This window comes from Variovorax sp. PAMC 28711 (genome assembly GCF_001577265.1).
Lineage (GTDB): Bacteria > Pseudomonadota > Gammaproteobacteria > Burkholderiales > Burkholderiaceae_C > Variovorax.
Genome location: NZ_CP014517.1, coordinates 3,433,880 through 3,544,472, shown reverse-complemented (window position 1 = coordinate 3,544,472; position 110,593 = coordinate 3,433,880). Strand labels below are relative to the sequence as shown.

Below are 110,593 nucleotides of genomic sequence, written 5' to 3'. Positions count from 1 at the left end.
AAAGCCGTGGGACGCCGCCACGCGTCGCCAAGCGGTCGACGTGCTGGCCTTTGTGCGAGAACGCGGCGAAGTGCATCCGCGCGAGGTCGATGCGCATTTCGCGCATGGCCGCGTCACCAACTACTGGGGCGGCTCGAGCAATGCGGGCACCCAACTGCTCGACGGCATGCACTACCGCGGAATGCTGCGCGTGGTGCGGCGCGAGAGCGGCACGCGCATTTACGCCGCGGTCGCGCATGCGCCGCCGATCGACGACAGCGCGCAAGGCCGCGCGATGCGCGCTGCGGCGCTGCTCGAACTCATCGTGCGCAAGTACGCACCGCTGCCCGCCGCGAGCCTCACCTACCTTGTGCGCCTGCTCGGCTACGGCGCGCCGCATCTGGCCGCGCAGAGCCAGGCGGCCTTGCGCGAGGCGCGCGAAGTGCTCGCCAGCGTTCGCCTCGACGGCACGACCTGGTACTGGCCCGCGGACGAAAGACCGCGCTCGCGGCGGCATGCACCCGACGACGCCGTGCGCCTGCTGGCGCCCTTCGACCCGGTCGTGTGGGACCGCCGGCGCTTCACCCTGTTTTGGGACTGGACGTACAAGCTGGAGGCTTACACGCCCGCACCGAAGCGCCGGTTCGGTCACTATGCGTTGCCCCTGCTCTGGCACGACCGGGTGATCGGCTGGGCCAACGTCGCATCCAGCGGTGAAAAGCTGCAGCCCACCTTCGGCTATGCCCACGGAAAGCCGCTCGGCCCCGCGTTCCGTTCGGCGCTCGACGACGAGCTGCAGCGCATGACCCAGTTCCTTGTTGCGCGGTGAGGTACGCAGACGCGCGCGGCCTGTGAGGTCTTGCCGCTTGCGTGACAGCAGGGCCTGCGCGCCGTCCCTAAAATCTGCCTCGTGCCGGTGAAAGCCGGCACAGCGTTCTCAGGGCGGGGTGAAATTCCCCACCGGCGGTGATGGCGACTCGTTCGCACAAGCCCGCGAGCGCCTGCGGTGCGCCATGCCTCGCAGGGTCAGCAGATCCCGGTGCGATTCCGGAGCCGACGGTCACAGTCCGGATGAAAGAGAGCGCGAAAACGTCGGCGGTGCCGCGCGCGTCTGTGCGCGTCGGCTTGCCTGCGGCTTCGTGCGCCCTGATTCAGGAAACCTGCTTTTTTATGAAGAGGCACCATGAGTCAGATCAACGACCTTCCCTTGTCCGCCATGCCGTCTTCGGGCGCGGAGGGCAAGCGCATTGCCTTCGTCGAAGCGCAGTGGCATTCGGACATCGTCCACCAGGCGCGCGACGCCTTTCTCGCGGAGATGGCGCGCCTCGGCGTGCCGGCCGACACCATCGATGTGTTCGACGTGCCGGGCGCCTTCGAAATCCCGCTGCACGCCAAGCGCCTCGCCAATTCGGGCAAGTACGCCGCCATTGTGGGCTGCGCACTGGTGGTCGACGGCGGCATCTACCGCCACGACTTCGTCGCGAGCACCGTCGTCGAAGCGCTGATGAAGCTGCAGCTCGAAACCGGCGTGCCGATGCTGTCGGCCGTGCTCACGCCGCACCATTTCCACGAGCATGTGGAGCACCGCAAATATTTCCACCGCCACTTCGCCATCAAGGGCACCGAAGCGGCCGAAGCCTGTGTGAAGACGATCGAAGGGTTGCGGAAGGTCGACGCGCTGCTGGCGGTCTGACGTGCCGACCGAGGGTGATCAGCGCCGCAACAGCTCCGGCACTGACGCCATCAGCAGCGCGACGCCCGACAGCGTGAGCAGCCCCAGCACGATCTGCCGGAACCGCGCGTCGCTGATGCCGACATAGAGCCGCGCGCCGAGCAGCACCGGCACGAGCACGCACACCGCGACGATGGCGAGCATCGGCAGCATTGCCAGGCCGACATGGCCGGCGCCCACCTGCAGTGCGAAGGCGACTGCCAACATCGAGAGGTTGAAGTTCTGCACCACCGCGCGCTGCACATCGCGGTCCAGCCCGCGCAGGGTGCACCACAGCGTCGGGACCGGGCCGGTGAACCCGCCGACGCCACCGCAGATGCCGCCGAGAAACCCGACGATGCCATCCGAGATGCGCCCACCGCCGGTGATGCGTGGCAGATTGCGTGCGAACAGCATCGCCAGGCACCAAGGCACCAGCAGGCCACCCAGGCAGGCCTTGAAAACCGCCACGTCGAGCCGCGGCAGCAGCCAGATGCCGATCGGCACGCCAGCGAGGCCGCCGATCACGAAAGGCAGCAGCAGCCGCTTGTCGAACCCGCGCCGCACCGTGACCGCCGCGATCACCTGGCCGACCAGTGCGCCGAAGGTGGAGAGCACCGCGGCCAGTTTCGGGTCGACCGTCCAGGCCCAGACCGACATCGCGACCAGGCCGAACGCGAAGCCCGACAGCCCCTGCACGAAGCCCGCGAGGACCGCGCCCAGCGCAACAACGAGGTAGAGACTCAAACCGAAACCGCGACAGGCGACAGCGTCGTGCGGCGCACACGCGTCACGTTGAACGCGCTGGCGATCAGCACGCCCTGCACCAGCGCCAGCCCGAGGATCACGCTGCTGTACTGGCCGTTGTCCATGAGGCGCCCGAAGACCAGCGGCGCCATCGCCTGCCCGATGTCGAGCCCGGCATAGACGACGCCGTAGACGCGGCCCGTCGCATTCGGCGGTGTGGAGCGCTTGACCAGCAGGTCACGCGACGGCCCCGCGATGCCCGATGCGAAGCCCATCGCGCCGAAGATCACCGGCACCCACAGCGGCGGAAAGCTCGCGAACGCCAGCACCAGCGCCAACGCGCAGGCGACGCCGAAGCCGGCGCCGACGATGCGCTCGCAACGCGTCGGGTCCGAGGCGAGAAAGCCGCCGAGCACCATGCCGGCGGCGCTCGCGACCATGTAGACCGTGAGGCAGATCGCCACAAGCGCCAGCGGCACCTGGTGCAGGTGGCCGGCCGCGGCCGGCGCGAAGGTCTGCACCACGCTGATCACCGCGGCATAGAAGAAGAAGAAGCCGAAGCACATCCACACCGCGGGAATGCGCAGGAAATCGAACTCCCCGCCGACCGGTGCCGGCTCGCCCTGACCCGTTGCCTTGTGCACGGCCTGCACGTCGAGCGACAGCACGCTGCGATACAGCCACAGCACGAGCAGCACGACGAGGGCGAGAACACCCGCCGAAGCGAGCGCGACCCGCCACGAGAACGCGATGGCGATCGGCACCACGAAGGCCGGTGCCAGCGCCCAGCCCAGGCTCCCGGTGATGCCGTGCACGCTGTAGGCGTGGCCCAGCCGGGTCGGCGCGACCTTGCGATTGAACAGCGTGTAGTCGACCGGATGAAACACGCCGTTGCCGATGCCGCCGAGCACCGCAAAGGCGAGCAGCATCCAGTAGCTGGTCGCCAGCGCGTAGCCGAACGCCGCCAGCCCCAACGCACCCAACCCGACGAAGAGCACCGGCCGCGGGCCCAGCTTGTCGACGATGAAGCCCGAGGCCGCCTGCACGATGCACGACACCACGAAGAAGACGGTGAGCACCGCGCCGAGCTCGGTGTAGCTCACGTTGAAGGCGTCCTTCAGCCAGGGAAACAGCGGCGCGAGGATGAGCTGGCTGAAGTGGCTGATGGCATGCGCCAGCCCGACCAGGCCGATCAACTTGGCGTCGGTGCGCAGGGTGGTCGGAAAAACGGCGGGAGCGGATGACGACATGACTTGCTACAAAAATGCGGAGCGGGGACCGATCGTATGCGGCGATCGGGCGGCAGAATGGCGATACCGCGCCAACATTTGTCGAAACCATGACAGCACCCGCCACCGCCGCGGCCATGAGTTCGGCGCCGACCATCAGCGTCGGTCCGCTCACCCCGCATCTCTACGCACCCGATGCCGTGCGGCCGCTGCGTGCCAAGGAGCATTTACTCAAGGCCGCCACGCGGGTCGAATTGCACCAGCACCCTTGGCCGCAGCTGACGTTTTCGACGCGGGGCGTGATCCGCCTGAGCACGGAAGATGGCAGCTACATCGTGCCGCCCTCGCGTGCGCTCTGGGTGCCGGCCGACATGCCGCACAGCATCACGCTCATCGAAGATGCCGAGCTGCGCACCGTGTACCTGCATGCCTGGCTGGCGCCCGCCTGGGAAAAGTGCGAGGTGCTGGAGATCAGCCCGCTGATGCGTGCGCTGATGCTGGCGCTCGACACCACGCCCGACGGCCTGCCGCCGCGCGACCCCGAAGCGCCACAGCGCGAACGCATGATCGCGCCGCTGTTGATCAACGAGCTCGAACGCGCCACGCAGATCCGCATCGACGTGCCGCTGCCGACCGACAAGCGCCTGCGCCAGCTGTGCGAGGCCCTGCTGCGCAATCCGGCCGATCGCGCGACGCTGGCCGAGCGCGCCGTCACCATCGGCGCCAGCGAGCGCACCGTGGCGCGCCTGTTCCAGCAGCAGCTGGGCACCAGCTGGCAACAATGGCGCCAGCAGGCCGTCATGGCGCACGCGCTGCCGTTGCTGGCGCGCGGCATGCCGGTGAGCCAGGTGGCGTCGGCCAGCGGCTACTCGACCGACAGCGCCTTCTGCGCGATGTTCAAGGCCGCGACGGGACAGTCGCCCACCGCGTTCCAACACAAGAAGAGGCTGTAAGGCCCGCTCCGTCCGCGCCTGAAGGCGCACTCTGTCATTTCAATTGGAAGGGAATCACCATGCAAGTCAAAGCCACTTTCTCCGCTCTCGTCGCCGCTGCCGTGCTCGCGATCGGTGCACCGGCCCACGCCAACAACCTGCTCGACAGCCTGAAATCGCAGGCCGGCAACTACGCGATGCCCGCGATGGGCCAGAGCAGCATCGGCAACGCTGCCGGCGTGCTGCAGTACTGCGTGAAGAACAACTACCTGAGCGCCGATGCCGCCGGCGGCGTGAAGGACAAGCTGATGGGCATGATCACCGGCCAGAAGCAGCAGCAGACCGGCTACGCGAACGGCGCCAAGGGCATGCTGATGGGCGACGACGGCAAGTCGTTGAACCTGAAAGGCATCTCGGGCAAGCTCAAGACGAAGGCCTGCGACTACGTGCTGAAGAACGCGGCGTCGCTGGTCTGATCAGGCCAGTTTGCGCAGCAAGCCCATCATTCGCCGAAAGCGCGGCCCGTACGGCGGATAGAGCATCGCGCCGCCCGACCAGCGCGACTGCACCAGCACCGATTTCTGCTGCGTGAAGCGCAGAAAGCCGGCCTCGCCGTGGTACGAGCCCATGCCGCTTTCGCCGATGCCGCCGAAGGGCAGGTTGTCGTGGGCGACGTGCAGCAGCGTGTCGTTCACCGTCACCCCGCCGCTCACGGTTTGCGCCAGCACGCGGTCGCGCGCGGCAGTGTCGGTGCCGAACCAGTAGAGCGCGAGCGGCCGCGGCCGGGCGTTGATGTAGCGCACCGCTTCGTCGGTGCTGTCGCACGGCAGCACCGGCAGGATGGGGCCGAAGATTTCTTCCCGCAGCAGACGCTGCCCGGCTTGCGCGCCGAACACCAGCGCCGGCGCCATTTGGCGCGTCGCGTCGCCCGAGGCCGCCTGCTCGATGCGCGCGCCCTCCCCGCGCGCTTCGTCCAGCAGCGCGTTCAACCGCGCGTAGTGGGCCGCGGTGAGGACCGATGCGTAGTCGGCGCTGCCCACGATCTGCGGAAAGAGCCGCGCCACGGCACGCCGCCACGCATCGGCAAAATCCGTTTCGCGACCGCGCGGCAGCAGCACGTAGTCGGGCGCGATGCAGGTCTGGCCGGCGTTGAGCAACTTGCCGTGCGCGATGCGCAGTGCGGCGGTGTCGAGATCGGCCGAGACATCGACGATGCATGGCGACTTGCCGCCGAGCTCGAGCGTGGTCGGGGTGAGGTTGGCCGCTGCGGCCTGCGCGACCTTGCGGCCAACCGCCGTCGAGCCGGTGAAAAAGAGATGGTCGAACGGCAAGGCCGAGAACTGCGCCGCCAACGCGCCATCGCCCTGCACCACGGTGAATTCATCGGGTGCGAACGACGCGGCCACGAGGTCGGCCAGCAATGCCGAGGTGCGCGGCGTGAGCTCGCTCGGCTTGAGCATCACGCGATTGCCCGCTGCGAGCGCGGTGGCTGCAGGGCCGAGGGACAACTGCAGTGGGTAGTTCCACGGCGCGATCACGCCGACCACGCCCAGCGGCTGGCGCTGAATGCAGGCGCGCGCAGGCTGGAGGTAGATCGGCGTGGACACGCGCTGCGGTCTGCTCCAGCGCGCGACGTTGCGCGAGAGCTGAGCGATCAGGTTGCGCAGCACGAAGAGATCGGCCACTTCGGTCAACATCGGCGAACGCACCCCGAAGTCGGCCTGCACCGCATCGGCGAGCGCATCCGCGTTGACATCGATCAGCGTGCGCACGCGCTGCAGTCTGTCGCGCCGCGTGGCGATGGGTACGTCTACCGTCTCGCGACTGGCGTGGTGTTGAAGATCGAACAGGGCGTGCACATCGGTCATGCGCAGCAATCTACAGCGCTTCGGTGCTCGCCAGGTCGGGCCACACCACCACCGACGCCGCCAGTGCCTGCGCGGCCTCGGTCGCGCCGGGCAACCACTGCTGCACCGTCACCACATGCACGCGAAGCAGGAAGCGCATTGCCTCCAGCGTCGCGAGTTCGAGTCCGATCGCGTGCAGCAACGCCCAGTCTGCCTCTGCCGAGAGTCGCAGGCCGCTCGCCTGGCTGTCCTGCAACGCATGCCAGACCGAAACCGCCGCGCGCGACGAAGGCTGTCCGAGGGCCGTTGGCGCACGCTGCGCCAGGGCCACATCCAGCCAGCGCCGCAAGTTGTCGTGAATGCCATTCGACGAATGCACCAACGCATGCGCGAGCGGCACCGCAGCCAGCGGGAGTTCGTCGACGACGCGCGCGTAAGCCACGAAAGGATCGGGCCCGCGGCGAGGCGTGAACAGGGTGCGTAGGGCGTGCAGCATCTCCTCACTGTGTGGCGCCTCCTCAGCGGTCGCTGTAGGCGCAAGCTGCGTTGCAACGTGCGCACCGCGCGGCGTGTGCGCTCTATACTCGTTCGCTACTTCCAGTAGACAGTGCTGCAGCTCCCGCCCAGCCTGCGTATACAGCTATGAATTCGATAGCAAACTCAACCTCGCTGCGTCAGCGCCTTGCGCGCTGGATGCCGTGCCTTGCCTGGCCCCGCCCGAGCCGCGGGCTGTTGCAGAGCGAAGCCATCGCCGGCATCACGGTGGCGTTGATGGTGATTCCGCAAGGCGTGGCCTACGCGGCGCTCGCCGGCATGCCGCTGGTGACCGGCGTCTACGCCGCGCTCTGGCCGGCGCTGGTGGCGGTGCTGTTCAGTTCGTCTCAACGCCTGTCGGTTGGCCCGACGGCGCTCACCAGTTTGCTCGTCGGTGCCTCGCTCGCCCCGCTGGCGGTGGCCGGCAGTGCCGAGTGGGTGGCGATGGCGGTGTGGCTCACGCTGCTCTCTGGCGGCATCCAGATCCTGATCGGCGCCGGCCGCTTTGGCTGGGTGCTTCGGCTGGTCAATTCGCCGGTGCTGACCGGTTTCACGCAGGGCGCGGCGATCCTCATCGCGATCTCGCAACTTCCCGCGCTGCTCGGGTTCACCGGGCGCACGCTTTTGCAGATGCTCGAGGGATTGCGCGGCGGCACGCCGCCCGACTGGACGGCGATGGCGTTCGGCCTCGGCAGCATGGCCGTGCTGTGGGCGGGCAAACGCTGGCTGCCGCGCGTGCCGACGACCATGGCGCTGGTGGCAGCCGCTTCGGCGCTGAGCTGGGCACTGAGCTACGCGCTGCTCGGCGGCGCGGTGGTGGGTGCGTTGCCGTCGGGCTTGCCGTCTTTCTACTGGCCAAGCGGTGTCGCGTTGTCGACGCTGGGCGCGCTGCTGCTGCCGGCGCTCACGATCACGCTGGTGAGCTTTCTCGAAACCGCATCGAGCGCGAAGATCGACAACGCGCGGGCCGGCACGCTCTGGAACGAAAACCAGGACCTCATCGGGCAAGGCCTCGCGAAGGTGGCGTCGGGTCTCACGGGCGCGTTCCCGACCAGCTCTTCGTTCTCGCGCTCGGCCATCACGCTGTATGCCGGCGCCCAGACCGGCTGGGCCACCTTGTTCAGCGTGCTCGTCGTCGCAATCTCGTTGCTGTGGTTGATGCCGATGCTGTACCACGTGCCGCAGGCCGTGCTCGCCGCCGTGGTCATGACGGCCATCCTGGGGCTCATCAAGCCGCGCAGCTTCGCGGTGCTCTGGCGGGTGTCGCGCGTGGAAGGCGGCATCGCATTCGCGACTTTCGCGCTGACCATCGCGACCGCGCCGTCGATCTACTGGGGCGTGCTCGGCGGCCTGCTCGCGAGCCTCGCGAACTACATGTACCGCCACCTGCATCCGCGCATCATCGAAGTGGGCCTGCATGGCGATGGCAGCCTGCGCGACCGCCACCTGTGGCAGCTGCCACCGCTCGCGCCGCAGCTCTATGCGCTGCGCATGGACGCCGAGCTCGACTTCGCCTCGGCGCCCACGCTCGAGCGTGCGATCGCCGAAGCGCTGGCCGGGCGGACCGGTCTCACCGACGTGTGCCTCTTCGCGCAACCGATCAACCGCGTCGACATCACCGGCGCGGAAGTGTTCGGTTCGATCCGCCGCATGCTCGAGGGCAAGGGCGTCCGGTTTCACCTGAGCGGGCTCAAGCTGCCGGCCCAACAGTTGCTCGATCGCGCGGGCCTGCTCGCGCCCGGCCCGCTGTTCTGCAGCTACCGCACCGACGCCGAGGCGCTCGCCGCGCTGGGCCACGTCAGACGGTCCCCGCCACCAGCTTGAGCTTGAGGGCCTCCACGGCAGACAGGTACCAGTTCTCCTTGAGCACATGCCGGTAGAGCGCCTCGATGTCGAGCTTCGAACCGCGCACCAGATTCTCGAATCCGTTGCGCTCCAGGATTTGGCCGCTGTTGATTTCCGCCAGCAGGTCGCGAATCACGCCCTCCACCGAGCGCAGCGCGCCGTTGAGGTGAAGGTCTTTCTGCAGGCGACATTCGTGGATGTGCAAGGAGGCGTCCTTCGACACACAAGCGGCGGGCGCCGGTCAGGCGCTCAGAGCGGCGCCAACTGCGAGGGTCGGTCGGCGTTGCAATATTCGAAGAAGGCGTCCAAGTCGTTGGACTTGTCGAACACCGCGTCGGCACCGAGCGCCGCGCAACGCGCCTTCATTTCAGAGGTCGCGTAGTTGCTGAGCACCACCACGCGCTGCTGATCGCCGCGCTCACGGCAGGCGGCCAGGACGCCGAGCCCGGAACCCTGCTTGAGGAACAGATCAACGACGGCGAGATGCCACTCGCCGCGGTGCGTCTCGAGCCACGCGATGGCTTCGTTCTCGGTTTCGGCGATGCCGGCGACGGCCGCATTGGCAAGATCTTCCAGTGACGGAATGAGGTTGTCCCGGATGGTCTTGTTGTCTTCGACGATGAACGTGATGAGCGCCATGAAATCCGTGAGGTGACCGTTGCTGCGTGGCGCGAGTTTATGGCAAGCGTTCAGTCCCGCACCCGTCCGCGCGAGTTCTTGATCGCGGAGCGCTGGCTTTTTCCTTCGAGCCGGCGCTGCTTCGAACCGTAGGTGGGTTGGGTCGCGCGCCGCACGCGCGGCGGCGTCGCCACGCTGTCGACCACTTCCTGAAGGCGAGCGAGCGCGTCGTTCCGGTTCATTTCCTGGGTGCGGTGCTGCTGCGCTTTGAGCACCAGCACGCCCTCTTGCGTGATGCGCGAGTCGCGCAGCGAGAGCAGTCGCTCCTTCACGTCGTCGGGCAGCGAACTGGCCGGGATGTCGTAGCGCAGATGTACCGCGCTCGACACCTTGTTGACGTTCTGGCCGCCCGCCCCCTGCGCACGGATGGCGCTGAGCTCGACCTCGTTCTCATCGACGAAAAGCGGCTTGCGCAGCGTCATCGAGCGATCAGACGCGTTCGAAGATCGCAGCGATGCCCTGCCCGCCGCCGATGCACATTGTCACCAGCGCATAGCGGCCACCGATACGGTGCAGCTCGGCGATCGCCTTGGTCGTGATGATCGCGCCGGTCGCGCCCACGGGGTGGCCGAGCGAAATGCCGGAGCCGTTCGGGTTCACCCTCGCCGGATCGAAATCCAGTTCCTTGATGACAGCACAGGCCTGCGCCGCGAAGGCCTCGTTCGACTCGATCACGTCGAGGTCGCTCACCTTGAGCCCCGTGCGCGCCAGCACTTTGCGCGTGGCCGGCACCGGGCCGATGCCCATGTAGGCCGGCTCGACGCCCGCGTGCGCGTAACCCACGAGGCGCGCGAGCGGCTTGAGCCCGAGCACCTGGACGCGCGAACCCTCGGCCAGCACCACCGCGGCCGCGCCGTCGTTGATGCCCGACGCGTTGCCGGCGGTGACGAGACCGTCCTTCTTGAAAGCCGGCTTCATCTTGGCCAACGCTTCCATCGTGGTGTCGGCGCGTACGTGCTCGTCGGTGTCAAACAGCACGACGCCCTTGCGTGTCTTCACTTCGACCGAGACGATCTGCTCCTTGAAGCGGCCCGCCGTGATGGCCGCAGCCGCGCGCTGCTGGCTCATCACCGCCAGCTGGTCCTGCTGTTCGCGCGTGATGCCGTAGCGCGCCGCCACGTTCTCGGCGGTGATGCCCATGTGCATCTTTTCCCAGGGGTCGTGCAGGATACCGAGCATGTAATCGACCAGCACCGCGTCGCCCATGCGCGCGCCATAGCGGGCCGCGGTGTCGAAGTAAGGGCCGCGGCTCATCGACTCGGAACCACCGCCGATCGCGATGTCGCAGTCTCCCAACGCGATCGCCTGCGCGGCAGACACGATCGCCTGCAGCCCGGAGCCGCAGAGGCGGTTCACGTTGAAGGCCGGCGTCTCGATCGGGCAACCGGCATCGATGGCAGCGACACGGCTCAGGTAGGCATCCTTCACGTCGGTCGGGATCACGTTGCCCATGACCACGTGGCCGATGGCGTCGGGCGCCACGCCGCTGCGTTCGAGGGCGGCCTTGACCGCCGTGGTGGCGAGCTGGGTGTTGGGCACGTCCTTCAGCGAACCGCCGAAGGTGCCGATGGCGGTGCGGGCAGTGCCGACCACGAAGATGTCGCGTGAAGTCATGGGATGTCTCTCCGGAAACGAACCCACCACGGCGGTGGGCGCAGGAGACGATTTTGACGGCGAACGACGCCTCTCGCTGTCACCCGTGCGGTGCAGATTTCGGCGAAACGTCCGTCACATCGCTCGCCGTGCCCCGGATGCGCACGGGCTGCTCGACCGATTCCCCACGCGCGCGCGCATTGGCGACGTCTGCGGCGCTCGGCTCGGCCGACCGACCGGCCGCGCGAAAGCGGTCGAAGCCCGCACCGGGGTTGAAGCGCATCACCCACGGCGTGACCGGTTTGCCGGTGAGGCGCGCCCAGCCGTAGCGCACGCCCCACACCGCGGCCAGCAGCAGCACGGCCACCGCCAGGCTGGCCGCGAACACGAGGCCGAGCAGGAAGAAGACCACGCGAAAAATAAAATTCATTATCCGCCCTTAGGCCGCGACCTCGCTGGTTGGTTCCCCGGCCTTCGAAAACCCGAACTGGCCCGGCGAATGGATCGGATCGGTGGTCACGTAGATCGTGTCCTTCGGCGCGAAACTGCCGTCGAGCAGCAACTTGCTCAGCGGATTTTCGATGCGCTGCTGGATGGCGCGCTTGAGCGGTCGCGCCCCGAACACCGGGTCGAAGCCGACCTTGGCGATCTCGGCCAGCGCGGCGGGCGACACATCCAGCGTGTAGTCCATCTTCGTGAGCCGCGCCTGCAGCACCTTCAGCTGGATCGCCGCGATCGATTCGATGTTCTTCGCGTCGAGCGCATGGAACACCACCGTCTCGTCGATGCGGTTCAAAAACTCGGGCCGGAAGTAGTTCTTCAGCTCGTCCCACACCGCGTCCTTGATGTCCTGGCTCGGCTGCCCGACCATCGACTGGATGATCGGCGAGCCGATGTTGCTGGTCATCACGATCACGGTGTTCTTGAAGTTCACGGTGCGACCCTGGCCGTCAGTGAGACGCCCGTCGTCGAGCACCTGCAAGAGGATGTTGAACACGTCCGGATGCGCTTTCTCGACCTCATCGAGCAGCAGCACGCTGTAAGGCTTGCGGCGCACGGCTTCGGTCAGGTAGCCGCCCTCTTCGTAGCCCACGTAGCCCGGCGGCGCGCCGATCAGCCGCGCGACCGAATGCTTCTCCATGAACTCGCTCATGTCGACGCGAATCAGGTGGTCTTCGCTGTCGAACAGGAACCCCGCCAGCGCCTTGCACAGTTCGGTCTTGCCGACACCCGTGGGACCGAGGAACAGGAAGGAGCCGGTCGGGCGGTTCGGGTCCGAGAGGCCCGAGCGCGAACGGCGAATGGCGTTGGCGACCGCACCGATGGCCTCATCCTGGCCGACCACGCGCTCGTGCAGCTTGGCTTCCATCACGAGCAGCTTGTCGCGCTCGCCCTGCATCAGCTTGGCGACCGGGATGCCGGTGGCACGCGCCACGACCTCGGCGATCTCTTCGGCGCCGACCTGGGTGCGCAGCAAGGTGGGCACCGTCGACTTACCCTTGGTCGTTTCGCTGTCCTGCGCTTCTTTCAGGCGCTTCTCCAGCGCCGGCAACTGGCCGTACTGCAGCTCGGCGACCTTGTTGAAGTCACCTTTCTGGGTGAACTCGGCGATCTGGAACTTGATCTTGTCGATGTCTTCGCGCACGTGGGCACTGCCCTGCGCCTGCGCCTTCTCGGCCTGCCAGATCTCGTCGTAGTCGGCGATCTCCTTCTGCAGTTTGGCGATCTCGTCTTCGATCAGTCCGAAGCGTTTTTGCGACGATTCGTCCTTCTCGCGGCGCACGGCCTCGCGCTCGATCTGCAGCTGGATCAGCCGGCGGTCCAGCCGGTCCATCACCTCGGGCTTGGAATCCATCTCGATCTTGATCTTGGCCGCGGCCTCGTCGATGAGGTCGATCGCCTTGTCAGGCAGGAAGCGGTCGGTGATGTAGCGATCGGCCAGCTCGGCCGCAGCGACGATCGCCGGGTCGGTGATGTCGACGCCATGGTGGACCTCGTACTTCTCCTGCAGGCCGCGCAGGATGGCGATGGTCGCCTCCACACTGGGCTCACCGACGATGATCTTCTGGAAGCGGCGCTCCAGAGCGGCGTCTTTTTCGATGTACTTGCGGTACTCGTCGAGCGTGGTGGCGCCCACGCAGTGCAGCTCGCCGCGCGCGAGCGCGGGCTTCAACATGTTGCCCGCGTCCATGGCGCCTTCGGCCTTGCCGGCGCCGACCATGGTGTGCAGCTCGTCGATGAAGACGATGGTCTGCCCTTCGTCCTTTGCGAGTTCGTTCAGCACGGTCTTCAGGCGCTCCTCGAACTCGCCGCGGAACTTGGCGCCGGCCAGGAGCGCCGCCATGTCGAGCGACAGCACCCGCTTGCCCTTGAGCGACTCGGGCACCTCGCCCGCGACGATGCGCTGCGCCAGGCCTTCGACGATGGCGGTCTTGCCGACGCCGGGTTCACCGATCAGCACCGGGTTGTTCTTGGTGCGACGTTGCAGCACCTGGATGGCGCGGCGGATTTCCTCGTCGCGGCCGATGACCGGGTCGAGCTTGCCCAGGCGCGCGCGCTCGGTCAGGTCCATGCAGTATTTCTTGAGCGCCTCGCGCTGGCCTTCGGCATCGGCGCTGTTCACGCCCTGCCCGCCGCGCACCGCGTCGATGGCGGACTCGAGCGACTTGCGCGTCATGCCGTTGGCACGCGCGAGGTTGCCGACATCAGCTTTGGAGTCCGACAACGCCAGCAGGAAGAGCTCGCCGGCGATGAACTGGTCGTTGCGCTTGAGGGCTTCTTTTTCTGTGGCCTGCAGCAGCTTGGCGAGTTCGGGGCCGACCTGGACCTGGTCGTTGCCTTGCACTTGCGCCAGCCTCTTGATGGCGGCCTCGGCCGCCTGGGTCAGGCCTGCCACATTGACGCCGGCACGCTCGAGCAGCGCACGCGGGCCTTCGTCCTGGCGCAGCATCGCGGCCAGCAGGTGGGCCGGCTCGATGTAGGCGTTGTCGTTGCCCAGCGCGAGCGTTTGGGCGTCGCTGAGCGCTTCCTGGAACTTGGTGGTGAGTTTGTCTTGGCGCATGGTGTGGTTTCCTGCATTCAAAATAGGGCTGTCGCGGCGCGATTCAAGGGCAATCGCCGCGTCCGGGCATGGCTATTGCACCGTGCCCTTCATCTTTCAATCCTTCGTTTGGAGTCGATCATGGCTTTTTCAACACCGCGCGTCCGTGCGGTACGGCACGCACTGACCGCCGGCCTCCTGGCCGTGGCAGCGGGTCTTTCGGGCATGGCGCAGGCGCAAAGCAGCACGCCGATCAAGTTGCTGGTCGGCTTTCCGGCCGGTGCCGGCACCGACGCCATCGCCCGCATGCTGGGCGAGAAGCTCAAGGACGAACTGGGCACACCGATCGTGGTCGAGAACCGCGCCGGTGCCGGCGGCCAGATCGCTGCGCAAGCGCTCAAGGCCGCGCCGGCCGACGGCCACACGCTGTTCCTCACGCACGACCACTCGATTTCTATCCTGCCGCAGGTCGTGAAAAATCCGGGCTTCAACCCGAGCAACGACTTCGTGCCGGTGGCCGGCTTCGCGACCTTCGCCAACGTGCTCGCCGTGTCGGGCGCCACGCCGGCCAAGACCATCGATGAGTATGTGAAGTGGGTCAAGACGCAGCGCGACGGCAAGGACACCATCGGCGTTCCCGCGCCGGGCTCGATCCCCGAGTTCCTGGTGAAGATGATCGGCGACAAATACAAGCTCGACCTGCAGGCCGCGCCCTACCGCGGCAGCGCACCGATGACGGCCGACATGCTGGGCAACCAGATCAGTGCGGGCATCGCATCGGTGCCCGACTTCATCGAGAACCACAAGGCGGGCAAGGTGCGCATCGTGGCCGTGATCGGCGCGAAGCGGCAGCCGTTGCTGCCGACGATCCCGACCTTCAGCGAGCTCGGTTTTCCCAACCTCGACGATTACCCCTACTACGGCGTGTTCGCCCCGGTCGGCACGCCGCAACCCGTGATCGACCGCTTCGGCACTGCGCTGCAGAAGGTGCTGGCCATGCCCGACATCAAGCAGAAGTTGACGACGCTGGGCCTCAACGTAGCTTACGAACCGCAAGGCCAGTTCGCCGGCCGCGTGCGCACCTACACGCAGAGCTGGGAACGCATCATCCAGGCCAGCGGCTTCGTGCCCAAGTAAGCCTGCGGCAAGGTTGCGCCGGCCCTACGCGTTGCCGGCGTCGATGCCCCAGCGCGCGAGCGCAGCGTCATCGGCGACGCGCGCGTCGACCCACCGGGCGCCCTCGGGCGTCTGTTCTTTTTTCCAGAACGGCGCCTGGGTCTTGAGATAGTCCATCAGGAATTCACAGGCCTGAAAACTCTCGGCGCGGTGCGCCGACACCACCGCAACCATCATGATCTGGTCCTGCGGCTGGAGCAGGCCCACGCGGTGGATCACGCGCACGCCCAACAGGCCGAAGCGGCGCTCGGCCTCGTCGATCATGGCGTCGATCGCCTTCTCGGTCATGCCGGGGTAATGCTCCAGCTCCATCGACGCCACGGCGCTGCCGTCGTTGCGATCGCGCACCGTGCCGATGAAGCTGCACACGGCGCCGACCGCCGGCTGCGCGGCGCGCAGCGTGGCGATTTCTGCGCCGATGTCGAAATCGGCGGTCTGCACGAGCACGCGCGGCACGCTCACCCTCCGGTGACCGGCGGAAAGAACGCGACCTCGACGCCGTCGCGCAGCGCTGCGGTCTCGACGGTCATGGTGTGGTCGAGCGCCATGCGCACCGCCTTGCCGCGCGCGAGCGCGGAGGCGTAGGGCTCGCCGCGGGCGATGAGTTCGTCGCGCAGCGCGGCCAGCGTGGGAGCGGCTGTGTCGACCGATTCATCGCTCTTGCCGAGCGCCTCGCGGACCGATGCGAAATAGCGGACAGGTATTTTCATGAGAAGAGCGATGCGAAAGGAATGAACTGGACCGTGTCGCCCCGGGCGAACGCCTGGCCGCCCGGGTTGTCGATCACGCCGTCTCCCCACACGGCGGATGTCAGCACACCCGAACTCTGGTTGGGGAACAGCTCGAGGCCGCCCTGCGCGTTGCGGCGTGCACGCAGGAATTCGCGGCGCCGATCGGGCTTCGCCCAGTCGGAATCGACGCGCATCGCAGTCGACACGATTGCCGTGCGCGCAGCGCCCTGCAGCGCAAGGATGAACGGCCGCACCAGCAGCACGAACGTCATGAAGCTGGAGACCGGATTGCCCGGCAGCCCGGTGACGTGCGTGCCGCCGATGTTGCCATAGGCGAAAGGTTTACCCGGCTTCATGGCGAGCGACCAGAGCTGCAGTTCGCCGAGGGCCTGCAGCGCGGCCTTGATGTGGTCTTCTTCGCCGACCGAGACGCCGCCGGTGGTGATGATCAGGTCGTTGGATGCGGCGGCATCGCGCAACGCATCGATGGTCGCATCGCGCCGGTCCGGCACGATGCCCAGGTCGTTCACTTCGCAGCCCAGCCGGTGCAGCAGCGCGCGCATGAAGAAGCGATTGGAGTTGTAGATCGACCCGGGCTTCATCGCTTCGGGCGCCACGTCGCCGGGCATCACGAGTTCGTCGCCGGTCGACAGCAGCGCAACGCGCGGGCGCCTGGCGACCTGCAGCCGATCGAAACCCACGCTCGCGGCCAGGCCGAGCGCGGCGGGCGTGAGGCGCTCGCCCTTCGACAACACCACGTCACCTGCCGCGACGTCTTCGCCGGCGCGGCGAATCCATTGACCGCCCGCCGGCACGATCGCGATGCGGACGCTGCCAAGACCCTCGGCTTCGGCGAGGGCAGCCGTGTCCTCTTGCATGACGACCGCGTCCGCCCCCCCGGGGATCTGCGCCCCGGTGAAGATGCGCGCCGCCGTGCCGGCCTCGAGCCGTGTGCCGACGCTGCCGGCCGGAATGCGTTGCGCCACCCGCAGCACGGCACCCGGCACCGCGCAGTCGTCGGCGCGCACGGCATAACCGTCCATCGAACTGTTGTCGCGTGGCGGAACGGTCAGTGCCGAGACCACGTCTTGTGCGAGCACGCGCCCGTCGGCTTCGAAAGTCGACACGCTCTCGCTGCCAACCGGGGGCACCGCCTTTGCCAACAGGCTGACGAGCGCCTCGTCGAGCGGCATCAGGGGAGGACGTTTTGAATCAGCCATGGGTGGTCACGTTGTAGTGAAAGCGGTCGCCGCTGTCGATCAGCCAGCGCGCAATGTCTTCGACGTCGTCCAGGCCGAACATCGGCACGCCGATCGGCGCGTTCAGCAAATGCGGCGCGTCGGTCGCAATCGCGGCGACGTGCGCGTCCTGGTCGTAGCGCACCGCGCGGGGCGCCTCGCCGGCATCGGCCGCGCGCCAGACTTCGATTTTCGGCAGGTCGCTGTGCTTGAAGCCCTCGACGAGCACCCAGTCGACACCGGCATCGAGCTCGGCGATCAGCTGGTGCACGTCGAGTTGCGCCGGCTGCTCGAATTCGCGCATCAGGGCGAGGCGCTTGTCAGACGCGACGACCACTTCGAAAGCGCCCGCCTCGCGATGCCGCCAACTGTCCTTGCCCGGATGGTCGATGTCGAACTTGTGGTGCGCATGCTTGACCACAGACACCCGCAACCCGCGGCGCTTGAGCAGCGGAATCAGCCGCTCGACCAGCGTGGTCTTGCCTGCACCGGAGTAACCGGCAAAACCGATGACCTTCATGCAGCGCCCGTTTCAATCACAGTTTTCGGCGATGTAGGCTTTGACGGCCTGCGCATCCGACGGCAGCTTGACGACGCGCTTGGGGAGTTTTTCGATGCCTTCGAACCGGGCCGGGCGATCCGGCTCGTGGCCCAGCGCCTCCACGATGGTCGCGGCGAACTTGATCGGCAGCGCGGTCTCGAGCACGACCATGGGCACGCCGGCTTCGACGTACTCCCGCGCGACCTTCAGGCCATCCGCCGTGTGCGTGTCGACCAGCACGGCGAAGCGCTTGTCGGTGTCGCGGATGGTGGCGAGGCGGTCGGCATGCGTGCTGCGGCCGCTGCGAAAACCAAAGCGGCCGGCGGCATCGGCGAAGGCGGGGTCGACGCTCAGGTCGAAGCGGCCGGTTTCGGCGATCTGGCCCTCGAACAGGCTGCGCAGTTTGTCGGCGTCGCGGCCGAGAAGATCGAACACGAAGCGCTCGAAGTTGCTGGCCTTGCTGATGTCCATCGACGGGCTGGAGGTCTCGTGCGTGTCGGCCGCGGCGCGCACGCGGTACACGCCGGTGCGGAAGAACTCGTCGAGCACGTCGTTCTCGTTGGTCGCGACCACCAGCGTGCGGATCGGCAGGCCCATCATGCGGGCGACGTGGCCGGCGCAGACATTGCCGAAGTTCCCCGACGGCACTGCGAAGCTCACCTGCTTGTCGTTGCTGGCCGTCGCCTGGAAGTAGCCGGCGAAGTAGTAGACGACCTGCGCCAGGAGGCGGGCCCAGTTGATCGAATTGACCGTGCCGATGCGGTACTTGCGCTTGAAAGCGAGATCGTTCGACACCGCCTTCACGATGTCCTGGCAATCGTCGAACACGCCAGCGATCGCGATGTTGTGGATGTTTTCGTCCTGCAGGCTGAACATCTGCGCCTGCTGGAACGGACTCATGCGGCCGTCGGGCGAGGTCATGAAGACGCGCACGCCCTTCTTGCCGCGCATCGCGTATTCGGCGGCGCTGCCGGTGTCGCCACTCGTTGCGCCGAGGATGTTGAGCTCGGCGCCGCGACGCGTCAGTTCGTACTCGAACAGATTGCCGAGCAACTGCATCGCCATGTCCTTGAACGCCAGCGTCGGGCCGTTGGACAAGGCTTCGAGGTAGACACCGTCTTCGAGCTCGCGCAACGGCACGATCTCGTCGGTGCCGAACACCTCCGCCGTGTACGTCTTCGCGCACAACGCCCTCAGATCGGCCGGCGGAATGTCGTCGACGTAGAGCGAGAGGATCTCGAACGCCAGTTCGGCGTATGGCAGGCCGCGCCACCTGGCCAGCATGTCGGCGTCCACTTGCGGATAGCGCTCCGGCAGGTACAGGCCGCCATCGGGCGCCAGGCCTTCCAGCAGGATGTCGCAGAAGCGTTTGCGGTCGGGGTGGCCGCGGGTGCTCAGGTAGTTCATCGGATCAGCTCAACTCTTCCTTGCGAATCCGCACGATCGGCGCCAGCACGGTGGGCAGCGCCTGCAGCTCGGCGATCACTTCGCTCACCGTGCCTTCGCGCGCATCGTGGGTGAGGATGATGAGGTCGGTTTGCGTCGAGCCCTCGCCGCCCACTTCGTCGGCTTCGCGCTGCAGCACCGCGTCGATGCTGATGTCGGCTGTTGCCAGCAGACCTGTGACCTTGGCAAGCACGCCGGCCTGGTCGGCCACGCGCAAACGCAGGTAGTAACTGGTAATGACCTCTTCCATCGGCAACACCTTCAGGTCGCTCATCGCGTCGGGATGGAACGCGAGGTGCGGCACCCGGTGAGCGGCATCGGCCGTGTGCAGGCGCGTGATGTCGACCAGGTCGGCGATCACCGCGCTGGCCGTCGGTTCGCTGCCGGCGCCCTTGCCGTAGTAGAGCGTGGTGCCCACGGCATCGCCGTGCACGACCACCGCGTTCATCGCGCCCTCGACATTCGCGAGCAGCCGTTTCGACGGCACCAGGCTCGGGTGCACGCGCAACTCGATGCCCTTGGCGGTGCGCTTGGTGATGCCGAGCAGCTTGATGCGGTAGCCGAGCTGCTCGGCGTACCTGATGTCCTGCGCCGCGAGTTTCGTGATGCCCTCCACGTGCGCCTTGTCAAACTGCACCGGGATGCCGAACGCGATCGCGCTCATCAGCGTGACCTTGTGCGCGGCGTCGACCCCTTCGATGTCGAAGGTCGGGTCGGCCTCGGCGTAACCCAGGCGCTGTGCCTCCTTGAGTACCGTGCCGAAGTCGAGGCCCTTGTCGCGCATCTCGGACAGGATGAAATTGGTCGTGCCGTTGATGATCCCGGCGATCCACTGGATGCTGTTGGCCGTGAGGCCTTCGCGCAGCGCCTTGATGATCGGGATGCCGCCAGCCACGGCGGCTTCGAACGCGACCATCACGCCCTTGTCGTGCGCGGCCGCGAAGATTTCGGTGCCGTGCACTGCGAGCAGGGCCTTGTTGGCCGTCACCACGTGCTTGCCCGCGGCGATGGCTTCGAGCACGAGCTGCCTGGCGATGCCATAGCCACCGATCAGTTCGATGACGATGTCGATGTCCGGGTTGGCGATGACGGCGTGCGCGTCGGCGACGACCTGAACGCCCTCCCCGACCGCCGCCCGCGCGCGCGCCGTGTCCAGGTCGGCCACCATCGTGATCTCGATGCCGCGACCCGCGCGCCGCTTGATCTCTTCCTGGTTGCGCCGGAGCACGTTGAAGGTGCCGCTGCCGACGGTGCCGATGCCCAGAAGGCCTACTTGGATGGGTTTCATGAAAGTCGCGTTCTTGCTGGGTGAATATTCATTGGGCCGAAGCCGGCACGACGCGCGCCACGAAGCGCGGCAGCGACCAGGCGCCACCGGCGAAGCCACGGCACATGGTGTCGCCGGTTTCGGAAGTGCGCGTGAAGCCCGTGCCGTCGAAGACCCAGGTTTCGGCGAAGATGCAGTCACCGACGCCGCGACCCTTCATGACCTCGGTGGTGCTGCCGTCCTTCTCGTCGAAGTCGCCCATGGCTTTGAGCGCCTTGGCTGCATGGGGCGGCTTGTCATTGGCCACCCAGAGAAACGTCGAGTCGTTGTAGGCACCCGTGCCGCACGACAGCGACAGCAGCACACGCCGGTCATCGAGGCGTTGCACGGTCATCGCGCCAGCGTTGACGCGGTCCTTGTTGTTGCAATCTTCCGCGGCGCGCTTGATGTCGAGCTCGGGGAATATCCGGGCGGCCAGGGCCTTGTCCTGCGGCCGTGTTTTCGCTGGCCTGACGGCCTTGACGACCGGCGCGAGCACGGGCGCGGCCACCGATGATTCCGGCTTGCTGCCCTTGCGCGTCAAGGCACTCGGCGTGCCGATGCGGCCCTGGAATTCGTCCATCTTGAGCAGCACCGCGTTCAGTCCTGCGAGCGACAGCGTCCAGCGCCGATCCTTCGCATCGCTGACCGCGACGGTCTCGGCCTTGACCAGCTCGGGCAGCACGCTGCGCACCTGAGCAGCATCGAGAGTGGCGCCGCTGGCGCCGAGGTTGGACACGCTGAGCTTGCCGACGCCCAGCCGCAGGCTGCCGCTGGGCTCAACCTCTCCATCCACCATCACATCGATACCGACCGGTGTCGAGGGCCCGGCGGCGCGTGTGATGCGCATCGACACCGGGTCGCTGCCCCCTTCTTCGGCCTGGTAGCCGGCGGCGCGGCAGGTGCGGGTGTTGTCGCACACCAGCTCCCAGTCCTTGTACTGGAAGGACACCGGCGCATCGCCAGCGACAGCCGATGCCACGGCGCACCACGAGAGCGCGGCCACGGAAAGGAGCCGCCTCATGACGCGGTCAGCGCCGCCTGGCGGCGGTACTTTTCGAGAAATTTCGCGATGCGGCCGATGGCCTCGCGCAGGTCGTCTTCGTGCGGCAGGAACACGATGCGGAAATGCTGGTTGTCCGGGTAGTTGAAGCCGGAGCCCTGCACCAGCATCACACGCGTCTCGCGCAGCACCTGCATGAAGAATTCGCGGTCGTCCGCGATCGGGTACATCACCGGATCGAGCTTCGGAAAGATGTAGAGCGCGGCCTGCGGCTTCACACAGGTCACGCCCGGAATGGCGGTGATGAGTTCGTACGCCAGGTCGCGCTGTCGACGCAAGCGGCCGCCGGGCTTGATCAGGTCGTTGATGCTCTGGTAACCCCCGAGCGCGGTCTGGATCGCCCACTGGCCCGGCACGTTCGAGCCCAGCTTCAGGTTGGCCAGCATGTTCAGGCCTTCGATGTAGTCGCCGGCATCACTCTTGGGCCCCGACACGATCATCCAGCCCGCGCGGTAGCCGCAGGAACGGTAAGCCTTGGAAAGGGAGTTGAAGGTAAGCGTGAGCACGTCGGTCGAGAGACTGGCCATCGCCGTGTGCTTTGCGTCTTCGTAAAGCACCTTGTCGTAGACCTCGTCGACCAGCAGCACCAAGCTGTGCTCGCGCGCGACGGCCACCATGCCGCGCAGCAACTCATCAGGGTAGAGCACGCCGGTCGGGTTGTTCGGGTTGATCACGACGATCCCGCGCGTTCGCGGCGTGATCTTGGCGCGGATGTCGGCCAGGCTCGGCAGCCAGTTGTTGTCTTCTTCGCAAACGTAGTGCACCGGCTTGCCACCGGACAGCGACACCGCAGCGGTCCACAGCGGGTAGTCAGGCATGGGCACGAGCAGTTCGTCACCGTCGTCGAGCAACGCGTTGGTCGCCATCACGATGAGTTCGCTCGCGCCGTTGCCGAGATAGATATCGTCGAGCGTGACGCCTTCAATGCCCTGCTGCTGGGTGTAGTGCATCACGGCCTTGCGCGCCGCGAAGATGCCCTTGCTGTCCGAATAGCCCGCCGAGTCTGGCAGGTTGCGAATCATGTCCTGCTGGATTTCTTCGGGTGCGTCGAAGCCGAACGGCGCCATGTTGCCGATGTTCAGCTTGATGATCTTCTGACCATCCTCTTCCATCTGCCGCGCGGCGTCGACGATCGGGCCGCGAACGTCGTACAGCACATTGGCCAGCTTGGCCGATTTCTTGAGCGTTTTCAAAGGCCCTCCCGGGCGGGTTTCGCAAGGTTTCCAATGCCCACGAAGCCCGTGCGTCACTGGAGAAAACCTATAATTTGACCACAGTTCCAACCGGCTCCCGATGAAGCTCCAGCCCGACAAATCCGACATCCAGACCCTCACTGCCCATGGGCCGGGCTGGATCGCCATCAACAACGAAAGAGTCCAAGAGAGCGTGGTGCTCGGCTCACGCGGCGAGCGCTTTGCGTGGGATTGCCAACGCTTTGACGAGTTGGGCGCCCTGCATTTCGAGCGGCTGGCCGCGCTCGACGCCGAACTGATCATCTTCGGCAGCGGCGACCGCATCCGGTTTCCGCAGCCCGCATGGCTCAAGCCGCTGATGGCGCAACGCATTGGGGTCGAGACCATGGACACGGCTGCGGCCTGCCGCACCTACAACATTCTGGCGAGCGAGGGACGGCATGTCGTCGCGGCCCTGCTGATCGAGGCGCGCGCGCCGGAACCCGCGGCTGGAAGTTAGTCCACGTTTCGGGGTAAAATCGCGGGTTGCGATGCGGCAAGCTGCCCGCAGTTAGCAACGACCAATCCTCCGTTCGTACAAGTGCCCTGCTGCACCCCGAATGGAATCCAACGGAGAAAACAAGTTTCATGGCGATCGTTGTCAACAAACCCATTCCCGAGTTCGAATCCAACGCCACCGGCGGGCTGAAGGTTTCGAACACCTCGCACCTCGGTCACGTGCTGGTGATGTACTTCTACCCCAAAGACAATACACCGGGTTGCACGACCGAAGCGATGCAGTTTCGTGACCGCTACAAGGATTTCGTAAAAGCCGGCGCCACCGTTTTCGGCGTGTCGCGTGACAACATGAAGTCGCACGACGAATTCAAGGCCAAGCTCGAGCTGCCCTTCGAACTCATCGCAGACACCGAAGAAAAGATGTGCCACATGTTCGGCGTGGTCAAGAACAAGATCATGTACGGCAAGAAGGTCAAGGGCATCGAGCGCTCGACCTTTCTCATCGGCGCCGACGGCATCCTGAAAGCCGAATGGCGTGGCCTCAAGGTACCGGGCCATGTCGACGACGTGCTCAAGGCCGTCAAGACGCTCAAGAAAGCTGCCTGACGCTTCAAGCGTGTGTTTTCGTGCGAAGCCGTGGGGCAGGCACAACGAACACCGGATGCGTCACCCGCGATGTGCATAATGGACTCATGCCGTTGAGCTCCACGACCGCATCCTCCGAACAAAGCCGCCTTGGCCTCAAGGCGGCTTTTTCGTTTTTTGGTTCCCCCTTCTTTGCGAGCGACTTCCCACATGCCCTTGCCTCCCGCCCCCTCGAAACGCGCCGCCCTGCTCACACCCGACGCACAAGACGCCCCCGCACGCTCATCGCACAAGAATTCGCGCCGATCTGCCGACCGCCGCTCTGACGGCGGCCCGGCGCACGGAACGCAAGCGCTGGAGTTGTTCGACGATCGCCGCAGCCCGGAAGCCGGCGGTGCAGTGCTCGAAGCGCCACCGCAGGCCAGGGCACCGGTGCAGGCGCCCGCTGCACCGCAGCCCACGCGCAGCTATCACGATCAACCGCAGGCGCCTCATGCCCTGGCACCCCAGACGCAAAACCCGCCGCGCACCAAGCGCAAGGCATCGGGTCCAGCCAAGCTATTCGTGCTCGACACCAATGTGCTGCTGCACGACCCGATGTGCCTGTTCCGCTTCGAAGAGCACGACATCTTCCTGCCGATGATCGTGCTGGAAGAGCTGGACGGCCACAAGAAGGGCACCACCGAGGTGGCCCGCAACGGTCGCCAGACCAGCCGCACGCTGGATGCGCTCGCCGGTGCCAAGGGCGCCGACATCACCAAGGGATTGAAGCTCGACACCACCGGCCACCGCGGTGCTGGCGGCAAGCTGTTCTTCCAGACCGCGCCGCTCGACTATTCGCTGCCGACCAGCCTGCCGCAGGGCAAGGCCGACAACCAGATCCTCGGCGTGGTGCATGCGCTGCGCGACCTGTATGCGCAAGACGCGCCGGGTCGCCCGAAGCAGGAAGTGGTGCTGGTGTCGAAAGACATCAACATGCGCGTCAAGGCGCGTGCGCTCGGCCTCGCCGCCGATGACTACCAAAACGACAAGACGCTCGAAGACGGTGACCTGCTCTACGCCGGCTCGCTCGCGCTGCCGCCCGACTTCTGGACGAAGCAGAGCAAGACGGTCGAGAGCTGGCAGAGCGGAAGCACGACCTTCTACCGCATCAGCGGCGCGATCGTGCCCAACCTCCACATCAACCAGTTCGTCTACTTCGAGGCACCCGGCGAGCCCAGCATGTACGCCCGCGTCACCGAAATCCGCGATAAGACAGCGGTGCTCAAGACGCTCAAGGACTACAGCTCCGGCAAGAACGCCGTCTGGGGCGTGGCCACGCGCAATCGCGAACAGAACTTCGCGATGAACCTGCTGATGGACCCTGACGTCGACTTCGTCACCCTGACCGGCACGGCCGGCACGGGCAAGACGCTGATGGCGCTCGCCTCGGGTCTGACCCAGGTGCTCGACGACAGGCGCTACACCGAAATCATCATGACGCGCGCGACCGTGAGCGTCGGTGAAGACATCGGCTTCCTGCCGGGCACCGAGGAGGAAAAGATGGGCCCGTGGATGGGCGCGCTCGACGACAACCTCGAGTTCCTCGCCAAGGGCGACGGCGGCGGAGCCGGCGAATGGGGTCGCGCCGCGACCAACGAGCTGATCCGAAGCCGTATCAAGATCAAGAGCATGAACTTCATGCGCGGGCGCACGTTCCTGAACAAGTACGTGATCGTCGACGAAGCGCAGAACCTGACACCCAAGCAGATGAAGACGCTGATCACGCGTGCCGGCCCCGGCACCAAGATCATCTGCATGGGCAACCTGGCGCAGATCGACACGCCCTACCTCACCGAAGGGTCGTCCGGCTTGACCTTCGCGGTCGACAAATTCAAGGGTTGGCCGCACGGCGGGCACATCACGCTGGCGCGCGGCGAACGTTCGCGCCTGGCCGACTTCGCGAGCGAAGTGCTCTAAAGCCTCGCCACCGGCTCGCGAAAGCCCGCGACCGCCTTGGCGCTCGCGGGCTTTTTCATGCCCGGCCGCGTGACCGCGTTGTCAGAGCGCTAGTACTCGTAGCCACCGCCGCTGGCGAGGCTCTCGAACTTGGTGATCGGCTTGAGGAACGCGAGCTTCACGGTGCCGGTCGGGCCGTTCCGCTGCTTGCTGATGATCACTTCCGCCACGCCCGGCTCTTTCGAGTTCTTGTCGTAATAGTCGTCGCGGTAGATGAACATGATGATGTCGGCGTCCTGCTCGATGGCGCCGGACTCGCGCAGGTCGCTCATCATCGGGCGCTTGTCGGTGCGCGACTCGACGCCGCGGCTGAGCTGCGACAGTGCGATCACCGGGCACTTGAGTTCCTTGGCCAGCATCTTCAGACCGCGCGAAATTTCACCCACTGCGGTCGCGCGGTTCTCGTCGTTCATCGCGGTCGACACGCTCATCAGCTGCAGGTAGTCGACCACGATCAGTCCCAGCTGGCCACAGGTGCGCGCCAGCCGACGCGCATTGGCGCGCAGCTCGCTGGTGGTGAGACCCGGCGTCTCGTCGATGTGCAGCGAGATGTTGCGCAGCTTCTCGATGGCCTCGGTCAATCGCGGCCACTCTTCGTCGGTGAGCTTGCCGGTGCGCAGATGGGTCTGGTCGATGCGGCCGATCGAGCCGACGATCCGCACCGCGAGTTGCGACGCGCCCATTTCCATCGAGAACACCGCCACCGGCAGGCCCTCGTTGAGCGCCACGTGCTCGGCGATGTTGATCGCCAGCGCTGTTTTGCCCATCGAAGGGCGCGCAGCCAGCACGATCATGTCGCCGGCTTGGAAGCCAGAGGTCATGCGATCGAGATCAACGAAGCCGGTCGGCACGCCCGTGATGTCGTTCGGGTTGTCGGCCATCTCGGTCACACGATCGAGCAGTTCGACCACCAGGGAATCCATGCCCTGGAAGCCCTGCTTCATGCGCGAGCCTTCCTCGCCGATGTTGAAGATCTTCTGCTCGGCCTCGTCGAGGATCTTGTCGACCGCCTTGCCGTTCGTGTTGAAGGCGTTGGTCGCGATCTCGTCGGCTGCGGACACCAGCTTGCGCAAGATCGAACGCTCGCGGACGATTTCGGCGTAGCGACGGATGTTGCTTGCGCTCGGCACGTACTGCGCCAGCGAGTTCAGGTAGACGAGCCCGCCGATTTCGTCAGCCTTGCCGAGGTTTTGCAATTGCTCGTAGACCGTGATCACGTCCGCCGGCTTGGTCGCGTTGATCAACGTGCCGATGGCCGAGTAGATCAGCTTGTGCTCGTGGCGGTAGAAGTCGCCGTCGACCAACAAGTCGCCCATGCGGTCCCACGCGTTGTTGTCGAGCAAGAGGCCACCGAGCACGCTCGATTCGGCTTCGATGGAATGCGGCGGAACGCGCAGTTGCGCGACCTGTCGGTCGGCGGGATCGTTATCGGCGTAAGAGAAGACGGCTGACATGGGTTTCCTTGCAGCCAGCCATGCTAGTGCGCGGGGCCGGCGACGTCATGGGATAACGCTGTGGATAAGCGGTGGCTTTTCGGTGGAGCGCCGAGGACAACTGCGCGGAACCCCAAAGTAAAAAGCCGCCCGAAGGCGGCTTTTTTGCTTCGTCGTCGAAGGCTTAAGCGGTTTCGCCGTACACCGTCACGGTGATCTCGACGACCACGTCGGTGTGCAGCGCCACGCTCACGGTGCTGTCGCCGACGATCTTGATCGGACCGTTGGGCATGCGCACTTGCGACTTGGCGACTTTGTAGCCCTGCTTGTTCAGCTCTTCGGCGATGTCGCCGTTGGTGACCGAACCGAACAGACGACCGTCGACGCCGGCCTTCTGCGTGAGCTTGACCGCCGAGCCGCCGAGCTTTTCGCCCTGGGCTTGCGATTCGGCCAACTTGGCAGCAGCAGCCTTTTCGAGGTCGACGCGCTTGGCTTCGAACTCGGCCTTGTTCGCCGTGGTGGCCCGACGTGCGCGGCCCGACGGGATCAGGAAGTTACGCGCGTAGCCGTCCTTCACTTTCACGATGTCGCCGAGCGAGCCGACGTTCAGGACCTTGTCCAGAAGAATGATTTGCATGGTGTCGAACTCCTTAGACGCGGTGCTGGTCGCTGTACGGCACCATCGCGAGGAAGCGTGCACGCTTGATCGCGGTGTTGAGCTGGCGCTGGTAGATCGCGCGCGTGCCGGTCAGGCGTGCGGGAATGATCTTGCCGTTTTCGCTGATGAAATCGCGCAGCGTGTCGATGTCCTTGTAGTCGATCTCTTCGACGTTGGCGACGGTGAAGCGGCAGAAGCGCTTGCGCTTGAAGAGCAGCGACTGGGTGTTGCGCTTGGGGCGCTTGTCTTTGTTGAATTTCTTGAACGTGGCCATTTGGGACCTCTCGAAAAATTAATCTTGCTGAAAATCCTGGATGTGAAGGACCGGATGCTTGCCGTTCCCCGGTGTCGCGAGGAAGCCCTGAAATCGCCAGAGACTCCCCAACGCCTGACTTGCGAGCCGCTCGGCTATTGTGCCGAACGCGACGGCCTTCAAAGCCGCCTTCACCTGCCGGACTTGACCTGCTTCTTCGATCTTCGACTCGTGTTCGAGGCGCAGATCAATGGCAGGCAAGCCGGCGGGCGTGAATCGCAAGGCACCGAGTTCGGCAACCACGGCAGTCAGCAAAAGCTGATTGGCCGCGACCGCTGTGCCGGTCACCGTCACACCATCAGTTGTTGTTGTTCGCGTACTCGGCTTGTTGGGCCTTGCGGGCCTCTTCACGCTCGACCGTCTTCATCATCGACGAAGGACCGGTGTCGGCCTTCTTCTTCTGAACGGTCAGGTGGCGCAGCACGGCGTCGTTGAACTTGAACGCGTGTTCGAGTTCGGCCATCACGGTTTGCTCGGCTTCGATGTTGACGCACAGGTAGTGCGCCTTGCTCAGCTTGTTGATCTGGTAGGCCAGCTGACGGCGGCCCCAGTCTTCAACGCGGTGGATCTTGCCACCGCCGGCCGTGATGAGGCCCTTGTAACGCTCCAGCATGGCTGGAACTTGTTCGCTTTGATCCGGATGGATCAGCAGGATGATTTCGTAATGACGCATGACACTCCTTGTGGGTCTTCCGAAGAAGGGAATAAAGCCACCCGCAGCGTCGGATGCAGTGTGGCAAGGGAAAGCCCACGATTATAGCAGGCGTCAGTGCCCCAGCGCGCGATCGAGCTCGGCAGCCTTCTCGGGGCCGACGGCGGCCCGGATCTTGGGCGCCAGCGCGAGCAATTCTTCGTAGGTCGACGTGCCCTCCACCGACAGGTTGAGCCGGAATCCGCGGAGCCCCAACGCACCCGTGAGCCGGGTGGCGATCGGGTAAGCCTCCTGGTAGCGCTGCTGGGTCGACCGGGTTGCAACCAGCGGCGTCGGTGCAACCGCGAGGGCTTCGGTGGCCGTCTTCAGCAAAGAGGGGCTCACCACCGCTGCCACGGCGACGGGCTGCGCAGCCGCCATGGCCATTGCCGGTTCGCGCACCGGCATGCCGTCGAGCGGCCCGAGCAGACCCAATTCGATCATCTGGTCGATGTCGTCAGGGCCGATACCCATTCCGGCGCCCAGAACCTCATCGACGGACCGCTTGCCATCGCACAGGATGAAAGCCGAACGCTGCCGCGGCGTCAAACGCACCGAGCGGTCCCTGAGCACTTGCTGACCTGCTTCTGTCTTGACAAGAATCATGTTGCGGATCGTCCCAAAAATGAAAGTCCAGACCTCGGAATGGGCGCTGCGACGCTGCGTGGACGTCAGCCCTCCCTGCTCGCCACACAGTTTCGCACCAAAAACGCATTTTGTTTCAATTACGCCAGGCTGACGAGGGCATTCGACCGTCGCGCGGGATGAATTCTTTGCGCACCGGCACACCGGTCACGCGCGGTTCAGCGTGCAGCCAGCTGCTTCCAGGTGTCGATCACGCTGTCCGGGTTCAGCGAAATCGATTCGATGCCTTGCTCGGCCAGCCACAGCGCGAAGTCCGGGTGATCGCTGGGCCCCTGCCCGCAGATGCCGACATATTTACCTTGGGCCTTGCAGGCCGCGATGGCACGGCTCAACATCGCCTTGACGGCCGGGTCACGTTCGTCGAAGTCGGCCGCCAGCAATTCGAGGCCGGAATCGCGGTCCAGCCCGAGCGTCAGCTGCGTCAGGTCGTTCGAGCCGATCGAGAAGCCGTCGAAGAACTGGAGGAACTCGTCCGCCAAGATCGCGTTGCTCGGCACCTCGCACATCATGATGATCTTGAGCTCGTTCTCGCCGCGCTTCAGGCCTTCGGCAGCCAGCAGCCCGGTCACGCGCTCGGCCTGCTTCAACGTGCGCACAAAAGGCACCATGATCTGCACGTTGGTCAAGCCCAGGTCGTTGCGCACGCGCTTGAGCGCCTCGCACTCCATCAAGAACGCTTCGCGAAACTCTTCGCTGATGTAGCGCGCCGCGCCACGGAAACCCAGCATCGGGTTCTCTTCTTCGGGCTCGTAGCGCGAACCGCCGATCAACTTGCGGTATTCGTTCGACTTGAAGTCCGACAGTCGAACGATGACGGGCTTGGGCCAGAAGGCGGCGGCGATGGTCGCGATGCCCTCGGCCACCTTGTCGACGTAGAACGCGCGGGGCGAAGCGTGTCCGCGCGCCACCGATTCGACCGCTTTCTTCAGGTCGGCATCCACGTTCGGATAGTCGAGGATCGCCTTCGGATGCACGCCGATGTTGTTGTTGATGATGAACTCGAGCCGAGCCAGCCCAACCCCGTGGTTCGGCAGCTGGCAGAAATCGAAAGCCAGCTGCGGATTCCCGACGTTCATCATGATTTTCAGATCGATGTCGGGCATCGTGCCGCGCTGGACTTCGGTCACTTCGGTTTCGAGCAGGCCGTCGTAGATGAAGCCGGTATCGCCTTCCGCGCAGCTCACCGTGACCAGCGTGCCTTCTTTCAGCAGATCAGTCGCGTCGCCGCAACCGACCACCGCCGGAATGCCCAGCTCGCGCGCGATGATGGCCGCGTGGCAGGTGCGCCCGCCTCGGTTGGTCACGATGGCCGCGGCACGTTTCATGACCGGCTCCCAGTTGGGATCTGTCATGTCGGTGACCAGCACATCGCCCGCTTGCACCTTGTCCATTTCACTGATGTTGTAGACGAGACGTACCGGGCCGGTGCCGATTTTTTGGCCGATCGCGCGGCCCTCCGCCAGCACGGCGCCCTTGCCCAGCAACTTGTAGCGCTGCTCGGCCTTGCCCTGCTGCTGGCTCTTCACAGTCTCGGGGCGCGCCTGCAGGATGTAGAGATGACCGTCGGTGCCGTCCTTGCCCCATTCGATGTCCATCGGGCGGCCATAGTGCTCTTCGATGACCAGCGCGTACTTCGCGAGTTGCTCGACGTCCGCGTCGGTCAGCGAGTAGCGGTTGCGCTGCTCGGTCGGCACATCGGTCGTCTTCACCAGCTTGCCGCTCTCTGCTTTTTCTTGGGGCGTGGCGAATTCCATCTGGATCAGCTTGGAGCCGAGGTTGCGGCGGATCACCGCGCGCTTGCCGGCCTTCAACATCGGCTTGTGCACATAGAACTCATCCGGGTTCACGGCGCCCTGCACCACGGTCTCGCCAAGGCCGTAGCTCGAGGTGATGAAGACCACGTCTTCGAAACCCGACTCGGTGTCGATGGTGAACATCACGCCGGCGGCGCCCAGATCGCTGCGCACCATGCGTTGCACACCCGCCGACAGCGCGACGATGTCGTGCTCGAAACCCTTGTGCACGCGGTAGCTGATCGCGCGGTCGTTGTAGAGGGAAGCGAAGACTTCCTTCATCTTGTGGAGCACATCGTCGATGCCGACCACATTGAGGAATGTCTCCTGTTGGCCGGCGAACGAGGCGTCGGGCAAGTCTTCGGCCGTGGCCGACGAGCGCACCGCGAACGAAGCGGCAGGGTTGCCGGCGCTCAAGGTCGCGAACGCCTCGCCGATGGCCTTTTGCAAGTCGGCCGGAAACGGCTGGGCTTCGACCATGCCGCGAATCTCGGCGCCGGCCACGGCCAGCGCGCGCACGTCTTCAGTATCGAGCGCGGCCAGCCGCTTGCTGATCTTGTCGGCCAGACCGTCGTGCGCGAGAAACGCACGAAACGCATGCGCCGTGGTGGCGAAGCCGGTCGGCACGCGAACGCCTTGAGGCAGCTGGGAAATCATTTCGCCGAGGCTGGCGTTCTTGCCGCCGACCGACTCGACGTCGGTCATCCTCAGGTTCTCGAACGGTACGACCAGGGCGGTCGCTTCAAAGAGTGCAGGCATGGGGAGGCTCCAGAAGTTAAAACCGGCGGCGCATGCAGGCGGCCCGGCACGATCGTTGTCGTTGCTTTGGGTGCGGTGGCGGTCTGCATGGAAAGATGAAGCACGGGAAAGCAGATTCCCGATAATGGCCCGGATTGTAGGCGCGGCACCCCCGCTTGCGCCGCAGGACAAGGCCGCAGACGCCCTCACCCCCTCCTGAACCGCCATGCAAACACGCACCGTTTTCTTCGTCTCCGACGGCACCGGCATCACGGCCGAAACATTCGGCAATGCCGTGCTTGCACAGTTCGAAATGAAGCCGCGGCACGTTCGCCTGCCCTTCACCGACACGGTCGACAAGGCGCACCAGGCGGTACGCAGGATCAATCACACCGCAGAAATCGAGGGCGTGCGGCCGATCGTCTTCACGACGCTGGCCAACATGGAGGTGCTGGAAGTCATCGAGACCGGCTGCAAGGGCATGCTGCTCGACATGTTCGGGACTTTCGTGCGGCCGCTGGAAATCGAACTGGCGATGAAGTCCAACCACCGCATCGGCCGCTTCAGCGACGTGAGCAAGAGCAAGGAGTACGACGCTCGCATCGCCGCGATCGACTTCAGCCTGCAACACGACGACGGGCAAAGCAACCGCGACCTCGACGGCGCCGACCTGATCCTGGTCGGCGTGAGCCGTAGCGGCAAGACGCCGACCTCGCTCTACCTCGCGATGCAGCACGGTCTCAAGGCCGCGAACTATCCGCTGATTCCGGAAGACTTCGATCGCCGACAGTTGCCTCCGGCCTTGCTGCCGCACAAGAAGAAAATTTTCGGGCTCACGATCCAGCCGGAGCGGCTCTCGCAGATTCGCAACGAACGCCGACCCAACTCGCGCTACGCCAGCCTCGAGAATTGCCGCCAGGAAATCACCGAGGCCGAAGCGATGATGCGACGCGCTGGCATCCGCTGGCTGTCGACCACCACCAAGTCGATCGAAGAAATCGCGACGACGATCCTGCAGGAACTCAGGCCCGAGCGCCTGACTTACTAGGCCGCGACGGCTTCCTTCACCGGCGTCGACACTTCCACCGGCACCGGCGTGCGAATGAGGTGATCGAAGGCACTCAGCGCCGCCTTGGCACCGTCGCCAGCCGCGATGATGATCTGCTTGAACGGCACGGTCGTCGCATCGCCCGCCGCGAACACACCGGGCACCGAAGTCTGGCCTCTGGCGTCCACCACGATCTCGCCGTGCTTTGACAGCTCGACCGTGCCTTTGAGCCAGTCGGTGTTGGGCACCAACCCGATCTGGATGAACACGCCTTCGAGAGGCACCGTCTTCAGTTCGCCGCTCGCACGGTCCTTGTAGACCAGTCCGTTCACCGTCTGGTCGCCGGTGATCTCGGTGGTTTGCGCGTTCGTGTGGATCGTCACGTTCTCCAGGCTGCGCAACTTGCGTTGCAGCACCTCGTCGGCACGCAACCGCACGTCGAATTCGATCAGCGTGACATGGCCGACGATGCCGGCGAGGTCGATCGCGGCCTCGACGCCCGAGTTGCCGCCACCGATGACGGCCACGCGCTTGCCCTTGAACAGCGGGCCGTCGCAATGCGGGCAGTACGCTACGCCCTTGTTCTTGAACTCGTGCTCGCCCGGCACGTTGATGTTGCGCCAGCGTGCACCGGTCGAAATGACCACCGTGCGGCTCTTGAGCGAAGCGCCGCTCTCGAGCTGGATTTCCACGAAGTCCTTGCCCGGCACCAGTGCCTTGGCGCGCTGCAGATTCATGATGTCGACGTCGTACGCACGCACATGCTCCTCGAGAGCGATCGCGAAGGCTGGACCGACGGTTTCCTTGACCGAGATGAAGTTCTCGATGCCCATGGTGTCGAGGACCTGCCCGCCAAAACGCTCGGACGCCACGCCCGTGCGGATGCCCTTGCGCGCCGCATACACCGCGGCAGCCGCGCCGGCGGGACCACCGCCGACGATCAACACATCGAACGGCGCCTTGGCATCGATCTTTTTCGCTTCGCGCGCGACACCGCCCGTATCGATCTTTGCGAGGATTTCTTCCAGGCTCATGCGCCCCTGACCGAATTCGGTGCCGTTCAGGAAAATGGTGGGCACAGCCATGATCTGGCGCGCCTTCACTTCGTCCTGGAAGGTGCCGCCCTCGATCATGGTGGTCTTGATGCGCGGGTTCTGCACCGCCATCAGGTTCAGCGCCTGCACCACGTCCGGGCAGTTGTGGCAGGTGAGCGACACGAAGATTTCGAATTCGAAGTCGCCGTCGAGCGCGCGGATCTGGTCGAGCACTTCTTGCTCGACCCTGGGCGGGTAGCCGCCGATCTGCAGCAACGCCAGGATGAGCGAGGTGAATTCGTGGCCCATCGGCAATCCGGCAAAGCGCGGACCGTGGTTTTCGCCGGGGCGATTGACCGAGAACGACGGCTTGCGGTGGTTGTCTTCGCGGCTCTCGGTGAACGTCACCAGCGGGGACGACTCGGCGACGTCCTTCAGCAGCGAACGCATTTCGTCCGAAGCCTGGCTGTCGTCGATCGAGGCGACGATTTCGATCGGCTGCGTCGCGCGATCGAGGTAACTCTTCAACTGGGCCTTGGTGTTTGCGTCGAGCATGGAGGGCTCACTTTCGATAAGGGATAACTATCAACCGGGGCTAAAAAAGCCCGGGGCTCCGAAAGCGCCCGGGCGTTCGCGCGAGGCGCTGCTTAGATCTTGCCGACGAGGTCGAACGAAGGGGCGAGCGTCTTGTCACCGTCGTTCCACTTGGCCGGGCACACCTCGTTCGGGTGCGCTGCGGTGTACTGGGCTGCCTTGAGCTTGCGCAATGTTTCCTTGACGTCGCGGGCAATCTCGTTGGAGTGCACTTCGGCCGTCTTGATGATGCCGTCCGGATTGATCACGAAGGTGCCGCGCAGTGCCAGACCTTCTTCGGCGATGTGTACGTCGAAGGCGTTGGTCAGCGTGTGCGTCGGATCGCCGACCAGCGGGAACTTGGCCTTGCCAACCGCAGGCGAGGTGTCATGCCACACCTTGTGCGAAAAGTGCGTGTCGGTCGTCACGATGTACACCTCGGTGTTCAGCTTCTGGAACTCAGGGTAGTTGTCGGCCGCGTCTTCGACTTCCGTCGGGCAATTGAAGGTGAAAGCAGCCGGCATGAAGATCAGGACGGACCATTTGCCCTTGAGCGATTCTTCGGTGACCGTGATGAACTTGCCGTTCAGATAGGCCTCGGTCTTGAACGGTTGCACGGGGGTGTTGATGAGGGACATTGCTGCTTTCCTTGGTGGCGGATAAAGATAACGAGGCACAAGTATAACTACCGATTTACTATTTTCAATAGTATTGAACTATTAAAAGAATGCCTTGCGCCTATGAAACACGAAGCGGGCGCTTTCACCGATGCGAACGTGTATCAGCATCACACGCATGCAGACCGGTAATGCAGGGGCTTGCCTTGCCGGGCGCGCCCCGCCCTCCCACAATCGCGCGCTTCAGAACAAGGAAAAGAATCATGAAGGGCGATCCCCAAGTCATCGGTCATCTGCAGGCGCAACTCAAAAACGAGCTGACCGCGATCAACCAGTACTTCCTCCACTACCGCATGCTCAAGCATTGGGGCCTGGACAAGCTCGCGAAGAAAGAATACGAGGAGTCGATCGGCGAAATGAAGCACGCCGACTGGCTCATGGACCGCATCTTCATGCTCGACGGTCTGCCCAATCTGCAAGACCTCGGCAAGCTGAACATCGGCGAGGACGTGCCGGAACTGCTGGCCTGCGACCTCGGCGCCGAAACCGGCGCGCAGGCCACGATCAAGGCGGGCATCGCGCACTGCGAGACGGTGCGTGACTATGTCTCGCGCGATCTGCTGCAAAAAATCCTCGACGACACCGAAGATCACATCGACTTTCTGGAGACCCAGATCGACCTCATCGGCAAGGTCGGCATCCAGAACTACCTCCAGAGCCAGATGGGCGAACTCGAATAAGGCGCAAGGGCGCCCTCGCGCAGCGGGACTTCGGTCCCGCTTTTTTTTGGGCGCGCATTGTTTATGCAAATAGCATTCATTCTCATTTGTGAGGCTAGAATCGTCGCCTCCCATGACCGCTGCCGCTCCCACCACCCCGACCGACAACCGACGCCGCGCTTACTGGCTCAAGACCCTGCACGAATGGCACTGGGTGAGTTCGGCGATGTGCCTGATCGGCATGGTGCTGTTCAGCGTCACCGGCTTCACTCTCAATCATGCCGGCCAGATCGAAGCGAAGCCTGCCGTCACCAGCCAGCACGCGAAGCTCGACCCGGCGCTGCAGACGGCCCTTGAAAGCCGGGTCGCGCTCATCAAGGCCGACAAAGCGAGCAAAGGCAAGGCGCCTGCGCCTGCCGAACTCCAGTCGTGGGTGCAGAAACAGTTTGCCGTCGACATCGCCGGCCGCGAAGCCGAGTGGTCGGACGACGAGGTCTATCTCTCGCTGCCACGTCCCGGGGGAGACGCCTGGTTGCGCGTCAGCCTGACCGACGGCGAAGCCGAATACGAGCGCACCGACCGCGGTTGGCTGTCCTACTTCAATGACCTGCACAAAGGCCGCAACACCGGCGCCGCCTGGAGCTGGTTCATCGACATCTTTGCGGCCGCCACGCTGGTGTTCTCCATCACCGGCCTGTTCATTCTCAAGATGCATGCGGGCAACCGGCCGCTCACCTGGCCGATGGTCGGCATGGGCCTGGTCATTCCGGTGCTGCTCGCGCTGCTGTTCATTCACTGACTCGTCAAGAAAAGGTTTTCCGTGCAACTTCGCTATTCCCTTGCCCCGATCACTGCATCGGCCCTGTTCGCCGCACCCGCGCTCGCCGCAGGGTTGGGCGTGAATATCGAGGTACCGCGCCTTTCGGTGTCGGAATACCACCGCCCCTACGTGGCCGCGTGGATCGAACGCGCGGACAACTCACTCGAGACGACGCTCGCGGTCTGGTATGACGTGCGCACCAAAACCAACAACCCCGAAGGCGAAGGCACCAAGTGGCTGAAGGACCTGCGCCAATGGTGGCGCCGCGGTGGCCGCGAACTGGCGGTGCCGGTCGATGGCGTCACGGGCGCCACCAAGCCGGCCGGCAAGCAGCAACTCAACTTCACCGAAGGCACGGGCGCGCTGCCCAAGCTGGCGCCGGGTGGCTACAAGCTGGTGGTCGAAGCCGCCCGCGAAGTGGGCGGCCGTGAAGTCGTGAGCATCCCTTTCCAGTGGCCGCCGACCTCCGCGCAGCCGGTGGTGGCGACGGGCAAGGAAGAGTTGGGCGAAATCAAGCTCGAACTCAAGCCCTGATCCACGCGAACACACCGTTCATCGACACACCCTCATTCACCGGAGCCCCCCATGAAGACTTCCGTCCTCGCCACCGCCGTCACGGCCCTCGCCCTCACTGCCGCACTCGGCACCGCACACGCGCACAACGCCTGGTTGCTTCCTTCGACCACCGTGCTGTCGAAGGCCGACACGGTCAGCATCGACGCGGCGGTCTCCAACGACCTGTTCGTGGCGAACCACAATCCGCTGCGCATCGACGGCCTGCAAATCACGGCGCCCGACGGCAGCACGCTCAAGGCCGAAAACGAAGCCAAGCTCAAGTTCCGAACCGTGTTCGACGTGACCGTCGCGCAGCCGGGCACCTACCGCATCGCGGTGGTCAACGCCGGCGCATTCGCTTCGTGGAAAGACAAGGCCGGTGCGCAAAAGCGTGCACGCGGCACCGCGGAAAGCATCGCCAAGGAAGTGCCGGCCGACGCAACCGACGTGGTCATTTCGCAATCGTCGGGGCGCATCGAAACGTTCGTGACGGTGGGCAAGCCTTCGGTGCTCAAGCCCATCGGCCAGGGCCTGGAACTGATCTCGACGGGCAGCCCGAACGATCTGGTCAAGGGTGAAAAGTCGACCTTCACGCTCAACCTCGACGGCCAGCCCGCCAAGGATCTCGAAGTGAGCGTGACCGCCGGCAACACGCAGTACCGCGACAAGCTCCAGGAAACCAAGATCAAGACCGACGCCAAAGGCCAGTTCGTCGTGACGTGGCCGACCGCGGGCATGTACTGGCTCGACGTGAGCACCAAGGACAACAAGACCACCGTGCCGCAAGCCAAGGAGCGCCGCCTGAGCTACGCGGCGACTCTGGAAGTCATGCCCTGATCTCCACGGAAAATTCCGCAGGCACGACGCTTTCGTTCGCGCCGAACTGGCGTGGCAGCTACGCCAACGCCACCACGCCGCGGCTCGCCGATCCGGTAACGCTGCAGCACATCGGCGGTGAGACGATGGGCACCACCTGGTCGGTGCGCTTCGGCAACCCGCAAATGATCGGGCTGGACGCCGTGCGCGCATCGGCAGCGCACGCGCTCGACCGTGTGATCGCGCAGATGAGCCATTGGCGCGCCGACTCCGATCTGAGCCGCTACAACCAGGCCGCTGCCGGCAGCGTGCATGCGCTCGCGCCCGAATTCACGGCCGTGCTCCGTTGCGCCGTGCAATGGGCCGAAGCCAGCGACGGCGCGCTCGATCCGACGGTCGGACCGCTGGTGGCGCTGTGGGGTTTCGGCCCCGATGCCGTCGCAAGTGCACACGCGCCGGACCTCCGCGCCTTGCATCTCGCGCGGGCCGCCGGCGGATGGCGGCAACTGCGGTTCAACGCCGCAGCAGCCACGCTTGAACAACCCGGCGGCTTGACACTGGATTTTTCGGGCATCGCCAAAGGTTTCGCCGTCGACCATGTCGTCGATTCGTTGAAGGCGCTGGGCCTGGTTGATCTGCTCGTCGAAGTCGGCGGTGAGTTGCGCGGAGTCGGGCATCGGCCGGGCGGCACACCTTGGACCGTGCAGGTGGCGGCGCCCGACGACAGCGTCGGCGCATCGCCGCCCATCGCGCTCACCGATCTCGCGATCGCCACTTCGGGCGATCGTTGGCACCAGCGCGAGTCGGCAGGCCGACGCTGGTCGCACACGATCGATCCGCGCACGGGCGAACCCGTCGCGCATGGGCTCGCATCGGTCAGCGTGCTGCACGCCGAGTGCATGCATGCTGACGCGCTGGCCACCGTGCTCACCGTGCTGGGCCCGACCAAGGGCCTGCCGTTCGCGAACGCGCACGGCGTGGCCGCCCTCTTCTTCGAGCGCACGCCCCAGGGCCTGCAGGCCAGCGCTTCGCGCGGCTGGCACGAACGCGTTCACGCATGAGCATCGATGCGATTCGCAGCGTGGCTGCGGGCGGCACCGTGGTCGCCTACACAGCGCTGTGCGCCGCGATCTGGTGGCGTGAGCGGCTTCGCGCGGTCGCCGCCAAGGCCGCGTCGAACGCGCTGGCGGGCGATGGCGCCGCCGAACCCGTGCTCGTGGCGTTCGCCAGCCAGACCGGGCAGGCCGAGGCCATCGCGTGGCAGACCGCGCGCTGGCTTCACGCGGCCGGCACGCCTGCGCGCGTGCTTGCGCTCGATGCCGTCGACGCCGCCACGCTCGCCGGCGCGCGGCGCGCCCTCTTCGTCGCCAGCACCTACGGCGAAGGCGACGCCCCGGATGGCGCAAGCGTGTTCGCCGACCAACTGATGGCGAGGACGATCGCGCTGCCGACGCTGCGCTACGCCGTGCTCGCACTGGGCGATCGGCAGTACGACCACTACTGCGGCTTCGGTCGGGCGCTCGACGGCTGGCTCGCCTCGACCGGCGCAGCCGCCGTGGCAGCGCGCATCGACGTCGACAACGGCGACCCCGTCGCGCTGGCGGCCTGGCGCGCGCTGTGGGGCGCAGGGGCCGACACCGAGGAAGCCGAACCATCGGCCGCGCCCTTCGTGCCGTGGCAGTTGGTGTCACGCACGCTGCTGAACCCGCACAGCGCGGGCGCGCCGATCTACGAGGTCGCCTTCACGGCCGCCACCGATGCCGTGCCGTTGAACTGGCATTCGGGCGACTTGGTGCAGATCGCCATCGCGAGCGACCCCACGCGGCCGCGCGACTACTCGATCGCGTCGATCCCGTCCGACGGCCGGATCGAATTGCTGGTGCGCCAGGAACAGCACCCGGACGGCACGCTCGGCGCCGCCTCGGGCCTGCTCACCTCCACGCTCGCCATCGGCGACACCGCGGCATTGCGACTGCGACCCCACCGTCGCTTTCGCCTTGAGGCGAATGCCGAACGGCCGCTCATCCTCATCGGCAATGGCACCGGACTGGCCGGGCTGCGCAGCCATCTGCGCGAACGCATCGCCGCCGGACAATTTGAAAACTGGCTGGTGTTCGGCGAACGCAACGTGGCCCACGATTTTCTTTGCCGAAACGAAATCGAAGCCTGGCAGGCCCACCAGCGGCTGGCGCGACTCGACCTGGTCTTTTCGCGCGATCAGGCGGATCGCGTCTACGTGCAGCATCGACTGCTGCAAGTCAGCGACGAGGTGCGTGCCTGGGTGGCGCGCGGCGCCGCGCTCTATGTATGCGGCAGCCTGCAGGGAATGGCGACGGGCGTCGACGCCGCGCTTCGCGACATTTTGGGCACCGAAACGGTTCAGACATTGACGATCGACGGGCGCTACCGCCGCGACGTGTATTGAGGGCACCCCGAGGGTTTGGCTCGTAACACGTTGCTGTCCTACAACGAATCCAGGCAAATTACGTCCGGCCAGTGAAGGAAGTGTAAAAAACGTATTGCGAGTCATTATCATTCAGGGTGACTTCGCGGCTCCCTGCTGCGAGCCGACTCACCCAGCCAATCTCCCCTCGCCTTCGGGCGCAGCGCGCGAGACCCGCCAGTCGAGTTCTCATTTGCCTTCCTTTTCGGAGAACCGTTCCATGGCCTACATCAAGAGCCGCAAGCACGCCGTCGCGCGCGCTGTCCCTCAACTTTCCGGCGCCGCTGCCGCCACGCTGATGGCATTCGCCCTGCCGGCCGTGGCCCAGACGGCGCCCGCTGCCGGCGGCGGCACGCTGCAGGAAATCCGCGTGCAGGGCTCGAACGCCGCGCCCGAGTACAAGGCCGACACCTCGGCAAATCCGAAGTTCACCGCGCCGCTGCTGGACACGCCGCAAACGATTCAGGTGATCCGCGAGCAAGTGCTGCGCGAACAGGGCGCCACCACCTTGACCGAAGCCTTGCGCAACACCCCCGGCGCCGGCGCGTTCTATCTCGGCGAGAACGGCAACACGAGCACGGGTGACGCGATCTACCTGCGTGGCTTCGACACGTCCAACAGCATTTTTGTCGACGGCATCCGCGACACCGGCTCGGTCTCGCGCGACACGTTCAACATCGAGCAGGTCGAAGTGGTGAAGGGCCCGGCTGGCAGCGACACCGGCCGCACCGCGCCGACCGGCTACATCAACCTGATCACCAAGAAGCCGACGCTGTCGGACAGCTTTCTCGGTTCGGTCAGCCTTGGAAGCGACAGCTTCAAGCGTGGGACGGTCGACTGGAACAAGGCACTGAGCGGCCCGGGCGGTTCAGGCGCCGCGTTCCGATTGAATGTCGTGGGCGAGGATGCAGACGTTTCCGGCCGCGACGTGGTCAAGAACAAGCGCTGGGGCATCGCACCGTCGCTGGCACTCGGCCTCGGCACGCCGACGCGCCTGTACTTCGACCTGGTTCACATCAAGCAGAACAACATCCCCGACGGCGGCGTGCCAACGATCGGGCTGCCGGGCTACTCCACGCCCGATGCCACCTCGGTGCGCAATCGCCGGAATTTCCTGAACTACGCCTCGCGTGTCGATTCGAGCAACTTCTACGGCACCACGTCGGACTTCGACAACGTGACGCAGACGATGTTCACCGCGCGTGTCGAGCACGACCTCACGCCTGACGTCACGGTCCGCAACACGTTCCGCTATGGCAAGACCGAGCAGGACTACATGTTGACCGCGTTCATGGGCAGCGCGGCAAACCTGCTGACGCCAAACGCCGCGAACCCGTTGGGTTGGACGCTGGCCCGCAGCAACCCGACCAACAAGGATCAGGAGAACACCATCCTGACCAACCAGACCAACGTGAGCGCCAAGTTCAACACGGGCGGCATTGGCCACACGCTGAACGCCGGCGTCGAATTGATTCGCGAAGAACAGAACACGAACGGCTACTACGGCCAAAACGCCACGGTCTTCGGCGTGCCCGGCATCCGCAACAGCGGCGCCTGGCCCGCAGCGAACCTGTACGCCCCGAACCCGAACGTGCTCGGCTACCAGCGCCTGCAGAACGGCACGACGACCGACGGCACGACGACAACGGTCGGCGCGTACGCGTTCGACACGTTGAAGTTCAGCGAGCGCTGGATGCTCACCGGCGGCCTGCGCTACGACCATTACTCGACCGACTACAACGCGACTGCTTTGAACGCGACGAACGGGGTGCTGACGCCCAGCGCATTCAGCACGTCCGGCAGCCTCTGGACCGGCAAGCTCGGCCTGGTCTACAAGCCGACCGACAACAGCAGCGTGTACCTTGGGTACGGCACGGCGGCCCAGCCGCCGGGCGGCAACAATTTCGCCCTGGCTGCAGGTGGCACCGGCAACAACGCCAACCGAACCGACTTCGATCCGCAGAAGACCAAGACCTGGGAACTCGGCACCAAGTGGGACGTGCTGAACAAGAAGCTGGCGCTGACCGCAGCGATCTACCGAACCGACGTGAGCAACGAAGTCATCGCGACCGACTCGACGAACACGACCTATGCCCAGATCGGCAAGAAGCGCGTCCAGGGTCTGGAACTCGGCGCGGCCGGTGCCATCACCGACAACTGGGGCGTCAGCACCGGTTTCACCACGCAAGACAGCAAGATCCTGAACGGCCCGTCGGTGCTGGCAGATGGCGGCTCGGTGCTGGCCTACACACCGAAAAACTCGTTCACCGCGTGGACGACCTACAAGACGCCTTTCGGCGTGACCATGGGTCTTGGCGCTCGCTACAACGGCAAGTTGCACCGTGGCACCGACGGCGCCGTCGGCACACCCGCCTTTGTCGATGCGTACTGGGTGTTCGATGCCATGGCGTCGTACCGCATCAACAAGAACGTCGACCTGCAGTTCAACGTGTACAACCTGACCGACAAGGAATACGTGGCGGCGATCAACAAGAGCGGTTACCGCTACACGCCCGGCGCACCGCGCACCTACCGTCTGACGGCCAACTTCGCCTTCTGATGCCACAACCGCTCGCGCCGGCAGCGGTGCGACACTCGAGCCCCGACCTCACCGTCGGGGCTTTTTTCTTGTGAGGCTGCTTCCAAAATGATGTTGCATGTGCCCGATGTATTGACGCCCGAGGAGGTGCGTGAGGTGCGCTCCGCCCTCGAGACCGCGGACTGGATGGACGGTCGACAAACCGTCGGCGAACAAGGCGCCAGGGTCAAACGCAACCGACAGTTGTCCGAGCATTCGCCCAGGGGTCACGAACTCGCGAAAACAGTGCTGACCGCGCTGGCGCGCAGTGCCCTCTTTCACTCGGCGGCGCTGCCGCTGCGCTTCGTGCCGCCGCTCTTCAACTGCTACGAAGGCGGCGAGCACTACGGCCTGCATGTCGACGGCTCGGTCCGCTCGATTCCGGGCACCGGCGAGCAGTTGCGCACCGACCTGTCGTGCACGCTCTTCCTGAGCGATCCGGACGACTACGACGGCGGCGAACTCGAGGTCGTCGACACCTACGGTGCGCACGAGGTCAAGCTGCCGGCCGGCGACCTCATCCTCTATCCCTCCAGCAGCCTCCACCAGGTGCATCCGGTGACGCGCGGCGCGCGCGTGTGTTCATTCTTCTGGCTTCAGAGCTTGGTCCGGGACAACGCGCAGCGCGGCATGCTCTTCGAGCTGGACCAGACCCTTCAGGCTCTGCGCGCCACGCATGGCGAATCGGCCGAGACCGTGGCGCTCACCGGTCACTATCACAACCTGCTGAGACTCTGGGCGGAGGTATAGCACCGCGGCGCATAAGACCCCGACTGGGAGGATAGTTATTGCAAATGCGAGGGATTCGTATTTATAATCAGACTCTTCTTCAACCAGCCAGCCAATTGCCGCTTTCACCGTCATGATCGTTTGCGTTTGCCGCCGAATCTCTGATCGCGAAATCGCGCGCCATGCGCGTGCCGGAATGACGTTCGACGAAGTGCAATTCGAACTCGGTGTGGCCACCCAGTGTGGCCAGTGCGAAGGATGCGCCCGCGACGTCATCGCGCAGTGCAGTGCCTCGCATCCAGTGGCCGCATTGCACCGGGAAACCGGCGTCATGGCGATCCAGCTTGCCACCTCCATCACGGAAAGCAAGGCATGGAACTCTTCTCGGCACTCGGCGGCAGCCTGATCTTCGTCGCAGGTTCGGTTTGGTGGATTTTTCGTAAGTAATCGCGGTTTCTGCTGCATCGCGGGCACGTTTTGGCGTGGCCGCTCTCGAATGTTTGATCGTGTCTGACCGCTTCTCCACTCCGCCGTCGGCCTTTGGCCTCTCGCGCACCACCCTCATTGCCGGCAGCGTCGTGCTGTTCCACGTCGCAGGGTTGTGGGCATTGCAGTCCGGCTTGCTGCGAAAGGCTGCGGAGGTTGTCATCCCGGTCGAGATCCTGGCCCAGATCATCGAACCCCCGAAGCCGCCATCGCCACCCCCGCCTCCGCCGCCTCCCCCACCGCCGCCACAACGTCAGGTGACCAAGGCGCCGCCGCCACCGCGGCCGCAAGCGGTTCGCGAGCCAAAGCCCGTGCCCACGCCCGATGCGCCGGTCGGCGTGGTCGCGCCGCCACCGCCTGCCCCGCCGGTGCCCGCACCACCAGCCCCTCCTGCGCCACCCGCGCCACCGCCTGCACCGCCTGCGCCGAAGCTGGTCGAGCTGAGCCAGGGTCAAGTGCAATGGGTGCGCAAGCCGAACCCGGTGTACCCGTCGATCAGCCGAAAGCTGAACGAAACAGGCACTGTCATCGTCGCGGTCTACTTCAGTAGCGCCGGTACGGTGAAGCGAACCGCGCTGGCGAAATCCAGCGGATTCGACCGCCTCGACCGCGCAGCGATCGAAGCCATCCAGCAATCCCAGATCACTCCTCTCGCAGGCGGCAATGAAGAAACGACACGTTTGTTCAACGCCCCGATCAGTTTCTCCCTCTCCGAATAGCCTGGATACCCAATGAACTCTCAATTTGGCCTGATGAACGTTTGGAGCCAGGGTGACTTTGTCACCAAGGCCGTCGCCGTGTTGCTCATCGTCATGTCTCTCGCGTCGTGGATCGTGATCCTCACCAAGGCGATCGACGTCGTGAAGTACAAGCGGCTCGCGCGCCGCTCGTCCGATTTCTGGCACAGCGAAGATTTCGCTACAGCGCTCGAGAAGCTCGGCAAGGACGACACCAATCCGTTCCGTGCCCTGGCCCTCGAAGGTCGCGAAGCGACTGCACACCACCGCAACACCAAGGCCCATCTGCATGACACGCTCGACGTGAGCGACTGGGTCACGCGCAGCCTGCGCAATGGCATCGATGAATTCACCGCAAAGTTGCAAACCGGTCTGGCGATCCTGGCGTCGGTCGGGTCGACCGCCCCGTTCATCGGTCTCTTCGGCACGGTCTGGGGCATCTATCACGCGCTCATGGCCATCGGTTCGGCCGGCCAGGCGACCATTGACAAGGTCGCCGGCCCGATCGGCGAAGCACTCATCATGACTGCGCTCGGTCTGGCGGTCGCGATTCCTGCGGTGCTCGGCTACAACGCGCTGGTGCGCGGCAACAAGTTCGTGCTGACCAAGCTCAACAGCTTCGCGCACGACCTGCACGCTTACTTCGTGACCGGCGCCCGCGTGCAGAGCGGCAGCGGCGAATCGATCGTCGTGCCCCTCAAGAAAGGCTGAGCGCCATGGCTTTCGGAACGCAAGACGAACCCGATGAGGTGATGAACGAGATCAACATGACGCCGCTGGTCGACGTCATGCTGGTGTTGCTCATCATCTTCATCATCACCGTGCCGGTGATGAAACATGCGGTCAACATCGACCTTCCGCGCGCCACGAGCGAGCCGGAAGTGACCAAGCCGCAGAACATCCTGTTCACCGTGGCTGCCGATGGCAGCTACTACTGGAACGAGAACAAGATCGACGACAGCGCACTCCCTGCGCTGCTCGGCGCAGAGGCCGCCAAGGAACCGCAACCCGAGTTGCACATCCGTGGCGACAAGGCGGTGCGTTACGAGCGCGTGGCCAAGGCCATGTCGGAGGCGCGCGAAGCGGGCGTGCGCAAGATCGGCTTCATTACCGAGCCCGACAACAAGTAATCGGCGGGGCAAGGCAAAAAAGTTGATCGTCGCGATTGACTTTTTACTTGAGAATAATTATCATTTACCTATCGCACCCGACCCGGACTGCAAAGGATCTCAAATGCAAACCCCTGCTGCCTTCTCTGTTCTGAACCACCCATCGCTCGACAACTCGGGCCGTGGAAGCGCTGCGACTGCGCAGTCGAATCCGTCGGCTGCACTGGTCGAAAGTGCCGACCTGCTGAAGGGCAGCAAGACAGTCGGCATCCTGCACAACGGATCCCTCTACCGGCTTCAAGCCACCAAACTGGGCAAGCTGATCCTGACGAAGTAAGGGTCTTCTCGCCTCCCGTGCAAGTTTCATCGTGGGGCGACTCAAGGAGATTCATCTCCGAAGGGTCGTTTTTTGCTAGCCAACGGTTCGCCGACTAGCCAAGCTTTTTTTCACGCTGATCGTCCAGACGAAAACGCCGACCTCGAGGTCGGCGTTTTGCTTTGGGAGAGCGAAAAATCAGAGGCCGAGGGCCGCGATGCCAGCCTTGGCGATCTGCGCGTCTTCGTTCGACTTCACGCCGCTGACACCCACGGCACCGATCACATTGCCGTCCTTCACGATCGGCACGCCGCCCTCGAGCAGGCCGCTCACACCCGGCACCGTCAGGAATGCGGTACGCCCGCCGTTGATGATGTCTTCGTAGACCTTGCTGTCGCGGCGACCCACGGCGGCCGTATGGGCCTTGGCCGGGCCGATGAGGGAGGAGATGGCCGGGGCGCCGTCCAGGCGCTGCAGCCACAGCAAGTGGCCTCCGTCGTCGACGATCGCGATCGTCACGGCCCAGTTGTTCTTCAACGCTTCCGCTTCGGCGGCGGCGGCGATGGTCTTGATGTCGGCAAGTTCGAGGACAGCTTTGGTTTTCATGGTCGGAAACTGAGAATTGCAGGATCACGAAGCATAACGGCCGACTTGCAACCGAACCCTTACAAACCTGCGAGCGCGACCGGATGCCTGATGCCGGCGTGGCCTCTTGCAGCATCCTAGAATGCGCCCACCTGCCTCACTGCAGCAACCCAGGAGTTTCAGCAATGAACGACCGCATCACGACTCTCGACACCACCCCAGGCGAAGGCGCATTCGGCCAGACATTGCCGCAGGCCGATCGCCAGCGCGTCCTGCGCAACACCTACTGGCTGCTCGCGCTCAGCATGATCCCGACCGTGCTCGGCGCATGGGTGGGCGTCGCAACGGGCATCACCGCGGCGCTGACGGGCGGGCTTGGCCTCGTCGTCTTCTTGGTCGGTGCCTTCGGCTTCATGTTCGCTATCGAAAAGACGAAGAATTCCGCGGCCGGCGTGCCGGTGCTGCTGGCCTTCACCTTCTTTATGGGTCTGATGCTCGCGCGCATGATTTCCATGGTGCTGGGCTTCAAGAACGGCTCCGAACTCATCATGACGGCGTTCGGCGGCACCGCCGGCGTCTTCTTCGTGATGGCGACGCTCGCGACGGTCATCAAGCGCGACCTGTCGGGCATGGGCAAGTTCCTGTTTGTCGGTGTGTTGGTGCTGTTCGTGGGCAGCATCGTGAACATCTTTGTCGGCTCCAGCACCGGCATGCTTGTGATCTCGGTGGCCGCCATCGGCATCTTCTCTGCCTACATGCTGTACGACCTGAAGCAGATCATCGACGGTGGCGAGACCAACTACATCAGCGCCACGCTCGCGCTCTATCTCGACCTGTTCAATGTGTTCCAGAGCCTGCTGGCGTTGCTCGGCATCTTCGGCGGCGAGCGCGACTGATCCGCTCCCGTCTGTCGAAACGAAAGGGGCCCCGTGGGGCCCTTTTTCATTGCAGCTCGAATACGGCGATCGATTCCACGTGCGCGGTGTGCGGGAACATGTTGACCACCCCGGTGTGGCTGCAGCGATAGCCGCCTTGGTTCACCAGAACACCCGCATCGCGCGCCAGCGTCGACGGGTTGCAGCTCACGTAGACGATGCGCTTCGGTGGCGTCCAGCCGTCGGTGCGAAGTTCCGGCTGCTCGTGCAGTTCCGCGATCGCTTTCGCCAGCGCGAACGCGCCTTCGCGCGGCGGATCGACCAGCCACTTGTCGGCCGCACCGTCGGCGACCAGCATGGCCGGCGTCATCTCGAACAGATCGCGTGCCACGAACCGCGTGGCACTGAGCGCCCGGCGCGAAGGCGTGGCAGCTTCATTTCGCTTGAAATTGTCGGTCGCGCGCGCCACCAGGACGTCGCTGCCTTCGATGCCGAGCACTTCGCGCGCGCGGCTCGCGAGCGGGAGCGTGAAGTTGCCAAGGCCACAGAACCAGTCGATCACCCGCTCGTCGGGCTGCACGTCGAGCAAACGCAGCGCCCGGCTCACGAGCGAGCGGTTGATGTGCGGGTTGACCTGCGTGAAGTCGGTCGGCCTGAACGGCATCGTGATGCCATAGGCCGGCAGCTCGTACGCGAGCGGCGTCCCGCCCTCCTCCAGCAACTTGACCGTTTCGGGCCCCTTGGCCTGGAGCCACCACTGCACGCCGGGGTGCTGCCCGGCAAACGCCTTGAGGCGTGCGATGTCGGCACCCGACAGCGGCGCGAGGTGACGCAGCACCAGCGCGATCACGCCCAGCCCGGTGGTGCCGGGGGCGTCGCCGCATGCCAGCTCGATCTGGGGCAGCGTCTCGCGCGCGTCCATCGAGCCGATCAGCGCGCGCAGCGGCATCAGCATGGCGCTCACCTGCTTGGGCAGCACAGGGCACACCTGCATGTCGGCGAGGTATCGGCTCTTTCGCTCGTGAAAACCGATGAGTACCGTGCCCTTCTTGACCACGTGCCGCACCGAAAGTCGCGCGCGGTAGCGGTAATGCCACGATGGCCCCTCGAGCGGGCGAAGCATGTTCTCGGGCTTGACTTTGCCCAGGTGCCACAGGTTGTCTTCCAGTGCGCGTTGCTTCACGGCGACCTGCGCAGCGGCATCGAGGTGCTGCATCTTGCAACCGCCGCACGCACCGGTGTGCAGGCCGAAATGCGGGCAGCCGGGCGTCACGCGTTGTGCGGACTCGCGGCGGATGGCCGTCACCACGCCCTGCTCCCAGTTGTTCTTGCGGCGGTGCACGTTGAACTGCACCTCTTCGAATGGCAAGGCACCTTCGATGAAGGTGACCATGCCGGCCGCGTTGTGTGCGACGCCCTGGGCTTCGAGGTCGAGCGATTCGACGTTCAGCCACTCGGGCTCGGGATAGGTCTTCGTTGGTTTGCTGTCGTCAGTGGGTTCCGTCATGCCACGATTGTCTCAGCGTGGCAGAACGCGTTCCGCTAGCGCGCCGGCAGGTAGCGCGCCGGATCGACCGGCTTGCCCTGGCGACGGATTTCGAAGTGCAGCTTGACGCGGTCGGCATCGCTGCTGCCCATCTCGGCAATCTTCTGGCCCTTTTGCACCGACTGGTCTTCCTTCACCAGCAGCGTCTGGTTGTGCGCATAGGCGGTGAGGTAGGTGTTGTTGTGTTTCAGGATGATCAGGTTGCCATAGCCACGCAGCCCGGCCCCGGCGTACACGACACGGCCATCGGCTGCCGCCATCACCGGATCGCCGACCTTGCCACCGATGTCGAGGCCCTTGTTCTTGGCCTCGTCGAAGCCGGCGATCAGCGGGCCGCGCACGGGCCAGATCCAGCCCACGTCTTCGTCGCCCGACGCAGCGGCTGCAGGTGCGACAGACGAAGTCGTAACGGGCGGCTTGACCGCGGCACTCGCGGCGCCAGACGGTGCGGTGATTGCACCGGCGGCAGGGGCAATGGACGACTGCGCGACCGGCGCAGTGACCACGCCGTTCGCCGCAGGCGCCGCTGCAACCGTGCTGCCTGGTGCGGTGGCACCGGGCGGAATCACGCGCAGTACCTGACCCACTTCGATCAGGTCGGGGTTGTCGAGGTTGTTCCAGCGGGCGATGTCCTGCCAGCGTTGGCCGCTCTCGGTGCCGATGCGGCGGATGGTGTCACCCGGGCGCACGGCGTAGTAACCGGGCTTGCCGTAATTCTCGATGCCGGCCAATGGCTTGCCATTGGCATCGACGGTGATCAGCGGCCCCCCTGGCGTGGCGGGTAGCGCACCCGGCCCGCGACCCATGGTTCCGCGATCTTCGACCGGTGCCGGTCCGCGCGGTGCGGCGCAGCCCGCGATCACGAGCGTCAAGACCAGCGCCACGCCGGTGACCCAGCTCCGATTGCCAATTCCCTGCATGTGTTCTTCCTTCAAGCAATCCCGGATTTTAGAGGGACAAAGTGAACCGCTTCCAGAATGCGGCGCTCGAGTCCCCGTGCGGTTTTGTCGATGACGACGAGGGCCTGCCCTCCGCCGACGGAATGGGTGGGCGCCACGATGCGGCCACCCACGGCAAGCTGGTCGATCCAGGCCTCCGGAATCGCCTCGCCGCCCGCTGCCGCGATGATGCCGGCGTAAGGCGCGCCCTTCGGATAGCCGAGCATGCCGTCTCCCAGGATCAGGTGCACGGTCGCCAGACGGAAATGGCGCAAATTAACGCGTGCCTTCTCATGCAGTCCGCGCAGCCGTTCGATGCTGTAGACCTCGCTCGCGACATGGCTCAACACGGCGGCCTGGTAGCCGCAGCCGGTACCGATCTCCAGCACACGGCCCAGTTTGCCGTCGGGCTTGCCGACCAGCGCGGGCGCTGCCAGCAGGAGTTCGAGCATGCGGGCGACCACGTTGGGCTTCGAGATGGTCTGGCCAAGGCCGATCGGCAGGCTGGTGTCCTCGTAGGCCTGATTGACCAGCGCACTGTCGACAAAACGATGCCGCTCGACCGTTCCCATCGCACGCAGCACGCGACCATCGCCAATGCCCTGCACCGCGAGCTTTTGCACCATGCGGGCGCGGATCGCATCGGATGCCATCGAGGGCGTCGCAATCACGCTCGGGCGAAGCGGCGCTGCCGGAAGCCGGCCGCGCGTGGCAGCGGAGGCCGTGGGCGTCAGCCGGACCGGGAAGCCGGGCCGCGGCGGCGTCGCCATCGGTTCAGGCGTCCGCTGCGCTGAGACGCGCCACGGCGTCGCGCCAGTCGCCGAGACTGGCGTGATCGGTCAGGTCGATCTGCAGGGGCGTCAGCGCCACATGCCCGGCCGCAGTCGCGTGGAAGTCGGTGCCTTCGCCGCTGTCCTTCGCGCCGCCGGCGCCGGCGATCCAGTACATCGTTTCTCCGCGCGGGCTCTCCTGCGTGATCACTTTCTCCGCCGCATGGCGACGGCCGAGGCGACACACCTTCAACGGCTTGAGTTGATCGAGCGGCTTGTTCGGGATGTTCACGTTGAGCAGGAACGCAGGGCCGTCGAGCATGCGTTCACGCTCGATGCGCTGCACCAGCAAGCGCGCGATCTGCGCGGCCGCGTCCACATGCGCCCAGCCCTTTTCGATCTGCGAAAAAGCGATGGCAGGGATGCCGAAGAGATAGGCCTCCATTGCCGCCCCGACAGTCCCCGAATAGATGGTGTCGTCGCCCATGTTGGCGCCGTTGTTGATACCGGAAACCACGAGGTCGGGCTTGTAGTCGAGCAACCCCTTGAGCGCGATGTGCACGCAGTCGGCCGGTGTGCCCGTCACAAAGCGAAAACCGTTGTGGGCCTCGCGCACATAGAGCGGTGCCGCGAGCGTCAGCGCGTTCGACTTGGCGCTGTTGTTCTGTTCGGGTGCAATGACCTCCACATCGGCAATGTCTTGCAGCGCTGCATGCAGCGCGACGATGCCGGGGGCCTGGAAGCCGTCGTCGTTGGAAATGAGGATTTTCATGGCGTCTGGAAATGCGCGCGATTGTAGGTGGCGGGTCGGTCACGGCAGGGACAAGCGGCCCTGCGGCGCCCGCCTATCATCACGCGCAATCATTGCCCCAGCCACCTCCAGGAGACCCCCACATGCACGCATGGCTTTGCGAAAACCCGACCGGCGTCGACGCCCTCACGTGGAAAGAAATGCCGACACCCAAGCCGGCCGCGGGCGAGGTACTGATCGAAATCAGGGCCGCGAGCCTGAATTTCCCGGACTTGTTGATTGTCCAGAACAAATACCAGATCAAGCCGCCACTGCCTTTCGTGCCGGGTTCCGAATACGCAGGTGTCGTACAGGCGCTTGGCGACGGCGTGACGCACCTGAAGGTCGGCCAGAACGTGGCGTGCCTGTCGGGCACGGGTGGCTTCGGCACGCACACGCTGGCGCAGGCCGCGCTGTGCATGCCGCTGCCCGATGGCTTCAACTACGTCGATGCCGCGGCATTCATCATGATTTACGCGACCTCGTGGCACGCCCTCATGGACCGTGCGCAATTGCAGGCCGGCGAGACGGTGCTGGTGCTGGGCGCCGCGGGCGGCGTGGGCACCTCCGCAATTCAGATCGCCAAGGCGGCCGGTGCCCGCGTCATTGCAGCGGCCTCGACAGATGAAAAGTGCGCGCTGTGCAAATCGATCGGCGCAGACGTCACCATCAACTACACCACGAACGCATTGCCCAATGGCTTTCGCGATGCAGTGAAAGCAGCGACCGACGGCAAAGGCCCGGACATCATTTACGACCCGGTCGGCGGCGACTTCGCAGAACCAGCGTTCCGCTCGATTGGATGGCGCGGTCGCTATCTGGTGGTCGGCTTTGCGTCTGGCCCGATTCCTTCATTGCCGCTGAATCTGACCCTGCTGAAAGGCGCTTCATTGGTCGGTGTGTTTTGGGGCGACTTTGCGCGGCGCGAACCCAAAGCCAATGCGCAGATGATGGCCGAATTGGCGAAGTGGTACGGCGAGGGCAAGATCAAGCCGGTCATCGACAGCACGATGCCAATGGCAGAGCTGAAAGCGGCCTACGCCCACATGGGATCGCGCGGCGTCAAGGGCAAGCTGGTGATGGTGAACTGATTCGCGGCAATGCCGCCCAAAAAGCCGACCCAATAAAAAAGCCCGCGACTGCGGGCTTTTTTGTTGGGTCAGGACGCTCTACCTGATCTCGAAATCAGACAGCGGTTTGCCAGCCGCCAACGCTTCTGTCACCCAGCGCGGCTTGCGACCCCGGCCACCAGACCAGGTTTCGCCAGCCGGGCCGCGATAACGCGCCGCTGCTTTTGCCGCCGCGGGTGCGCCGCTGCGCTTTGCGGGGCCCCGACCGCCGCTCAGCTTCAGGTCGGCCGCTGAAATTCCGTATTCGGCAATCTTCTTGCGCAACTCTTCGACAACGCCGGCGCGCTCCTGATTGCGCATGTCTTCGGCTTGTTTGCGCAATTGCGCAATCTGTTCGTCGTGTTTCTGGATCTGCGAATTGATATCGGCAAGGGTTGGCATCGGGGTTCCTGTGATGGGAAAGATGCAAAATTCTAATTCAGATTGCAATTTGAGCAATCGGCAGACAATAAAAAAACGCGCCGATCACGAAATCGGCGCGTTTTTCAAATACTGGGGTGGCTGATGGGACTCGAACCCACGACGACCAGAATCACAATCTGGGACTCTACCAGCTGAGCTACAGCCACCGTAGAGTGCGCAATTGTAGCGTCAAAACCTATCGATTCTCTGCCACTGTCGAATCGGAAGGCCTCGGCGCAAGGAACTTCACCTTGAACCGCTCTTTGAGCAGTTCGTAGTAAGCAGCAGCTTCCGCGCCGGCCACAGCCTGGGCCAGCTGTGCACTTTCCTGCTGAGCCTGTTCGGCCGTCGGCGCTGGCCGAGGCACATTCTTGATGACCTTGATCACGGCGTAGCCTTGCTGGCCCAGGTCAGCCCCGACCAGCGCCGGCAGCTTCGAAGTGTCCGCGCGGAGTGCGCCCTCGACCACTGGCGCCGGTTGCGACTGGGTGTCGAGTCTAGACACCGTCAGCGGGGCGCCGAAGACCGCGCCGGCAGCGCCGGCTTGCCATGCGGCCAGCTTCGCTGTGCCTTCGGCTTTGGCGAGCGCAGCAGCGCGCTCGGCCAGCAATTCGGTGCGCACCTTTTCCTTGACTTCAGCGAAAGGCAGCGTGCGTGCCGCCGCGTACTGGGTCACCCGACCCGACGCGAGCTGGCTCGGGCCGACTTCGACCGCTTCGGTGTTGTGCTTGCGCTCGAGCGAATCAGGCGCAAACAGCGCCGCCAGAAAATTCTTGCTCGCCAGCGCGCCGGTTGCACCGGCTGCGGGCGTGCGCGCGACGTTGGCTGCTGTCCGGATGGTCAGCTTGAACTTGTCGGCAGCAGCCTTCAGGCTGTCGGGTTGCTGGTACACGGCATCGGTGAAAGCTTCTGCGGCCTTCGCGAACTCGGCGGTCGCCTGCTGCGTGCGCAGGTCGGCTTCAATGCCCGTGCGTGCCTGCTCGAATGGCGGCACGTTGGAAGGCTTCAAGTCGGTCAGCTGAATGATGTGGTAACCGAACGGTGTTTCAACGACATCGCTGATCTGACCCTTCTTGAGCGCGAACATCGCATCTTCAAAAGGCTTGACCATCGCACCGCGGGTCACGAAATCCAGGTCGCCACCCTTTTCTGCCGAGCCCGGATCCTGCGAATTCCTGCGTGCCACATCGGCGAACGTCGCCGGTGCTTTTTTGACTTCCGCGAGCAATTGCTCTGCCTTCGCCTTTGCTTTTTCGCGATCGGCCGCTGGCGCACTGCTCGGCGCCGTGATGAGGATGTGGCTCGCGCGGCGCTCCTCCTTGCTGCCCAGACGCTCTTTGTTCTGTTCGTAATAGCTTTTCACATCGGCTTCGCTCAGCACGATGCTCTTCTTGACTGCATCGGCATCGAGCACGACGTACTCGATCGTCGCCTGTTCGGGCGCACGAAACTGCGCCGCGTGCTGGTCGTAATAGCTTTGCAGGTCGGCATCGGTCAACGTCACCTTCGACACGAAGTCCACGGCGTTAAAGCGTGCGACCTGAATCTCGCGCTTGTCGTAGAACGCGCGCAGTGCCGCGTCAGCCTGTGCGCGGGTGGCAAAGGCGGTGCCCGACACGCCAAGCAACACCTGTTGCGTCGCAAGTTCGGCACGGGTGGCCGCCATCTGCTGTTCAGGGGTGCGGCCGGTCATGCGAATGAACGCCTCACGATCAAACGTCGGAACACCCTTGGCGTCGGGGACGATGAAGGACTTGAGCCCGGGATCATTCGCAAAAATCTGCGAGAGGCGCTCCTCGGAAATGGTGAGATTGCTTTTGCTCGCAGCCGCTGCCAGCACGCGATCTCGCACCATGCGCTCGAGCGTTGCATAGCGGGCGACATCCGAATCGAGCAACGACGCATCGATGGCCGGGTTCTGCTGACGAATGCGATCGACTTCGACGCGATGCTGCTGATCCCACTCGGGCCTCGTGATGGGGGTGCCGTCGATGGTCGCGACCTTTTCGTCGGCACCGTTGCTTTTGTAACCCTCTACGCCAAACAACACGAACGACGGAATGATCAGCAAGAACAAGACACCCATCACGATCTTGTTGTACTTGCGGAAAAAATCAAACATTGAACACTCTCTGTGAATGCGCCGAAGCACGATGGCTCCAACAACAAAAAAGGCGAACAACCTGTTCGCCTTTGCATCGGGTGGTGGGTGCTGAGGGGCTCGAACCCCCGACCTACGCCTTGTAAGGGCGCCGCTCTACCAGCTGAGCTAAGCACCCCACCGGAAACTGTGTCTCAGTTCAATGCGTCTTTCAACGCCTTGCCTGGACGGAACTTGGGAATCTTGGCTGCCTTGATTTTAATCGCGTCGCCGGTGCGGGGGTTCCGGCCAGTGCGGGCAGCACGCTTGCCGACGGCGAAGGTACCGAAACCGACGAGAGAAACAGAGCCGCCTTTTTTGAGCGTGGTGCGAATGGCGCCGATGGTGGATTCGAGTGCGCGAGTGGCGGCAGCTTTGGAAATATCGGCGTTCTTCGCGATGTGCTCAATCAATTCGGTCTTGTTCACAAGGGCCCCTTGTCGGTAAAAAAGTTGGTCGGGTCTCGCCAGGAGCCAAAGCTGTTCCCTTGATGGCACTGTGCCGTTCGTCGAGGGCAAAGGATGGCAGTCCTGGCGAATCGGCAGCGCACTGCCGAGAGGGATTACAACCACTGACCTACGGGGTGTCAATACGACACGTGGCCGCGCGGCACAGCGGGGGACGCGATTTTAGGGGCGTTTCGTGAAGTCTTTTTTCAAAGCGCGTCGGCGATCGCGCGTCCGAGATCGGATGTGGTTGCAGAGCCGCCGATATCGGGTGTCCGCGGACCACCACTGCCGGGCGCGAGCACCTTCTCGATGGCCGCCAGGATCGCGTCGTGCGCCGCCTTGTGGCCCAGAAATTCCAGCATCATCGCGCCGCACCAGATCTGCCCGATCGGGTTGGCGATGCCTTTGCCGGCGATGTCCGGCGCCGAGCCGTGCACCGGCTCGAACAGCGAGGGCGTCGTGCGCTCGGGGTTCAGGTTCGCGCTCGGCGCGATGCCGATGGTGCCGGTACAGGCCGGGCCGAGATCCGACAGGATGTCGCCGAACAGATTGCTGGCCACCACCACGTCGAAAAAATCGGGCCGCTGCACGAAGTGCGCGGTCAGGATATCGATGTGGAACTTGTCGAGCGTGATGCCCGGGTAGTTCTTGGCCATCGCCACGACGCGCTCGTCCCAGTAAGGCATGGTGATCGAGATGCCGTTCGACTTGGTGGCGCTGGTCAGGTGCTTTTTGGGCCGCGACTGCGCGAGCTCGAAGGCGAACTTCAGCACGCGGTCTACACCGATGCGCGACATCACCGTTTCCTGCACCACGATCTCGCGCGCCGTGCCTTCGTACATGCGGCCGCCGATGCTCGAGTACTCGCCTTCGGTGTTCTCGCGCACGATGTACATGTCGATCTCGCCGGGCTCGCGTGGCGTACCGTCGCGTCGCACCACCGGCGCGATGATGCCGGGCATGAGGCGCGCCGGCCGCAGGTTGATGTACTGGTCGAACTCGCGACGGAACAGCAACAACGAGCCCCACAGCGAGACGTGGTCTGCAATTTTTTCTGGCCAGCCCACCGCGCCGAAATAGATCGCGTCGTGTCCGCCGATCTGCTCTTTCCAGTCGTCGGGCAGCATCTTCCCGTGCTTCTCGCAGTAGTCCCAGCTCGAGAAGTCGAAGTGGTCGAACTTCAGGTCGATGCCGAACTTCCGGCTCGCTGCTTCCAGCACGCGAAGCCCTTCGGGCATGGTCTCCTTGCCGATGCCGTCGCCGGCGATGACTGCGATTCTCTGGGTGCTCATGGTTGTCGTCCTGGGTCGAGAGGTGAAAAGAAAGCGAGCGCTTCGTCGACGAGTTCGTTCGGCGCTTCTTCGGGAAGGTAGTGGCCGCACGGCACAGCGCGCCCTGCCACATCGAATGCACGGTCGCGCCACAGCGCGAGCACATCGAAGCAACGCCCGACCGCACCGTGCTCGCCCCACAACACGCGCAGCGGCATGGCGAGCCGGCGCCCCGCGGCGATGTCGCTGCGGTCATGTTCAAGATCCACCGTAGCCGATGCGCGATAGTCCTCGCAGATCGACTCGGCCGTGCCGGCAATGGCGGCACAGCGCTCGTATTCGGCCAGCACGTCGGGCGCGAAAGGCGCGAGTCCCGCATGCCGCCCGCCCATCACGCTGCGCACGTAGCGCGATGGATCGGAAGCGATCAACGCCTCCGGCAATGGCGGCGGCTGGATCAGAAAGAACCAGTGCCAGTAGGCACGCGCAAATGCGTCGGAGGTGTTCTCGTACATCGCGAACGTCGGCGCGATGTCGAGCAACAGCATGCGCTGCACCGCGTCGGGGTGGTCCGCCGCGAGCCGGTGCGCGACACGCGCGCCGCGGTCGTGCGCCAACACCCCGAAGCGCGCGAAGCCGTGGTGCTGCATCGCGAACAGCGCGTCGTTCGCCATCTCGCGCTTGCTGTAGACCGCGTGGGCGGGATCTGGCGGCGGCCGACCCGAGTCACCGTAGCCACGCAGGTCGATCATGACCAGCGTGAAGTGCGCCGCCAGCCGGGGCGCGACGCGATGCCAGATCGCATGCGTTTGCGGATGACCGTGCAACAGCAGCAACGGCGTGCCATGGCCGCCGATGCGGCCATGGATGCGCACGCCGTTGCGCAGGAGATCGAAGGGAGCGAATGAGTCGAGCACGCAAGGATTGTGCGTTGCGCCGCCACGATCTTCAAGCAACAATCAGCCAATTCATACTTTCCAAAATAGAATGAATCAAAACGCCGTTCAACGTGCCGACCTGGCGCTGGTCGTGAGCATCCGCGAAGAAGGAAGCCTGGCCGGTGCCGCCTCGGCGCTGGGCGTCGTGCCATCGGTGGTGACCAAGCGACTGGTCGCACTCGAAACGCGCCTCGGGCAGCGGCTTTTCGACCGGACCACGCGGCGGCTGAGCGCGACCGCGGAAGGCGAAGCCGTGTGCCTGCATGCCAAGGGCCTTCTCGATGGGTTCGCCGCACTCGAAGGCGAACTGGGCGACCGGCAGAACGAGCTCACCGGCAGCCTGCGCCTGGCCGCCACGTTCGGCTTCGGCCGACGCTGGCTGGGGCCGGCGCTGGCCGCCTTCCAGGCCCGGCACCCTGCCCTGCGCGTCGAGCTGCAGCTGAGCGAACAGTTGCCCGACCTGGGCGCCCAAGGGTACGACGGCGCCATCTGGCTCTGGGCGGTGCAGGAGCGGCGCGCTGCCGATTGGGTCACGCGGCGCGTGGCGCGCAACCAGCGCGTGCTGGCCGCCGCGCCGGACTACCTTGCGCGCCGCGGCACGCCCGCCACGCTCGACGCGCTCGCCTTGCACGACTGCCTCATCGCCCGCGAAAACACCGACGCCGAGCAACGTCGCGCGGCCGTGTGGACGCTGCGCCATGCGCGCGACGGCAGCACCGCGCGCGTTCAGGTTCGGGGCCTGCTGTCGAGCAACTCGGGCGAGATGGTGCGCGACTGGTGCCTCGCGGGCCGCGGCGTGATGTTGCGCAGCCTCTGGGACATCGCACCCCAACTGGCGTCGGGCCAGCTTGTGCGCGTGCTGCCTCACTATGCGATGCCCGACGCCGACATCCACTGGGTCGAGCCGTGGCGTCCGAAAACACCTCGGCGGATTCGGTTGCTGGTCGATTTTCTGGCGGAGAGTTTTCGCGCTGAACCGTGGAAGCCCGGCGGCACGAAGGCGCGCTGACGCTCAGCTGTCGCCGCGCACCACCAGGCTCACACCGACGGCCGTGAGCGCGATGCCTGCCACGGTGACCAGCGTGATCGGCTCCGAGAACAGCACCCAGGCCATCACCGCGGTGCAGGGCGGCACCAGGTACAAGAGGCTGGTCACGGCGGTCGCGGTGCCGCGCTGGATCAGGATGTAGAGCAGCGAGCTGCCGCCCAGAGACAGCGCCAGCACCGACCACGCCATGGCGCCGCCGGAGTGCAGGTTCCAGACGATGGGCTCGGCCTCCATCGCTGCGAAAGGCAGCGTGACGAGCAGCGCCGCCGCGAGCTGCACCGCGCTGGCGCTGCGCACATCGCAAGGCGCCACGTGGCGCTTTTGATAGAGCGTGCCGGCCGTGATCGAGAGCAGCGCCAGCACCGCGAGCCCCATCGTCAGCGCGCTGACCTCACCGCCTTGCCCGAACTTGCGCGAGACCACCAGCACCAGCCCGGCGAAGCCGAGCAGCAGGCCGGCCCACTGGCGCCGTGTGATCGCCCCGCCTCGCATCGACAGCCAGACAGCGGTCAACACCGGCTGGATGCCGACCATCAGCGCCACCAGGCCAGAGCCCATGCCGAACTTGACCGCGGCCCACACGCCGCCGAGGTAGCCCGCCTGCATCAGGATGCCTGTCACGGCGAGATGACCCCATTGCGTGCGCGTCGCCGGCCACGCCACGTGCGCGGCCATGACCCACGCAGCGAAGCAGGCGAGCGACAGCGCATAGCGGACGGCAAGAAATTTGAGCGGGGGCGCGTACGGCATGCCGTAGCGCGCCACGATGAAGCCGGTGCTCCAGATCAGCACGAAGACCACCGGCATCGCACGCAACCAGCCCGCGCTGCGGGCGGCGGCCGTCATTGGGTGCGGGCCCGAATCTCCGGAATGGCTTTTTGCAGGTAATAGACCATCGACCAGACAGTGAGCACGGCCGAGATCCAGATCAGCCAGAGGCCCCAGACGTGGGTGTCGATGACGCCGAAGAGACGGCCGTCGTACAGCAGGAACGGAATCGCCACCATCTGCACCGTCGTCTTGACCTTGCCGATCATGTGAACCGCAACGCTCTTGCCGGCGCCGATCTGCGCCATCCACTCGCGCAATGCGGAGATCGCGATCTCGCGCCCGATGATGATCAGCGCCACGAACACATCGGCTCGCTGCAGGTGCACCAGCACCAGCAACGACGCGCACACCAGGAACTTGTCGGCCACCGGATCGAGAAAGGCGCCGAAGGACGATGTCTGGTTGAGCTTGCGCGCCAGGTAGCCATCGAGCCAGTCGGTCGCCGCGAACACGATGAACATCACCGTGGCGATGAGATTGCGCATCGGCTCGGCGATGGGCAGGTAGAACACGCCGACGATCAAAGGGATCGCGACGATGCGCGTCCAGGTCATGATGGTCGGCAGAGTCCAGAACATATGCGGTCGATTGTGCCGTGGTTCAGTGAAGGGCTTTGTAGATCTCTTCGGCAAGGTCCGACGCGATGCCATCGACCGACGCAATGTCTTCCACACTCGCGGCCGCCACGCCGCGGATGCCGCCGAACCGCTGCAGCAAGCGCGCGCGCCGCTTGGGCCCGATGCCCGGGATGTCTTCGAGCTGGCTGCCGCCCACGCGAACCTTGGCGCGCTTGGCCCGCATGCCGGTGATGGCGAACCGGTGCGCCTCGTCGCGAATTTGCGCGACCAGCATCAGCGCAGCCGAATCGCGGCCGAGGTAGACCTTCTCGCGTCCGTCGGCAAACACCAATTCTTCAAGCCCGACCTTGCGACCTTCGCCCTTCTCGACGCCGACGATCAGCGACAGCGGCAAACCCAGCCCGCTGAACACTTCGCGCGCCATCGACACCTGGCCCTTTCCACCATCGACCAGCACGAGGTCTGGCATGCGCGCGGCCTTCGTGCCTGCCGGTGCGTCGCTGCCGGCGCCATCGCCGGGCGTCGGCGCGTCGACCTCGGCAGCCATCGCCTCGGCCAGCTTGGCGTAGCGGCGTTGCAGCACCTGCCGCATGGCGGCGTAATCGTCGCCCGGCGTGATGCCTTCGATGTTGTAGCGGCGGTACTCGCGGTTCTGCATGGTGTGGTGCTCGAACACCACGCACGACGCCTGGGTCGCCTCGCCCGCAGTGTGCGAGATGTCGAAGCACTCCACGCGGAAATTGTCGAGATCGTCGGGCGCGAGTTCGAGCGCGTCCGTCAGCGCCCTCGTGCGCGCCTGCTGCGAGCCCTCTTCGGCCAGCAGCCGCGCAAGTTGCAGGCCCGCGTTGGTCTGCGCCATTTCCAGCCAGTGGCGTCGCTGTTCGCGCGGCTGGAACACCGCGGTGATGCGCGTGCCCGATTGCAGCGACACCGCCTCGATCAGCTCGCGGCTCACCAATTCGCTCAGCACCAGGGTGGCCGGGACCGGCACGTCGATGTAGTGCTGCGCGATGAACGCTTCGAGCACCTGGACCTCGACCGGGTCGAGTGCCGTCGGCGCCGCGCCTTCTTCGGTGTCCAGCCCGTCGTGGTGCATCAGCGTCGCGTCTTCCACGTGCACCGGGAAGTACGGACGGTCACCCAGGTGCCGGCCGCCACGCACCATCGCGAGGTTCACGCAAGCCTTCCCGCCTTGCACCTTGACGGCCAGGATGTCGACGTCCTTGTCCGACGCGATCTCGATGGACTGCTGGTGCAACACGCGCGACAGCGCCGACATCTGGTTGCGCAGTTCGGCCGCCTGCTCGAACTCGAGCCGCTCGGCGTGCGCCGTCATGCGGTCTTCGAGTGCGCGCAACACGATGTGCGTGTCGCCCTCGAGGAAGGCTTCGGCATTGGTCACATCCTGCGCATAGGCCTCGGGCGTGATGTGGCCGACGCACGGCCCGGTGCAGCGCTTGATCTGATACAGCAGGCACGGCCGCGTGCGGTTCGCATACACCGTGTCTTCGCACGTACGCAGCTTGAACACCTTCTGCAGCAGCAGGATCGATTCCTTCACCGCCCAGGCGCTCGGGTACGGGCCGAAGTAGCGGTGCTTGCGGTCGGTCGCGCCGCGGTAGTAGGCAAGGCGCGGGAACGCGTGCGAGGCGATCTTCAGATACGGATAGCTCTTGTCGTCGCGAAACAGGATGTTGTAGCGCGGCTTGAGCGACTTGATGAGGTTGTTCTCGAGCAGCAGCGCCTCGGCCTCGGAGCGCACCACGGTCGTCTCCATGCGCACGATCTTCGAGATCATGTGGCCGATGCGCGTGCCGCCATGGCTCTTCTGGAAATAGTTGGCGACCCGTTTCTTCAGGTTGCGCGCCTTGCCCACATAGAGCACCGCGCCGGCCGCATCGAAGTAGCGGTAGACGCCCGGAAGCTGCGGCAAGGCCGCGACTTCGCTGAGCAGTTGATCGGAATGCACGTCTGACATGGCGGCTATTGTGGCGCGACCCCGGGCGGCCTTGCGGGCGCTAGAGTCAGCGCATGCATTGGGACATCTTCTGCAAAGTCATCGACAACCACGGCGACCTCGGCGTTTGCTGGCGGCTCGCGTGCCAACTCGCGGCACAGGGGGTGCGCGTGCGCTTATGGGTCGACGACGCCACGGCGCTGCGGTGGATGGCGCCTCGGGGCCAGGAAGGCGTGGAGCTCGTCGACTGGAACGATCCGGTCGCCGTGCGCACGGCTGCAGCCGCGCCGCCACCCGAGGTGCTGCTCGAAGCGTTCGGTTGCGACCCGGCGCCCGAATTGCTGGCGCACTTTGCCGGGGCAGCGCGCGCCGACGGCCCGCAACGCGCATGGATCAACCTGGAATACCTGTCGGCCGAACCCTTGGTCGAGCGCCTGCACGGACTGCCGTCGTCGGTGTTCCACGGCCCCGGCACGGGGCTCACCAAGCATTTTTTCTACCCCGGATTCAACGACGCGACCGGCGGCCTGTTGCGAGAGCCCGACCTGCCAGATCGGCAGGCCGCGTTCGACCGAGCTGCCTGGCTTGCCGCACTCGGCATCGACTGGCAAGGCGAGCGGCTGGTCTCGCTCTTTTGCTATGAACCACGGGCGCTCGCCCGCCTGCTGGCGGACCTGGCCGCGAGCGCACAACCCACCCGGCTGCTGGTCACCGCTGGCCGTGCCACGCATGCGGTGCAGGCGGCGCTGGCCCACCACGAGAGGGGCGGCGCCGCGAAGGATGCATGCGATGCCCATTCGATTTCGTACTTGCCGCACCTGGCGCAGCCCGACTTCGATCATCTGCTCTGGGCCTGCGATTTGAACTTCGTGCGCGGCGAAGACTCGCTGGTGCGCGCGCTCTGGGCCGGCGCGCCGATGGTCTGGCAAATCTACCCGCAGGACGACGACGCCCACCACGCCAAGCTCGACGCCTTCCTGGATTGGCTCGACGCCCCGCATTCATTGCGCCGCTTTCACAAGATCTGGAATGGCGTAGCGCCCGGCACCTTGCCCGCACTGACCGCCGAAACCCTCGCCGAATGGCGCTCGACCGCACACGCGGCGCGCCAAAAGCTGCAGACACAGGACGATCTCGTGACACGGTTACGGCGCTTCATCGCCCAAAAAAGCTAAAATCGCGGGCTTTGCGGAATTCGGCAGGGGTTGGAAACCAGCCCTTTTCGCCCTCCGCTGAACCCGCCGCGGGAACCATGCAGCGCCAGGGCTTCGAGTTGATCGGAGCCTGACGATGCACCGAGCGGCCCAACATCCAGAGACCCTGATATGAAAATCGCTCAAGAAATCCGCGCCGGCAACGTCATCATGCACGGCAAGGACCCGATGGTCGTGCTCAAGACCGAATACAGCCGCGGCGGCCGCAATTCCGCCACCGTGCGCATGAAGCTCAAGAGCCTCGTCGCCAACTTCAACACCGAACAGGTGTTCAAGGCCGACGACAAGATCGACCAGATCGTGCTCGAAAAGAAAGAGTGCACCTACTCGTACTTCGCCGACCCGCTGTACGTCTGCATGGACACCGAGTTCAACCAGTACGAAGTCGAAGCCGAGAACATGGGCGACGCGCTCAACTACCTCGAAGACGGCATGACGCTCGAAGTCGTGTTCTATGACGAGAAGGCCATCTCGGTCGAACTGCCGACCAGCGTCGAGCGCGAGATCACCTGGACCGAGCCGGCCGTCAAGGGCGACACGTCGGGCAAGGTGCTCAAGCCGGCCAAGATTTCCACCGGCTTCGAAGTGCCCGTGCCCCTCTTCGTCGCGCAAGGCGACAAGATCGAAATCGACACCCGCACCGGCGAATACCGCAAGCGCGTCTGAGCGCCCTGCCGCTCTGTTGAAAGGCTCCTTCGGGAGCCTTTCCTTATGGCGGCACGCGTCGGCTACACCCACAATCGAGAAACCATGACCGACAAGACACACGACCTGCACGACAAGCGCCTGGCCGACGCCTGGGCCACGCTGCAATCCCATGCCGACGAAGGCCTCCCGCTCAACCCGGATCCTTCGCGCGTCGCCTTCGCCGACCCCGAGTTCCTGCTGCGCCGCGAGACGCGCGGCATCCGCATGCAGCTCGAGCTGATGAAGCCCGACCTCGAAATGCGGGCCCACGGCATCGAGAACACGGTGGTCGTTTTCGGCAGCGCACGCTTTCGCAGCGAAGAAGAATCCGGCGCCCTGCTGGCCCAGGCCGAAGCCGCCGGCGATGGCGCCGCCACCGAACGCCTGCGCCGCCTCGCACGCGGCTCGCACTACTACGAACAGGCGCGCGCCTTCGGCAAGCTGGTCGCCCAATACAGCAACGACAAGGACCCGGAAGACCAGCTCTTCATCTGCACCGGCGGCGGCCCCGGCATCATGCAGGCGGCCAATCGCGGCTCCTATGAAGGCGGCGGCCTCAACGTCGGTCTCGCCATCGCGCTGCCGATGGAAGAAGAAGCCAACCCGTACGTCACGCCGGCGCTGAGCTTCAAGTTCCATTACTTCGCGATCCGAAAGATGCATTTCATGATGCGCGCGAAGGCGCTGGTCGCGTTTCCGGGCGGCTTCGGCACGCTGGACGAGCTGTTCGAGATCATCACGCTGGTGCAGACCAAAAAATCGAAGCCGGTGCCGATCGTGCTCTTCGGTTCCGACTACTGGAAGCAGCTGATCAACTTCGACTTCCTGATCGACCAAGGAGTGATCTCGCCGACCGATGTGAACCTGTTCGAGTATGTCGACGCGCCAGCGGACGCATGGGACGCCATCAAGCGCTTCTACAAGCTGTGATGATGCGACGGTGGGGGCACTTTCAAGCCCCACACCGACCGCGTGCCGGCCGCTACCACGCCGCCCACCACCCAGAAAACGCCCGCCACCCCGATGAGCGCGCCCGCGGCACCGAACAGCATCGGCATCGCCACGCTCGAGGCGTTGAGCGTCATCAGCCGCAGGCCGAGCGCTTCGCCGTGCCGCGCATGCGGCGTGATCTGGTGCAGCATGCTCATCACCATCGGCTGCACGGCGCCGAGCGCGAGTCCGAGCATTACCGAACAGGCGCCCATGCCGAGCGCTGTCGTCATCAACGGATAGACCGCGAACACAGCCGCCGTGACCACGTTGGCCGCTGTGATCACGCTGCGCTCGCTCACGCGTGAGGCGATCACCGGCAGCACGATGCGCACCAGCGCCGCCGCGATCGCGAAGACGCCGAGGACCGAACCGATCACCGAGGCGCTGAGTCCGCGCTCGTGGCCCAGCAGGGGCAGCACGAAAGTGTGGACATCCCACGAAGCAGACTGCAGCCAATTCACGAAGATCAGCCGCCGGAACATCGGGTCGCGCAGCAGATCCCAGGCACGCGGCTTGACGCCATGCACCGGCGAAGGCGGCATCGGCAACTCGCGCGCGCTGCGCGCCAGCCACCAGCACAGCAGAGGCAGCACCATCAGCAGGACGAATGCCGCGCGGTAGCCGCCTGCATCGCCCGGCACGCGGCCGGCGTGATCGATCAAAAGGCCGGACGCGAACGGCCCGACGAAGTTGGCCGCCGCGGGCGCGATCGCCAGCCAGCTGAATACCTTCTTGAGCTGCGTCGGGTTCTGCGCCGCGCGGCCGACGTGCCGCTGCAGCGCGATCACCGCGATGCCGGTCGCGCCACCCGTCAGCAAAGCGCCGATGCACAGCACGGCGAACACCGGAAACGCTGCGCAAAGCGCGGCACCCGTGGTGGCCGCGACCACGGCGATGAGCAGAGGTTTGCGCAAGCCGTGCCGGTCGGCGAAGCGCCCCGCCGGCAGCGCGAGAAACACCTGGGTGAGCGCGAACAGCGCCAGCAGCACGCCAACCGCTGCGGCGCTGTAACCCTGTTGCAAGGCCAGCAGCGGCGCCGCGAGTCGCGTGCCTGTCATCGCCGCATGCAGGCAGACCTGCGCGACGATCAGGCGCAGCAGTTCAGGCGTCACGGGGCGGCATCGTCTCCGTCGATCGCGGACGGCAGCAGCGCCTGCGATTGCGCCTCGGGCAGCGCCTCGACCTGGCGCAACGCGCGGTGCATGACGTTGCTGCGCGTCTGCGCCTGGTCCAGCGTGTTGAGCACCGTCTGCGTCTGCGCCTTGACCTTCGACAGCACGTCGCCGAACTTGCCGAACTCGGCCTTGACCGCGCCGAGCACCTGCCACACCTCGCTCGAGCGCTTCTCCAGCGCCAGCGTGCGAAAGCCCATCTGCAGCGAGTTGAGGATCGCCAGCAAGGTGGTCGGCCCGGCGAGCGTGATGCGGTGCTTGCGCTGCAGGCCCTGCATCAGGTCGGGCCGACGCAACACTTCGGCATAGAGGCCTTCGGTCGGCAGGAACAGGATGGCGAAGTCGGTGGTGTGCGGCGGCTCGATGTACTTCTCTTCGATCGTGCGCGCTTCCAGCCAGATGCGCGCTTCGAGCGCGCGGCCCGCGACCTCGGCGGCGAGCGGATCGGCGCGCTGCTGCGCGTCGAGCAGTCGCTCGTAGTCTTCGTTAGGGAACTTGGCGTCGATGGGCAACCACAGCGGGCCGCCCTCGGCAGTGCGCCCGGGCAGACGGATGGCGAAGTCGACCGAATTGCGCGTGCCGGGCCGGGTCGCGACCTGGGCTGCGTACTGGTCGGTCGTGAACACCTGTTCGAGCAGCGCGCCCAGTTGCGCCTCGCCGAAGATGCCGCGTGTCTTGACGTTTGTCAGCAGGTGCTTGAGGTCGCCCACGCCCTGCGCCAGCGTCTGCATCTCGCCGAGCCCGCGGTGCACCTGCTCGAGTCGGTCGGCCACCTGCTTGAAGCTTTCGCCCAGCCGCGCTTCGAGCGTGCTCTGCAGCTTTTCGTCAACGGTCTTGCGCATCTCGTCGAGCTTGCCGGCGTTGCTTTCCTGCAGTTGCGCAAGCTGCCGCTCCATGGTTTCACGCACCTCCGACAACCGCTTCGCGTTGGAGTCGCTGAGGCCTTGCAGCTGTGTGTTGAGCGTGGTCGCGAGCGTCTGCTGCAGCAGCGTGAGTTGCTGCGCGAAGGCGTCGAGCTGCGCGTTTTGCGTGCGCGTGGTCTCGGCGCTTTGCAGCAGCAGCGATTTCTCGAAGCGCGCGAAGACTTCCGCGGTTTCCTGGCGCGAGCCGCGCGCGCTGTCGCCGATCTCGCGGCGCAGTTCGCGCTCGGTGCGCTCGTGACCGGCCGAGAGCGCACCCAGCAATTCGGTGTGATCGGGGCGCGGTGCGCGGCGCGCGAGCAGCCAGATCAGGAGGACGAGCTGGACCACGCCCAGCCCGATAGGGACGAAAAGAATCGAATCAAAGTTCAAGAAGGGCGTCTCTGCAGTCTGTCGGGTGATGCGCTATGCCGTTAACACCGGCGTCACGGGCGTCTTCGGTCCCTTTCCGGTGAGGAAAGAGATCAGGTTGTCCGCGGCCAGGTCGGCCATCGCGCGGCGCGTGGGCACGGTCGCGCTGGCGATGTGCGGCGTGAGCACGACGTTCGGCACGGCGAGCAGGTCGGGATGCACTTTCGGCTCGCCCTCGAACACATCGAGGCCAGCGGCAGCGATGCGCTTTTCTTTCAGCGCGACGGCCAGCGCGGCGTCGTCGACGATGCCGCCGCGCGCGATGTTGATCAGCGTGGCGGTCGGCTTCATGAGCGCGATTTCGGCCGCGCCGATGGTGTGGTGCGACGCGGCCGAATACGGCACAACGAGCACGACGTGGTCGGCGGTTTGGAGCAGCGCCTCCTTGCTGACATAGCTGGCCTTGCAATCCGCCTCGAGCGCTGCGTCAAGCCGCGAACGATTGTGATAGATCACCTTCATGCCGAAGCCATGCGCGCCGCGCTTCGCGATGCCCTGCCCGATGCGGCCCATGCCGATGATGCCGAGCGTGCTGCCGTGGATGTCGGAGCCCGAGAACATGTCGTAGGACCACTTCGTCCACTGGCCGGCGCGCAGAAAATGCTCGCTCTCGGTCACGCGACGCGCCGTGGCCATGAGCAGCGCAAAGCCGAAATCGGCCGTGGTTTCGGTAAGAACGTCCGGCGCGTTCGTGCCGACAACGCCGTGCGCGACCATCGCGTCGACATCGAAGTTGTTGTAGCCGACGGCCATGTTGGCGCAGATCTTCAGCAGGGGGCAGGCGTCGAGCAGTTCGGCATCGATGCGCTCGCTGCCGGTGGTGAAAACGCCCTGCTTGCCTTGCAGCCTGGCGATCAGCTCGGCCTTGCTCCAGCTCTCGTCGTTCGGATTGGATTCCACTTCGAAGTGTTCTTCGAGCCGCGCGATGGTCTCGGGAAAGATGGCGCGTGCGACCAGGACTTTGGGTCTGTTCATGGATGTAGCTCAGCGAAAAAACAGGAAGGTGGTGACGATGAAGAGCGGCACCAGGATGGCACCGGACCAGGCCATGTAGCCGAAGAAGCTCGGCATCTTCACGCCGCGGTCTTCGGCGATGGCCTTGACCATCAGGTTGGGCGCGTTGCCGATGTAGGTGTTGGCGCCCATGAACACCGCGCCGGCGGAAATGGCGGCCAGGGTCGTTGCGAAGGTCGTCATCAGGGCTTGCGCGTCGCCGCCTGCGGTGTTGAAGAACACCAGGTACGTCGGTGCGTTGTCGAGGAACGAGCTCAGCACGCCCGTGGCCCAGAAATACATCGCCGGGTCGGGCTGGCCGTCGGCACGCGTCACTGCGGCAACCACCACGCCGAACGGCCCGTCGGTGCCGGCCTTGAGCATTGCGATCACCGGTGCGATGGTGAGAAAAATGCCGGCGAAGAGCTTTGCCACCTCGGCCATCGGACCCCATCCGAAGTTGTTGTCCGCATGGACCTTGCGCGCGGTGAGCGCGAGCGACAGCAACGTGATCGCCACCAGCCCCGCGTCGCGCAGCAAGCCCGGCAGCCCCACCGCCGTGCCGTAGACGTCGAAGGTCACCGGCGACTTCCAGAGCCCGCTCATCAGCACCAGCCCGACGACGCCGCCGAGCAGCGCGAAATTGACGGTGCCGTCGAACCCGATGCTTGCGGTGTCGGGCGTGGGATCGGCCGGCAGCACGCCTTCCTTCGCGTAGTAGTGGCGATCGATCAGCCAGAACAGGGCCAGCAACACCACCAGCAGGAACGCCGTGTCCGGCAGGATGTTCTTCGCGGTCCAGAAGAAATCCACGCCCTTCAGGAAGCCGAGGAACAACGGCGGGTCGCCCAGCGGCGTGAGCGATCCGCCGATGTTCGACACGATGAAGATGAAGAACACGACCACATGCACCTTGTGCTGGCGGTTGTCGTTGGCGCGAATGAGCGGCCGGATCAGCAGCATGGATGCGCCCGTCGTGCCCATCACGCTCGCGAGCAGCGCACCGATGGCGAGGATCGCGGTGTTGAGCCCCGGCGCGCCGTGCAGGTTGCCGCGGATATGGATGCCACCCGCCACCGTGTAGAGCGCGGTGAGCAGCACGATGAACGGGATGTATTCGGCGAACAGCGCGTGCACGAGTTCATGCGAAGCCGAAGACGCGCCGAACAGCGCCGCGAAGGGCACGAGGAAAGCCAGCGACCAGGCCGCGACGACCTTGCCGTAGTGGTGATGCCAGAACGCCGGTGCGGCGAGCGGCATCAGCGCGATGGACAGCAGCAGGCCCGCAAAGGGAACGCCCCAGAAGGGAGACAACGTGGCGCCGTTCATCATGCGATCTCGAAGACTTGCCGAAGATAGGCCAGGTACTTTTCGTCCTCGCACATGTTCTTCGATGGGGTGTCGGACAGCTTGGCCACGGGTTGGCCGTTGCACCTGATCATCTTGATGACGATCTGCAGCGGCTCGTAGCCCAGGTCGTTGGTGAGGTTGGTGCCGATGCCGAACGCCAGCTGGCAGCGCCCGCGGAACTGCTGGTACAGCTCGATGGTGCGCGGCACGGTGAGGCCGTCGCTGAAGATGAGCGTCTTGGTCTTTGGATCGACCCGGTTGGCCACGTAGTGCGCCAGCATCCGTTCGCCCCACTGGAACGGATCGCCGCTGTCATGGCGCGAACCATCGAAGAGCTTGCAGAACAGCAGGTCGAAGTCGCGCAGGAACGCGCTCATTCCGTACACGTCGGACAGCGCGATGCCGAGGTCGCCCCGGTATTCGCGGCTCCACATCTCGAAGCCGAAGACCTGGCTGTCGCGCAGCCGCGGACCGAGCGCCTGACAGGCCTGCAGGTATTCGTGCGCCATGGTGCCGAGCGGTATCAGGCCGAGCTTCATGGCGTAGAGCACATTGCTGGTGCCCGCGAACTGCGGCGAGTTGCCGTCGCCCGACCTGGACGGAACCGACACCGACACCGCCCCCAGGCGCGCGCTCAGCGTGCGCAGCACCTCTTCGTGCCACGACTTCGAGAAGCGGCGGCGAGTGCCGTAGTCCGCGATCTTGAGATCGCCCAAGCCGTCTTGCTGCAATTGCGAGATCTTGGCTTCGAGTCGTTGCCGGCCTTGCGCGAGATCGGGCGTCCTGGCGGTGTTGCGAAAGTAGACCTCGTTGACGATCGCGAGCACCGGAATCTCGAACAGGATCGTGTGCAGCCAAGGGCCCTTGATGCTGATTTCGATTTCCCCCGAAGCCTGCGGAACGATGCTGATGTATTTCTCGTTGAGCTTGAAGAGACCGAGGAAATCGACGAAGTCGCTTTTGATGAAACGCATCGACCGCAGGTAGGTCAATTCGGCGTCGCGGAACTGCAGCGAGCACAGGTCGCGCACCTCGTCGCGGATCTCGTTGGCGAACTGCGCAAGGTCGACGCCGGGGTTGCGGCACTTGAAGCGGTACTCGACCTGCGCGCCCGGAAAGTGGTGCAGCACGACCTGCATCATCGTGAACTTGTAGAGATCGGTGTCCAGCAGGCTTTGAATGATCATGGTGCGGCGTGCATGTCTCTCGTTGGTGTGTGCGTTCGATTATCACGGGGGTCGTCGGCGCGTGCCTACGGCCCCTCGCCGGAGCGTCCTACCGCCTCTGCGAACACCCCACGCGACATTTCTTCCACGGCGGCGACAGGTCGCCGTTTCAACCCAAGCAAAGGAGAACGCGTCATGAACAAAGACACCATCGAAGGCAACTGGAAGCAGCTCAAGGGCAAGGTCCAGGAGCAGTGGGGCAAGCTGACCGACGACGATTTCGACGTCGTTGCAGGCAAGCGTGACCAGCTGCTCGGACGCATTCAGGAACGCCATGGCGTCAGCCGCGACGAAGCCGAAAAGCAGGTCAAGGACTGGGAAGCACGCGATGGGCGTACGCCCGACGCACTGTGGTTCGAAAAGGTCTGACGCCGTTCTGCCTGACTGAAAAACGATTCAATAACTTAACGAGGAACTTCTCATGAAAAAACATCTTCTTGCCATCGCCATCATGTCTGGCTGTCTGGTGGCCGGCCAGGCCAGCGCCATGACCAAGGACGAATACAACGTCGCCAAGGAAAAGATCGAAGCCGATTACAAGGTGGCCAAGGCCAAGTGCGACACGCTGAAGGACAACGCCAAGGACGTGTGCGAAAAGGAAGCCAAGGGCACCGAGAAGGTCGCCAAGGCGGAGTTGGAACAAGGCTACAAGCCCAGCGCCAGCCACATGAAGAAGGTCGCCGAAGAAAAGAACGACATGACCTATGAAGTCGCCAAGGAAAAGTGCGACGACCAGACGGGCGACGCCAAGAGCGCCTGCGTGAAGCAGTCGAAGGCTGACCACGACAAGGGCAAGGCCGACATCAAGGCCATGAAGAGCTAAGCTTTTCCGCCTCGATAAAACGGCGCCGCAAGGCGCCGTTTTTTATGGCGTCGTGAGTTCGTCGACCACGCGCCGCAATGCATCGGGTAAGCGCACGGGGCGATGCGTCGCACGATCGACGTACACGTGCACGAAGTGGCCCTGCGCCGCTGCGGTTTCCGATCCCTGGGCAAAGAGGCCGATCTCGTAGCGCACGCTCGAATTCCCTGCCTCCGCCACCCGGATGGCCGCCTCCACGGTTTGGGGAAAGGCCAACGGCGCGAAGTAGTTGCATTGCGTCTCCACCACGAAGCCGATCGTGCTGCCGCTGTGGATGTCGAGTGCGCCCCGTTCGATGAGCAGCGCATTCACCACCGTGTCGAACCAGCCGTAGTACACGACGTTGTTGACGTGGCCGTACATGTCGTTGTCGGCCCAGCGCGTCGGGATGGTGCGAAAGGCGCAGTAGCTGTTGCGGAGATTGGGTTGCGGTCGGGCGATCATGGCGGCGGATTTTGCCAGTGCGGCCCCTTTTAGGAAGCCCGCTCTAAATTGCTGCATAGCAGCAAAAACCGCTTGCCCACGCCCGTCAGCTGCCTATACTTCAGGCCATGCTGCACCGCAACATAAGCGACCTGACAGCGTAACAGTCACGTACTTTCAATCATCCTCCGGAGAACACCATGGCACTGACCGCTGACCAACTCATCGCTTCGCAAAAAACCGCTCTCGAAACCATGTTCGGCCTGACCACCAAGGCGTTCGAAGGCATGGAAAAGCTGGTCGAGCTCAACGTGACCGCCTCCAGGGCTGCACTGAGCGAAGCCGCCGGCACCGCCCAGGCCGTGATGAGCGTCAAGGACGCCAAGGAACTGATGGCACTGCAAGCCGCCATGTTCCAGCCGATGGCCGAAAAGACCGCTGCCTACAGCCGTCACCTGTACGACATCGCGCAGGGGACCAGCGCCGAATTCACCAAGGCTTTCGAAGCCAAGGCCGCTGAAACGCAAGCCACCCTCGTCGGCATGGTCGACAGCGCTGCCAAGAATGCACCCGCCGGCTCGGAAACCGCCGTCGCCATGATGAAGAGCGCCGTCGCCGCTGCCAACAACGCTTTCGAATCGGTTCAAAAGGCCGTCAAGCAAGCTTCCGACGTCGCTGAAGCGAACTTCACTGCTGCGTCCGCGCAAGCCATGAACGCTGCGAAGACCGCAACTGCCAAGACCAAGCGTTAAGCCACAAGTTGTCTCCTTGGGTCTTCACGGACCCAATTCAGGCCCCGTCTCCGGACGGGGCTTTTTTTTGGCCCGCGTCCGTATGATCGACCGCTTCATTCAGCAGGAGACATCCACATGCAGATCGCAGGCAAGGTTTTCATCGTCACCGGGGGCGCTTCGGGCCTCGGTGAAGGCACGGCACGGATGCTGGCGGCCAACGGCGCCAAGGTGGTCGTGGCCGACATGCAGGCCGACAAGGGCGCGGCTGTCGCAGCCGACATCGACGGTGTGTTCGTGAAGTGCGACGTGAGCCAGGAGGCCGACGGCCAAGCCGTCGTCGCGGCCGCCCTGCAGATCGGCAAGCTCTTCGGCCTCGTCAACTGCGCGGGCATCGCACCGGCCGAAAAGACGGTCGGCAAGAACGGCGCGCATGCGCTCGCGGTGTTCGCGAAGACCGTGACCGTCAACCTCATCGGCAGCTTCAACATGATCCGGCTCGCGGCCGAGGCCATGAGCAAGAACGACCCCGAATCGACCGGCGAGCGCGGCGTGATGATCTCCACCGCGTCCGTCGCGGCCTACGACGGACAGATGGGCCAGGCGGCCTACTCGGCGTCCAAGGGCGGCGTGGTCGGCATGACGTTGCCGATCGCACGCGACCTGGCACGCAACGGCATCCGCAACATGACGATTGCGCCCGGCATCTTCGGCACGCCGATGCTGTTCGGCATGCCGCAGGATCTGCAGGACGCGCTGGCCGCGAGCGTGCCTTTTCCGTCGCGCCTCGGCACGCCGGAGGACTACGCCAAGCTTGCCAAGCACATCATTGAAAACGACATGCTGAACGGCGAGGTCATTCGCCTCGACGGCGCGATCCGCCTGCCCCCGCGCTGACGTTCAACCATGGCGGTGGCTCGCCGCACTAAACGCCCAGGCCACCGCCCACCGGCTCGCTGCTGCCGGTGCGCTCCAGCCGCTCGTACTGTGCGATCACCTGTGCACCGAAGAGCACCAGCGTGGCGGCGATCTCCAGGCTGAGCAGCACCACGATCGCGGTGGTGAGCGAGCCGTACACCACGTTCACCTGCGACAACGAAGAGAAGTACCAGACCAGCACGCGGCGCGTGACTTCCCAGAGCAGCGCCGCTGTCACACCGCCGAGCAGTGCGTGGCGCCACGACAGCCGGCCGACCGGCATCACCAGGTAGAGCGAGGTCAGCATGAAGATTTCGCCGCCGAGCCCCAACAAGTACAGCAGCACGCCCGAGACGCCCGACAGCGACCAGCTGTGGTCGAACAGGTCGACCGTTTCCTGTCCGATGAGCTGCAACGCACCCGACACCAGCGTGACCAGCAACAAGCCTGCGCACAGGCAGGCGATGTACACGTAGGGCAGCACCACGGACAGCAACGCGTGCCGTTTGTGCTCGGCCTTGCGGTGGTGGAAGATCACCGCCATGGCCGACTCGAGCACGGTGAACGCGAGGGAGCTGAAGAAAATCATCGTCACCAGCAGCACCGGCCCGAGCACGTCGCGGTGGTCCAGAAAATTCGACAGCTCGGTCACGATCGCCTTCGACTGGCCGGGCAACAGCCATTCGAGGTAACGGCCGATGGTCGAGAGCAGTTCGCGCTGATCGAGGAAGTGCGACAGCGCCATCACGCTCACGATGAGCAAGGGCACGATCGACAGCAACGCGTAGTAGGCGACGGCACCGGCCAGCAGCAAGCCCTGGTTGGCGCGAAAAGCCTTCAGCGCATCCCACACGAAGCGCAACGGATGGCGCAGCAGGGGTGCGGCATGGCGAGCGGCCTGGTGCAGGGGTTTGCGTGTCATGCACTCATTTTGCCGGGTGGCTGCGTATCATCCACGGCTCCCGCCCCCATGACCATCCCCGCATCTTTCATCCAGGAACTCATCGCGCGCGCCGACGTGGTGGAGATCGTCGGGCGCTATGTGCAACTCAAGAAGGCGGGCGCCAATTTCATGGGGCTCTGTCCGTTCCACGGCGAGAAATCACCGTCGTTCTCGGTCAGCCCGAGCAAACAGTTCTATCACTGCTTCGGCTGCGGAGTGCACGGCAATGCCATCGGTTTCCTCATGGAACATGCCGGCATGGGCTTCGTCGAAGCGGTGAACGACCTGGCCGGTCAATACGGCCTGCAAGTGCCCGAAGACGACGCCTCCCCCGCCGAGCGCGCCCGCCTCGCCGGCCAGCGCGCCAAGCAGGCCACGCTCACCGATGTGCTCGAAAAGGCCGGCGAGGCCTATCGAAAGCAGCTGCGCAACGCACCGGGCGCCATCGACTACCTGAAGGGCCGCGGCGTCTCGGGTGAAATCGCCAGGGCATTCGGCATCGGCTACGCGCCGGCGGGCTGGCGCGCACTGGCCAGCGTGTTCCCCGACTACGACGATCCGTTGCTGGCCGAGAGCGGCCTCGTCATCGTCAACACCGAGGACGGCCAACTCGACGAGAGCGAGGCCAGACGCTACGACCGCTTTCGCGACCGGGTGATGTTCCCGATCCGCAACGTCAAGGGCGAGTGCATCGGCTTCGGCGGCCGCGTGCTCGGCGATGAAAAGCCGAAGTACCTCAACTCGCCGGAAACGCCGGTGTTCAGCAAGGGCCGCGAACTCTACGGCCTCTACGAGGCGCGGGCGGCCTTTCGCGACAAGGGCTACGCGCTGGTCACCGAAGGCTACATGGACGTGGTCGCGCTGGCGCAACTCGGCTTTCCGAACGCGGTGGCGACGCTCGGCACCGCCTGCACGACGGAGCATGTGCAGAAACTCTTTCGTTTCACCGAATCGGTGGTGTTCAGCTTCGATGGCGACGCCGCCGGCCGCCGCGCCGCGCGCAAGGCGCTGGACGGCGCGATTCCTTATGCCACGGACGTGCGCAGCATCAAGTTCCTGTTTCTGCCGGCCGAGCACGACCCGGACAGCTTCATCCGCGAATTCGGCGCCGACGCGTTCGCGCGCTTCGTGGCGGAGGCGACGCCGCTGTCGCGCTTCATGCTCGAGGCGGCGCGGGAAGGCTGCGAACTCAGCACCGCCGAGGGCCGCGCCCACATGACCAGCAACGTGCGCCCGATGTGGAACGCGATGCCCGACGGCGCGCTCAAGCGCCAGCTGCTCGGCGAAATCGGCACGCTGGTGCAATTGAGCCCGCAGGCGCTCGGCGAGCTGTGGGCAGCGGCGCCCGCCGCCGCGTCGGCGCGCACGGCGGCGCCGCGCGACGACGCGTCCGACGGGCCGGATCGCCTTCAGAACGAGGGCTGGAAGCGTCCGGGCGATGGGCGTTGGCGCCCGAAATCGGCGCCCTACCGACCCGCGCCCGGCGGCCGCGTGCTGCCGCTCGGACGGCCGGACGTCGCGATCCGGCTGCTCCTGTCGAACATGGCGCAGTGGGAAGGCCTGTCGCACGAGCTGCATTCGATGCTGTGCGACCTGCCTGGCGAGCACGGCCGCCTGTTCGCCTGGCTCGACAGCCAGTTGCACGAACACGGGGTCCAATCCTGGGCGGCGCTGCGCGAAGGTCTGCGCGAGCAATCGTTCGAGACGCTCGCGGTTCGCCTGATGACCGGTCCCGACGGCGGGCCGCTCGGCGACCCGGAAGGCGAACAACTGGCCGACGCCGCACGCGAACTGGGCAGCGTGCTCGACTTCATGCTGGACGACCGGCTGAAAGCCCAGCAAAGCGAAGCGATCGCTGCCGTGGGGAGCGATCCGCTGGCGCTGGAGCGCTACAAAGCGCTCGAGGCGCGGCGGCTGGTACTGCGCAGCCGGCTCAAATCCAGCACCGACAACGCTTGAAATACCGCTATCCCGCTATAATGTAGGGCTTCGCTACGAGCGAATTCGGCAAGAGCGACAGCAACACCTCCGGGCCGGCCCCATGCGCAATGCACTCCCCACTGTGGGAACGGGCCAATACACCGCAAGGATTGCATTCCAAATGTTCGCCCGACATCTTGCCGTTGTGCTTTGACTTTTGAGGAACTCGTTTCCTCAGTTCCTCCTGTCTGCCTGCACCGGGTTTGTGGTGCTTTGTGATTCCGCTTGTTTTTTCTCTTGATGTCCGAGGTCGTATGCCCAGTTCAAAGAAGCCTGCCGTGTCCGCCAGCAAATCCGCTGCCAAAAAACCGTTGAAGACGGCTGTCGCACCCCGTGCGACCGCCAGCAAAACGGGGGCCGCCGCGTCCAAACCGGCTGCCGCAACGAAAGTGAAAACCTTGCCCACGACGAAATCGAATCCTTCCGCGGACCTCAAGAAGCCCGCCGCCACCGCTGTCGCATCGACGACCGCCGCACCCGCCGCCAAGAAAGTCGGCCGTCCGCCCAAGGCTGCTGCAGCCGATGGTGCCGCTGCACCTGCCACCGGCGCCAAGCGCGGCCGCAAGCCCAAGGCCGGCAGCGATGACGCGTCCGCCAACGACGTCGACATGTCCGACATCGAAGACGACCTGGCCGGTGAGCCCGTCGTCGCGTCGACCGAAGAAAAGGTCAAGCCGCTGCGCATGAAGATCAGCAAGGCGAAGGAACGCGCCTTGATGAAGGAATTCGGCCTGGACGAAACCGTCCTCTCCGAAGAAGACATGGCCAAGCGCCGCTCGCGCCTGAAGACCCTGATCACGCTCGGCAAGACGCGCGGCTACCTGACGCACGGCGAAATCTCCGACCACTTGCCCGACAAGCTGGTCGACGCCGAGACCATGGAAGTCGTGGTCACCATGCTCAACGACATGGGCGTGGCCGTCTACGAGCAGACGCCCGATGCGGAAACCCTGCTCCTGAACAACACCGCGCCGACCGCCGCGACCGTCGAAGAAGCCGAAGAAGAAGCCGAAGCCGCGCTCTCCACGGTGGACAGCGAATTCGGCCGCACCACCGACCCCGTTCGCATGTACATGCGCGAAATGGGCACGGTCGAGCTGCTGACGCGCGAAGGCGAAATCGAAATCGCCAAGCGCATCGAAGGCGGCCTGATGGCCATGATGGAAGCGATCTCCGCATCGCCCGCCACCATCGCCGAGATCCTGCGCCAGGCCAATGAAATCCGCGCCGGTATCGGCAAGGCGGTCATCACGACCTTCGTCGACGGTTTCTCCAACCCCAACGAGGCCGACGACTATGTGGCCGAAGAAGACTTCGACGAGTTCGATGCCGAAGACGACGACGACGGCAAGGGCGGCTCCAAGGCGCTGACCAAGAAGCTCGAAGAACTCAAGCGCGATGCGCTCGAGCGTTTCGACCGCATGGCCGTCATGTTCGAGAAGATCCACAAGATCTACGAGAAGGAAGGCTACGGCACGCCGGCGTACGCCAAGGCGCAAGCGGCCCTGAGCGAAGAGCTCATGACCATCCGCTTCACCGCCAAGACCATCGAGAAGCTGTGCGACATGGTGCGCAACCAGGTCGACGACGTGCGCAAGAAAGAGCGCGAGCTACGCCGCATCATCGTGGACAAGTGCGGCTTCCCGCAGGAAGACTTCATTCGCGATTTCTCGGGCTACGACAAGAACGGCAAGCGCGTGCCGTCGCACCTGCTCGACCAGAAGTGGGTCGAAAAGCAAGCCGCCTCCGGCAAGCCCTGGAGCGTGGTGCTGGCGCGCAACATCCCGCCGGTGCAGGAGCTGCAGCAAAAGCTGGCCGACATCCAGGCCCGCGTGGTGGTGCCGCTGACGCAGTTGAAAGACATCAACAAGCGCATGAACGAAGGCGAGTATTCGTCCCGCGCCGCCAAGAAGGAAATGATCGAGGCCAACCTGCGCCTCGTGATCTCCATCGCCAAGAAGTACACCAACCGCGGCCTGCAGTTCCTCGACCTGATCCAGGAAGGCAACATCGGCCTGATGAAGGCGGTCGACAAGTTCGAATACCGTCGCGGCTACAAATTTTCGACGTACGCCACGTGGTGGATCCGCCAGGCCATCACCCGCTCGATCGCCGACCAGGCACGCACCATCCGCATCCCGGTGCACATGATCGAGACGATCAACAAGATGAACCGCATCTCGCGCCAGCATCTGCAGGAGTTCGGCTTCGAGCCCGACGCCGGCATCCTGGCCGCGAAGATGGAGATTCCGGAAGACAAGATCCGCAAGATCATGAAGATCGCGAAAGAGCCGATCTCCATGGAAACGCCGATCGGCGACGACGACGATTCGCACCTGGGCGACTTCATCGAGGACAGCAGCAACACGGCGCCGATCGAGGCCGCGATGCAGGCCGGCCTGCGCGACGTGGTGAAAGACATCCTCGATTCGCTCACGCCACGCGAAGCCAAGGTGCTGCGCATGCGCTTCGGTATCGAGATGAGCACCGACCACACGCTGGAAGAAGTCGGCAAGCAGTTCGACGTGACGCGTGAACGCATCCGCCAGATCGAAGCCAAGGCGCTTCGCAAGCTGAAGCACCCGTCGCGTTCGGACAAGCTGCGCTCCTTCATCGACACGCTGTAATCAGCCACGCCCCCAAAAGCGGACTTGCCGGACCCTGCGTTCGGCAAGTCCGCTTTGTTTTGAGAGACACATGAACCCCGACGCCCAAACCCTCTGGAAAGCCCCGCGATGGGCCCTCGCCATCCTGCTCGCGGTGCTCGGCATGCTCGGTCCCTTCTCGATCGACACTTACATCCCGGCGTTCTCGGGCATCGCGCGCTCCATCGGCGCGACGCCGGTCGAGATGCAGCAAACGCTCTCGGCGTACCTGTTCGGCTTCGCGTTCATGAACCTGTTCCACGGCGCGTTGTCGGACAGCTTCGGACGCCGGCCGGTCGTTCTGTGGGGGCTGGCCGTGTTCACCCTCGCGTCACTCGGCTGCGCGCTGTCGCAAAACATCGCGCAGCTGGTGTTCTTTCGTGCGCTGCAAGGGTTGTCGACCGGCGCCGGCATCGTGGTCTCTCGTGCGGTCATTCGCGACATGTTCCCGCCGGCCGAAGCGCAGAAAGTGATGAGCCAGGTCACGATCTATTTCGGCGTGGCGCCGGCCATCGCGCCGATCGTCGGTGGCTTCCTGTTCGTGCACCTGGGCTGGCACAGCGTGTTCTGGTTTCTGGTCGCGGTCGGCGTCGTTCTGTTCACCGCCAACTACAAGCTGCTGCCCGAAACGCTGCATGTCGACCAGCGCCAGTCGTTCCACGTGCGCCACCTGATGCGCGGGTATCGCGACCTGTGTTCCGATCCGCGCTTCCTGCTGCTCGCGCTCGCGAGCGGCGTGCCGTTCAACGGCATGTTCCTCTACGTGCTCGCCGCGCCGGCCTTCCTCGGCGACCACCTGCAGCTCGCGCCCACGCAGTTCTTCTGGTTCTTCCTCATGACCATCGGCGGCATCATGTCCGGCGCCTGGGTCAGCGGGCGCATGGCCGGCAAGGTGGCGCCCAAGCGGCAGATTCGCGATGGTTTCGTGATCATGCTGATCACGTCTGTCGTCAACGTGGCGGCCAATGCGCTGTTCACACCGAACGCGTTGTGGGCCATCTGGCCGCTCGCGTTCTTCGCGTTCGGCTGGGCGCTGATGGTGCCGGTGATCACGCTGCTGGTGCTCGATTTGCACCCGGAGCGGCGCGGCATGGCGTCGTCGCTGCAGGCCGTCATCGGTTCGACCGCCAACGGCCTCGTCGCCGGCGTGATCGCGCCGCTGGTGATGCATTCGACGCTGGGGCTGGCGCTCACTTCGATCTCGATGCTCGGCATCGGCCTCGTCGCCTGGGTGTGGCTGCACCGGCGCTGGCCCGACATCGGACGCCGTGTCGCCAGCGCCTGAGTTGCTTCAGGCGCGCGTGGCGCCGTGGTAGCGGCCGGTGCCGCGCGAGAGGACCGTGTCGGTCGCCAGCACATCGCCGGGCTGGAATTCCGGCTGGCCTTCGATGCGCGCATACAGCGGCCCGAAATCGATCTGCGCGAGTTCGAGCAGACGCTCGAGGTTCTCGATGACGAAGTAGCTCTCCTGGAAATCGTCGATGCGGTAGTGCGTACGCATCACGCGTTCCAGGTCAAAGGCGATGCGGTTCGGCGAGGCATCGTCCAGCGCGAACACGCTCTCGGTGCGCGACGATGCGATGCCCGCGCCGTAGATGCGCAGACCGTCCTTTTGCTGCACCAGGCCGAACTCCACCGTGTACCAGTACACGCGCGCCAGCTTGTCGAGCACGCCGAGCTTCTGCGCACGCAACCCGCCCTGCCCGTAGGCCTGGATGTAGTCGGCGATGGCCGGGTTCATGAGCATCGGCACATGGCCGAAGACATCGTGGAACACGTCGGGTTCTTCAAGATAGTCGAGCTGGTCGGCGCGCCGGATGAACTGGCCCGACGGGAAACGCCGGTTCGCCAGGTGCTCGAAGAACACTTCATCGGGCACCAGCCCCGGCACCGCGACGACTTGCCAGCCGGTGCGCTGCATCAGCACCTCGCTCAGCCGCCGGAAGTCGGGGATTTCGTCGGCGCCGATCGGCAGGTTCTTCATGCCCTCGACGAACTCGTCGCACGCGCGGCCCGGCAGCAATTTCGTCTGCCGTTCGAACAACGTCTTCCACACCGCGTGCTCCGCCGGCGTATAGCGCTCCCAGCCCTGGTCGATGGTCCAGTCGGCACGCGCGGGCCGGGCTGCATCGCCGGCCGCGAGCCCGTGTTTGGTCGCTTCGGCGGCCAGCATGCTCAGGCCTCGGCGGCGTCCAGCACGCCGCGGCGGATCTGGTCGCGCTCGAGCGACTCAAACAGCGCCTTGAAGTTGCCTTCGCCGAAACCTTCGCTGTAGTCGCCCTGGCGCTGGATGAATTCGAAGAACACCGGACCGAGCGCCGGCTGCGAAAAGATTTGCAGCAACAGGCGCGGATGCCCGCCCTCGGTGGTGCCGTCCATCAGGATGCCGCGGGTCTGCAGGTCGGGAATGTTGTGGCCGTGGCCCGGCAGGCGCGTGTCGAGCATCTCGTAGTACACGTCGTTGGGCGCGGTCGCGAGCGGAACGCCGGCCAGCGCGAGCTTGTCGACCGTTTCCTGCAGGTTGTCGCAGATCAGGGCGATGTGCTGGATGCCTTCGCCGTTGAACTGCATCAGGAATTCCTCGATCTGGCCGCCGCCCTTCTTGGCTTCTTCGTTCAGCGGAATGCGGATCTTGCCGTCGGGCGCCGTCATCGCCTTCGAGGTCAGGCCGGTGTATTCGCCCTTGATGTCGAAGTAGCGGATCTCGCGGAAGTTGAAGAGCTTCTCGTAGAAGTCGGCCCAGAACGCCATGCGGCCGCGGTACACGTTGTGCGTGAGGTGATCGATGAGGTTCAGGCCATGGCCGGCCGGACGGCGGTCGACACCCTCGACGAATTCGAAGTCGATGTCGTAGATCGACTTGCCGTCTTCGAAACGGTCGATCAGGTACAGCGGCGCGCCGCCGATGCCCTTGATCGCAGGCAGGCGAAGCTCCATCGGACCGGTGGCGATTTCGATCGGCTGGGCGCCGCGTTCGAGCGCGAGCTTGTACGCCTTGTGCGCGTCCTTCACCCGGAACGCCATGCCGCAGGCCGACGGGCCATGCTCGGCCGCGAAGTACGCCGCGGGGCTGTTCGGCTCGCGGTTGATGATGAAGTTGATGTCGTTCTGGCGATAGAGCACCACGTCTTTCGAGCGGTGCTTGGCGACCAGAACAAATCCGAGTTGCTCGAACACCGGCTCCAGCAGACCAGGTGTCGGCGAAGCGAATTCGATGAATTCGAAGCCCATCAGGCCCATGGGATTCTCGAAAAGATCAGTCATCGGTGTCTCCAGATTCGAAGGTGGGGTGGTGAAGGAATGCTAGACCCATGGCGCACAGAATTACTGCAAGTTCGCCCGATCACCGCGTCATCGACGCAGGAATCCTGCAAGATCGAAGCCATGAACGCCACCCCCCAACTCGATGCCATCGATCTGCGCGTGCTTCGCGCGCTCCAGGCCAACGGTCGCGCCACCTACGACGAACTCGCCTCGCAGGTCAGCCTGTCTTCCTCGGCCACATTGCGGCGAGTGAAGCGACTCGAAGAGGCCGGCGTGATCGCCGGCTACGTCGCACTGCTGCGCCCCGAGCGCGTCGGCCTCGCGCTCACCGCGTACATCAACGTGCGGCTCGAGAAGCACAGCGAAAGCCACAAGCGCAGCCCGATGGACGCCTTTCGCGCGTCGATCCAGGGCTGGCCCGAAGTGGTGGAGTGCGCATCGCTCACCGGTGAAATGGACTACCTGCTGCGCGTGGTGGTCGCCGACATGGCGCACTACTCGCGCTTCGTGATGGACACGCTGCTCAAGCACCCGAGCGTGCAGGACTGCAAGACCAGCTTCGTGCTCGACCGGGTGAAGAGCACGACGGCGCTGCCGATCTAGACAGCGCGCCGCGCGCTCACGCGTTCCGCCAGATGCGCGATCAACAACCGCGCCGCCGGCGACAGCGTGGCTTCTTCGCGAAAGCAGAGCGCGAAGCGCCGCTGCGCCCACTTGTCCGTCAGCGGCACCACCTTGACGCCGAGGCTCGCGGCCACCGGCTCGGCCACTTCGCGCGGCACCACCGCGATGCCCAGGTTGGCACGCACGCAGCGCAGCGAGGCGTCGAAGGTGCTGACCACCGCGCGGTAACTCAGCGGCTGGCCCGCGATCGCGGCGGCGCGCGCCAGCATGGTGTGCACGGCCGTGGAGGCGGGAAGCCCGACGTGGTCGAAGGCGAGCGTCTGCCCGAACGCCACGCGCTTGTGCCGGGCGATCGGGTGCGACGGATGCACGACGATCGCGAGATGGTCGCGCCGGTAGCCGCGCGTCTGGAGGCCTTCGAGATCAGCCGCGTCCCAGCAGACACCCACCGGTGCGATGCCTTCGCGAATGCCGCGCACCAGGTCGCGGCTCAGCGCTTCTTCCATGTCGATGCGGATGTCGCGGTGCGCGGGCACTTGCAGGAAATCGGCGATGTCGTCGGGCAGGAACTCGGCGATCGACGACACGGTGGCGAGCACGCGCACTTGCCCTCTGACGCCGCTGCCGTACGCGGTCATGTCGCGCGCCACGCGGTCGGCGCCTGCGAGCATGGCCCGCGCGTGCTCGAGCAGGAGTTCGCCAGCCGCGGTCGGCACCACGCCGCGGCGCCGCCGTTCGACGAGCGGATGGCCTACCGTGTCTTCGAGTTGCGCGAGCCGCTTGCTGATGGCCGACGCGACGATATGGTGCAGCTCCCCGGCGCGCGCGATGTTGCGCGTCTCGCAGACGGTGACGAAGAGTCGCAGCGTGGTGAGGTCGAGATCGCGCATCGGCTTTCAGGGGGGTGACATTCCGGATAGGAACGGCAAGCGTTCCAGATTACCGCTTTTAGATTTGGATGGGAACTCCTAAAGTTCGGTGCAGGAGACAAGACATGACCCCTTCCAGCACCCGGCTGCCACCGCGCGCCGTCATTCGTGAGGTCGGCCTGCGCGACGGCCTTCAAAGCATCGCCACCATCCTGCCGACCGGGCGCAAGCGCGAATGGATCGCAGCCGCCTACGCGGCCGGCCAGCGCGAGATCGAGGTCGGCTCCTTCGTGCCAGCGCGCCTGCTGCCCCAGTTGGCCGACACTGCCGAGCTCATGGGCTATGCCAAGACTTTCCCCGACCTCTTCGTCTCGGTGCTGGTGCCCAATCTGCGCGGTGCCGAAAGCGCCATCGCCGAAGAAGCCGACCTGATGATCGTGCCGCTCTCGGCCAGCCACGCGCACAGCCTGGCCAACCTGCGCAAGACGCCCGACGATGTGGTCGCCGAGGTCGCGAAGATCCGTGCCGCACGCGATGCGGCCGGCTCGAAAACGCTGATCGAAGGCGGCGTCGGCACCGCCTTCGGCTGTACGTTGCAGGGACATGTCGACAAGGCGGAGGTACTGCGCCTGATGCAGGCGCTGCTCGATGCCGGCGCCGACCGGGTGAGCCTCGCCGACACCGTCGGCTACGCCGACCCGGGCATGGTGCGCGACCTTTTCGAAGACGCCGTGAAGATCGCCGGCAAGCGCTTCTGGTGCGGCCATTTCCACGACACGCGTGGCCTCGGCCTGGCCAACGTGTATGCCGCGCTCGAAGTCGGCGTGGCGCGTTTCGATGCCTGCCTGGCAGGCATCGGCGGCTGCCCGCACGCGCCCGGCGCGAGCGGCAACGTGTCGACCGAAGACCTGGCCTACATGCTCGGCAGCATGGGAATCGCCACCGGCATCGACATCGAGCCGCTGCTGGCGCTGCGCGCGCGCGTCGCCGAATGGCTGGCCGGCGAAACGCTGCACGGCTCGCTCTGGCAGGCCGGACTGCCCAAGACCTTTCCTGCCCACGCTCTCGCCTGAAAGCCACCATGCCCACTGAAAAAATTCTGCCGCTCGCCGGCGTTCGCGTGCTCGAGTTCACGCACATGGTGATGGGCCCGACCTGCGGAATGATCCTGGCCGACCTCGGCGCCGAAGTCATCAAGGTCGAGCCGCCCGGCGGCGACAAGACGCGCAAGTTGCCGGGCCTGGGCATCGGCTTCTTTCGCAGCTTCAACCGGAACAAGAAGAGCGTCGTCATCGACATCGGCACCGACGAGGGCCGCGCCACCGCGGCCGAGCTCGCCGGCCAGTGCGACGTGGTGCTCGAAAACTTTCGCCCCGGCCTCATGGCGAGTTTCGGCCTCGACTACGAGACGCTGTCGAAGCAGTTTCCGAAGCTCATCTACGTCACGCACAAGGGCTTCCTGCCCGGCCCGTACGAGAACCGTCTGGCGCTCGATGAAGTCGTGCAGATGATGGGCGGTCTCTCGTACATGACCGGCCCGATCGGCCGGCCGCTGCGGGCCGGCACGTCGGTCAACGACATCATGGGCGGCATGTTCGGCGCCATCGGCGTGCTGGCGGCACTGCGCGAGCGCGAGCGCACCGGTCGCGGCCAGGAAGTGCAGAGCGCGCTGTTCGAGAACTGCGTGTTCCTTTCCTCGCAACACATGCAGCAGTACGCGATGACGGGCGAGCCGCCGCCGCCGATGCCCTCGCGCGTGTCGGCCTGGAGTGTGTACGACGTGTTCACGCTGGCCGATGGCGAGCAGCTCTTCATCGGCGCGGTGAGCGACAAGCAGTTCCTCACGCTGTGCCGCGTGATCGAGGCGCCCGAGCTCGCGGCCGATCCCGCGCTGGCCAACAACGCGATGCGCGTGGCCGTGCGCCCGGCATTGCTGCAGCGCCTGGGCGAAATCCTCCAGCGCCATCGCGTCGACGAGCTGTCGCCGAAGCTCGAAGCTGCAGGCATCCCCTACGCGCCGATCGTGCGGCCCGACCAGCTCGCAGACGACCCGCACCTGAAAGCCAGCGGCGGCCTCGTGCCGATGGAGTGCGACGACGGCAGCATGACTGACGTCGTGCTGCTGCCGTTGCTGATGGGCGGCCACCGGCCCGGCGTGCGCAGTGCGCTGCCGGCCGTCGGCCAGCACACCGAAGAGATCCTGGCGGGTCTCGAAAGCCGCAAGAGCCACGTGCCCGCCTGAGACCTGAACCCTGAAAACCCACGGAGACAAAACCATGACTGCAGTGATTTCCCGCCGACGCCTGACCGGGCTGATGGCCGCTTCCCTTCTCGTGGCCGGCGCCGCCGCGACCACCACCGCGGTGCGCGCCGCCGACCCCGGCAAGCCGCTGCGCCTTGTGCTGCCGGTCAGTGCCGGCTCCGGCGTCGACACCATCATGCGGGCCGCGCTGCCCTCGCTCACCAAGGCGCTCGGCGGCCAGGCCGTGGTGATCGACAACCAGCCGGGCGCCGGCGGCATCACCGGCACACAGACCGTGGTGCGCGCGGCGCCCGACGGCCAGACGCTCGGCGTGGTGTCCAACAACCATGTGGTGAATCCGAGCGTCTTCAAGAAGATGCCGTTCGATGCGCTCGCCGACGTCACGCCGATTTCGGTGATCGGCGCCACGCCCTTCGTGCTGGTGGTCAATCCGAAGGTGCCGGCGAAGAACGCGAAGGAACTGCAGGCGCTGCTCAAGGCGAAGCCCGATGGCTACAACTACGCATCGTCGGGCAACGGCACCATCATTCATCTGGCCGGTGCGATGTTCGTCGAGGCGGCCGGCGCGCAGGTACGTCACATCCCGTACAAGGGCACGGGCCCGATGGTGGCCGACATCATCGGCGGCCAGGTCGAGATGGGCGTGGTCGCGGTGCCTGCGGTGCAGGGTCAGCTGAAGAGCGGCCAGCTGCGCGCCATCGGCATCATGGGCAAGCAGCGGGTGCCGTCGCTGCCCGACGTGCCGACCATCGCCGAGCAAGGCTTCCCGGACGTCGACGTGGCCGGCTGGTTCGCGCTGATCGGCCCCGCCAGGATGCCACCCGCGGAAGTGAAGCGCCTGAACGCAGCCGTGGTCGCAGCCTTCGCGATGCCTGAAACCAAGGAAGCGATGGCCCGGCAGGACAACCTCATCAACCCCCTGACGCCGGAAGCCTCGGCGCAGTTCTTCAAGGCCGAGGAAGAACGCTACGCGCGGCTGGTCAAGGCGGCGAACGTCGCGGCCGAGTGATCGGTGCGGCCAGGCCCGCGAGTTCGCGCAGCAACGACCGCGCCGACACCGGCTTAAACAGCACCGGCACGCCCGACAGCCGCGCCTGCTGAAGCCGGTCGGGCGCCGTGTCGCCGGTGATCAGCAACAACGGCCGCTCGACGCCGAAGCGTTCGCGCAGGCGCAGCCCGACAGCCAGGCCGCTCACGTCATCGGGCAGGCGGTAGTCGCAAATGAGCATGTCGACCGGCTCGCCACGCGCTGCGGCTTCGGCCAGCAGCGCGGTGGCCGTGGCTTCGTCGGCGGCAACGGTCGATTCGATCGACCAGATGGCCAGCACCGCGCACATCGCTTCCCGGATGTCGACCTCGTCGTCGATGACCATCACGTGCCGCGGGAGCGCGTCCTTCGCGATGCGTGCGCTCTCGTGCACATCCACCGCCTGATGGCGCGGGCCGAACGCGCTGCCCGCCACCGGGCGATCGGCTGGCAGCACGATGCGAAACAGGCTCCCGCGCCCGACGACCGACCTGACCTCGACCGGATGGCCCAGCAGGCGCGACAGGCGCTGCACGATCGACAGCCCGATGCCCAGTCCCCGCGTGCGGTCGCGCCCCCGGTTTTCGACCTGATAGAACTCGTCGAAGATGCGGCCCAGCTGCTCGGCCGGGATCCCCATGCCGGTGTCGCGCACATCGATCCACACCCGGTCGCCGCGAGCGCGTGCGACCACCGTGACGCCGCCCGCCGGCGTGTACTTGAGCGCGTTGTCGATCAGGTTCGACAGCATGCGCGACAGCAGCTGCCGATCGCTGCGCACCCAGAGCCCGCTGGCGCGCAGCCGCAGCTGGAGCTCTTTTTCTTCGGCCTGCGCCGAGTACACATGATTGAGCGACAGGAACAGCGCATCGAGCTGCACCGGCTCGGGCGCCGACGTGACGACACCGGCATCGAGACGCGACACGTCGAGCATCGTGTCGAGCGAACTGCCTAGCACGTTCACCGCGCGCATCAGCCGCTCCGCGTTCTGGCCTTCGGGGCGGTCGCGCAATGCGTTTTGCAGCGCGGCGCCGAAGAGCGCGATGGCATGCACGGGCTGCCGCAGGTCGTGGCTCGCGGTCGCGAGAAATCGGGTTTTCTCATTGCTCGCGCGCTCGGTCGCCGCGACCTGCTCGCGAAACTGCACGGCCAGCGCCTCGTACTCGAAGCGCAGCAGCAACGCATCGGTCAGCTGCTGGTGCTCGCGCACGCCCACCCGCAGGATCATCGTGAGATAAATGGCCACGAAGCCGGCCAGGAATAGATGGGGTGCGCCGCCGCGCCAGACCAGCGCGGAGATCAGGCCGAGCATCATCGGCAGCGTGTAGCCGAGCATCGCGGCCTTGATGGGGCGAAGCGACTGCACCGCACGCGCGCAGTTGCCCAGCATCACCACCACCAGGACCGCCGTCACCGGCAGGTTGTCGGTGGTCACGAAGAACCAGGGCGCCAACGCGTCGGCGATGCCCAGCACGACGACCGTGCCGGTGATGCGCCGGGCCCAGCGCGCGCTGTCGGCGTCCGGCACGCTGGGCGACCAGCGCCGCGAAAAAAGCGCCAGGCAAAGGTACAGCAGCATGTACCCGCCGATGAGCACCACGACGGCCATCGTTTGCAGCTGGCTGTACAGAAATGCGCCGAGCACCAGCCCGAACACCACGCGCGCCACCAGCGTCGCGTTGTAGATGTAGTAGATGCTGGCGACGTGCTCCCGCAGCACCCGCGCGTCGAGCGAAGGATCGACTGCCGCGCCGGCGCTGGGCCCCGGTTCGCGCATGCGCCCGGCCTTCAGCGCAGTTGACTGATCAGCTGCGCGCGCGAGCGCATGCCGAACAGCAGCAGCAGGGTCGACACATGGTTCTTGACCGTGCCTTCGCTCAGGTGCGCGAGCTGCGCGATCTCGCGGTTGGCCTTGCCTTCCAGCAACCATTGCAGCACCTCGGTCTGACGCGGCGTAAGCTCGGCCAGCGCGCCTGGTGGCAACGGCGATGTCGCCGCGGCCGGCGTGCTGGACATGCCGGGCCGCGCTTCCGACGCATCGAGCAGGCCGCAGGCCCGGATGAAGCTCACCACTTCCTTCAGGTCGGCGGATTTGGGCAGGAAAGCGCTTGCGCCTTCGGCCAGTGCCCCCTGTGCCATCCGCGCATCGACCGTGCCCGACAACACGACGACGCGCGCGGCCGGGAACCGCGCCCTGAAAGCGACGAGCCCGCTCAGGCCCTGCGCGTCGGGCAAGGCAAGGTCGAGCAGGACGAGGCCGATGCGCGCCTCGGCGCCGGCGTACACCGTCAACGCGCGCGCCAAAGTGTCGGCCTCGAACACTTCGGCGACCCGGCCCGCATCGGGCGTTTGAGATTGCAGCAACGCGCGCACGCCGAGCCGCACTAGATCGTGATCGTCGACCACCAGGATGCCCTGCAATGCCCGCGCGGACGGCTGGGCGGGGCGGCCATCCAGGCGGTTCTGCGGCATCGGTTGAGTGGGTGTCACGCGTGAGATGTTATCCGTCGGCGCCCCGGTGTGAAGTGCCGTAAGTCATGCAAATCGCACGCTGTTCGACCGATGACTTTAGGCACTTCCTGGCAGGCACGCACCGGCCGACCATCGCGCCGTTGGCAGCCAAAACGGCCAACGCATCCGCAGTGCGTACCGCATCGATTCCAACGGTCGGCCGCACGCTTTCTGACCACTGCTTCTACCGAAAGTCGATATGAAACTCACGCCAATGAATTCGCTGCGCCACTTCGCACTGGCCGCAGCGGCCGCATCCGCCCTCACGCTCGGCAGCGCCGCCAGCGCAGCCCTCACACCGCCGACGGTGTCGGCGAGCCCTCGCGCAGCGGCCGTCGCAACAGAGGCGCCCGCCAGCAGCACCGTGGCATGGGCCACCAGTTGCAACGACCCGTGGTACTGGATGAGCGGCATCGAAATGGCGACCTGCATCGCCTCGGGCCAGTGGTAAACAAGGGGAGCGATATGACATTCAAGCCAATGGATCTGCGTCGCGCAGCATCGGTCGCGGTTGCCGCCTCGGTCCTCGCATTCGGTGGCGCCGCGAGCGCGGCCCACCCACCGGCGAACATGCCGAACGGTCCCGACGTGGGCGCGGCGACCCTTGCATTCGAGACGCCCGGGGTCAGGACGCGTGCAGACGATTTCCTGCAAGTTCTCCAGCCGCTGGGCAATCGTGCCGCCGACACGGAGACCCGCACCGTGGCATCGATGGCGCTCAGCTGCGCCGACGAACAGCCCTGGTACTGGTTCAGCGGCATCGAGATCATGACCTGCATCGGATCCGGCCAGTGGTAGCGTGAGCCGTCGGCGAATCAGTCCTCGAATCCGACGAACGTCGCCGCCTCGTCCACCGACTTGCGGTGGGAGACGACGGCGTTCGCTGGGAATGATTCGTCGGGCCAGCCCATCGCGATGCAGGTCTGGATCACCTGGTCGTCGGGGATGCCGGCTTCGGCACGCACCACCGGCGACTGCATGATTCCCTGGCTGTTGATGACGCAGCCGAGCCCGCGCGACCAGGCGGCGTTGACGATGGCATTGACCACGCCGCCGCAATCGAACGGCGCGATGTCGCTGCCCTGGATCGACCGGTCGTAAGTCACGACGATCGACACCGGCGCATCGAATTGCCGAAAGCCGCGAAGCACCCATTCGTTGCGCTTTTCCTTGTTCTCGCGCTCGATGCCCATGGCCGAGAACAGCTGCTTGGCGATGCCGATCTGCCGCTCGCGGTGCACGCCTTCGTAACCCGGACCCATGCGAAATTCGCGCGAGTCGGGCACGCCGGCCAGGTTGCGTTCCACATTGCCCTGGCGGATGCGATCGAGCACCTCGCCGGTGACCACGTAGAAGTTCCAGGGTTGCGTATTGAGCGACGTCGGCGCGCGAATCGCCAGCGCCAGCACCTCCCGGATCAGCGCACGCGGCACCGGCTTCTTCTGGTAGCCGCGAATGCTCCGGCGCTGTTGAACGACCTCATCGAATGTCATGGTTGCCTTGTGGATCGCCGCACGGATCAGCGGCGCAGGCCATCATGCGCAAGGCGCGGCGGCTTCGCCATCACTTGCGTGACATCGCGCGCGGGCCTTCGACTTTCATCCACCCGCATCACCGCCGCAGTGCTCTCCGGCCTGCATGCCAACGTGAGCGGGACGGGGCCCACGGAATCCCTCTGAGTCAACCGTTTGTATGCGGTTCTCATGCGTGGTGTCCGACAGTCGTTTAGGCAATGGCCGTTGTCGCAAACGATGTTCTTCGCGCCACAGCTCTTTGGATGGAATTCGCCGAGCGGAAGGCGAAATCTCCCTGCGCATGCTTTTCGTCTCGTGCACGCCAGTCGCGCCGCTGTGCCTGCCGGTGGTCAACAGGCTGTCAACAGGCTGTCAAAGCCTTCACTTCAGGACCACCGAAGGCGACCGGTAAGCGCAAAGCCATGCTGTCGCCTCCTCTGCAGGCAACGGTGTGGAATAAAAGTAGCCCTGCCCCTTGCTGCAGCCCAGCGCGCCCAACAGGGCCGCCTCGCATGCCGTTTCAATGCCCTCCGCCACCGTGCTCATGCCCAGACTGCGCGCCACACGCACCACCGATTCGATCAGGACGCGATGATGTGCGCTCGTCTCCACCGGGCAGACGAATGAACGGTCGATCTTCACGACATCAATGGGCAAGTCGTGCAGACTCGCCAACGACGAGTAGCCGGTGCCGAAGTCGTCCAGCGCCAGTGTCAGGCCAAGCTGCTTGAGGTCCTTCAAGCGGGCCTGAACCTCGGCGTCCTGCGCCGCCAGACTTTCGGTGACCTCGAGCTGCAGGCAGACCGGAAGCAGCCGGGTTGCACTGAGCGCGTCGGCAACGCGACCGACAATCCCTGGATCGGCAAGCTGTGCACGCGAGAGATTGACCGATACCGTCCTCGGCGAGCGGTCTCCCAGCAACATCTGCCACGACACAAGCTGCCGGCAGGTCTCATTGAGAACCCAGTCACCCAGTTCGCGTATGAGCCCCGTGGCTTCCGCGACCGCAATGAATTCGGCCGGCATGACCGTTCCGCGTTCCGGATGTCGCCACCGAACCAGCGCCTCCATGCCAGCGACGGAGCCATCCGCGAGGTCCACGATCGGCTGGTACACCGTGAAGAGCTGCCCTTCGGCGAGCGCGATGCGCAGATCGGATTCCAGATCCCCGCGCTGTTTGGCACGGTCCATCATCACCGGTTCATAGAGCACATGGCGAGCACCGCCTGCGCGTTTGGCCTCGCGCATGGCCAGACTTGCATGTTCCAGCACGGATTCAGCATCGTCGAAAGCGTTTGAGGCGGTGACAAGGCCTGCGCTCGACAGGAGATACACGGTCTGATCGCCGATGCTGAATGGCTTGTTCAAGGCGCTGAGCAACCTGTCCGTGATGACGGACGCGTCAAGCGCATGACTTTCCAGCGCATCGAAACACAGCACGAATTCGTCGGCGCCGAGCCGTGCTGCCATGGCGGCGGATTCCCTGGCGCTGCTGCCCTCCCCATCGTCCAGGCTGCGGAAGCCACACGACTTCCCATCAGCCGCAGAACCTCGTCGCCGGCTGCGTGACCGAGGGTGACGTTGATGCGCTCAAAGCGGTCGGCATTGACCAGCAGAACACCAAATTGCAAGCCAGGCTCGTCCTGTCTCCGGGCCAGCAGTCGCTGAATTCGCTCGAGCACAGCCATCCTGTTGGGCAGCGAGGTCAACGCATCGATGCGCTTCTGACCATGAAGCGTTGCTTCGAGTCGCTGGTGTTCGCGCTGTGCGGCCACTGTCAGGTCGCTCAGGCAAGCCATCAACGTGCTGTCGTCCATCCTTGTCATGTGCAGTCCCAGTACCTGCGTTGCGCCGTGTCCGGATCCAAGGTGCGGCAGTAACAGGGGCAACGCCTCACAGACAAGATCGCCCGGCAGACTTCTGGCGCTCGCCAGATCACGCAATCCGGGCGCCACGGCTTTCAGCACTTCGAAAAGATTCACCATCGTGCCGCCGGGCGCCAACGGCATGAGCAATTGCGCGGCCATCGGATTGATCAGGATGATCGTGCCGTCGGATGTTGTCTGGATCAGACCGATGGGTGCGCGATACAGAAACTGGACAAGCGCTTCGTCGCCAGGAACTTCAGTCATCGCGCAGAACAATGGCATCGCCGCTCGGACGTTCAAGGCTACTTTTCGCCTGCGGGCGGACCCAGGGCTCGACGCGATTGCGGCCTTTTAATTTCGCTGAGTACATGGCCTGGTCGGCGCGATGCAGCAGTTCGTCCACGCCGTCAATGTCCTCCTCCATGGTGGCCACCCCGGCGCTGATCGTGTAGCGAATCAACGTCCCATCCACATCGACCGACTGCGCTTCGATGCTTCGGCACAGTCGAAGCGCAATGGCCTGGGCTGCTTCAAGCGTGATGCCGGGCATCAGCACGACAAATTCTTCTCCCCCCAGCCGCGCGACGATGTCCATGGCGTGGAAGGTGAAAGACATGCCGGCCGCCAGGTGCCGCAGCACGGCATCACCCGAGGCATGCCCGTAGACATCGTTGATCTTCTTGAAATGGTCGGCATCGATCATCACCGCTGACAGCGGCCGTGGCATCCGCGACCAGCGTTGCAACTCGAGGTTCGCCGCCTCGAAGAAGGTCCGGCGGTTGGCCAGTCCGGTGAGGTAGTCGCTTGACACGGATTGCCGCAGCGCCTCGGTCGCTTCGCGTCGATCGGAGATGTCACGAATGATCAGGCTGTAGGCCCGTCGCTCCAGGCGCTCCAGCTTCACGTCGTCACCGATTGCACCCATCGGCGCGATAAGACAGCTGCCCCAGTAGCGCGTGCCGTCCGAGCGGATTCGCCATCCCTCGTCCAGACTCCAGCCGCTGTCGTCGGCTTCGTGCAGGCGGTCCATGGCGCGATCATCTGACATTCCGTCCGATGGATAGAACATCGCGTACGAGTGCCCAACCGTGTCCTGGCTCTCAAATCCGGCGACACGCCCGATGCTGGGATTCCAGTTCAGCACACATCCTCTTGAGTCCAGTGCCACGAGCGCGTAATCAGTCAGACCCGTGACGATGGTGTTGATCCATGCCGAACTCTGTCGCAACTCCCGATCGCGTTTCACAGACTTGGTGACATCGCTCAGCACGGCCATCAGTCGGTGGTCATCCAGCTTGAGCAAGCTCAAGGACAGAATCTGCGGATCCTTGCGGCCAGTCAGCCCCGCGTTGACCTGCAGGTGAAGTGCGTCGCACACCATGCCATGACCGGCCGCAAAAGCCTGGACCATGTGCCGCAGGTCGGGTGCCACGCCTTCCAGTGCAGTGAAAAGATTGGTCAACTGGCCGTCTCGCGACAGTGGCATCAGCAACTGCGCACACACCGGATTGACCATCGCGATCTCGCCGTCGAGGCCTGCCTGGATCAGCCCGATGGGCGCGATGTACAAAAACTGTGTCAGCGCTTCGTAGTCTTCCTCGAGGGAATCGTCCATGGCATCGACCGTTCAGACCGCACGCTTCACCAACACATAGCGCTGCGCGGCACCGGGCGATGCCAGTAGCCGCAACCGAACCTTGACGGGTCGCATGCGAAGGGTGAGAACGTAGTCGATGCTTTCATCGAGCGCCTGCTTGGCTTCGGCTGCATCTTCGAAGCGCTGGGCGACCATGAAATTGTTCATGCAAGGTGCGACAGACGTGAACAAAGGCTGCCCGAGCACCCTTTGCGGCGAGAGCGCGGCGGCTTTGGATTCAAAAGCGTTGTAACGGCGAACGATGCCGTCTGCGCCGAAACCGATCACCCCGAATGCGAGTTCATCCAGTTGCGCATCCGTGCACGTTTCCAGGCCCTGCAAAAGATTGTCTGTCGAGAAGTCGACACGGGTTGTGATGGTCATCGAGAATCTTTCAAGGAACGAGAACGGAGTGGCCGGGTGGTGCGTCACTTTGACCGGCGAACCAATCTCCGCGTGCGTGAAACATGTGCCTTGATATCGGCAACATGACGGCAAACTGAAGACCATCTGTCGGAGACGTCGCAGAATTTCCGCGACACCGACCAGACATGCTGGCCGACATCCGGCGCCGCATCACGGGAGTGCCGCAAAAGCGGCAATCAGTTCCCCGGCGCCAGGTCGAACCTGACCCGCACGGGCCTGGAAGGCCCCCGGGTCTGCGCCTTCATCCATTTCCCGGCAAACTCGCCGACCGTTTTTTCGGCGGCTGGCAGTTGGGCGCGCAGGTACTCGACGCGCTGCGCGCGCGCAGTGAGTTCGGGGCCGAGGTTCTTCAGCAGGTTCGTCTGGTTGCCGGCTGCGCCGGGCGGCAGAAGGCCACCGCCGACGCTGGTGATCTCGGCTTTGGCGGTGTCGATGGCCGGCGGCAGCAGCGGCACGGGCGCCGGCACGGTAAGCACGTAGGCGTCGCCTTCGAGCTTCAGGATCCACGATTCGGCGAGCGGCACGCGGTAGGTGTAGTGCACCGGCACCCGGATCTCGCCGACGCGTTCGCCCAGAAACGCGCCGCAATCCTGCCCGAGGCAGGTGTACGACGACCGCCAACCGAACGTTTCGGTCTTCACGAGCGTCGCCACCTCGAGGAAGCCGCCGGGCGTGCGCAGCACGACGACTTGCGCGGGGTCGAGCAAGGTGACCTTTTCTTCTTTCGACCGCAACACCGTGGTGCCAGTCCACAGCCCGGCAACGACGAGCGCGACGACCGCCAACGCCGCCAGCGACTTCGACAACCTGTTCATGCCCGCCATCCTGCCGCACCCTGAATGCACTCCACGAAGTGCTGCGCCGCGGGCGTCGACTTCTGGCCGCGCCGCCGGATCACGCACACCGGCAGCGCAGGCAACTGTTCCTTCACCTCGATGCGCCGGATCCCGTGGCGCTTGAAGGCCAGCGTCGCGAGCGGTTCGACGAACAGGCCGATCAGGTCCATGTGCCCGACCAGTCCGAGCGCCACGGTGACGGACTGCCCCTGGATGACGCGGGCGGGCGGTGCAAAACCGAGCGGCGCAAACAGCGGCGCCACCGCCTCGCGGCCCATGTCGCCGTCACCGGGCAGGATCCATTCGGCGTCGTGGAGTTCGGCCAGCGAAACTGCGTTGCGCAGCGGGTGCCGGGTGCGCGCGCCGACCACGAGGCCGACCGGGAAAAGTTCGGTGCGCTCGAACTCGTCGTCGAGCATGCCGGGCATCACATGCGCCACGGCGAAGTCCAGATTGCCGTCGCGCAGGCGCGCGAGCATCGACGGCAGCACCGCCTCGCTGAAGCGCACCTCGACCGCCGGCAGCCGCGTGTGAAAGGCCTTGAAGGCGGCCGGCAGCACCGTGAGCGCGAACGACGTGCTGACCGCCACCGACACGCGGCCGGTCGCGCCGTCGCGGATCTGTGCGATCTCGTCGCGCGCCCGGCCCATGTCGGCCAGCAGCATGCGGGCCCGCGGCGCGAACGCGGCGCCGTAGGCCGTGAGCGACACGCCGCGCACGCTGCGTTCGACGAGAGGCGCGCCGAGCTCGCGCTCCAGCTCGCGCACGATCTTGGTCACGGCCGGCTGCGAAATGCCGAGCGCACGCGCCGCCGCGCGGATGCTCATCTGTTCGGCAACAGCGACAAAGGCGGTGAGTTGAGCGGGTTTCAAGGCGGCACTGGCAATGACAACCAGAAGTTATCTTCAAGCTGCAATTATTGTCTTTTCAGAATCAGGGGTGGTCATTAGCATGCGCCGCACACGACAACTCCAAAACGGCTACCGATGTCATCTGCCAGCTTGAACCCCTCCAGCGCCACGCGCCCTGCCGAGCGCCGCCGCACCATCGTCGCCACGACCATCGGCAACGGCCTCGAGTTCTTCGACTTCACGGTGTACGGCTTCCTGGCGCTGACCATCGGCAAGCTGTTCTTCCCGACCTTCACGCCGTACGGCCAGCTGCTGCTCACGGTGGCGGGCTTCGGTGTCGGGTTCATCATGCGGCCGCTCGGCGGGATCGTGATCGGCGCCTACGCCGACCGCGCCGGGCGCAAGAAGGCCATGACGCTCACCATCTTCCTGATGGCGCTCGGCTGCGCGGTGATCGCGCTCACGCCGACCTACGCGCAGATCGGCGTCGCGGCGCCGGTGCTCATCGTGGTGGCCCGGTTGATCCAGGGTTTCTCGGCCGGCGGCGAAGTCGGCGCATCAACGACGTTGCTGGTCGAGCACGCGACGCCGACCGACCGCGGCTACATGGCGAGCTGGCAGTTCGCGAGCCAGGGCCTCGGCATCCTCATGGGCGCGGTGGTGGTGGGTGGGCTCACCGTGTCGCTGTCGCCCGAAGCCATGAGCAGCTGGGGCTGGCGCGTGCCTTTCGTCATCGGCATGCTGATCGCGCCGGTCGGCATGTACATCCGTCGGCATCTGCACGAGTCGCTCGAAGTGCTGCCCGACGCCCAACGCACCGATCGCCCGAGCAGCTTGTCGGTGGTGTGCCGCGAACATGGCCGCACGGTGCTGGCCGCCACGCTCACCATCGTCGGCGGCACGGTGGCCGCGTACGTGGTGGCCTTCTACATGCCGACCTACGCGATCCGCGAATTGGGCATGGCGCCGCCGGTGGCACTGCTCGGCGCCGCGCTCACCGGGTTGATCTCCTTCGGGCTCGCACCTTTCGTCGGCAAGTGGTCGGACAAGGTCGGGCGCAAGCCGCTCATCGTCTGGAGCCGGGTCGCGCTGGCGATCGTGATCTATCCCTGCTTCCTGTGGCTCATCAACTCGCCGACGCCGGCCGTGCTGCTCACCGTGGTCGGCATCCTGAGCGTGGGCCTGGTGATCCAGACCGTGCCCGGCATCACGATGCTGCCCGAGATGTTCCCGAAGGCCGTGCGGGCCAGCGGCATGTCGCTGGTGTACAGCGTGGGCGTGGCGTTGTTCGGCGGCTTCTCGCCGTTCATCGGCACCTGGCTGGTGAACGCGACCGGCAGCAAGCTGGCGCCCGCCTGGTACCTCATCGTCATGACGCTGGTCTCGCTTGTCGGCCTGATCTGGCTCAAGGACCACACCGGCCGCGACATCGACGCCCCCGGCGCGCACAACGCACGCTGACCCCGACAGGAATTTCTTCATGCTGCAACGCACCCTCACCGCATCGAGCTTTTCCGGCAGCTACGCCGAAGCGCGCCAGAAGTTCCTGGCCGCCGCCGCGCATGCCGGCGCCGACGTCGAATCGCATGTCATGCCCGGGCAACTCGGCGCGGTCGGCGAAACGCTGGCGACCGACGTGGCGCGCATCGGCGCACGCGATGCCGCACGCCTGCTGATCGTGAGTTCGGGCACGCACGGGCCCGAAGGCTTCAGCGGCTCAGGCTGCCAGGTGGCAACACTGCACGACGCCGATCTGCTCGGCCGGCTGGCGCAGGCCGACGTGGCGCTGCTGCTGGTGCACGCGGTCAATCCGCACGGCTTTTCGCACCTGCACCGAACCAACGAAGACAACATCGACCTGAACCGCAACTGCATCGACTTCGATGCGCCGCTGCCGGTGAACGCCGGCTATGAAGAGGTCGAACCGCTCGCACTGCCGGCAACCTGGCCACCGGCGCCCGCCGACGTTGCGGCCATGGCGGCCTACATCGAGAAGAACGGTTTGCGTGCGTACCGCGTCGCGGTCACGAGCGGCCAATACGCATCGCCCGAAGGCTTGTTCTATGGCGGCACCGCGCCCTCGTGGAGCAACCGCACCGTACGCGCCATCCTGCGCACCCATGGCACGGCGGCCCGCCACATCGCGTGGATCGATGTGCACACCGGCCTCGGGCCGTATGGACACGGCGAAAAAATCTACCCCGGCCGCAACGACGCCACCGACCTCGCGCGGGCGCGCGCCTGGTGGGGTGCCGATGTGTTCGCGCCCTTCGAAGGCAATTCGGCGTCAGCCGATGTGTCGGGGCCGGTGGTCTCGACCGTGTACGGCGAATGCCCGGGCGCCAGTGCCACGCTCATGGGGCTGGAATTCGGCACACTGCCCGACCTCGAAGTGCTCGACCGCCTGCGGGCCGACACCTGGTTGCGCCGCCACCCGGAGGCGCCCGATGCGCAGAAGCGCCTGATCCGCGAACAGACGCGCGACGCTTTTTATTGCGACAACGACGAGTGGAAAGGCATGGTGCTCGGCCAGGCGCGCGTGGTGCTGTTGCAGACCTTGCAGGGTCTGCGCGCGCAAGGCTGAGCGCCCGGCCAGCCGATTACTGCTTGAACGAAGCGGCCAGCGCCTGGCCGCCCAGCTTTTCAGCTTCGGCAGCCTTCTTCACCGCAGCGCCCATGCCGAAGAATTCGTGCGTTACGCCCGAATAGAGCTTGCGGTCGACCTTCACCCCGGCCTTCTTGAGCGCGCTTTGCAGCATGGCGCCGTCTTCACGCAGCGGATCGATCTGCGCGTTGATGATCGTCACCGGCGGCAGGCCCTTGAGGTTGGCATTCACGATGTCCAGGCGCGGATTCGTCTTGTCTTCGGGCTTGGCGAGCAGCTTGTCGACGAACCAGCCGATCATCGGTTTGTTGAGCGGCTTGGCCGTCGCGCTGTCGACGTAAGACTTCGTGTTCAGGTTACCGGTTTGCGCCACCGGGTACACGGCGAGCACGTGCGTCGGCATTTGCAGGCCGGCATCGCGCACCGCGACGGCGGTCGACACCGCGAGATTGCCACCCGCGCTTTCGCCGGCCAAGGCCATGCGCTTCGGATCGCCCTTCATCGACGCGGCGTTCTCCGACACCCACTTGTACGACGCCAGCGCGTCATCCCATGCGGCCGGGAATTTCGCCTCGGGCGAACGGCGGTAGTCCACCGACACCACGATGGCCTTCGCCTCCTTGGCGAGCGCGCGCGCACCGCCGTCGTAGACCTCTTTGTCGGCGATGACCCAGCCGCCGCCGTGGAAGTACACGACCACCGGGAACGGGCCTGCACCGTCTGGCGTGTAGACGCGCGCCGGCAGCTTGCCGACGGCGCCACCGACCTCGGTGTCAACGCTGGTCACGCCGGGCACGAGCGCGGTGGGCGCGGTGTCCTTGCCCTGCTTCTTGAGCACGGCCATCACCGCATCGGCGGGCGTTGGCTGCTTGCGCGCTTCTTCCGGCGTGAGCGATTCGATGGGCTTGCCACCCAATGCGGCGAGTTCCTGGAGCACGCCTTGCATGTCGGCATCGGCCTTGAATTTCGTGCCGGTGACGCTGGTGGCGGCATCCGCCGCGCGCGCGGACGTCGAGACGGCGGGCAGCACCACGGCGACCGCACAGACGACGGCCACGGCGATGGAAACGGAACGGAGGGAAACGGAACGGAGGGAAAAGGGAAGACGCGGAATCGACGACATGATTTTTATCGAAAGAGTGAATGGATGCCTTGCATTGAAGGCGCATCCCGTCGATCACTCCTGCCCGCAGACGCCCGCATCGTCTGTAGGCGCGCGATGACGGACTTTCAGTACTGCGTCGCGGCTGTCTGGCCCGCACCAAGCAGGCGCTGCACCCATCCCAGCGGCCGCGCGGGGCCGGCCCTGCGGTGCGCATTGAGTGCGCGCGGCCGCGTTTCCACATGCACGATGTCCGGGTCGGTCCGGTCGACCGTGCAGCAGAAGCGGCAGCGGCGCATCAGCGCGAGCATGGCTGTGTTGCCGGCCAGCACCTCGCCGCGCAGCCAGCCCGCGCCGGCCGCGTCGGCGGCGCGGCTCAGGGTGAACATCGCCCAGGTGCCGATGCCGCTGCGCTGCCACGGATCGTCGACCACCAACGCGACTTCGGCGTGGCCGTCGTCGTCGATCAGGTAGCGTGCCTCGGCCACCAGGCGCTCCCGACCGTCCTCCTGGACGCTGACCACCACGGCCAGATGGCGCCGGTAATCGACGCAGGTGAGCGCGGCCAGTTCGGCCGGCGTGGCCGGCTGCCGTGCGTTCGGAAAGCGCTGCTGCCGCGAGGTGTCGGAAAGTCCGTTGATCAGCGCGGCCAGCAGGCGTGCGTCTTGCGGCAGCACCGGTCGCAGCGTGAGCCGCCGGCCGTCGCGCAGCGTGCGGATGTCGATCAGGCTGGTCGGGTAGTGGGTGATGAGGTGGGCGTCGGCCAACGGGAGCGCTTCGTGCGCCCCCGTTGCCACGATGGTGTTAACTGCTCGCGCTTTCATGGGCAGCAGCTTAGGAAAAATGGCGACTTTGACTTCCTCCAACGGTCGCGTTGACACTTCACTAAAAGTATGTCCAAACGTACAAATCCACCAATCTGGTGAATACTCGGCGCCAGAGGTACCCATGAATGTGTTGATGGTCGACGACCACGTGATGTTTCTGCAAGGGATAAAAAACCTGCTCAGCGTGCTGGTGCCCGAGCTGCGCGTCGAAACCGCCGGCGACATCGCCCACGCCGCGCAGCTGGTGCAGGCGACCGATTTCGACCTGGTGCTGCTCGACTGGCACCTGAACGCCACCGACGGCGCGGAATCGATCCGGCTGCTGCGCGAGACCGGCTGCACGGCGCGGGTGGTGGTGCTGTCGGGGGAAACCAGCGCGGCATTGATCCGCCAGTCGGTCGAGCTCGGCGCGGCCGGGTTCATCCCCAAGATGTACAGCTCGGAAATGATGGTCGCGGCGTTGCGGCATGTGCTGGCCGGGCGAATTTTCCTGCCTTCGGAAACCTCGCAGGCTCATTGGGAGGAAGTCGCGCCGGCCGTCGACCCGCGCGTGGCCGGCCTGACCGCGCGGCAGATGGACGTGTATCGCGCCGCGGCGCGCGGCCTGCCGAACAAGCTCATCGCGCGCCAACTGAACATCGCAGAATCCACGGTCAAGGCCCACCTCACCGCGGTGTACGGGGCACTGGGCGTGCGCAACCGGACCGAAGCCGCCTACCAGGCTTCTCGCGAGGGCCTGCGGATTGACTGACGCAAGCGCGCTGGCGGCAGCGACGCGCGAGGCCCGCATCGACCGGCGCATCACCGAGCGCCGCGTGGCACTCATGACGCAGTACTCGCGCCGGCTGCCGGCGGTGTATGTCGGCTACATCGTCATCGCCGTGGTCTCGGTCAACCGCGGCCTGCTGGTCTGGCCTTGGGTGTGGCTGGCCTGCACCGGGCTGGTGATGCTCCACCGCTACACGCTGGGTCGCAAGGTCGAGCGCATGCCGGTCGACGAACGCATCGCGGCGCTGGGCAAACTGGAATTCGGCTTCACGCTCAACGGGCTGACCACGGCGCCGATCGTGCCGATCGCCTTCAGCGCGCCCGACAACGTCACGCCGCTCCTGGTGGGCATCATGCTGGTGGCAGGGTGCGCGGTCGGCGCGGCATCGGTCGCCGGTTCGCAGCGCGCCTTCATGGGCTTTTGCAGCCTCACCTTCCTGCTGATGGCCGGCGGCTGGTTCTGGCGCGGCGAGACGCTCGGCATCGCGCTGGGCATCGGCATCGTCACCATGTACCTCGTGCTGTTCGCGAGCGTGCGCGACCACGGCCGCAACCTCCATGAGCTGATGGGGCTGGTCGACGACAACGCGCAACTGTCGGCGTCGGTCGAGCTCGAACGCGACCGCGCCGAAGCCGCGAGCTCGGCCAAAACGCGCTTCTTTGCCGCCGCCAGCCACGACCTGCGCCAGCCACTGCACGCGCTCTCGATCAACGCGACCACGCTCGACATCCTCGCGCAGCGCGGCACCGACGGCTTGCTGCGGGACGTGAGCCGCGGCATCGGCAGCGCCTTGCGCCAGAGCAGCGCGCTGCTCGACGGCCTGCTCGACATCTCGCGCCTCGATGCGCATGCGATCAGGGCGAACTTCGCCTCGCACGATGTCGCGTTGCTGCTGCGTTCGGCGCGCGACGAATACGCGGCGCTGGCCGCGCAGCAGGGACTGGCACTGTCGCTGCAGCTGCCGCTCGGCCCACTGTGGGTGCAGACCGACAGCGACCAGTTCATGCGCATCCTCGGCAACCTGGTGAACAACGCGATCAAGTTCACCCCGCGCGGCAGCGTCACGCTCTCAGCGGCGCCGGACGCGCAAGGCCACGTGTGGGTGCGTGTCGCCGACACCGGGGTGGGCATCGCGTCCGACCAGCGCGATCGCGTGTTCGAGGAGTTCTACCAGGTGGGCAACACCTCGCGCGACCGGTCGCAGGGGCTCGGCCTCGGGCTGGCCATCGTGCGGCGCACTGCGGCGCTGTTGCACATCGACGTGACGCTGACGACCGAGCCCGGCCAAGGCACGACCTTCGCGCTTCGACTGGCGCCGGCACCCCCGTCCGATGTCGGCCCAGCAGCGCCGGAACCCGCGTTGCTGGCGCAGGCGCCCGACGGTCACCGGCTCACGGTGCTGTTGGTCGACGACGAGGCCGAAGTGCTGTCGGCGCTTTGCACCTACCTCGACCAGCTCGGCTGGTCGGTCAAGGGCGTGGCCGGCGGCGACGAGGCGATGGCCGCGTTGCAGGGCGGCTTCGTGCCCGATGTGCTGGTGGTCGACTATCGCCTTCGCGACGAAACCGGGCTGGACGTGATCCAGCGCATCCGGGCACACTCGCCCGGCTTGCCCGCGGTGATCGTGACCGGCGAGACGGCGCCCTCGCGTTTCGGCGAGCTCTCGGGCGCGGCCGACCGGGTGCTTCACAAACCGGTCGCCGGCGCGCTGCTGGCCCGCACGTTGCAGCAGGCCGTGGCACCGACATCTACAACAAGGAGACATTCATGACGATTTTCTTGCGGGCGCTGCTCGCTTCTGCTGCCCTGGCGCTGGCCGCCTGCGCGCCGCTCCCGAAGACCACGGCCTACGCCATTCCTTCGCCGGCCGATGCCGCGTACAGCAACCCGACGTCGTCGGTCTACATCGGCAACAGCTTCTTCTATTTCAACAACGGCATCACCTCCCACATGGCGCCGCTGATCGCGGCCGGCATGCCGGGCTTCAAGCACCGTTCGACCATGATCACCATCAGCGGCTCGGGCGCCGACTGGCACGACGTGGCGTCGTATTTCCGGCCCGACGCGGTGGGCAAATACTCGTTCGACGCCAACAACAACGTGGTCTTCAACAAGCTCGACCGGCTGTTCGACGTCGCGGTGATGATGGATTGCAGCCAGTGCCCGATCCACCCGCAGCTCAAGAGCGTCTTCACCGACTACGCGAAGAAGAACGCCGACATCGCCCGCCAGAACGGCGCGCGCCCGGTGTTCTTCATGTCCTGGGCCTACCAGGACGTGCCGGCCATGACGAAGCAGCTGGCCGACGCCTACACGCAGGCCGGCAAGGACAACAACGCACAGGTGATTCCGGCCGGCCTGGCCTTCGCGCGGTCCGTCGAGCTGCGCCCCGACGTCAACCTCTACATCGCCGACAAGCGGCACCCGACGCTGGCAGGCTCCTACCTCGCGGCCTGCACGACCTACGCGACCCTTTTCAAGCGCTCGCCGGTCGGGTCGAGCTACACCGCCGGGCTCGACCCGTCCGTGGCGCGCCACCTGCAGCAAGTGGCATGGGACACGGCGCAGGCCTACGCAAAACAGTAGCCTGCCAGGCCGCGCGGGCGGATAATTTCGCATGGTCAACGACCTGAACACCTTCCGTTCGGTCCTGCGGGCAGCGGGCCCTGCCGCCGCGCTCGGCTACCTCAACGCCGGCGCGCCGCATCGCTTCAGCGCGGTGTACCGGTTCTCGGGGCGTGTGCTGAAGAACGTGTTGCTGCACGACAAGCGCCACGAGGCCAAGCCGGACTTTTTGTCGGTGGTGCCCTTCGAGCGCAGCTACTGCCAGTTCGTGCAGCGCGACCGGGCCTTTCGGACCAACGACGCGCTGGCCGATCACCGCCTCGCACATCATCCTTTTCAAGGCGTCATCGTGTCGTACCACAGCGTGCCGATCGTGTCGGCTTCGCTTGAACTGTGGGGCACGCTTTCCCATTTCGACATGGAAGCGATGGCGCTCGCCGAAGAAGAATTCGCCCTGCTGACGGACGCGGCAAAAGTGTTCCCCCGCTACCTGATCGCTTGACGGTTCAGGCCGACAGCGCCTGCATTTCGCGGTACAGGTCGGCCTTGCCTTCGAAACCGATGCCCGGCAAATCGGGCAGCGTGACGAAACCCTGCTCCACCTTGGCGCCGTCGGGGAAACCACCGAAGGGCTGGAACAGGTCGGGGTACGACTCGTTGCCGCCGAGCCCGAGACCGGCCGCAATGTTGAGCGACATCTGGTGCCCGCCGTGGGGGATGCAACGCGTGGCCGACCAGCCGTGCTCCTTCAGCATGTCGAGCGTGCGCAGGTACTCGACCAGGCCGTAGCTCAGTGCGCAATCGAACTGGAGCCAGTCGCGGTCGGGCCGCATGCCGCCATAACGGATCAGGTTGCGTGCGTCCTGCATTGAGAACAGGTTCTCGCCCGTCGCCATCGGGTTCTTGTAGAAATTTCGGAGCGCCGCCTGCAGTTCGAAGTCGAGCGGATCGCCCGGCTCCTCGTACCAGAAGAGGTCGTATTGCGAGAGCGCCTTGGCATAACGAATAGCGGTTTCCAGGTCGAAACGACCGTTGGCGTCGACGCACAGCTTCTGGCCGTCTTGCAGCACTTCCATGATCGAGTCGATGCGGCGCAGGTCTTCGTCGAGCGAGGCGCCGCCGATCTTCTTCTTGACCACCGTGTAGCCGCGGTCGATGTAGCTGCGCATCTCGTCCTGCAGCTTCCGGTGGTCTTGTCCGGGGTAGTAATAGCCGCCCGCTGCGTACACGAAGATCTTGCGGTCGGGCTGCCCAGTGCCGTAGCGGTCGGCCAGCAGCTGGAAGAGCGGCTTGCCTTCGATCTTGGCCACCGCGTCCCACACCGCCATGTCGATGGTGCCGATCGCCACCGAACGCTCACCGTGTCCGCCCGGCTTTTCGTTGGTGAACATCGCGTTCCAGATCTTGTGCGGATCGAGGTTGTCGCCGGTGTCGGCGATCAGCGTGGCCGGGTCGGCCTCGAGGAGGCGCGGGACGAAGCGCTCGCGCATCAGCTTGCCCTGGCCGTAGCGGCCGTTCGAGTTGAAGCCGTAGCCGATGACCGGCTTGCCGTCGCGGACCACGTCGGTGACGACGGCCACCAGACTCAAGGTCATCTTGCTGAAGTCGATGTAGGCGTTGCGGATCGGCGAACTGATGGGAATGGTCTTCTCGCGGATTTCGACGATTTTCACAGGGGCTCCAGTGCGGTTTGATTGAGAGCCCACATCGTCCGCCTCTGCACGGTTTTCGGCCAATGCTCTTTTTGCTGCTTCGATGCATCGGACGAACCGGGAACCCTGCTCATGAACCGCATCCGGCTCGAAGACTTTCTCGCGCTGGCCGCCACCGGCAATTTCCCGCGCGCGGCAGAAGACCGGCACCGCTCGCAGCCCGCGTTCAGCCCGCGCATTCGTGCGCTCGAAGCCTGGCTCGGTGCCGCACTCTTCGATCGCAGCTCGCAACCCGCGCAGCTCACCGAGGTCGGCGAATGGTTTACCGGCGTGGCGCAGGAAATCCTCGCGCGGGTGGCGCGCGTTCCGGGCGAGGCGAAGAAGATCGCCGAAGCCGATTCGGTGACCTTGCGCATCGCGTCGACGCACGCGCTGTCCTTCACCTTCCTGCCGCGCTGGTTGCGCGGGCTCGAATCGAGTAAGGCGCTCGGGCCGGTGCAACTCATGTCCGACGTGCTGCAGCGTTGCGAAACGCTGATGCTGCAGAGCAAGGTGCAATTCGTGTTGAGCCATGCCCATCCGCAGGCGCAGGGCGCGCTGGATGCGGCGCCCTATCGCTCGGCCGCCATCGGACACGACATGCTGATCCCGGTGTCCGCGCCCGACGGTGCGGGGCGACCGCGCCATCGGCTGGAACACGAAGGTGCATCCGCGGTGCCGGTGCCAGTGCTCGACTACACGCAGGAGTCCGGGCTCGGCCGCATCCTGCGGGCCGTCATCGGCCGGCGGCTGGAGACGCTGCCGGTCCCGGTCCAGACGGTGTTGACCGCGCACCTCGCGTCGGTGCTGCGCACCATGGTGCTCGACGGGCGCGGCATCGCCTGGTTGCCGCTGACGCTGGTGGACGAAGACATCGCGCAAGGCCGGCTCGTCGCCGCCGCCAACGACGACTGGAAGGTGCCGCTGGAGATCCGGCTGTACCGCGAGGTCAGCCTGTCGGGAACAGCCGCAGAATCATTCTGGAACGTCGCGAGCCACTTAATCCCACCTTAATCCTCGGCCGGCAGCATTCGCTCCTTGAGTTCATCCACCGTTTGCCGTGGAACTCCAAGGAGAGCGAATGTTCATGGCTTTGTCCCCGCACGACGGCGACGGCGCGTCGTCTGCCAGCGCCCGGGCTTCGGCTCCGCGACTGCAGGTTCATGGCCTCGGTGACGCCCGTCGCGCCGAGGTCGAACAGTTCATCGGCGACGTGTTCGCGAGGCGCTATGGCGCGGACGTGCAGCACTTCGCGCCCATGCTGGTCAGCCTGCAGGACCGCGGCGAGATCGTCGCGGCAGCGGGTTACCGCAGCGCTGGCGGCGCCACGCTCTTTCTTGAGCGCTACCTGCCGTCGCCCGTCGAAACCCTGCTCGCCTCGCAGGCCGAGGCCCAGCCCGAACGCCATCACATCGTCGAGGTCGGCCATCTGGCCGCCAGCCGCGCCGGCGAAGGTCGACGGCTCATTTCGCTGATCGGACCGCACCTCGCATCGCAGGGCTTCGTGTGGGTCGTGGGCACCATCACCAGCGAACTGCGCCACCTCTTCATGCGCATGGGCGTGACGCCGCTCGCTCTCGGCATGGCCGATCCGCAGGCGCTGGGTCCGGATGCTACGAGCTGGGGCAGCTACTACGACCATCGCCCGGTGGTGCTCGCGGGCCACCTTCATCAGGCGCTTCGACGACTGGCGCGGCCTGCACGCGCCCCGAAAGCCGGCCAATGAACGCGCTTGCCGACCCGCAAGCCATTGCGCTCGACGACGGTGGGCTGCGCTGGACCTTCGCGCAACTGGCCTCGGAAACCCATGCGCTGGCCGCCCGGTTGAAGACGCAAGGCACCCGCGTGCTCGCGACCCTGATGGACAACTCTCCTGCCTGGGTGGTGGCCGACCGTGCGGCCACCGAGGCACAGGTCGTGCACGTGCCGCTGCCCGTCTTCTTCACCGCCGAGCAGATCGCTCACGCACTGGCCGCGGCCGGCGTCGACACCGTGTTGACGATGCCGACGATGGCGGCACGCTGGCCCCAGGCGCCCGCTTCGTCCTGCACGGTCGCCGGCCAGTCGCTGGCGATGGTGCGGCTGCCGGCGGCCACCGTGGCGATGCCCGAAGGCACGGCCAAGATCACCTTTACCTCCGGCACCACCGGCGCACCCAAAGGGGTTTGCCTCGACGCCGTCGCGATGCAGGGTGTGGCCAGCGGACTCGTGGAGGCCATGGAGCCGCTCGACATCCGCCGCCATCTGTGCGCGCTGCCTTTCGCGGTGCTGCTGGAAAACATCGCGGGTGTGATGGCGCCGCTGATGCGCGGCGCCACTTGCGTGACGTTGCCGCTGGCGGCGCTGGGCCTGTCGGGCTCGTCGAGCTTCGACGCCGCACGTTTCCATGCCGCGGTGGTGGCGCAACAACCGGACAGCGTCATCCTGCTGCCGCAGATGCTGCGCGTCTGGACCGGCTACCTGTTGCAGACCGGCCAGCGCGCGCCGGCGTCGCTCAAGCTCGTCGCAGTGGGTGGCGCCGCGGTCGGCGTCAAGCTTCTGCAAGCTGCGCGCGCGATGGGCATCCCGGCCTGCGAGGGCTACGGCCTGTCTGAAGGCGCATCGGTTCAAACACTCAACCTGCCCGGTGCCGACCTGCCCGGCAGCGCGGGCCGCGCGCTGCCCCATGCGCAAGTGCACATCGCCGCCGACGGCGAAATCGAAGTGGCGGGCAGCCTGTTTCTGGGCTACCTCGGACAAGGCGCCGACGCCCCGCACCGCGATCGCTGGTCGACCGGGGACCTCGGTCACATCGACGCCGACGGATTCCTCCACATCAGCGGCCGCAAGAAGCATGTGCTGATCACCGGGTTCGGTCGGAACGTCTCG

The 110,593-nt window shown here is 65.3% G+C and carries 113 protein-coding genes, 2 tRNA genes and 1 riboswitch (2 of these 116 cut by a window edge); of the genes, 51 read left to right on the top strand and 64 right to left on the bottom strand.

What is annotated here, in order from left to right:
- Together AX767_RS17120 and AX767_RS17115 are read left to right on the top strand one after the other, a co-directional pair.
- On the top strand, window positions 1-808 hold the 3' portion of the coding sequence (locus tag AX767_RS17120) for a DNA glycosylase AlkZ-like family protein (protein WP_068632423.1). Its footprint begins 290 nt before the window's first position; only the last 808 of its 1,098 coding nucleotides appear in the window; its start codon lies beyond the left edge, outside the window; it ends in the stop codon at window positions 806-808.
- Window positions 809-908: 100 nt separating this feature from the next.
- Window positions 909-1,066, top strand: a riboswitch (FMN riboswitch).
- Between the two features lie 96 nt (window positions 1,067-1,162).
- Entirely contained in the window at window positions 1,163-1,672 is a 510-nt protein-coding gene (locus AX767_RS17115) for a 6,7-dimethyl-8-ribityllumazine synthase (protein WP_068632422.1), read from the top strand.
- Window positions 1,673-1,690: 18 nt separating this feature from the next.
- Here the strand turns inward: AX767_RS17115 and AX767_RS17110 are convergent, their stop codons facing one another.
- Complete coding sequence (locus AX767_RS17110) at window positions 1,691-2,437, bottom strand: sulfite exporter TauE/SafE family protein (RefSeq protein ID WP_068632421.1); 747 nt, start codon at window positions 2,435-2,437, stop codon at window positions 1,691-1,693.
- Window positions 2,434-3,687 (bottom strand): MFS transporter, encoded by a 1,254-nt coding sequence (locus AX767_RS17105; RefSeq protein ID WP_068632420.1) that lies wholly within the window; start codon window positions 3,685-3,687, stop codon window positions 2,434-2,436. The genes AX767_RS17110 and AX767_RS17105 overlap by 4 nt, the downstream gene beginning before the upstream one ends.
- Window positions 3,688-3,776: 89 nt before the next feature.
- On the opposite strand from AX767_RS17105, the gene AX767_RS17100 reads away from it, so the two are divergent.
- Together AX767_RS17100 and AX767_RS17095 are read left to right on the top strand one after the other, a co-directional pair.
- A complete protein-coding gene (locus tag AX767_RS17100; RefSeq protein WP_237288487.1) occupies window positions 3,777-4,619 on the top strand; it encodes an AraC family transcriptional regulator in 843 nt (280 codons plus the stop codon).
- Between the two features lie 59 nt (window positions 4,620-4,678).
- Window positions 4,679-5,074, top strand: a complete 396-nt coding sequence (locus tag AX767_RS17095; protein ID WP_068632419.1) for a DUF2501 domain-containing protein — start codon at window positions 4,679-4,681, stop codon at window positions 5,072-5,074.
- Here the strand turns inward: AX767_RS17095 and AX767_RS17090 are convergent, their stop codons facing one another.
- Complete coding sequence (locus tag AX767_RS17090; RefSeq protein ID WP_068633814.1) at window positions 5,075-6,466, bottom strand: coniferyl aldehyde dehydrogenase; 1,392 nt, start codon at window positions 6,464-6,466, stop codon at window positions 5,075-5,077.
- A gap of 10 nt (window positions 6,467-6,476) precedes the next feature.
- Window positions 6,477-6,941, bottom strand: coding sequence for a hypothetical protein (locus AX767_RS17085; RefSeq protein ID WP_156481065.1), 465 nt, complete (start codon window positions 6,939-6,941; stop codon window positions 6,477-6,479).
- Window positions 6,942-7,138: 197 nt separating this feature from the next.
- Here AX767_RS17085 and AX767_RS17080 point away from each other — a divergent pair, with 197 nt between their 5' ends.
- Window positions 7,139-8,803, top strand: coding sequence for a SulP family inorganic anion transporter (locus tag AX767_RS17080; RefSeq protein ID WP_443082752.1), 1,665 nt, complete (start codon window positions 7,139-7,141; stop codon window positions 8,801-8,803).
- On the opposite strand, the gene AX767_RS17075 is transcribed toward AX767_RS17080, so the two are convergent.
- From AX767_RS17075 to clpB, 6 genes are all read right to left on the bottom strand, one after another.
- Window positions 8,778-9,029: a hypothetical protein gene (locus tag AX767_RS17075; protein ID WP_068632416.1), complete on the bottom strand. Its 252-nt coding sequence runs from the start codon at window positions 9,027-9,029 to the stop codon at window positions 8,778-8,780. The genes AX767_RS17080 and AX767_RS17075 overlap by 26 nt on opposite strands.
- Before the next feature lie 44 nt (window positions 9,030-9,073).
- A complete protein-coding gene (locus AX767_RS17070) occupies window positions 9,074-9,463 on the bottom strand; it encodes a response regulator (protein WP_068632415.1) in 390 nt (129 codons plus the stop codon).
- A 50-nt stretch (window positions 9,464-9,513) separates the two neighbouring features.
- Window positions 9,514-9,924, bottom strand: a complete 411-nt coding sequence (arfB, locus tag AX767_RS17065) for an alternative ribosome rescue aminoacyl-tRNA hydrolase ArfB (protein ID WP_068632414.1) — start codon at window positions 9,922-9,924, stop codon at window positions 9,514-9,516.
- 7 nt (window positions 9,925-9,931) lie between these two features.
- Window positions 9,932-11,116 (bottom strand): acetyl-CoA C-acyltransferase family protein, encoded by a 1,185-nt coding sequence (locus AX767_RS17060; RefSeq protein WP_068632413.1) that lies wholly within the window; start codon window positions 11,114-11,116, stop codon window positions 9,932-9,934.
- A 79-nt stretch (window positions 11,117-11,195) separates the two neighbouring features.
- The gene (locus AX767_RS17055; protein WP_237288486.1) at window positions 11,196-11,525 is read right to left on the bottom strand and encodes a hypothetical protein; all 330 of its coding nucleotides are present in this window, start codon (window positions 11,523-11,525) and stop codon (window positions 11,196-11,198) included.
- 9 nt (window positions 11,526-11,534) lie between these two features.
- Window positions 11,535-14,156 carry an ATP-dependent chaperone ClpB gene (gene clpB, locus AX767_RS17050; RefSeq protein WP_068632411.1) on the bottom strand — a complete coding sequence of 874 codons (2,622 nt, stop codon included), beginning with the start codon at window positions 14,154-14,156 and terminating at the stop codon, window positions 11,535-11,537.
- Window positions 14,157-14,276: 120 nt separating this feature from the next.
- On the opposite strand from clpB, the gene AX767_RS17045 reads away from it, so the two are divergent.
- The gene (locus AX767_RS17045) at window positions 14,277-15,272 is read left to right on the top strand and encodes a Bug family tripartite tricarboxylate transporter substrate binding protein (RefSeq protein WP_068633812.1); all 996 of its coding nucleotides are present in this window, start codon (window positions 14,277-14,279) and stop codon (window positions 15,270-15,272) included.
- A 24-nt stretch (window positions 15,273-15,296) separates the two neighbouring features.
- Here the strand turns inward: AX767_RS17045 and AX767_RS17040 are convergent, their stop codons facing one another.
- The 8 genes from AX767_RS17040 to AX767_RS17005 are packed head-to-tail and all read right to left on the bottom strand — an operon-like array spanning window position 15,297 to window position 22,829.
- Window positions 15,297-15,773, bottom strand: a complete 477-nt coding sequence (locus AX767_RS17040) for a molybdenum cofactor biosynthesis protein MoaE (protein WP_068632410.1) — start codon at window positions 15,771-15,773, stop codon at window positions 15,297-15,299.
- Window positions 15,770-16,021 carry a molybdopterin converting factor subunit 1 gene (gene moaD, locus AX767_RS17035; RefSeq protein ID WP_068632409.1) on the bottom strand — a complete coding sequence of 84 codons (252 nt, stop codon included), beginning with the start codon at window positions 16,019-16,021 and terminating at the stop codon, window positions 15,770-15,772. Before moaD ends, AX767_RS17040 begins: the two co-directional genes overlap by 4 nt.
- On the bottom strand, window positions 16,018-17,262 hold the full coding sequence (locus AX767_RS17030) for a molybdopterin molybdotransferase MoeA (protein ID WP_068632408.1): 1,245 nt from the start codon (window positions 17,260-17,262) through the stop codon (window positions 16,018-16,020). The genes moaD and AX767_RS17030 overlap by 4 nt, the downstream gene beginning before the upstream one ends.
- Entirely contained in the window at window positions 17,255-17,800 is a 546-nt protein-coding gene (gene mobB / locus AX767_RS17025; RefSeq protein WP_068632407.1) for a molybdopterin-guanine dinucleotide biosynthesis protein B, read from the bottom strand. The genes AX767_RS17030 and mobB overlap by 8 nt, the downstream gene beginning before the upstream one ends.
- A gap of 12 nt (window positions 17,801-17,812) precedes the next feature.
- Entirely contained in the window at window positions 17,813-19,228 is a 1,416-nt protein-coding gene (thrC, locus tag AX767_RS17020; protein WP_068632406.1) for a threonine synthase, read from the bottom strand.
- A 4-nt stretch (window positions 19,229-19,232) separates the two neighbouring features.
- Window positions 19,233-20,555 (bottom strand): homoserine dehydrogenase, encoded by a 1,323-nt coding sequence (locus AX767_RS17015; RefSeq protein WP_068632405.1) that lies wholly within the window; start codon window positions 20,553-20,555, stop codon window positions 19,233-19,235.
- 28 nt (window positions 20,556-20,583) lie between these two features.
- Window positions 20,584-21,597, bottom strand: a complete 1,014-nt coding sequence (locus AX767_RS17010; protein WP_068632404.1) for a DUF1176 domain-containing protein — start codon at window positions 21,595-21,597, stop codon at window positions 20,584-20,586.
- Window positions 21,594-22,829 (bottom strand): pyridoxal phosphate-dependent aminotransferase, encoded by a 1,236-nt coding sequence (locus AX767_RS17005; RefSeq protein ID WP_068632403.1) that lies wholly within the window; start codon window positions 22,827-22,829, stop codon window positions 21,594-21,596. Before AX767_RS17005 ends, AX767_RS17010 begins: the two co-directional genes overlap by 4 nt.
- A gap of 100 nt (window positions 22,830-22,929) precedes the next feature.
- On the opposite strand from AX767_RS17005, the gene AX767_RS17000 reads away from it, so the two are divergent.
- The 3 genes from AX767_RS17000 (at window position 22,930) to AX767_RS16990 (ending at window position 25,871) form a co-directional block, all read left to right on the top strand.
- Window positions 22,930-23,328, top strand: a complete 399-nt coding sequence (locus tag AX767_RS17000) for an Mth938-like domain-containing protein (protein WP_068632402.1) — start codon at window positions 22,930-22,932, stop codon at window positions 23,326-23,328.
- A 128-nt stretch (window positions 23,329-23,456) separates the two neighbouring features.
- Window positions 23,457-23,933, top strand: a complete 477-nt coding sequence (locus AX767_RS16995; protein WP_068632401.1) for a peroxiredoxin — start codon at window positions 23,457-23,459, stop codon at window positions 23,931-23,933.
- Between the two features lie 189 nt (window positions 23,934-24,122).
- Window positions 24,123-25,871 carry a PhoH family protein gene (locus AX767_RS16990; RefSeq protein ID WP_068632400.1) on the top strand — a complete coding sequence of 583 codons (1,749 nt, stop codon included), beginning with the start codon at window positions 24,123-24,125 and terminating at the stop codon, window positions 25,869-25,871.
- A gap of 89 nt (window positions 25,872-25,960) precedes the next feature.
- Here AX767_RS16990 and dnaB read toward each other — a convergent pair whose 3' ends face one another.
- The 7 genes from dnaB to ppsA all read right to left on the bottom strand — a co-directional run bounded on the left by dnaB (window position 25,961) and on the right by ppsA (window position 32,202).
- A complete protein-coding gene (gene dnaB, locus AX767_RS16985) occupies window positions 25,961-27,364 on the bottom strand; it encodes a replicative DNA helicase (protein WP_068632399.1) in 1,404 nt (467 codons plus the stop codon).
- Window positions 27,365-27,527: 163 nt separating this feature from the next.
- Window positions 27,528-27,980: a 50S ribosomal protein L9 gene (gene rplI, locus AX767_RS16980; protein WP_068632398.1), complete on the bottom strand. Its 453-nt coding sequence runs from the start codon at window positions 27,978-27,980 to the stop codon at window positions 27,528-27,530.
- A 13-nt stretch (window positions 27,981-27,993) separates the two neighbouring features.
- Entirely contained in the window at window positions 27,994-28,275 is a 282-nt protein-coding gene (gene rpsR / locus AX767_RS16975; RefSeq protein ID WP_068632397.1) for a 30S ribosomal protein S18, read from the bottom strand.
- Between the two features lie 18 nt (window positions 28,276-28,293).
- The gene (gene priB, locus AX767_RS16970; protein ID WP_237288485.1) at window positions 28,294-28,602 is read right to left on the bottom strand and encodes a primosomal replication protein N; all 309 of its coding nucleotides are present in this window, start codon (window positions 28,600-28,602) and stop codon (window positions 28,294-28,296) included.
- Between the two features lie 10 nt (window positions 28,603-28,612).
- Complete coding sequence (gene rpsF / locus AX767_RS16965; RefSeq protein ID WP_068632396.1) at window positions 28,613-28,987, bottom strand: 30S ribosomal protein S6; 375 nt, start codon at window positions 28,985-28,987, stop codon at window positions 28,613-28,615.
- A 93-nt stretch (window positions 28,988-29,080) separates the two neighbouring features.
- Window positions 29,081-29,611 carry a hypothetical protein gene (locus AX767_RS16960; protein ID WP_068632395.1) on the bottom strand — a complete coding sequence of 177 codons (531 nt, stop codon included), beginning with the start codon at window positions 29,609-29,611 and terminating at the stop codon, window positions 29,081-29,083.
- Window positions 29,612-29,808: 197 nt separating this feature from the next.
- Window positions 29,809-32,202, bottom strand: a complete 2,394-nt coding sequence (gene ppsA, locus AX767_RS16955; RefSeq protein WP_068632394.1) for a phosphoenolpyruvate synthase — start codon at window positions 32,200-32,202, stop codon at window positions 29,809-29,811.
- A gap of 205 nt (window positions 32,203-32,407) precedes the next feature.
- Here ppsA and ppsR point away from each other — a divergent pair, with 205 nt between their 5' ends.
- A complete protein-coding gene (gene ppsR, locus AX767_RS16950; RefSeq protein ID WP_068632393.1) occupies window positions 32,408-33,229 on the top strand; it encodes a posphoenolpyruvate synthetase regulatory kinase/phosphorylase PpsR in 822 nt (273 codons plus the stop codon).
- Here the strand turns inward: ppsR and ahpF are convergent.
- Entirely contained in the window at window positions 33,226-34,818 is a 1,593-nt protein-coding gene (gene ahpF, locus AX767_RS16945; RefSeq protein ID WP_068632392.1) for an alkyl hydroperoxide reductase subunit F, read from the bottom strand. The genes ppsR and ahpF overlap by 4 nt on opposite strands.
- A gap of 92 nt (window positions 34,819-34,910) precedes the next feature.
- Window positions 34,911-35,474: an alkyl hydroperoxide reductase subunit C gene (gene ahpC, locus AX767_RS16940; RefSeq protein ID WP_068632391.1), complete on the bottom strand. Its 564-nt coding sequence runs from the start codon at window positions 35,472-35,474 to the stop codon at window positions 34,911-34,913.
- A gap of 242 nt (window positions 35,475-35,716) precedes the next feature.
- On the opposite strand from ahpC, the gene bfr reads away from it, so the two are divergent.
- The 13 genes from bfr to hemP all read left to right on the top strand — a co-directional run bounded on the left by bfr (window position 35,717) and on the right by hemP (window position 46,782).
- Window positions 35,717-36,193, top strand: a complete 477-nt coding sequence (bfr, locus tag AX767_RS16935) for a bacterioferritin (RefSeq protein WP_068632390.1) — start codon at window positions 35,717-35,719, stop codon at window positions 36,191-36,193.
- Between the two features lie 112 nt (window positions 36,194-36,305).
- The gene (locus tag AX767_RS16930; protein WP_068632389.1) at window positions 36,306-36,971 is read left to right on the top strand and encodes a PepSY-associated TM helix domain-containing protein; all 666 of its coding nucleotides are present in this window, start codon (window positions 36,306-36,308) and stop codon (window positions 36,969-36,971) included.
- A gap of 21 nt (window positions 36,972-36,992) precedes the next feature.
- On the top strand, window positions 36,993-37,526 hold the full coding sequence (locus AX767_RS16925) for a DUF2271 domain-containing protein (RefSeq protein WP_068632388.1): 534 nt from the start codon (window positions 36,993-36,995) through the stop codon (window positions 37,524-37,526).
- A gap of 51 nt (window positions 37,527-37,577) precedes the next feature.
- On the top strand, window positions 37,578-38,384 hold the full coding sequence (locus tag AX767_RS16920; RefSeq protein ID WP_068632387.1) for a DUF4198 domain-containing protein: 807 nt from the start codon (window positions 37,578-37,580) through the stop codon (window positions 38,382-38,384).
- Window positions 38,385-38,509: 125 nt separating this feature from the next.
- Entirely contained in the window at window positions 38,510-39,424 is a 915-nt protein-coding gene (locus AX767_RS16915; RefSeq protein ID WP_237288484.1) for an FAD:protein FMN transferase, read from the top strand.
- Window positions 39,421-40,788 (top strand): sulfite reductase subunit alpha, encoded by a 1,368-nt coding sequence (locus AX767_RS16910; RefSeq protein ID WP_068632386.1) that lies wholly within the window; start codon window positions 39,421-39,423, stop codon window positions 40,786-40,788. The genes AX767_RS16915 and AX767_RS16910 overlap by 4 nt, the downstream gene beginning before the upstream one ends.
- Before the next feature lie 238 nt (window positions 40,789-41,026).
- A complete protein-coding gene (locus tag AX767_RS16905) occupies window positions 41,027-43,366 on the top strand; it encodes a catecholate siderophore receptor Fiu (protein WP_068632385.1) in 2,340 nt (779 codons plus the stop codon).
- Between the two features lie 87 nt (window positions 43,367-43,453).
- Complete coding sequence (locus tag AX767_RS16900; protein WP_068632384.1) at window positions 43,454-44,134, top strand: Fe2+-dependent dioxygenase; 681 nt, start codon at window positions 43,454-43,456, stop codon at window positions 44,132-44,134.
- A 112-nt stretch (window positions 44,135-44,246) separates the two neighbouring features.
- Window positions 44,247-44,519: a (2Fe-2S)-binding protein gene (locus AX767_RS21070; RefSeq protein WP_082755050.1), complete on the top strand. Its 273-nt coding sequence runs from the start codon at window positions 44,247-44,249 to the stop codon at window positions 44,517-44,519.
- Between the two features lie 391 nt (window positions 44,520-44,910).
- The gene (locus AX767_RS21985) at window positions 44,911-45,318 is read left to right on the top strand and encodes an energy transducer TonB (RefSeq protein ID WP_237288659.1); all 408 of its coding nucleotides are present in this window, start codon (window positions 44,911-44,913) and stop codon (window positions 45,316-45,318) included.
- 12 nt (window positions 45,319-45,330) lie between these two features.
- The gene (locus AX767_RS16885) at window positions 45,331-46,047 is read left to right on the top strand and encodes a MotA/TolQ/ExbB proton channel family protein (protein ID WP_068632381.1); all 717 of its coding nucleotides are present in this window, start codon (window positions 45,331-45,333) and stop codon (window positions 46,045-46,047) included.
- A gap of 5 nt (window positions 46,048-46,052) precedes the next feature.
- Entirely contained in the window at window positions 46,053-46,466 is a 414-nt protein-coding gene (locus AX767_RS16880; protein WP_068632380.1) for an ExbD/TolR family protein, read from the top strand.
- Window positions 46,467-46,569: 103 nt separating this feature from the next.
- Window positions 46,570-46,782, top strand: a complete 213-nt coding sequence (gene hemP / locus AX767_RS16875; protein ID WP_068632379.1) for a hemin uptake protein HemP — start codon at window positions 46,570-46,572, stop codon at window positions 46,780-46,782.
- Between the two features lie 177 nt (window positions 46,783-46,959).
- Here the strand turns inward: hemP and AX767_RS16870 are convergent, their stop codons facing one another.
- Window positions 46,960-47,367 carry a GlcG/HbpS family heme-binding protein gene (locus AX767_RS16870; protein ID WP_068632378.1) on the bottom strand — a complete coding sequence of 136 codons (408 nt, stop codon included), beginning with the start codon at window positions 47,365-47,367 and terminating at the stop codon, window positions 46,960-46,962.
- Between the two features lie 164 nt (window positions 47,368-47,531).
- Here AX767_RS16870 and AX767_RS16865 point away from each other — a divergent pair, with 164 nt between their 5' ends.
- On the top strand, window positions 47,532-48,242 hold the full coding sequence (locus AX767_RS16865) for a Bax inhibitor-1/YccA family protein (protein ID WP_068632377.1): 711 nt from the start codon (window positions 47,532-47,534) through the stop codon (window positions 48,240-48,242).
- Between the two features lie 46 nt (window positions 48,243-48,288).
- On the opposite strand, the gene rlmD is transcribed toward AX767_RS16865, so the two are convergent.
- The 4 genes from rlmD to surE are packed head-to-tail and all read right to left on the bottom strand — an operon-like array spanning window position 48,289 to window position 52,247.
- Window positions 48,289-49,728, bottom strand: a complete 1,440-nt coding sequence (gene rlmD, locus AX767_RS16860; RefSeq protein WP_068632376.1) for a 23S rRNA (uracil(1939)-C(5))-methyltransferase RlmD — start codon at window positions 49,726-49,728, stop codon at window positions 48,289-48,291.
- A 35-nt stretch (window positions 49,729-49,763) separates the two neighbouring features.
- Window positions 49,764-50,687: a peptidoglycan DD-metalloendopeptidase family protein gene (locus tag AX767_RS16855; RefSeq protein WP_068633804.1), complete on the bottom strand. Its 924-nt coding sequence runs from the start codon at window positions 50,685-50,687 to the stop codon at window positions 49,764-49,766.
- A gap of 11 nt (window positions 50,688-50,698) precedes the next feature.
- Window positions 50,699-51,475: a protein-L-isoaspartate(D-aspartate) O-methyltransferase gene (locus tag AX767_RS16850; RefSeq protein ID WP_068632375.1), complete on the bottom strand. Its 777-nt coding sequence runs from the start codon at window positions 51,473-51,475 to the stop codon at window positions 50,699-50,701.
- Window positions 51,476-51,479: 4 nt separating this feature from the next.
- Window positions 51,480-52,247, bottom strand: coding sequence for a 5'/3'-nucleotidase SurE (gene surE, locus AX767_RS16845; RefSeq protein WP_068632374.1), 768 nt, complete (start codon window positions 52,245-52,247; stop codon window positions 51,480-51,482).
- Window positions 52,248-52,369: 122 nt separating this feature from the next.
- On the opposite strand from surE, the gene AX767_RS16840 reads away from it, so the two are divergent.
- A complete protein-coding gene (locus tag AX767_RS16840; RefSeq protein ID WP_068632373.1) occupies window positions 52,370-53,356 on the top strand; it encodes an NADPH:quinone oxidoreductase family protein in 987 nt (328 codons plus the stop codon).
- Window positions 53,357-53,434: 78 nt separating this feature from the next.
- Here the strand turns inward: AX767_RS16840 and AX767_RS16835 are convergent, their stop codons facing one another.
- The 7 genes from AX767_RS16835 to AX767_RS16805 form a co-directional block, all read right to left on the bottom strand.
- On the bottom strand, window positions 53,435-53,776 hold the full coding sequence (locus tag AX767_RS16835) for an H-NS histone family protein (protein WP_068632372.1): 342 nt from the start codon (window positions 53,774-53,776) through the stop codon (window positions 53,435-53,437).
- A gap of 112 nt (window positions 53,777-53,888) precedes the next feature.
- A tRNA-His gene (locus tag AX767_RS16830) sits at window positions 53,889-53,964 on the bottom strand.
- A 29-nt stretch (window positions 53,965-53,993) separates the two neighbouring features.
- Window positions 53,994-55,919 (bottom strand): peptidylprolyl isomerase, encoded by a 1,926-nt coding sequence (locus tag AX767_RS16825; RefSeq protein WP_068632371.1) that lies wholly within the window; start codon window positions 55,917-55,919, stop codon window positions 53,994-53,996.
- Between the two features lie 81 nt (window positions 55,920-56,000).
- Window positions 56,001-56,076: transfer RNA gene (locus tag AX767_RS16820), tRNA-Val, on the bottom strand.
- 16 nt (window positions 56,077-56,092) lie between these two features.
- Complete coding sequence (locus AX767_RS16815; protein ID WP_007830705.1) at window positions 56,093-56,365, bottom strand: HU family DNA-binding protein; 273 nt, start codon at window positions 56,363-56,365, stop codon at window positions 56,093-56,095.
- Window positions 56,366-56,592: 227 nt separating this feature from the next.
- On the bottom strand, window positions 56,593-57,678 hold the full coding sequence (locus AX767_RS16810; protein WP_068632370.1) for a tartrate dehydrogenase: 1,086 nt from the start codon (window positions 57,676-57,678) through the stop codon (window positions 56,593-56,595).
- Window positions 57,675-58,574, bottom strand: coding sequence for an alpha/beta fold hydrolase (locus tag AX767_RS16805; protein ID WP_068633802.1), 900 nt, complete (start codon window positions 58,572-58,574; stop codon window positions 57,675-57,677). Before AX767_RS16805 ends, AX767_RS16810 begins: the two co-directional genes overlap by 4 nt.
- A gap of 70 nt (window positions 58,575-58,644) precedes the next feature.
- Here AX767_RS16805 and AX767_RS16800 point away from each other — a divergent pair, with 70 nt between their 5' ends.
- Entirely contained in the window at window positions 58,645-59,604 is a 960-nt protein-coding gene (locus tag AX767_RS16800) for a LysR substrate-binding domain-containing protein (protein ID WP_068632369.1), read from the top strand.
- Between the two features lie 3 nt (window positions 59,605-59,607).
- Here AX767_RS16800 and AX767_RS16795 read toward each other — a convergent pair whose 3' ends face one another.
- From AX767_RS16795 to uvrC, 3 genes are read right to left on the bottom strand one after another with little or no spacing between them, the layout of a single operon-like run.
- On the bottom strand, window positions 59,608-60,489 hold the full coding sequence (locus tag AX767_RS16795) for a DMT family transporter (RefSeq protein WP_068632368.1): 882 nt from the start codon (window positions 60,487-60,489) through the stop codon (window positions 59,608-59,610).
- Window positions 60,486-61,052 (bottom strand): CDP-diacylglycerol--glycerol-3-phosphate 3-phosphatidyltransferase, encoded by a 567-nt coding sequence (pgsA, locus tag AX767_RS16790; protein WP_068632367.1) that lies wholly within the window; start codon window positions 61,050-61,052, stop codon window positions 60,486-60,488. The genes AX767_RS16795 and pgsA overlap by 4 nt, the downstream gene beginning before the upstream one ends.
- 22 nt (window positions 61,053-61,074) lie before the next feature.
- Window positions 61,075-63,030: an excinuclease ABC subunit UvrC gene (gene uvrC / locus AX767_RS16785; protein ID WP_068632366.1), complete on the bottom strand. Its 1,956-nt coding sequence runs from the start codon at window positions 63,028-63,030 to the stop codon at window positions 61,075-61,077.
- A gap of 53 nt (window positions 63,031-63,083) precedes the next feature.
- Here uvrC and earP point away from each other — a divergent pair, with 53 nt between their 5' ends.
- From earP to AX767_RS16770, 3 genes are all read left to right on the top strand, one after another.
- Entirely contained in the window at window positions 63,084-64,184 is a 1,101-nt protein-coding gene (gene earP, locus AX767_RS16780) for an elongation factor P maturation arginine rhamnosyltransferase EarP (RefSeq protein ID WP_068632365.1), read from the top strand.
- A 150-nt stretch (window positions 64,185-64,334) separates the two neighbouring features.
- Entirely contained in the window at window positions 64,335-64,889 is a 555-nt protein-coding gene (gene efp, locus AX767_RS16775) for an elongation factor P (RefSeq protein ID WP_068632364.1), read from the top strand.
- 84 nt (window positions 64,890-64,973) lie between these two features.
- A complete protein-coding gene (locus AX767_RS16770; RefSeq protein ID WP_068633799.1) occupies window positions 64,974-65,840 on the top strand; it encodes a TIGR00730 family Rossman fold protein in 867 nt (288 codons plus the stop codon).
- Here AX767_RS16770 and AX767_RS16765 read toward each other — a convergent pair.
- Genes AX767_RS16765 through pncB form a run of 5 tightly spaced genes read right to left on the bottom strand, consistent with a single transcriptional unit; the run spans window position 65,828 to window position 71,936 of the window.
- Window positions 65,828-66,961: an MFS transporter gene (locus AX767_RS16765; protein WP_068633800.1), complete on the bottom strand. Its 1,134-nt coding sequence runs from the start codon at window positions 66,959-66,961 to the stop codon at window positions 65,828-65,830. The two genes, AX767_RS16770 and AX767_RS16765, sit on opposite strands and share 13 nt — an antisense overlap.
- Window positions 66,962-67,011: 50 nt before the next feature.
- Window positions 67,012-68,367, bottom strand: a complete 1,356-nt coding sequence (locus AX767_RS16760) for a DNA recombination protein RmuC (RefSeq protein WP_068632363.1) — start codon at window positions 68,365-68,367, stop codon at window positions 67,012-67,014.
- 33 nt (window positions 68,368-68,400) lie between these two features.
- A complete protein-coding gene (locus AX767_RS16755) occupies window positions 68,401-69,381 on the bottom strand; it encodes a 2-hydroxyacid dehydrogenase (protein WP_068632362.1) in 981 nt (326 codons plus the stop codon).
- 9 nt (window positions 69,382-69,390) lie between these two features.
- Entirely contained in the window at window positions 69,391-70,728 is a 1,338-nt protein-coding gene (locus tag AX767_RS16750) for a sodium:proton antiporter (RefSeq protein WP_335338834.1), read from the bottom strand.
- Complete coding sequence (pncB, locus tag AX767_RS16745) at window positions 70,728-71,936, bottom strand: nicotinate phosphoribosyltransferase (protein ID WP_068632360.1); 1,209 nt, start codon at window positions 71,934-71,936, stop codon at window positions 70,728-70,730. The genes AX767_RS16750 and pncB overlap by 1 nt, the downstream gene beginning before the upstream one ends.
- A 174-nt stretch (window positions 71,937-72,110) precedes the next feature.
- On the opposite strand from pncB, the gene AX767_RS16740 reads away from it, so the two are divergent.
- The gene (locus tag AX767_RS16740) at window positions 72,111-72,344 is read left to right on the top strand and encodes a CsbD family protein (RefSeq protein ID WP_068632359.1); all 234 of its coding nucleotides are present in this window, start codon (window positions 72,111-72,113) and stop codon (window positions 72,342-72,344) included.
- A 52-nt stretch (window positions 72,345-72,396) separates the two neighbouring features.
- Window positions 72,397-72,798, top strand: coding sequence for a hypothetical protein (locus tag AX767_RS16735; protein ID WP_068632358.1), 402 nt, complete (start codon window positions 72,397-72,399; stop codon window positions 72,796-72,798).
- Between the two features lie 42 nt (window positions 72,799-72,840).
- Here AX767_RS16735 and AX767_RS16730 read toward each other — a convergent pair whose 3' ends face one another.
- Window positions 72,841-73,281, bottom strand: a complete 441-nt coding sequence (locus AX767_RS16730; protein WP_068632357.1) for an acyl-CoA thioesterase — start codon at window positions 73,279-73,281, stop codon at window positions 72,841-72,843.
- A gap of 179 nt (window positions 73,282-73,460) precedes the next feature.
- Between AX767_RS16730 and AX767_RS16725 the strand changes: the two genes are divergently transcribed.
- Window positions 73,461-74,012 (top strand): phasin family protein, encoded by a 552-nt coding sequence (locus tag AX767_RS16725; RefSeq protein ID WP_068632356.1) that lies wholly within the window; start codon window positions 73,461-73,463, stop codon window positions 74,010-74,012.
- Between the two features lie 117 nt (window positions 74,013-74,129).
- Window positions 74,130-74,888, top strand: a complete 759-nt coding sequence (locus tag AX767_RS16720) for a 3-hydroxyacyl-CoA dehydrogenase (protein ID WP_068632355.1) — start codon at window positions 74,130-74,132, stop codon at window positions 74,886-74,888.
- 28 nt (window positions 74,889-74,916) lie between these two features.
- Here the strand turns inward: AX767_RS16720 and AX767_RS16715 are convergent, their stop codons facing one another.
- Window positions 74,917-75,831, bottom strand: a complete 915-nt coding sequence (locus tag AX767_RS16715) for a YihY/virulence factor BrkB family protein (RefSeq protein ID WP_068632354.1) — start codon at window positions 75,829-75,831, stop codon at window positions 74,917-74,919.
- Between the two features lie 48 nt (window positions 75,832-75,879).
- On the opposite strand from AX767_RS16715, the gene dnaG reads away from it, so the two are divergent.
- The 3 genes from dnaG to AX767_RS16700 all read left to right on the top strand — a co-directional run bounded on the left by dnaG (window position 75,880) and on the right by AX767_RS16700 (window position 81,762).
- Entirely contained in the window at window positions 75,880-77,811 is a 1,932-nt protein-coding gene (gene dnaG, locus AX767_RS16710; protein ID WP_068632353.1) for a DNA primase, read from the top strand.
- Between the two features lie 275 nt (window positions 77,812-78,086).
- Window positions 78,087-80,459 carry an RNA polymerase sigma factor RpoD gene (gene rpoD, locus AX767_RS16705; RefSeq protein WP_068632352.1) on the top strand — a complete coding sequence of 791 codons (2,373 nt, stop codon included), beginning with the start codon at window positions 78,087-78,089 and terminating at the stop codon, window positions 80,457-80,459.
- A gap of 70 nt (window positions 80,460-80,529) precedes the next feature.
- Entirely contained in the window at window positions 80,530-81,762 is a 1,233-nt protein-coding gene (locus AX767_RS16700) for a multidrug effflux MFS transporter (protein ID WP_068632351.1), read from the top strand.
- A gap of 6 nt (window positions 81,763-81,768) precedes the next feature.
- Here the strand turns inward: AX767_RS16700 and phhA are convergent, their stop codons facing one another.
- Window positions 81,769-82,650 (bottom strand): phenylalanine 4-monooxygenase, encoded by an 882-nt coding sequence (gene phhA / locus AX767_RS16695; RefSeq protein WP_068632350.1) that lies wholly within the window; start codon window positions 82,648-82,650, stop codon window positions 81,769-81,771.
- A 2-nt stretch (window positions 82,651-82,652) separates the two neighbouring features.
- On the bottom strand, window positions 82,653-83,741 hold the full coding sequence (hppD, locus tag AX767_RS16690; RefSeq protein WP_068632349.1) for a 4-hydroxyphenylpyruvate dioxygenase: 1,089 nt from the start codon (window positions 83,739-83,741) through the stop codon (window positions 82,653-82,655).
- Between the two features lie 120 nt (window positions 83,742-83,861).
- Between hppD and AX767_RS16685 the strand changes: the two genes are divergently transcribed.
- Entirely contained in the window at window positions 83,862-84,344 is a 483-nt protein-coding gene (locus AX767_RS16685) for an Lrp/AsnC family transcriptional regulator (protein ID WP_068633797.1), read from the top strand.
- Here AX767_RS16685 and AX767_RS16680 read toward each other — a convergent pair.
- The gene (locus AX767_RS16680; RefSeq protein ID WP_068632348.1) at window positions 84,341-85,255 is read right to left on the bottom strand and encodes a LysR family transcriptional regulator; all 915 of its coding nucleotides are present in this window, start codon (window positions 85,253-85,255) and stop codon (window positions 84,341-84,343) included. The genes AX767_RS16685 and AX767_RS16680 overlap by 4 nt on opposite strands.
- A 104-nt stretch (window positions 85,256-85,359) precedes the next feature.
- On the opposite strand from AX767_RS16680, the gene AX767_RS16675 reads away from it, so the two are divergent.
- From AX767_RS16675 to AX767_RS16665, 3 genes are read left to right on the top strand one after another with little or no spacing between them, the layout of a single operon-like run.
- A complete protein-coding gene (locus AX767_RS16675; RefSeq protein WP_068632347.1) occupies window positions 85,360-86,307 on the top strand; it encodes a hydroxymethylglutaryl-CoA lyase in 948 nt (315 codons plus the stop codon).
- Between the two features lie 8 nt (window positions 86,308-86,315).
- Window positions 86,316-87,476, top strand: coding sequence for a CaiB/BaiF CoA transferase family protein (locus tag AX767_RS16670; protein WP_068632346.1), 1,161 nt, complete (start codon window positions 86,316-86,318; stop codon window positions 87,474-87,476).
- A gap of 34 nt (window positions 87,477-87,510) precedes the next feature.
- Complete coding sequence (locus AX767_RS16665) at window positions 87,511-88,506, top strand: tripartite tricarboxylate transporter substrate binding protein (RefSeq protein WP_068632345.1); 996 nt, start codon at window positions 87,511-87,513, stop codon at window positions 88,504-88,506.
- Here the strand turns inward: AX767_RS16665 and AX767_RS16660 are convergent.
- Window positions 88,478-90,301 (bottom strand): hybrid sensor histidine kinase/response regulator, encoded by a 1,824-nt coding sequence (locus AX767_RS16660; protein ID WP_068632344.1) that lies wholly within the window; start codon window positions 90,299-90,301, stop codon window positions 88,478-88,480. The genes AX767_RS16665 and AX767_RS16660 overlap by 29 nt on opposite strands.
- A gap of 11 nt (window positions 90,302-90,312) precedes the next feature.
- Complete coding sequence (locus AX767_RS16655; RefSeq protein ID WP_335338833.1) at window positions 90,313-91,014, bottom strand: response regulator transcription factor; 702 nt, start codon at window positions 91,012-91,014, stop codon at window positions 90,313-90,315.
- 220 nt (window positions 91,015-91,234) lie between these two features.
- On the opposite strand from AX767_RS16655, the gene AX767_RS16650 reads away from it, so the two are divergent.
- Together AX767_RS16650 and AX767_RS16645 are read left to right on the top strand one after the other, a co-directional pair.
- The gene (locus AX767_RS16650; protein WP_068632342.1) at window positions 91,235-91,486 is read left to right on the top strand and encodes a hypothetical protein; all 252 of its coding nucleotides are present in this window, start codon (window positions 91,235-91,237) and stop codon (window positions 91,484-91,486) included.
- Between the two features lie 14 nt (window positions 91,487-91,500).
- Complete coding sequence (locus AX767_RS16645) at window positions 91,501-91,833, top strand: hypothetical protein (RefSeq protein ID WP_156481064.1); 333 nt, start codon at window positions 91,501-91,503, stop codon at window positions 91,831-91,833.
- Between the two features lie 17 nt (window positions 91,834-91,850).
- On the opposite strand, the gene AX767_RS16640 is transcribed toward AX767_RS16645, so the two are convergent.
- The 7 genes from AX767_RS16640 to AX767_RS16615 all read right to left on the bottom strand — a co-directional run bounded on the left by AX767_RS16640 (window position 91,851) and on the right by AX767_RS16615 (window position 98,187).
- A complete protein-coding gene (locus AX767_RS16640) occupies window positions 91,851-92,528 on the bottom strand; it encodes a nitroreductase (RefSeq protein WP_068632340.1) in 678 nt (225 codons plus the stop codon).
- Between the two features lie 402 nt (window positions 92,529-92,930).
- Window positions 92,931-94,019: a putative bifunctional diguanylate cyclase/phosphodiesterase gene (locus tag AX767_RS21715; RefSeq protein ID WP_210392498.1), complete on the bottom strand. Its 1,089-nt coding sequence runs from the start codon at window positions 94,017-94,019 to the stop codon at window positions 92,931-92,933.
- The gene (locus tag AX767_RS22040; RefSeq protein WP_210392496.1) at window positions 93,914-94,681 is read right to left on the bottom strand and encodes a GGDEF domain-containing protein; all 768 of its coding nucleotides are present in this window, start codon (window positions 94,679-94,681) and stop codon (window positions 93,914-93,916) included. Before AX767_RS22040 ends, AX767_RS21715 begins: the two co-directional genes overlap by 106 nt.
- Window positions 94,674-96,032 (bottom strand): sensor domain-containing diguanylate cyclase, encoded by a 1,359-nt coding sequence (locus tag AX767_RS16630; protein ID WP_068632339.1) that lies wholly within the window; start codon window positions 96,030-96,032, stop codon window positions 94,674-94,676. Before AX767_RS16630 ends, AX767_RS22040 begins: the two co-directional genes overlap by 8 nt.
- Before the next feature lie 12 nt (window positions 96,033-96,044).
- Entirely contained in the window at window positions 96,045-96,437 is a 393-nt protein-coding gene (locus AX767_RS16625) for a phosphonate transporter (protein WP_068632338.1), read from the bottom strand.
- 218 nt (window positions 96,438-96,655) lie between these two features.
- Window positions 96,656-97,294, bottom strand: a complete 639-nt coding sequence (locus AX767_RS16620; RefSeq protein WP_156481063.1) for a hypothetical protein — start codon at window positions 97,292-97,294, stop codon at window positions 96,656-96,658.
- Window positions 97,291-98,187, bottom strand: a complete 897-nt coding sequence (locus AX767_RS16615) for a LysR substrate-binding domain-containing protein (RefSeq protein ID WP_068632336.1) — start codon at window positions 98,185-98,187, stop codon at window positions 97,291-97,293. Before AX767_RS16615 ends, AX767_RS16620 begins: the two co-directional genes overlap by 4 nt.
- Before the next feature lie 114 nt (window positions 98,188-98,301).
- Between AX767_RS16615 and AX767_RS16610 the strand changes: the two genes are divergently transcribed.
- Together AX767_RS16610 and AX767_RS16605 are read left to right on the top strand one after the other, a co-directional pair.
- Window positions 98,302-99,627 carry an MFS transporter gene (locus AX767_RS16610; protein ID WP_068632335.1) on the top strand — a complete coding sequence of 442 codons (1,326 nt, stop codon included), beginning with the start codon at window positions 98,302-98,304 and terminating at the stop codon, window positions 99,625-99,627.
- 19 nt (window positions 99,628-99,646) lie between these two features.
- Entirely contained in the window at window positions 99,647-100,750 is a 1,104-nt protein-coding gene (locus tag AX767_RS16605) for a M14 family metallopeptidase (RefSeq protein WP_068632334.1), read from the top strand.
- Between the two features lie 16 nt (window positions 100,751-100,766).
- On the opposite strand, the gene AX767_RS16600 is transcribed toward AX767_RS16605, so the two are convergent.
- Window positions 100,767-101,828, bottom strand: coding sequence for an alpha/beta hydrolase (locus AX767_RS16600; protein ID WP_237288483.1), 1,062 nt, complete (start codon window positions 101,826-101,828; stop codon window positions 100,767-100,769).
- 173 nt (window positions 101,829-102,001) lie between these two features.
- Window positions 102,002-102,697 (bottom strand): GNAT family N-acetyltransferase, encoded by a 696-nt coding sequence (locus AX767_RS21615; RefSeq protein WP_168164834.1) that lies wholly within the window; start codon window positions 102,695-102,697, stop codon window positions 102,002-102,004.
- Between the two features lie 124 nt (window positions 102,698-102,821).
- Here AX767_RS21615 and AX767_RS21610 point away from each other — a divergent pair, with 124 nt between their 5' ends.
- From AX767_RS21610 to AX767_RS16575, 4 genes are read left to right on the top strand one after another with little or no spacing between them, the layout of a single operon-like run.
- Window positions 102,822-103,451 (top strand): response regulator, encoded by a 630-nt coding sequence (locus AX767_RS21610; protein ID WP_068632331.1) that lies wholly within the window; start codon window positions 102,822-102,824, stop codon window positions 103,449-103,451.
- Complete coding sequence (locus AX767_RS16585; protein ID WP_068632330.1) at window positions 103,444-105,240, top strand: ATP-binding response regulator; 1,797 nt, start codon at window positions 103,444-103,446, stop codon at window positions 105,238-105,240. The genes AX767_RS21610 and AX767_RS16585 overlap by 8 nt, the downstream gene beginning before the upstream one ends.
- On the top strand, window positions 105,237-106,055 hold the full coding sequence (locus tag AX767_RS16580; protein ID WP_068632329.1) for a DUF4886 domain-containing protein: 819 nt from the start codon (window positions 105,237-105,239) through the stop codon (window positions 106,053-106,055). Before AX767_RS16585 ends, AX767_RS16580 begins: the two co-directional genes overlap by 4 nt.
- A 31-nt stretch (window positions 106,056-106,086) precedes the next feature.
- Entirely contained in the window at window positions 106,087-106,536 is a 450-nt protein-coding gene (locus tag AX767_RS16575; RefSeq protein ID WP_068632328.1) for a GAF domain-containing protein, read from the top strand.
- 4 nt (window positions 106,537-106,540) lie between these two features.
- Here the strand turns inward: AX767_RS16575 and AX767_RS16570 are convergent, their stop codons facing one another.
- A complete protein-coding gene (locus AX767_RS16570) occupies window positions 106,541-107,707 on the bottom strand; it encodes a mandelate racemase/muconate lactonizing enzyme family protein (RefSeq protein ID WP_068632327.1) in 1,167 nt (388 codons plus the stop codon).
- Between the two features lie 111 nt (window positions 107,708-107,818).
- On the opposite strand from AX767_RS16570, the gene AX767_RS16565 reads away from it, so the two are divergent.
- From AX767_RS16565 to AX767_RS16555, 3 genes are all read left to right on the top strand, one after another.
- The gene (locus tag AX767_RS16565) at window positions 107,819-108,739 is read left to right on the top strand and encodes a LysR family transcriptional regulator (RefSeq protein ID WP_068632326.1); all 921 of its coding nucleotides are present in this window, start codon (window positions 107,819-107,821) and stop codon (window positions 108,737-108,739) included.
- 73 nt (window positions 108,740-108,812) lie between these two features.
- Window positions 108,813-109,451 carry a thermostable hemolysin gene (locus AX767_RS16560; protein ID WP_068633795.1) on the top strand — a complete coding sequence of 213 codons (639 nt, stop codon included), beginning with the start codon at window positions 108,813-108,815 and terminating at the stop codon, window positions 109,449-109,451.
- Window positions 109,448-110,593, top strand: partial view of an AMP-binding protein gene (locus AX767_RS16555; protein WP_068632325.1) — the 5' portion only. 315 nt of this gene lie beyond the right edge of the window; the window shows 1,146 of its 1,461 coding nt (coding positions 1-1,146); its start codon is at window positions 109,448-109,450; its stop codon lies off the right edge, out of view. Before AX767_RS16560 ends, AX767_RS16555 begins: the two co-directional genes overlap by 4 nt.

Excerpts from the sequence above, each read along its gene's own strand:
- AX767_RS16675 (WP_068632347.1), top strand. The coding sequence starts at position 85,360 with ATGACCCCTTCCAGCACCCGGCTGCCACCGCGCGCCGTCATTCGTGAG.
- AX767_RS16755 (WP_068632362.1), bottom strand. The coding sequence starts at position 69,381 with ATGAACAGACCCAAAGTCCTGGTCGCACGCGCCATCTTTCCCGAGACC.
- AX767_RS16685 (WP_068633797.1), top strand. The coding sequence starts at position 83,862 with ATGAACGCCACCCCCCAACTCGATGCCATCGATCTGCGCGTGCTTCGC.
- efp (WP_068632364.1), top strand. The coding sequence starts at position 64,335 with ATGAAAATCGCTCAAGAAATCCGCGCCGGCAACGTCATCATGCACGGC.
- ppsR (WP_068632393.1), top strand. The coding sequence starts at position 32,408 with ATGCAAACACGCACCGTTTTCTTCGTCTCCGACGGCACCGGCATCACG.
- ahpF (WP_068632392.1), bottom strand. The coding sequence starts at position 34,818 with ATGCTCGACGCAAACACCAAGGCCCAGTTGAAGAGTTACCTCGATCGC.
- AX767_RS16645 (WP_156481064.1), top strand. The coding sequence starts at position 91,501 with ATGACATTCAAGCCAATGGATCTGCGTCGCGCAGCATCGGTCGCGGTT.
- AX767_RS16575 (WP_068632328.1), top strand. The coding sequence starts at position 106,087 with ATGGTCAACGACCTGAACACCTTCCGTTCGGTCCTGCGGGCAGCGGGC.
- AX767_RS16740 (WP_068632359.1), top strand. The coding sequence starts at position 72,111 with ATGAACAAAGACACCATCGAAGGCAACTGGAAGCAGCTCAAGGGCAAG.
- AX767_RS16885 (WP_068632381.1), top strand. The coding sequence starts at position 45,331 with ATGAACTCTCAATTTGGCCTGATGAACGTTTGGAGCCAGGGTGACTTT.
- earP (WP_068632365.1), top strand. The coding sequence starts at position 63,084 with ATGCATTGGGACATCTTCTGCAAAGTCATCGACAACCACGGCGACCTC.
- AX767_RS16765 (WP_068633800.1), bottom strand. The coding sequence starts at position 66,961 with ATGACAGGCACGCGACTCGCGGCGCCGCTGCTGGCCTTGCAACAGGGT.
- thrC (WP_068632406.1), bottom strand. The coding sequence starts at position 19,228 with ATGAACTACCTGAGCACCCGCGGCCACCCCGACCGCAAACGCTTCTGC.
- AX767_RS16930 (WP_068632389.1), top strand. The coding sequence starts at position 36,306 with ATGACCGCTGCCGCTCCCACCACCCCGACCGACAACCGACGCCGCGCT.
- AX767_RS16770 (WP_068633799.1), top strand. The coding sequence starts at position 64,974 with ATGACCGACAAGACACACGACCTGCACGACAAGCGCCTGGCCGACGCC.
- AX767_RS16680 (WP_068632348.1), bottom strand. The coding sequence starts at position 85,255 with ATGCGCGATCTCGACCTCACCACGCTGCGACTCTTCGTCACCGTCTGC.
- rlmD (WP_068632376.1), bottom strand. The coding sequence starts at position 49,728 with ATGACGGAACCCACTGACGACAGCAAACCAACGAAGACCTATCCCGAG.
- rpsR (WP_068632397.1), bottom strand. The coding sequence starts at position 28,275 with ATGGCCACGTTCAAGAAATTCAACAAAGACAAGCGCCCCAAGCGCAAC.
- AX767_RS16835 (WP_068632372.1), bottom strand. The coding sequence starts at position 53,776 with ATGCCAACCCTTGCCGATATCAATTCGCAGATCCAGAAACACGACGAA.
- AX767_RS16580 (WP_068632329.1), top strand. The coding sequence starts at position 105,237 with ATGACGATTTTCTTGCGGGCGCTGCTCGCTTCTGCTGCCCTGGCGCTG.
- AX767_RS16810 (WP_068632370.1), bottom strand. The coding sequence starts at position 57,678 with ATGAGCACCCAGAGAATCGCAGTCATCGCCGGCGACGGCATCGGCAAG.
- AX767_RS16905 (WP_068632385.1), top strand. The coding sequence starts at position 41,027 with ATGGCCTACATCAAGAGCCGCAAGCACGCCGTCGCGCGCGCTGTCCCT.
- AX767_RS17060 (WP_068632413.1), bottom strand. The coding sequence starts at position 11,116 with ATGACTTCACGCGACATCTTCGTGGTCGGCACTGCCCGCACCGCCATC.
- AX767_RS17015 (WP_068632405.1), bottom strand. The coding sequence starts at position 20,555 with ATGAAACCCATCCAAGTAGGCCTTCTGGGCATCGGCACCGTCGGCAGC.
- AX767_RS21615 (WP_168164834.1), bottom strand. The coding sequence starts at position 102,697 with ATGAAAGCGCGAGCAGTTAACACCATCGTGGCAACGGGGGCGCACGAA.
- AX767_RS16855 (WP_068633804.1), bottom strand. The coding sequence starts at position 50,687 with ATGCAGGGAATTGGCAATCGGAGCTGGGTCACCGGCGTGGCGCTGGTC.
- AX767_RS16920 (WP_068632387.1), top strand. The coding sequence starts at position 37,578 with ATGAAGACTTCCGTCCTCGCCACCGCCGTCACGGCCCTCGCCCTCACT.
- AX767_RS16725 (WP_068632356.1), top strand. The coding sequence starts at position 73,461 with ATGGCACTGACCGCTGACCAACTCATCGCTTCGCAAAAAACCGCTCTC.
- AX767_RS17100 (WP_237288487.1), top strand. The coding sequence starts at position 3,777 with ATGACAGCACCCGCCACCGCCGCGGCCATGAGTTCGGCGCCGACCATC.
- AX767_RS17115 (WP_068632422.1), top strand. The coding sequence starts at position 1,163 with ATGAGTCAGATCAACGACCTTCCCTTGTCCGCCATGCCGTCTTCGGGC.
- ahpC (WP_068632391.1), bottom strand. The coding sequence starts at position 35,474 with ATGTCCCTCATCAACACCCCCGTGCAACCGTTCAAGACCGAGGCCTAT.
- AX767_RS16665 (WP_068632345.1), top strand. The coding sequence starts at position 87,511 with ATGACTGCAGTGATTTCCCGCCGACGCCTGACCGGGCTGATGGCCGCT.
- AX767_RS17070 (WP_068632415.1), bottom strand. The coding sequence starts at position 9,463 with ATGGCGCTCATCACGTTCATCGTCGAAGACAACAAGACCATCCGGGAC.
- uvrC (WP_068632366.1), bottom strand. The coding sequence starts at position 63,030 with ATGTCAGACGTGCATTCCGATCAACTGCTCAGCGAAGTCGCGGCCTTG.
- AX767_RS16915 (WP_237288484.1), top strand. The coding sequence starts at position 38,510 with ATGGGCACCACCTGGTCGGTGCGCTTCGGCAACCCGCAAATGATCGGG.
- arfB (WP_068632414.1), bottom strand. The coding sequence starts at position 9,924 with ATGACGCTGCGCAAGCCGCTTTTCGTCGATGAGAACGAGGTCGAGCTC.
- AX767_RS21610 (WP_068632331.1), top strand. The coding sequence starts at position 102,822 with ATGAATGTGTTGATGGTCGACGACCACGTGATGTTTCTGCAAGGGATA.
- bfr (WP_068632390.1), top strand. The coding sequence starts at position 35,717 with ATGAAGGGCGATCCCCAAGTCATCGGTCATCTGCAGGCGCAACTCAAA.
- AX767_RS16995 (WP_068632401.1), top strand. The coding sequence starts at position 23,457 with ATGGCGATCGTTGTCAACAAACCCATTCCCGAGTTCGAATCCAACGCC.
- AX767_RS17105 (WP_068632420.1), bottom strand. The coding sequence starts at position 3,687 with ATGTCGTCATCCGCTCCCGCCGTTTTTCCGACCACCCTGCGCACCGAC.
- clpB (WP_068632411.1), bottom strand. The coding sequence starts at position 14,156 with ATGCGCCAAGACAAACTCACCACCAAGTTCCAGGAAGCGCTCAGCGAC.
- AX767_RS17080 (WP_443082752.1), top strand. The coding sequence starts at position 7,139 with ATGCCGTGCCTTGCCTGGCCCCGCCCGAGCCGCGGGCTGTTGCAGAGC.
- pgsA (WP_068632367.1), bottom strand. The coding sequence starts at position 61,052 with ATGTTCTGGACTCTGCCGACCATCATGACCTGGACGCGCATCGTCGCG.
- moaD (WP_068632409.1), bottom strand. The coding sequence starts at position 16,021 with ATGAAAATACCTGTCCGCTATTTCGCATCGGTCCGCGAGGCGCTCGGC.
- hppD (WP_068632349.1), bottom strand. The coding sequence starts at position 83,741 with ATGACTGATCTTTTCGAGAATCCCATGGGCCTGATGGGCTTCGAATTC.
- AX767_RS16640 (WP_068632340.1), bottom strand. The coding sequence starts at position 92,528 with ATGACATTCGATGAGGTCGTTCAACAGCGCCGGAGCATTCGCGGCTAC.
- rplI (WP_068632398.1), bottom strand. The coding sequence starts at position 27,980 with ATGCAAATCATTCTTCTGGACAAGGTCCTGAACGTCGGCTCGCTCGGC.
- AX767_RS16910 (WP_068632386.1), top strand. The coding sequence starts at position 39,421 with ATGAGCATCGATGCGATTCGCAGCGTGGCTGCGGGCGGCACCGTGGTC.
- mobB (WP_068632407.1), bottom strand. The coding sequence starts at position 17,800 with ATGAAGGTCATCGGTTTTGCCGGTTACTCCGGTGCAGGCAAGACCACG.
- AX767_RS16565 (WP_068632326.1), top strand. The coding sequence starts at position 107,819 with ATGAACCGCATCCGGCTCGAAGACTTTCTCGCGCTGGCCGCCACCGGC.
- AX767_RS16870 (WP_068632378.1), bottom strand. The coding sequence starts at position 47,367 with ATGAAAACCAAAGCTGTCCTCGAACTTGCCGACATCAAGACCATCGCC.
- dnaB (WP_068632399.1), bottom strand. The coding sequence starts at position 27,364 with ATGTCAGCCGTCTTCTCTTACGCCGATAACGATCCCGCCGACCGACAG.
- AX767_RS16880 (WP_068632380.1), top strand. The coding sequence starts at position 46,053 with ATGGCTTTCGGAACGCAAGACGAACCCGATGAGGTGATGAACGAGATC.
- AX767_RS16700 (WP_068632351.1), top strand. The coding sequence starts at position 80,530 with ATGAACCCCGACGCCCAAACCCTCTGGAAAGCCCCGCGATGGGCCCTC.
- AX767_RS17030 (WP_068632408.1), bottom strand. The coding sequence starts at position 17,262 with ATGGCTGATTCAAAACGTCCTCCCCTGATGCCGCTCGACGAGGCGCTC.
- ppsA (WP_068632394.1), bottom strand. The coding sequence starts at position 32,202 with ATGCCTGCACTCTTTGAAGCGACCGCCCTGGTCGTACCGTTCGAGAAC.
- AX767_RS16840 (WP_068632373.1), top strand. The coding sequence starts at position 52,370 with ATGCACGCATGGCTTTGCGAAAACCCGACCGGCGTCGACGCCCTCACG.
- AX767_RS21070 (WP_082755050.1), top strand. The coding sequence starts at position 44,247 with ATGATCGTTTGCGTTTGCCGCCGAATCTCTGATCGCGAAATCGCGCGC.
- AX767_RS16715 (WP_068632354.1), bottom strand. The coding sequence starts at position 75,831 with ATGACACGCAAACCCCTGCACCAGGCCGCTCGCCATGCCGCACCCCTG.
- AX767_RS16625 (WP_068632338.1), bottom strand. The coding sequence starts at position 96,437 with ATGACCATCACAACCCGTGTCGACTTCTCGACAGACAATCTTTTGCAG.
- hemP (WP_068632379.1), top strand. The coding sequence starts at position 46,570 with ATGCAAACCCCTGCTGCCTTCTCTGTTCTGAACCACCCATCGCTCGAC.
- AX767_RS17010 (WP_068632404.1), bottom strand. The coding sequence starts at position 21,597 with ATGAGGCGGCTCCTTTCCGTGGCCGCGCTCTCGTGGTGCGCCGTGGCA.
- AX767_RS21715 (WP_210392498.1), bottom strand. The coding sequence starts at position 94,019 with ATGGCAGCACGGCTCGGCGCCGACGAATTCGTGCTGTGTTTCGATGCG.
- AX767_RS16605 (WP_068632334.1), top strand. The coding sequence starts at position 99,647 with ATGCTGCAACGCACCCTCACCGCATCGAGCTTTTCCGGCAGCTACGCC.
- AX767_RS16735 (WP_068632358.1), top strand. The coding sequence starts at position 72,397 with ATGAAAAAACATCTTCTTGCCATCGCCATCATGTCTGGCTGTCTGGTG.
- AX767_RS17090 (WP_068633814.1), bottom strand. The coding sequence starts at position 6,466 with ATGACCGATGTGCACGCCCTGTTCGATCTTCAACACCACGCCAGTCGC.
- dnaG (WP_068632353.1), top strand. The coding sequence starts at position 75,880 with ATGACCATCCCCGCATCTTTCATCCAGGAACTCATCGCGCGCGCCGAC.
- AX767_RS17000 (WP_068632402.1), top strand. The coding sequence starts at position 22,930 with ATGAAGCTCCAGCCCGACAAATCCGACATCCAGACCCTCACTGCCCAT.
- AX767_RS16865 (WP_068632377.1), top strand. The coding sequence starts at position 47,532 with ATGAACGACCGCATCACGACTCTCGACACCACCCCAGGCGAAGGCGCA.
- surE (WP_068632374.1), bottom strand. The coding sequence starts at position 52,247 with ATGAAAATCCTCATTTCCAACGACGACGGCTTCCAGGCCCCCGGCATC.
- AX767_RS16720 (WP_068632355.1), top strand. The coding sequence starts at position 74,130 with ATGCAGATCGCAGGCAAGGTTTTCATCGTCACCGGGGGCGCTTCGGGC.
- phhA (WP_068632350.1), bottom strand. The coding sequence starts at position 82,650 with ATGCTGGCCGCCGAAGCGACCAAACACGGGCTCGCGGCCGGCGATGCA.
- AX767_RS16990 (WP_068632400.1), top strand. The coding sequence starts at position 24,123 with ATGCCCTTGCCTCCCGCCCCCTCGAAACGCGCCGCCCTGCTCACACCC.
- AX767_RS17085 (WP_156481065.1), bottom strand. The coding sequence starts at position 6,941 with ATGCTGCACGCCCTACGCACCCTGTTCACGCCTCGCCGCGGGCCCGAT.
- AX767_RS16750 (WP_335338834.1), bottom strand. The coding sequence starts at position 70,728 with ATGAACGGCGCCACGTTGTCTCCCTTCTGGGGCGTTCCCTTTGCGGGC.
- AX767_RS16730 (WP_068632357.1), bottom strand. The coding sequence starts at position 73,281 with ATGATCGCCCGACCGCAACCCAATCTCCGCAACAGCTACTGCGCCTTT.
- AX767_RS17045 (WP_068633812.1), top strand. The coding sequence starts at position 14,277 with ATGGCTTTTTCAACACCGCGCGTCCGTGCGGTACGGCACGCACTGACC.
- AX767_RS17095 (WP_068632419.1), top strand. The coding sequence starts at position 4,679 with ATGCAAGTCAAAGCCACTTTCTCCGCTCTCGTCGCCGCTGCCGTGCTC.
- AX767_RS16670 (WP_068632346.1), top strand. The coding sequence starts at position 86,316 with ATGCCCACTGAAAAAATTCTGCCGCTCGCCGGCGTTCGCGTGCTCGAG.
- AX767_RS16960 (WP_068632395.1), bottom strand. The coding sequence starts at position 29,611 with ATGATTCTTGTCAAGACAGAAGCAGGTCAGCAAGTGCTCAGGGACCGC.
- rpoD (WP_068632352.1), top strand. The coding sequence starts at position 78,087 with ATGCCCAGTTCAAAGAAGCCTGCCGTGTCCGCCAGCAAATCCGCTGCC.
- AX767_RS16825 (WP_068632371.1), bottom strand. The coding sequence starts at position 55,919 with ATGTTTGATTTTTTCCGCAAGTACAACAAGATCGTGATGGGTGTCTTG.
- AX767_RS17055 (WP_237288486.1), bottom strand. The coding sequence starts at position 11,525 with ATGAATTTTATTTTTCGCGTGGTCTTCTTCCTGCTCGGCCTCGTGTTC.
- AX767_RS16630 (WP_068632339.1), bottom strand. The coding sequence starts at position 96,032 with ATGGACGATTCCCTCGAGGAAGACTACGAAGCGCTGACACAGTTTTTG.
- AX767_RS16660 (WP_068632344.1), bottom strand. The coding sequence starts at position 90,301 with ATGCGCGAACCGGGGCCCAGCGCCGGCGCGGCAGTCGATCCTTCGCTC.
- AX767_RS16610 (WP_068632335.1), top strand. The coding sequence starts at position 98,302 with ATGTCATCTGCCAGCTTGAACCCCTCCAGCGCCACGCGCCCTGCCGAG.
- AX767_RS16795 (WP_068632368.1), bottom strand. The coding sequence starts at position 60,489 with ATGACGGCCGCCGCCCGCAGCGCGGGCTGGTTGCGTGCGATGCCGGTG.
- pncB (WP_068632360.1), bottom strand. The coding sequence starts at position 71,936 with ATGATCATTCAAAGCCTGCTGGACACCGATCTCTACAAGTTCACGATG.
- AX767_RS22040 (WP_210392496.1), bottom strand. The coding sequence starts at position 94,681 with ATGACTGAAGTTCCTGGCGACGAAGCGCTTGTCCAGTTTCTGTATCGC.
- AX767_RS16800 (WP_068632369.1), top strand. The coding sequence starts at position 58,645 with ATGAATCAAAACGCCGTTCAACGTGCCGACCTGGCGCTGGTCGTGAGC.
- AX767_RS16620 (WP_156481063.1), bottom strand. The coding sequence starts at position 97,294 with ATGAACAGGTTGTCGAAGTCGCTGGCGGCGTTGGCGGTCGTCGCGCTC.
- AX767_RS16900 (WP_068632384.1), top strand. The coding sequence starts at position 43,454 with ATGATGTTGCATGTGCCCGATGTATTGACGCCCGAGGAGGTGCGTGAG.
- AX767_RS16650 (WP_068632342.1), top strand. The coding sequence starts at position 91,235 with ATGAAACTCACGCCAATGAATTCGCTGCGCCACTTCGCACTGGCCGCA.
- AX767_RS16850 (WP_068632375.1), bottom strand. The coding sequence starts at position 51,475 with ATGGCGACGCCGCCGCGGCCCGGCTTCCCGGTCCGGCTGACGCCCACG.
- rpsF (WP_068632396.1), bottom strand. The coding sequence starts at position 28,987 with ATGCGTCATTACGAAATCATCCTGCTGATCCATCCGGATCAAAGCGAA.
- AX767_RS16560 (WP_068633795.1), top strand. The coding sequence starts at position 108,813 with ATGGCTTTGTCCCCGCACGACGGCGACGGCGCGTCGTCTGCCAGCGCC.